General features: G+C 68.4%; 94 protein-coding genes and 1 pseudogene. 30 read left to right on the top strand and 65 right to left on the bottom strand.

What is annotated here, in order from left to right; all coding sequences use genetic code 11:
• Positions 1-179 precede the first annotated feature (179 nt).
• A complete protein-coding gene (locus JWQ81_RS14210) occupies positions 180-1637 on the bottom strand; it encodes an MFS transporter (protein ID WP_297541520.1) in 1458 nt (485 codons plus the stop codon).
• Between the two features lie 154 nt (positions 1638-1791).
• Between JWQ81_RS14210 and JWQ81_RS14215 the strand changes: the two genes are divergently transcribed.
• Positions 1792-2676 (top strand): helix-turn-helix transcriptional regulator, encoded by an 885-nt coding sequence (locus JWQ81_RS14215; protein WP_297541522.1) that lies wholly within the window; start codon positions 1792-1794, stop codon positions 2674-2676.
• Positions 2677-2946: 270 nt separating this feature from the next.
• On the opposite strand, the gene JWQ81_RS14220 is transcribed toward JWQ81_RS14215, so the two are convergent.
• The 6 genes from JWQ81_RS14220 to JWQ81_RS14245 all read right to left on the bottom strand — a co-directional run bounded on the left by JWQ81_RS14220 (position 2947) and on the right by JWQ81_RS14245 (position 8287).
• Positions 2947-3360 (bottom strand): nuclear transport factor 2 family protein, encoded by a 414-nt coding sequence (locus JWQ81_RS14220; RefSeq protein WP_297541524.1) that lies wholly within the window; start codon positions 3358-3360, stop codon positions 2947-2949.
• A gap of 5 nt (positions 3361-3365) precedes the next feature.
• The gene (locus JWQ81_RS14225) at positions 3366-5033 is read right to left on the bottom strand and encodes an FAD-dependent monooxygenase (RefSeq protein ID WP_297541526.1); all 1668 of its coding nucleotides are present in this window, start codon (positions 5031-5033) and stop codon (positions 3366-3368) included.
• A gap of 166 nt (positions 5034-5199) precedes the next feature.
• Entirely contained in the window at positions 5200-6432 is a 1233-nt protein-coding gene (locus JWQ81_RS14230) for an MFS transporter (protein ID WP_297541528.1), read from the bottom strand.
• Entirely contained in the window at positions 6429-6842 is a 414-nt protein-coding gene (locus JWQ81_RS14235; protein ID WP_297541530.1) for a carboxymuconolactone decarboxylase family protein, read from the bottom strand. Before JWQ81_RS14235 ends, JWQ81_RS14230 begins: the two co-directional genes overlap by 4 nt.
• A gap of 93 nt (positions 6843-6935) precedes the next feature.
• Entirely contained in the window at positions 6936-7685 is a 750-nt protein-coding gene (locus tag JWQ81_RS14240) for a dienelactone hydrolase family protein (protein WP_297541532.1), read from the bottom strand.
• A gap of 191 nt (positions 7686-7876) precedes the next feature.
• Positions 7877-8287, bottom strand: coding sequence for a hotdog fold thioesterase (locus JWQ81_RS14245; RefSeq protein ID WP_297541534.1), 411 nt, complete (start codon positions 8285-8287; stop codon positions 7877-7879).
• Between the two features lie 389 nt (positions 8288-8676).
• On the opposite strand from JWQ81_RS14245, the gene JWQ81_RS14250 reads away from it, so the two are divergent.
• From JWQ81_RS14250 to JWQ81_RS14280, 7 genes are all read left to right on the top strand, one after another.
• Positions 8677-9648 carry an AvrD family protein gene (locus JWQ81_RS14250; protein WP_297541536.1) on the top strand — a complete coding sequence of 324 codons (972 nt, stop codon included), beginning with the start codon at positions 8677-8679 and terminating at the stop codon, positions 9646-9648.
• Positions 9649-9677: 29 nt separating this feature from the next.
• Positions 9678-10397, top strand: coding sequence for an AAA family ATPase (locus JWQ81_RS14255; protein ID WP_297541538.1), 720 nt, complete (start codon positions 9678-9680; stop codon positions 10395-10397).
• Positions 10398-10405: 8 nt separating this feature from the next.
• On the top strand, positions 10406-11410 hold the full coding sequence (locus JWQ81_RS14260) for a beta-ketoacyl-ACP synthase III (RefSeq protein ID WP_297541540.1): 1005 nt from the start codon (positions 10406-10408) through the stop codon (positions 11408-11410).
• A 27-nt stretch (positions 11411-11437) separates the two neighbouring features.
• On the top strand, positions 11438-11674 hold the full coding sequence (locus JWQ81_RS14265; RefSeq protein ID WP_297541542.1) for an acyl carrier protein: 237 nt from the start codon (positions 11438-11440) through the stop codon (positions 11672-11674).
• A gap of 3 nt (positions 11675-11677) precedes the next feature.
• Positions 11678-12370: an HAD-IB family hydrolase gene (locus JWQ81_RS14270; protein ID WP_297541544.1), complete on the top strand. Its 693-nt coding sequence runs from the start codon at positions 11678-11680 to the stop codon at positions 12368-12370.
• Positions 12370-13353 (top strand): NADP-dependent oxidoreductase, encoded by a 984-nt coding sequence (locus JWQ81_RS14275; RefSeq protein ID WP_297541546.1) that lies wholly within the window; start codon positions 12370-12372, stop codon positions 13351-13353. Before JWQ81_RS14270 ends, JWQ81_RS14275 begins: the two co-directional genes overlap by 1 nt.
• 142 nt (positions 13354-13495) lie before the next feature.
• Positions 13496-14359, top strand: coding sequence for a helix-turn-helix transcriptional regulator (locus JWQ81_RS14280; RefSeq protein WP_297541548.1), 864 nt, complete (start codon positions 13496-13498; stop codon positions 14357-14359).
• 74 nt (positions 14360-14433) lie between these two features.
• Here the strand turns inward: JWQ81_RS14280 and JWQ81_RS14285 are convergent, their stop codons facing one another.
• The 11 genes from JWQ81_RS14285 to JWQ81_RS14335 form a co-directional block, all read right to left on the bottom strand.
• Positions 14434-15450 carry an N-acetylglucosamine kinase gene (locus JWQ81_RS14285; protein ID WP_297541550.1) on the bottom strand — a complete coding sequence of 339 codons (1017 nt, stop codon included), beginning with the start codon at positions 15448-15450 and terminating at the stop codon, positions 14434-14436.
• Entirely contained in the window at positions 15447-16712 is a 1266-nt protein-coding gene (locus JWQ81_RS14290) for a 6-phospho-beta-glucosidase (protein WP_297541552.1), read from the bottom strand. Before JWQ81_RS14290 ends, JWQ81_RS14285 begins: the two co-directional genes overlap by 4 nt.
• A complete protein-coding gene (locus tag JWQ81_RS14295; protein ID WP_297541554.1) occupies positions 16709-17599 on the bottom strand; it encodes a carbohydrate ABC transporter permease in 891 nt (296 codons plus the stop codon). Before JWQ81_RS14295 ends, JWQ81_RS14290 begins: the two co-directional genes overlap by 4 nt.
• Positions 17596-18582 carry a carbohydrate ABC transporter permease gene (locus tag JWQ81_RS14300; RefSeq protein WP_297541556.1) on the bottom strand — a complete coding sequence of 329 codons (987 nt, stop codon included), beginning with the start codon at positions 18580-18582 and terminating at the stop codon, positions 17596-17598. The genes JWQ81_RS14295 and JWQ81_RS14300 overlap by 4 nt, the downstream gene beginning before the upstream one ends.
• A gap of 3 nt (positions 18583-18585) precedes the next feature.
• The gene (locus JWQ81_RS14305; protein ID WP_297541558.1) at positions 18586-19950 is read right to left on the bottom strand and encodes an ABC transporter substrate-binding protein; all 1365 of its coding nucleotides are present in this window, start codon (positions 19948-19950) and stop codon (positions 18586-18588) included.
• Positions 19951-20055: 105 nt separating this feature from the next.
• Positions 20056-21327, bottom strand: a complete 1272-nt coding sequence (locus tag JWQ81_RS14310) for an ROK family transcriptional regulator (RefSeq protein ID WP_297541689.1) — start codon at positions 21325-21327, stop codon at positions 20056-20058.
• A 307-nt stretch (positions 21328-21634) separates the two neighbouring features.
• A complete protein-coding gene (gene nudC / locus JWQ81_RS14315; RefSeq protein ID WP_297541560.1) occupies positions 21635-22660 on the bottom strand; it encodes an NAD(+) diphosphatase in 1026 nt (341 codons plus the stop codon).
• The gene (locus tag JWQ81_RS14320; RefSeq protein WP_297541562.1) at positions 22657-24048 is read right to left on the bottom strand and encodes a pitrilysin family protein; all 1392 of its coding nucleotides are present in this window, start codon (positions 24046-24048) and stop codon (positions 22657-22659) included. Before JWQ81_RS14320 ends, nudC begins: the two co-directional genes overlap by 4 nt.
• Positions 24049-24051: 3 nt before the next feature.
• The gene (locus tag JWQ81_RS14325; RefSeq protein WP_297541564.1) at positions 24052-25335 is read right to left on the bottom strand and encodes a pitrilysin family protein; all 1284 of its coding nucleotides are present in this window, start codon (positions 25333-25335) and stop codon (positions 24052-24054) included.
• A 9-nt stretch (positions 25336-25344) separates the two neighbouring features.
• Complete coding sequence (locus JWQ81_RS14330) at positions 25345-26982, bottom strand: DUF2207 domain-containing protein (RefSeq protein ID WP_297541566.1); 1638 nt, start codon at positions 26980-26982, stop codon at positions 25345-25347.
• Between the two features lie 16 nt (positions 26983-26998).
• Positions 26999-28765 (bottom strand): DUF2207 domain-containing protein, encoded by a 1767-nt coding sequence (locus tag JWQ81_RS14335; RefSeq protein WP_297541568.1) that lies wholly within the window; start codon positions 28763-28765, stop codon positions 26999-27001.
• 242 nt (positions 28766-29007) lie between these two features.
• Here JWQ81_RS14335 and JWQ81_RS14340 point away from each other — a divergent pair, with 242 nt between their 5' ends.
• Positions 29008-30204 (top strand): neutral zinc metallopeptidase, encoded by a 1197-nt coding sequence (locus JWQ81_RS14340; RefSeq protein ID WP_297541571.1) that lies wholly within the window; start codon positions 29008-29010, stop codon positions 30202-30204.
• A 317-nt stretch (positions 30205-30521) separates the two neighbouring features.
• Here the strand turns inward: JWQ81_RS14340 and JWQ81_RS14345 are convergent, their stop codons facing one another.
• Positions 30522-31433, bottom strand: coding sequence for an RDD family protein (locus tag JWQ81_RS14345; RefSeq protein ID WP_297541572.1), 912 nt, complete (start codon positions 31431-31433; stop codon positions 30522-30524).
• A gap of 79 nt (positions 31434-31512) precedes the next feature.
• Between JWQ81_RS14345 and JWQ81_RS14350 the strand changes: the two genes are divergently transcribed.
• Complete coding sequence (locus JWQ81_RS14350) at positions 31513-32520, top strand: stage II sporulation protein M (RefSeq protein WP_297541574.1); 1008 nt, start codon at positions 31513-31515, stop codon at positions 32518-32520.
• Here JWQ81_RS14350 and JWQ81_RS14355 read toward each other — a convergent pair.
• The 6 genes from JWQ81_RS14355 to JWQ81_RS14380 all read right to left on the bottom strand — a co-directional run bounded on the left by JWQ81_RS14355 (position 32517) and on the right by JWQ81_RS14380 (position 38727).
• Positions 32517-33314 carry a hypothetical protein gene (locus JWQ81_RS14355; protein WP_297541576.1) on the bottom strand — a complete coding sequence of 266 codons (798 nt, stop codon included), beginning with the start codon at positions 33312-33314 and terminating at the stop codon, positions 32517-32519. The genes JWQ81_RS14350 and JWQ81_RS14355 overlap by 4 nt on opposite strands.
• 150 nt (positions 33315-33464) lie before the next feature.
• Positions 33465-34760 (bottom strand): DUF58 domain-containing protein, encoded by a 1296-nt coding sequence (locus JWQ81_RS14360; protein WP_297541578.1) that lies wholly within the window; start codon positions 34758-34760, stop codon positions 33465-33467.
• Positions 34761-34813: 53 nt separating this feature from the next.
• Positions 34814-35806 carry a MoxR family ATPase gene (locus JWQ81_RS14365; RefSeq protein WP_297541580.1) on the bottom strand — a complete coding sequence of 331 codons (993 nt, stop codon included), beginning with the start codon at positions 35804-35806 and terminating at the stop codon, positions 34814-34816.
• 31 nt (positions 35807-35837) lie between these two features.
• Positions 35838-36965, bottom strand: coding sequence for a DUF4350 domain-containing protein (locus tag JWQ81_RS14370; RefSeq protein WP_297541582.1), 1128 nt, complete (start codon positions 36963-36965; stop codon positions 35838-35840).
• A complete protein-coding gene (locus tag JWQ81_RS14375) occupies positions 36962-37606 on the bottom strand; it encodes a DUF4129 domain-containing protein (RefSeq protein WP_297541690.1) in 645 nt (214 codons plus the stop codon). Before JWQ81_RS14375 ends, JWQ81_RS14370 begins: the two co-directional genes overlap by 4 nt.
• The gene (locus tag JWQ81_RS14380) at positions 37600-38727 is read right to left on the bottom strand and encodes a hypothetical protein (RefSeq protein WP_297541584.1); all 1128 of its coding nucleotides are present in this window, start codon (positions 38725-38727) and stop codon (positions 37600-37602) included. The genes JWQ81_RS14375 and JWQ81_RS14380 overlap by 7 nt, the downstream gene beginning before the upstream one ends.
• Before the next feature lie 166 nt (positions 38728-38893).
• On the opposite strand from JWQ81_RS14380, the gene JWQ81_RS14385 reads away from it, so the two are divergent.
• Positions 38894-39955 (top strand): neutral zinc metallopeptidase, encoded by a 1062-nt coding sequence (locus JWQ81_RS14385; protein WP_297541586.1) that lies wholly within the window; start codon positions 38894-38896, stop codon positions 39953-39955.
• A 2-nt stretch (positions 39956-39957) separates the two neighbouring features.
• Here JWQ81_RS14385 and JWQ81_RS14390 read toward each other — a convergent pair whose 3' ends face one another.
• A complete protein-coding gene (locus JWQ81_RS14390; protein ID WP_297541588.1) occupies positions 39958-40395 on the bottom strand; it encodes a hypothetical protein in 438 nt (145 codons plus the stop codon).
• A 112-nt stretch (positions 40396-40507) separates the two neighbouring features.
• The gene (locus tag JWQ81_RS14395) at positions 40508-41590 is read right to left on the bottom strand and encodes a TrkA family potassium uptake protein (RefSeq protein ID WP_297541590.1); all 1083 of its coding nucleotides are present in this window, start codon (positions 41588-41590) and stop codon (positions 40508-40510) included.
• A gap of 75 nt (positions 41591-41665) precedes the next feature.
• Here JWQ81_RS14395 and JWQ81_RS14400 point away from each other — a divergent pair, with 75 nt between their 5' ends.
• Complete coding sequence (locus JWQ81_RS14400; protein WP_297541592.1) at positions 41666-42061, top strand: hypothetical protein; 396 nt, start codon at positions 41666-41668, stop codon at positions 42059-42061.
• A 67-nt stretch (positions 42062-42128) separates the two neighbouring features.
• On the opposite strand, the gene JWQ81_RS14405 is transcribed toward JWQ81_RS14400, so the two are convergent.
• Together JWQ81_RS14405 and JWQ81_RS14410 are read right to left on the bottom strand one after the other, a co-directional pair.
• Positions 42129-45425: an ATP-dependent DNA helicase gene (locus JWQ81_RS14405; protein WP_297541594.1), complete on the bottom strand. Its 3297-nt coding sequence runs from the start codon at positions 45423-45425 to the stop codon at positions 42129-42131.
• Complete coding sequence (locus JWQ81_RS14410) at positions 45422-48634, bottom strand: ATP-dependent DNA helicase (RefSeq protein WP_297541596.1); 3213 nt, start codon at positions 48632-48634, stop codon at positions 45422-45424. Before JWQ81_RS14410 ends, JWQ81_RS14405 begins: the two co-directional genes overlap by 4 nt.
• A 70-nt stretch (positions 48635-48704) precedes the next feature.
• Between JWQ81_RS14410 and JWQ81_RS14415 the strand changes: the two genes are divergently transcribed.
• Positions 48705-49025 (top strand): MGMT family protein, encoded by a 321-nt coding sequence (locus JWQ81_RS14415; protein ID WP_297541598.1) that lies wholly within the window; start codon positions 48705-48707, stop codon positions 49023-49025.
• Positions 49026-49130: 105 nt separating this feature from the next.
• Here JWQ81_RS14415 and JWQ81_RS14420 read toward each other — a convergent pair whose 3' ends face one another.
• Both JWQ81_RS14420 and JWQ81_RS14425 read right to left on the bottom strand, forming a co-directional pair.
• A complete protein-coding gene (locus JWQ81_RS14420) occupies positions 49131-49940 on the bottom strand; it encodes a uroporphyrinogen-III synthase (protein WP_297541600.1) in 810 nt (269 codons plus the stop codon).
• Positions 49933-50904 carry a YafY family protein gene (locus tag JWQ81_RS14425; RefSeq protein WP_297541602.1) on the bottom strand — a complete coding sequence of 324 codons (972 nt, stop codon included), beginning with the start codon at positions 50902-50904 and terminating at the stop codon, positions 49933-49935. Before JWQ81_RS14425 ends, JWQ81_RS14420 begins: the two co-directional genes overlap by 8 nt.
• Positions 50905-50967: 63 nt before the next feature.
• Between JWQ81_RS14425 and JWQ81_RS14430 the strand changes: the two genes are divergently transcribed.
• Positions 50968-51363, top strand: a complete 396-nt coding sequence (locus JWQ81_RS14430; RefSeq protein WP_297541604.1) for a DUF3224 domain-containing protein — start codon at positions 50968-50970, stop codon at positions 51361-51363.
• Positions 51364-51365: 2 nt separating this feature from the next.
• Positions 51366-52478, top strand: a complete 1113-nt coding sequence (locus JWQ81_RS14435; protein ID WP_297541606.1) for a winged helix DNA-binding domain-containing protein — start codon at positions 51366-51368, stop codon at positions 52476-52478.
• 259 nt (positions 52479-52737) lie between these two features.
• Here JWQ81_RS14435 and JWQ81_RS14440 read toward each other — a convergent pair whose 3' ends face one another.
• The 9 genes from JWQ81_RS14440 to JWQ81_RS14480 form a co-directional block, all read right to left on the bottom strand.
• Positions 52738-53412 carry a sirohydrochlorin chelatase gene (locus tag JWQ81_RS14440; protein WP_297541608.1) on the bottom strand — a complete coding sequence of 225 codons (675 nt, stop codon included), beginning with the start codon at positions 53410-53412 and terminating at the stop codon, positions 52738-52740.
• Positions 53409-54527 carry a uroporphyrinogen-III synthase gene (locus JWQ81_RS14445; protein WP_297541610.1) on the bottom strand — a complete coding sequence of 373 codons (1119 nt, stop codon included), beginning with the start codon at positions 54525-54527 and terminating at the stop codon, positions 53409-53411. The genes JWQ81_RS14440 and JWQ81_RS14445 overlap by 4 nt, the downstream gene beginning before the upstream one ends.
• A complete protein-coding gene (nirD, locus tag JWQ81_RS14450; protein ID WP_297541612.1) occupies positions 54524-54868 on the bottom strand; it encodes a nitrite reductase small subunit NirD in 345 nt (114 codons plus the stop codon). Before nirD ends, JWQ81_RS14445 begins: the two co-directional genes overlap by 4 nt.
• Positions 54865-57381: a nitrite reductase large subunit NirB gene (gene nirB, locus JWQ81_RS14455; protein WP_297541614.1), complete on the bottom strand. Its 2517-nt coding sequence runs from the start codon at positions 57379-57381 to the stop codon at positions 54865-54867. The genes nirD and nirB overlap by 4 nt, the downstream gene beginning before the upstream one ends.
• The gene (locus tag JWQ81_RS14460) at positions 57381-58760 is read right to left on the bottom strand and encodes a nitrate/nitrite transporter (RefSeq protein WP_297541616.1); all 1380 of its coding nucleotides are present in this window, start codon (positions 58758-58760) and stop codon (positions 57381-57383) included. The genes nirB and JWQ81_RS14460 overlap by 1 nt, the downstream gene beginning before the upstream one ends.
• Before the next feature lie 164 nt (positions 58761-58924).
• Entirely contained in the window at positions 58925-59722 is a 798-nt protein-coding gene (locus JWQ81_RS14465) for a TIGR02569 family protein (protein WP_297541618.1), read from the bottom strand.
• Positions 59723-60222: 500 nt separating this feature from the next.
• Complete coding sequence (gene moeZ, locus JWQ81_RS14470; protein WP_297541620.1) at positions 60223-61401, bottom strand: adenylyltransferase/sulfurtransferase MoeZ; 1179 nt, start codon at positions 61399-61401, stop codon at positions 60223-60225.
• 95 nt (positions 61402-61496) lie between these two features.
• Positions 61497-62669 (bottom strand): DUF3152 domain-containing protein, encoded by a 1173-nt coding sequence (locus JWQ81_RS14475; protein WP_297541622.1) that lies wholly within the window; start codon positions 62667-62669, stop codon positions 61497-61499.
• An 80-nt stretch (positions 62670-62749) separates the two neighbouring features.
• A complete protein-coding gene (locus JWQ81_RS14480; RefSeq protein WP_297541692.1) occupies positions 62750-63682 on the bottom strand; it encodes an alpha/beta fold hydrolase in 933 nt (310 codons plus the stop codon).
• Between the two features lie 192 nt (positions 63683-63874).
• Between JWQ81_RS14480 and JWQ81_RS14485 the strand changes: the two genes are divergently transcribed.
• Positions 63875-64498, top strand: a complete 624-nt coding sequence (locus JWQ81_RS14485) for a TetR/AcrR family transcriptional regulator (protein WP_297541624.1) — start codon at positions 63875-63877, stop codon at positions 64496-64498.
• 121 nt (positions 64499-64619) lie between these two features.
• Positions 64620-64781: pseudogene (locus JWQ81_RS44930) on the top strand (helix-turn-helix transcriptional regulator); the annotation flags it as partial.
• 34 nt (positions 64782-64815) lie between these two features.
• On the opposite strand, the gene JWQ81_RS14495 reads toward JWQ81_RS44930, so the two are convergent.
• The 3 genes from JWQ81_RS14495 to JWQ81_RS14505 are packed head-to-tail and all read right to left on the bottom strand — an operon-like array spanning position 64816 to position 66921.
• Positions 64816-65046 carry a hypothetical protein gene (locus tag JWQ81_RS14495; protein ID WP_297541628.1) on the bottom strand — a complete coding sequence of 77 codons (231 nt, stop codon included), beginning with the start codon at positions 65044-65046 and terminating at the stop codon, positions 64816-64818.
• A gap of 34 nt (positions 65047-65080) precedes the next feature.
• Positions 65081-66004: an alpha/beta hydrolase gene (locus JWQ81_RS14500; protein WP_297541630.1), complete on the bottom strand. Its 924-nt coding sequence runs from the start codon at positions 66002-66004 to the stop codon at positions 65081-65083.
• Positions 66001-66921: a diiron oxygenase gene (locus JWQ81_RS14505; protein ID WP_297541632.1), complete on the bottom strand. Its 921-nt coding sequence runs from the start codon at positions 66919-66921 to the stop codon at positions 66001-66003. Before JWQ81_RS14505 ends, JWQ81_RS14500 begins: the two co-directional genes overlap by 4 nt.
• A 65-nt stretch (positions 66922-66986) precedes the next feature.
• Here JWQ81_RS14505 and JWQ81_RS14510 point away from each other — a divergent pair, with 65 nt between their 5' ends.
• Positions 66987-67766 (top strand): TetR/AcrR family transcriptional regulator, encoded by a 780-nt coding sequence (locus tag JWQ81_RS14510; protein WP_297541694.1) that lies wholly within the window; start codon positions 66987-66989, stop codon positions 67764-67766.
• A gap of 19 nt (positions 67767-67785) precedes the next feature.
• Entirely contained in the window at positions 67786-68118 is a 333-nt protein-coding gene (locus JWQ81_RS14515) for a DUF4873 domain-containing protein (protein ID WP_297541696.1), read from the top strand.
• 10 nt (positions 68119-68128) lie between these two features.
• Here the strand turns inward: JWQ81_RS14515 and JWQ81_RS14520 are convergent, their stop codons facing one another.
• From JWQ81_RS14520 to JWQ81_RS14530, 3 genes are all read right to left on the bottom strand, one after another.
• Positions 68129-69442: a heparan-alpha-glucosaminide N-acetyltransferase domain-containing protein gene (locus JWQ81_RS14520; protein ID WP_297541634.1), complete on the bottom strand. Its 1314-nt coding sequence runs from the start codon at positions 69440-69442 to the stop codon at positions 68129-68131.
• 117 nt (positions 69443-69559) lie between these two features.
• The gene (locus JWQ81_RS14525; RefSeq protein WP_297541636.1) at positions 69560-69790 is read right to left on the bottom strand and encodes a DUF3107 domain-containing protein; all 231 of its coding nucleotides are present in this window, start codon (positions 69788-69790) and stop codon (positions 69560-69562) included.
• Between the two features lie 85 nt (positions 69791-69875).
• On the bottom strand, positions 69876-70529 hold the full coding sequence (locus JWQ81_RS14530) for a ferritin-like fold-containing protein (RefSeq protein WP_297541638.1): 654 nt from the start codon (positions 70527-70529) through the stop codon (positions 69876-69878).
• Between the two features lie 340 nt (positions 70530-70869).
• Here JWQ81_RS14530 and JWQ81_RS14535 point away from each other — a divergent pair, with 340 nt between their 5' ends.
• The 3 genes from JWQ81_RS14535 (at position 70870) to JWQ81_RS14545 (ending at position 75039) form a co-directional block, all read left to right on the top strand.
• Positions 70870-72639: a DEAD/DEAH box helicase gene (locus tag JWQ81_RS14535; RefSeq protein WP_297541640.1), complete on the top strand. Its 1770-nt coding sequence runs from the start codon at positions 70870-70872 to the stop codon at positions 72637-72639.
• Between the two features lie 237 nt (positions 72640-72876).
• Complete coding sequence (locus tag JWQ81_RS14540; RefSeq protein WP_297541698.1) at positions 72877-74178, top strand: PQQ-binding-like beta-propeller repeat protein; 1302 nt, start codon at positions 72877-72879, stop codon at positions 74176-74178.
• 6 nt (positions 74179-74184) lie between these two features.
• Positions 74185-75039, top strand: coding sequence for an alpha/beta fold hydrolase (locus JWQ81_RS14545; protein WP_297541641.1), 855 nt, complete (start codon positions 74185-74187; stop codon positions 75037-75039).
• A 62-nt stretch (positions 75040-75101) separates the two neighbouring features.
• Here the strand turns inward: JWQ81_RS14545 and JWQ81_RS14550 are convergent, their stop codons facing one another.
• The 6 genes from JWQ81_RS14550 to JWQ81_RS14575 all read right to left on the bottom strand — a co-directional run bounded on the left by JWQ81_RS14550 (position 75102) and on the right by JWQ81_RS14575 (position 79176).
• Positions 75102-75536: a hypothetical protein gene (locus JWQ81_RS14550; RefSeq protein WP_297541643.1), complete on the bottom strand. Its 435-nt coding sequence runs from the start codon at positions 75534-75536 to the stop codon at positions 75102-75104.
• Entirely contained in the window at positions 75533-76384 is an 852-nt protein-coding gene (locus tag JWQ81_RS14555) for a PD-(D/E)XK nuclease family protein (RefSeq protein WP_297541699.1), read from the bottom strand. The genes JWQ81_RS14550 and JWQ81_RS14555 overlap by 4 nt, the downstream gene beginning before the upstream one ends.
• A gap of 489 nt (positions 76385-76873) precedes the next feature.
• On the bottom strand, positions 76874-77497 hold the full coding sequence (locus JWQ81_RS14560) for a MarC family protein (RefSeq protein ID WP_297541645.1): 624 nt from the start codon (positions 77495-77497) through the stop codon (positions 76874-76876).
• Positions 77498-77500: 3 nt separating this feature from the next.
• Complete coding sequence (locus JWQ81_RS14565) at positions 77501-78364, bottom strand: PHP domain-containing protein (RefSeq protein ID WP_297541647.1); 864 nt, start codon at positions 78362-78364, stop codon at positions 77501-77503.
• 70 nt (positions 78365-78434) lie between these two features.
• Positions 78435-78995: a PH domain-containing protein gene (locus JWQ81_RS14570; protein WP_297541649.1), complete on the bottom strand. Its 561-nt coding sequence runs from the start codon at positions 78993-78995 to the stop codon at positions 78435-78437.
• Between the two features lie 16 nt (positions 78996-79011).
• Positions 79012-79176 carry a hypothetical protein gene (locus JWQ81_RS14575; protein ID WP_297541651.1) on the bottom strand — a complete coding sequence of 55 codons (165 nt, stop codon included), beginning with the start codon at positions 79174-79176 and terminating at the stop codon, positions 79012-79014.
• Positions 79177-79361: 185 nt separating this feature from the next.
• Here JWQ81_RS14575 and JWQ81_RS14580 point away from each other — a divergent pair, with 185 nt between their 5' ends.
• Positions 79362-79784 (top strand): NUDIX domain-containing protein, encoded by a 423-nt coding sequence (locus JWQ81_RS14580; RefSeq protein WP_297541653.1) that lies wholly within the window; start codon positions 79362-79364, stop codon positions 79782-79784.
• On the opposite strand, the gene JWQ81_RS14585 is transcribed toward JWQ81_RS14580, so the two are convergent.
• The 3 genes from JWQ81_RS14585 to JWQ81_RS14595 all read right to left on the bottom strand — a co-directional run bounded on the left by JWQ81_RS14585 (position 79785) and on the right by JWQ81_RS14595 (position 83123).
• Positions 79785-81401, bottom strand: coding sequence for an acyl--CoA ligase family protein (locus JWQ81_RS14585; RefSeq protein ID WP_297541655.1), 1617 nt, complete (start codon positions 81399-81401; stop codon positions 79785-79787).
• Positions 81402-81483: 82 nt separating this feature from the next.
• Positions 81484-82599 carry a DUF2332 domain-containing protein gene (locus JWQ81_RS14590; RefSeq protein WP_297541701.1) on the bottom strand — a complete coding sequence of 372 codons (1116 nt, stop codon included), beginning with the start codon at positions 82597-82599 and terminating at the stop codon, positions 81484-81486.
• A gap of 20 nt (positions 82600-82619) precedes the next feature.
• Positions 82620-83123 (bottom strand): MaoC family dehydratase, encoded by a 504-nt coding sequence (locus JWQ81_RS14595; RefSeq protein WP_297541657.1) that lies wholly within the window; start codon positions 83121-83123, stop codon positions 82620-82622.
• A 338-nt stretch (positions 83124-83461) separates the two neighbouring features.
• On the opposite strand from JWQ81_RS14595, the gene corA reads away from it, so the two are divergent.
• The 3 genes from corA to JWQ81_RS14610 all read left to right on the top strand — a co-directional run bounded on the left by corA (position 83462) and on the right by JWQ81_RS14610 (position 86251).
• Entirely contained in the window at positions 83462-84538 is a 1077-nt protein-coding gene (gene corA, locus JWQ81_RS14600) for a magnesium/cobalt transporter CorA (protein WP_297541659.1), read from the top strand.
• A gap of 223 nt (positions 84539-84761) precedes the next feature.
• A complete protein-coding gene (locus JWQ81_RS14605) occupies positions 84762-85412 on the top strand; it encodes a metallophosphoesterase (protein ID WP_297541661.1) in 651 nt (216 codons plus the stop codon).
• Positions 85409-86251 carry a ParB N-terminal domain-containing protein gene (locus tag JWQ81_RS14610; protein WP_297541663.1) on the top strand — a complete coding sequence of 281 codons (843 nt, stop codon included), beginning with the start codon at positions 85409-85411 and terminating at the stop codon, positions 86249-86251. Before JWQ81_RS14605 ends, JWQ81_RS14610 begins: the two co-directional genes overlap by 4 nt.
• A gap of 74 nt (positions 86252-86325) precedes the next feature.
• Here the strand turns inward: JWQ81_RS14610 and JWQ81_RS14615 are convergent, their stop codons facing one another.
• On the bottom strand, positions 86326-87837 hold the full coding sequence (locus tag JWQ81_RS14615; protein ID WP_297541665.1) for an MFS transporter: 1512 nt from the start codon (positions 87835-87837) through the stop codon (positions 86326-86328).
• A 100-nt stretch (positions 87838-87937) separates the two neighbouring features.
• Between JWQ81_RS14615 and JWQ81_RS14620 the strand changes: the two genes are divergently transcribed.
• The 4 genes from JWQ81_RS14620 (at position 87938) to JWQ81_RS14635 (ending at position 90521) form a co-directional block, all read left to right on the top strand.
• Positions 87938-88603, top strand: coding sequence for a TetR/AcrR family transcriptional regulator (locus JWQ81_RS14620; RefSeq protein ID WP_297541667.1), 666 nt, complete (start codon positions 87938-87940; stop codon positions 88601-88603).
• 111 nt (positions 88604-88714) lie between these two features.
• On the top strand, positions 88715-89551 hold the full coding sequence (locus JWQ81_RS14625; RefSeq protein WP_297541669.1) for a helix-turn-helix transcriptional regulator: 837 nt from the start codon (positions 88715-88717) through the stop codon (positions 89549-89551).
• Positions 89552-89559: 8 nt separating this feature from the next.
• Positions 89560-89742, top strand: coding sequence for a DUF397 domain-containing protein (locus JWQ81_RS14630; protein WP_297541670.1), 183 nt, complete (start codon positions 89560-89562; stop codon positions 89740-89742).
• Between the two features lie 83 nt (positions 89743-89825).
• Positions 89826-90521 (top strand): nitroreductase family protein, encoded by a 696-nt coding sequence (locus tag JWQ81_RS14635; RefSeq protein ID WP_297541672.1) that lies wholly within the window; start codon positions 89826-89828, stop codon positions 90519-90521.
• Between the two features lie 4 nt (positions 90522-90525).
• Here JWQ81_RS14635 and JWQ81_RS14640 read toward each other — a convergent pair whose 3' ends face one another.
• From JWQ81_RS14640 to JWQ81_RS14680, 9 genes are all read right to left on the bottom strand, one after another.
• Complete coding sequence (locus JWQ81_RS14640) at positions 90526-90714, bottom strand: PspC domain-containing protein (RefSeq protein WP_297541674.1); 189 nt, start codon at positions 90712-90714, stop codon at positions 90526-90528.
• A gap of 72 nt (positions 90715-90786) precedes the next feature.
• Positions 90787-91221, bottom strand: a complete 435-nt coding sequence (locus tag JWQ81_RS14645; RefSeq protein ID WP_297541675.1) for a type II toxin-antitoxin system VapC family toxin — start codon at positions 91219-91221, stop codon at positions 90787-90789.
• Complete coding sequence (locus JWQ81_RS14650; protein WP_297541677.1) at positions 91218-91442, bottom strand: transcriptional regulator; 225 nt, start codon at positions 91440-91442, stop codon at positions 91218-91220. Before JWQ81_RS14650 ends, JWQ81_RS14645 begins: the two co-directional genes overlap by 4 nt.
• A gap of 205 nt (positions 91443-91647) precedes the next feature.
• Positions 91648-92829, bottom strand: coding sequence for a sn-glycerol-3-phosphate ABC transporter ATP-binding protein UgpC (gene ugpC / locus JWQ81_RS14655; protein WP_297541679.1), 1182 nt, complete (start codon positions 92827-92829; stop codon positions 91648-91650).
• Between the two features lie 3 nt (positions 92830-92832).
• The gene (locus tag JWQ81_RS14660) at positions 92833-93675 is read right to left on the bottom strand and encodes a carbohydrate ABC transporter permease (RefSeq protein ID WP_297541681.1); all 843 of its coding nucleotides are present in this window, start codon (positions 93673-93675) and stop codon (positions 92833-92835) included.
• Complete coding sequence (locus JWQ81_RS14665; protein ID WP_297541683.1) at positions 93675-94622, bottom strand: carbohydrate ABC transporter permease; 948 nt, start codon at positions 94620-94622, stop codon at positions 93675-93677. Before JWQ81_RS14665 ends, JWQ81_RS14660 begins: the two co-directional genes overlap by 1 nt.
• Positions 94619-95944 (bottom strand): ABC transporter substrate-binding protein, encoded by a 1326-nt coding sequence (locus JWQ81_RS14670; RefSeq protein WP_297541685.1) that lies wholly within the window; start codon positions 95942-95944, stop codon positions 94619-94621. The genes JWQ81_RS14665 and JWQ81_RS14670 overlap by 4 nt, the downstream gene beginning before the upstream one ends.
• A gap of 254 nt (positions 95945-96198) precedes the next feature.
• Positions 96199-96717 carry a general stress protein gene (locus tag JWQ81_RS14675; protein ID WP_297541687.1) on the bottom strand — a complete coding sequence of 173 codons (519 nt, stop codon included), beginning with the start codon at positions 96715-96717 and terminating at the stop codon, positions 96199-96201.
• A 64-nt stretch (positions 96718-96781) separates the two neighbouring features.
• The coding region (locus JWQ81_RS14680) for an acyl-CoA dehydrogenase family protein (RefSeq protein ID WP_297541703.1) at positions 96782-96920 on the bottom strand (139 nt) is incomplete at its 5' end.

Consider the following 96920-nt stretch of genomic DNA (forward strand, 5'->3'; position numbering starts at 1 on the left):
GCCGCTACCAACCCCTCACCCCGAGACGTCCTGGGCCGGCCCAAGGGCCGACCCAGGACACACCGGTATGAGAAACTGTTCACGATGTCGTGGGACACATGTGTTCACGAAGTCCTGAGACAGCACAGCCACTGAGAACCGGCCGCAACGCTCACCACATCCCTAGACCGCCACGTGTGTCAGACGGCGGCCGGCTTGCGGAGGAATAGACCGACCACGACCGCACCGGCGAGCACCACCGCGGCGTCGATGACGATCGCGAAGGTCGTCCCGCCCAGTACCGCGCCGGACGCCGATGAGCCCGACTTCAGCGAGTTGGCGTGCGCCGCCGCGATCGCGCTCATGATGGGGATGCCCAGCGTGATACCTGCCTGCTGAGTGAGCGTCGCCAGGCCGGTGGCCAAGCCCTGCTCGCTGTCCGGCAGGCCGGAGGTGGCGGTGACCATGAACGACACCACGCTCAGCACGTGCGCGAACCCGCCGATCGACGTCGCGATGATGACCAGGACGAGCGAGACCCGGCTGTCCCCGATCAAAAAGAGGGCCGCCGTCGAGGCTGCCTGCAGCACCAGCCCCGCAACGAGCGACTGCTTGCTGCCCCCGAGCCGCGCGATGATCTTCGGCGCGTTCAGCCCGGCGAAGAACGCGGCCACCCCTTGGACCCCGAACGCGAGGCCGGTGACCAGCGGCGAGTAATGCAGCACTTCCTGCAGGTAGAGCGTCATCAGGAAGACGACCGAGCTGAACATGGTGAAGGTCACCAGGCCGCCGATATTGCCCCACCGCACACTCGGCCGCATGAGCACGCGGACCGAGACCAGCGGCTGGGCGACCCGCCGCTCGATCAGCCAGAACACCACCAGCAGCACCACGGCCAGCGCCAGCGAGACCAGCGTCGTCGTGCTGCCCCAGCCTTTGCTGCCGGCGGCGGTGACGCCGTAGACCAGCGCGAGCAGGCCGGCGGTGACGGTCACCGCACCGGTCGCGTCGAGCCGCGCGTCCCGGCCGCGGCCGCGGTCGGTGATGAGCTTCGGGGCGAAGACCAGGACCGCGACACACACCGGGACGTTGATCAGGAAGGCCCAGCGCCAGCCGACGAGCCCGGTCAGCACTCCGCCGAGAACCGCGCCGGTGGTGAACCCGGCCGACAGCAGCGCGCCGCTGAGGCCCAACGCACGGTCACGCATCGCGCCCTCCGGGAACGACGTCGTGAGCAGGGCCATCGCGGCAGGCGCGATCATCGCGGTGGACAGCCCCTGCGCGACCCTGGCGGCCAGCAGGACGGCTTGGCTGTCGGCCAAGCCGCCGGCCAACGAGGCGAGGGCGAGCAGTGCCATGCCGATGAGGAACATCCGGCGGCGGCCGACCACGTCGGCGACCCGGCCGAACATCAGCGAGAAACCGGCCGAAGCCAATGCGAAGAGCGTCACGACCCATTGCAGGTTCGCCAGGGAAAAGCCGAGGCCGGTACCGATGTCGGGCAGGGCCACATTGAGGATCGAAAAGTCGAGCGCGATGAGGAACTGCGCTCCCAGCAGGACGATCAACAGCAGCCGGCCAGGCCCGGTGGCGGGCGTGCCGCCTCCGGCCGGGGCGGTCCCCGCCGCGGGGGCTGCCCCATCGCGTGTTGTGGACATGTTTCCACTCCGCTCAATTTCGGTGAATTCCAAGCCTTCGACCCCGATGAGGTCCCCCTAATCGTGATCGGCGCAGCGACGGGCGCCAAGGCCGGGGAATTCATAGGTCTGTCAGAACCAGGTTTTCCGCGCCGCTTTGGGAGACAATGGCGAAATGGATCAGCGCAGCGAACTCAGGGAGTTCCTCCGTTCCCGGCGGGCCAAGGTGAAGCCGGAGGAGACGGGACTTCCGACGTACAATTCACGCCGGCACGTGCCGGGTCTGCGGCGGGAAGAGGTCGCCCAGCTGGCCGGAATCAGTAGTGACTACTACATCCGGTTGGAACAGGGGCGCACGCAGCAGGTATCCGATTCGGTGCTCGAAGGGGTGGCCAACGCGCTGCGCCTCACCGAGGACGAGCGGGTACACCTGCGCAACCTCACTCGCCACCGTCCCCGGAAGCAGGCGCCCCAGCCGAAGCAACGGGTGCGGCCCGGCCTCCTCCGCATGATCGAGAGCGTCGATTGCGGGCCGGCCTACCTGGTCGGCCGGGCGATGGAGCTGCTGGCGTGGAACCCGCTGGCCGAGATCATCTTCGCCGACGTCGTGGCGATGCCGGCCGAACGGCGCAACATGGCGCAGTTCGTCTTCCTGGAGCCACCCGCGCGGCAGCTGTTCGTCGACTGGCCGGAGATAGCCCGGAGCACGGTCGACTACCTGCACCTCAGCGCGGGCAGTCACCCCGACGACGGCAAGCTGGCGGCGCTGGTGGGCGAACTGTCGATCAAGAGCGACGAGTTCCGGCGGCTCTGGTCCGAGCACACCGTCTCCGACCGCACCCACGGCGTCAAGCGGCTCGCGCATCCCTTGGTAGGCGCGATGTCCCTGACCTACGAGGCGTTGCGGCTCTCCGACGACAACGACCAGCTCGTGATGGTCTTCAGCCCGGAGCCGGACTCCGAATCCGAGACCTCGATGCGGCTGCTGGCAAGCTGGGGAAACGAACTCCACGCACCGGAGACGATCGCCACCGAGCTTCCGTCGGCCGAGCAGAAATAGGACTACCGCAACAAAAAGGCCGGGCCGTGTGGGTAGTTGCCACCGCAACTCGCCGTCGAGTTGCGGTCCTTGTGCGCGCGGGTTACCCGCGTGTGCAACGAGGGTTGCGTATCCACCGACCCCTGGTACGAATGATTTGCACCAGGGGTCGGTGGATACGAATCGGTGGAACTCGGCTCCGTCAGCGTGGGACTCGCCATCGGTGAGTGTGGAACTCGCCGACAGCGCTCGAGACCCCGCACAGACGACACAAGAGCAACAAAAAGGCACTCAGGCCGCGAAGGCCGCCGCGGCTCCGCAACTGTCCTCGAACATCTCATAGCGCAGGATTTTGCCTTCGCCGACAACGATGTGCAGGGCGAAGGCACTGCGGAACGTCTTGCCGGTCGCTGGGACCTCGTGGGCGAAATTGCCCAGCACGATGGCGTGGTCGCCGTCGACGAGGATCCGGTCTATATCGAACAGTACCGTCTTCACCTTCTCGGCGAAGGCGGAGAACATGGCATCGATCGCCTCGGACGTGCTGTGGCGGCCCACCCACGGAACCGTCGGCGAGCCGGCCACGACCACCTCCGCATCAGCGGCGAACAGGGCGAGCATTCCGGGCCGGTCGCCGGAGCCGAAGAGCGTGAAGAATTCCTGGACCGTTTCGGCGGTACCGTGCGGGGCGGTCGTCGTGGTCATGCGGGTCAGCCTCTTTCCTTGATCTGGACGGAACTTGCTTGCGGAGCGGGTACGACGACCGGCGGAATCGCGGCGGGCTCGGGCGCCCGCAACAGCGAGACGAGCGTGTCGGCGGTTTCCGGAGCGCCGCGGTAGAGGAGGTGGCCATCCGGGCGGACGGCGAAGATCGCCGGTTTGGCACCGAACGCCTTCCGCAGCGTCCGCGCCGATCGGCCGAACACAGTGGACAGATCGGCGACGGCGGCATGGGGTTCGAGCCGGTCGCGCAGGCCCGCCTGGACGGCCGGCCAGTCGGGGCCGGTCCGGGTGCCGGGCCACAGCAGCACGGTGTGCAGATCGAGGTCCAGCGCGGGCAGGCTCGCCACCGCGACCGGCGGGGCGAACAGTGGCACCCGGTCACCGACCACGACCTCGCGTTCGCGGTGGGACTGGAACCCGGCGGGCGCACCCGGCCGGTAACTGAAGTCGGTCTGCGCGAGCAATGGGGCGAACAACCGCTGGAGGAGCCCTACCCGATAGGCGGCGGTGAACAGCAGGTTGCGCAGGACGACCTTGCCTCTTCCGCGCAGTTGCCCGAACTTGATCTGGGTGGCGGACGTGTCGACCACGCGCTTCGCCGCCGCGCTGCGTTCCGGGTGGTAGGTGTCCAGCACCTTCGCGTGCAGCCGATGCCTGAGCACACCGCCGAGCTTCCAGCCGAGGTCGACCGCGTCCAGCAGGCCGAGGTTCATCCCCTGGCCGCCGGCCGGGCTCACCACGTGTGCGGCGTCCCCGGCCAGGAAGCACCGGCCGGTGCGGTACTGCTCGATCACACCGCAGCGCGGGCGGAAGGAACTGGTCCACGCCGGGGCACCCAGCTTCACCGGCAGCTTCGCGCGCTGGTCGAGGAATTCCTGGAACAACTCGGGCGGCGGCGGACCGTCGGCGTCGCTGCGGTGGCCGATGTTGGCCGCGATGCGGAACAGGCCGTTGGCCAGTGGGACGACGACCGCGATGCCCTTGCCGGAGTAGTAGTACTGCACGCTGTGCGGGATCGGGCCGGTGATCGGGAAATCACCGATGCCGTAGCTGACGTCGATGGGGTGCTGCGCGAACTCGACCCCTAGGAGGCGGCGGGTGGGGCTAGCGGCACCATCCGCGCCGACGACGTAGGCGGGCACCACCGTTTCGGTCTCTCCGCCCGGCAGCCGCAGGGTGACCTTCGGGAGTTCGGCTCCGGTGCCGTCGCCGTTGTCGATCCCCTCCACCGCGGTGCCGTACTCGACAGCGCCGCCCAGCTCGCGAAGCCGGTCCTTGAGGATGGTCTCCGTCTCGTTCTGGGCGAGGGTGAGGATGAACGGGTAGGCGGTGTCGGTCAGCTTGTCGATCCTTACCCGGCCCCGGAGCCGGCCTTCGGTGAAGTAATCGACCGCCGGCAACACGTGCCCGGCCTCGACCAGCCGCGCACTCACCCCGGTGCGGCGGAGTTGCTCCAGGACCCGGGGCCAGATGAGGATCGCGCGGGAATGGGAACCGCCGGGGCCTTCGTCGCCCCGCTGCCGATCGATCACGCGGATCGCGACGCCCTGCCGCGCGAGTTCGCAGCCGAGGAGCAGGCCCACCGGACCGGCGCCGATGATCAGCACCTCCGGCCCGGAATGATCACTGGAATACCTTCGCTGATTCTTTTGCATCTCATTTACCCCATCAAGAGTGCGAGGTGACCAAGGAATGGACCGGACAATTCCGGTGGATCGCGATCCAGACCCGGATCCGCGTCGAATCGAACGCTAACACCTTTTCCCGGAACAATGAATAGGTGCGTTTAAGCAGGTACCAATACCACCCGTGTGTACTGCGTCACGGATTCCTTTGCCCCGCCACGCGAAGGCGGCGGACGGTTGATTCCGCGACCTGCAGGAGCAGTGCCAGCAAAGCGAAGCCGCCGCCGACCGCGCACACCGCGGGCCATCCGGCCGCCGCGTAGGCGGCGCCGGAAGCGGCCGAACCGGCTACCCCGCCGAGGAAGTAGGTCGACGTGTAGGCCATGGTGATCCGGTTGCGGGCCTCGGGCCGGAGCCGGTAGACCACCCCGAGATTCATCACCTGCACCCCCTGCACACCGAGGTCGAGCAGGACGACGCCGACCAGCAACGCAATCAGCCAGTGGCCGCCGTTGAGCGCGAGCGCGCCCCAGGCGAGCAGGATCACCGAAAGCAGGACGCCGGTGACAAGGTTGTCCCGGCCGCGGTCGGAGACCGGGCCGATGGCCCTTGCCGCGTACGCCCCGACGGCACCGACCAGACCGAAGGTTCCGATCAGCGCCGAACCATAACCGTAAGGCGCGTCGGCAAGCAGAAAAGCACTGGAAACCCAAAACGCGGAGAAACCGGCGAAGGAGAGAAACCCGTACGCGCACCGAAGACGCAGCAACGGTTCTTCGCGCACGATCACGACTGCCGAACGCAGCAGGGACAGATACCGCAGCTTCGACGCGACCTCGACGTCGGGCAGCGCGCGGTGCAGCACCACGGCGAGCGCCAGCATCACCACCGCGGCGACCGCATAGACCGTGCGCCAGCCGCCGCCCCATTGGGCGACCACCCCACCCCCGGTCCTGGCCAGCAGCAGGCCGAGCAGAACCCCGCTCATGACCGTGCCGGTGGCCCGTCCGCGCTCACCCGGATTCGCCAGCGCCGCGGCGAAGCTCACCAGCAGCGGTGCCACGACCGCACACACCGCGACCGCGAACGAGGCCACGACGAGCAGTCCGATCGACGGCATCACCGCGCAGCCGGCCTGGCCGATCGCGACCAGCACCAGCAGCGTGACCACCAGCCGCCGTCGGCTCACGACGTCGCCCAGCGGCACGACGGTCGCCAACCCGATCGCGTACCCGACCGTCGTCGCGGTCACGATCAGCGCGACCGTCCCGCTGCCGGTGTGGAACTCGGCCGCGATCGAGGTGAGCAGCGGCTGCGCGTAATAGATGTTCGCGACGGCCAGTCCGGCCGCGACGGCGAACAGGGTGACCATCCCTCGCGGCAAGCCCTGGCCTTCGACCAGCTGCCGGTGGGCGGGCGCGACGGTCATGCGTCCGGTGCCGGCGGCTGGACCGGCAGCAGGCCACGCTTCGCGAAGACTTCCTTGGCCACGCCGATGCTGTTGAAAACGCGCGGGAACCCGGCGAACGGCAGGCAGTGCAGGATCGTCTCGACGACGGTCTCCGGTGCCAGGCCGACGGTGATCGCGACCCCGATGTGGAAGCGCAGCTGGCTCGCGGTGTCGCCCAGGGTGGTCAACGCGGTGATCGTGGTCAGCTGCCGCTGCTGCGCGGTCAGCCCGGGGCGGCTGTAGATGTCGCCGAAGGCGAATTCGGCCACATAGCGCCCCAGATCGGGGGCGATCCCGGCGAGCGGATCGAAAATCGCGTCGCCGCTGCCACCGATCTCGGCGATCTTGGCAAGTCCCCGGGTAAGGCGGTCGTTCGATTCTTCGGACACGGACAGCTCCTTCTCTCTCCTCGGCTGGAACAGGAAACGAAGCCGGGTCCGGTGTGCTCGGCGCACATCCGGACCCGGCTTCGGAAAAATCCGTCAGGCGACCGGAAGCGGCGCGCCATGGCGCTCGGTGAAGTCGAGGACGCGCTTCCACGCGTCATCGCACGCCTCGGCCCATTCGCCGAAGGCGCGGTCGAAGAAGGAGTGCGGCGCGGCGTCGTAGACGTTCATCTCGTAGGTCTTGCCCGAGGCTTCGAGCTTGCCGGCGAAGTCCTGGAACTCGACCTGGGTGGTGGCCACGTCGGCGCCGGCGATCAGCAGGAGCAGCGGTGCGGAGAACTCGTCGATGACGTCCTCGACGAGCTTCGGCTGGCCATAGAAACCGATCACACCGGCCAAGCCGAGGTCCGACGCCGACAGGCGCCACGACTGGCTGCCGCCGAAGCAGAACCCGACCGAGAAGACCGGCCCAGGCGCGACCTCGCGCAGGTGGTCCGCGGCGGCGGCGACATCGAGGGCGATCTCGGTCGCCTCGAGCTGGGGGAAGTACTTCTGCCAGTCGAACGAGTCGTCGCGGGTCCCGGTGCCCTCGGTCCGGCCGTAGTAGTCGATCGCGACCGTGGTGAAACCCGCTTCGGCGAAGCGCTGGACGAGCTCCCGATAGTACGGGTGCACCCCCCGGACGTCAGGCAGGATGACCACGCTCTTGCCGTTCGGCTCGGCCGGGACGGCCTGGTACGCCGAGAACACCGTGCCGTCACTCGCGGTCAGTTCGAAGGCGCCGTGCTCGGCGACCTGGCCGCGGTTGGGAGCGGCGGGCGGCTGGCTGTCTTCGCTGTGGCACATGGGAATCCTCCAGTTGTCGTGACGCCCGTCGGGCGCGTCGTGAAATTCGCGGAAACGAGCTCGACTGTCTTCCCCGGCTCTGTTCGCCAAACCGAAACTAGCCCGGAAGACTTCGTCCCGCCCAGGCCCGGATAGGCCATAGGCCGGCAATTCATAGGTTTCGCGGAACCCCTTTTCGGTCCGCCCGCAGGTCAGCGCGCCCGAAGCTGCGGGGTACGCCGGCTGATCGCACAGGTCAGCCGCGCGGTGCAGGTCCGGCGACCGGAATCGTCACTCAGGACGATCTCGTACGTCGCCGTGGAAACCCCTTCGTGCAGCGGTGTGCTGACCCCGGTGACCAGCCCGCTGGACACCCAGCGATGGTGTGTGCAGGACAGGTCCAGTCCAACGGCCTGGCCGCCGGGTCCGGCGTAGTGCAGCGCCGACAGTGAGCCCAGCGTCTCGGCCAGTACCGCGTTGGCACCGCCGTGGAGGATTCCCACCGGTTGCAGGTTTCCGGCGACCGGCATGGAGCCCGCGACGACACCGGCCTCGTACCGGGTGATCCGGATGCCGAGGCGGGAGATCAGCAGTTCCTGGTCGTCGACCAAAGGGACGGACATGGGACCTCCTCGAGGAGGGATAAGGGGATGGACCGTGGGATGTCCTGCGGCGGCGACGCTGCCGAGCGCTGTCCAGTCTCATCACCTCCGCCGGTAAATCCCGCGGGTGTAGCCAGGGACACACCGGCCAGGCTGGTGCAGAAAGTACCCGCATAAACGGCACTCAGGGAGCACGCTCGGCCTGTGCTAGCTTCGATATCGAGCGCATCGAAGTCGACGTCGCCGATGATCTCGCTCACCATCATCGAGCTCTTCCCGCAGCGGCCGAAAACGGCCGAAAAACGGGCGGAAAAGCGCTGGGCGCATCGACCGGGAAATACCGAGATGAATGGGGTAACGACATCAGCACAGAAATGATCGCCACGGCGGAAACAATACGTCCTCCTTTTATGCTGGACTCCGTCGACGACTACCTCGGCCCCGCCGCGACGCGGTTCTTCGGCGCCGGTTATCGCCGGGTGGACTACCGCTACGGTGATGTCGTCGCGGAGGCATTCGACGACGTCGCCGGCAAACTGGAGACCACGGTCGGCCTGAGCTATCCGGCCGACTGGTCGAAGAAAACCGAAGGGGTGACGCTCCGGCCGCATCTCAGCACGGTCGATGGACTGATTCTCGCGATCGAACTGAGCGAAGCCTGTCTCGCGCACGCCTGCCGCCTGAGCCCTGGCCAACGCAGCCGCCTGTGGGTCTCCGGCGTCAGGATCAAAGCCGGCGCCGAACCGAACGAAGAACTCGGCACGCTCGACGCCACCACCAGAATTCTCGCGACGAAGCCGGATTCCACCGTGGTCCTGGAGACCACGATCGGCAAGATGCGCATGCGCTGCGAAATCGCCGGCCTCGACGACCCCACTCTGATGTCGGCGGCCACCTACGCCACGCCGTCCGAACTGCTCGGCCCGGCGGCCGGGCGCTACTACGGGGACGGCTTCAAGACGCGCTCCCACCGGGTTTCCGGCGTCGTGGTAACCCCGGCAACCCTCACCTCGGAAGCAACGGTCGAGTACGAGGAGGAATCTTCGCTTCCCGTGGGAACAAAGGGGATCGGCGGCGACTACCATCCCTCACCCACCACAGTGGACTGTTTCGTGACCGCGCTGCAACTCGGCCAGGTCCTGCTGTACGAGCTCGACTCGCTGTCGAGGAGCACGAGCAACACGCTATGGATGCGGAGCACATCTTTGCGGGCCGAGCGGCCCCGTCGCGGTGTCCTCGACCGGTCGAAGCTGACGACTTCACTGGAGAACACGACGCTGTTCGAAATGGGCGCCAGCACCTGGCGCACGGCCGACATCGTCGCGCACCTGGGCGGAGTGGACCTGCGCTGCGCGGTCACCCACCGAATCTCCCGACACTGACCAGCCCCGTCACCAGAAAGAGGAAACTCATGCGACTCGCGATCTCCGGCACCTACTCCTCCGGCAAGACGATCACCTCCTACGCGCTCTCCCACCTGACCGGGATCCCCCGCACCCGGGCCCGGACCATGCGGGAGCTGCTGCCCATCGCACTGCCGGGCAAGACCCTCGAAGAATGCCGTGCGGCCGAACTCCTCCAGCTGATCATGCGCCGCCACGTCGAAAGGGCCGTCCAGGAGAGCCACTTGACCGAGGGGTTCATCTCCGACGGCTCATCGCTGCAGGAATGGATCTACGGTTCGGTCCGCGTCATCGTCGGTATCAACCCGAACAACTCCCTCCACCTTGGCGAGCTGGAATCGGTGGAACGGACCACCGAAATGGTGTTCTTCGAGGACGTGATCGGGCAGCTCGGTTACGCGATCAAGGACCACGTACGCGAGTCCTACGACGCCTTCGTGCACCTGCCGAACGAGCTGGCCCTCGCCGCCGACGGGCATCGCCCGGTCAACGAGCGCTTCCGGACGATGGCGGACGAGGCCATCGCCCGCGAGGTCGACGCCATGGGCTTCCCACGCCACGTCGTCGGCGGCACCGTGCCCGAGCGGCTGACCCGGATCGTCGAGATCTTCGGCTTCGAGCAGGTCATGGCCGTCGAAACGGCCATTGAGCTCGCGCAGCTGGAGTACCAGTCGGTCGACATGACCATCGAATCCGACCGCGCGTCGGTCATCGTCGCGTCCCGGTGAGCACGGTCATGGCGAACCGCACGGCCGTGCTCATCGGTCTGGGATCGGCCGTCCCCGACCAGATCGAGACCAACGACATGCTCGCCGAGCGTATGGACACCTCCGACGCGTGGATCCATTCGAGGACCGGTATCAAGGCGCGGCGCAAGGTCGGCAAGGACACCGCGACCAGCGACCTCGCCGTCGAGGCCGGCGCGCGGGCGCTGAAGTCCGCCGGGGTGGCCACCGTCGACGCCGTGGTGCTGGCCACCGCGACGCCGGACTACCAGTGCCCGGCGACGGCGCCGACGGTGGCAAACAGGTTGGGGCTCGGGACCGTTCCGGCCTACGACGTCGGCGCGGTGTGCTCGGGATTCCTCTACGCGCTGCTGACCGCGGCCGGGTTGATCGCGCTCGGCACCGCTGGGCGGGTACTCGTCATCGGCGCGGAGGCGTTCACCACGATCATCGATCCGATGGACCGCGGCACGGCGCCGATCTTCGGTGACGGTGCCGGAGCCGTGGTCCTCGAGGCCGGGTCACCGGCTGATCAGGGTGCGCTGCTCGGCTTCGATCTGGGCAGCGACGGCGACCTCGCCGAGCTGATCATCGTCCGCGCCGGCGGCTCCCGGCAGCGGGCGGCGGGCACCGAACCCGAGCCGGGCGACTACTTCATGGACATGCAGGGAAAGACGGTGTTCGCCAACGCGGTACTCCGGATGGAGGAGTCCTCCCGCAAGGTGCTCGCGTCCACCGGCTGGGCCGTCGGCGAGGTGGACTGCCTGGTCGGGCACCAGGCGAACGCGAGGATCCTCCGGGCCGTCGCCGAACACCTCGAGATCCCCGCCGAGCGCGCGTTCATCAACATCGAGCAGCTCGGCAACACCGCCGCCGCGTCGATCCCGCTCGCGCTGACCGACGCCCACGAGGCCGGCGTGCTCCAAGCGGGCGACCGGGTACTGCTGACCGCGTTCGGCGCCGGCGCCACCTGGGGCGCGGTGACCCTGGTCTGGCCCGCCCTCGCCCGTTCCTGACCAACCGAAACAAACTGGGAGAAGAACATGGACATCACCTTGAACGCCGACGTCATCGAGCTCTTCGCGGCGAAGGCCGAACTCGAGGTTTCCGACCTCGTACTGGACCAGACGCTGGAAGAAGCCGGGCTGGATTCGCTGACCCTGATGGAGATCTCGCTCGTCATGCAAAAGCGCCACAGCGTCGCGGTCGCCGAGGGCGAGCTCAGCCTCAGCCAGACCGTGGCGGAGGCCGTGGAGTACCTGTCCGGAAAGTTGCACTGACCGGTGCCCGCCGCGTTCTTCGATGTCGACGGCACCCTGCTCACCGGCACCAGTCTCTTCAGCTTCCTCGAGTACGACCTGGCCACCCGTGGCCGCCCGCCGAGTGACTACGCGGACGCGTTCGACGGGATTCGGAAGAATACGGAGGCCGACCTCCCCCGAGAGGAGAACAACCGGGCCTACTACCGCCTGTTCGCGGGCCGGGACGTCGCCGAAGTCATGGCGAAGGGCCGGGACTGGTTCCAGGCCGAATACGCGCGCGGTGAGCTGTTCGATCCGCGGGTGCTGATGATGCTGCGGGAGCACCGGCTCGCCGGAGACCTCGTGGTGCTCCTGTCCGGCTCGTTCCCGCCCTGCCTCACGCCGATCGCTCGGTTCACCGGGGCCGACGCGGTGCTGTGCAGCACGCCGTTCGCGACCGACGGCAGGTACACCGGCGAAATCCCGGTGCCGATGATCGGCCGGGCCAAGGCCGAAGCCGCGAGGTCGTTCGCGGCTTCGAACGGCGTCCGGTTCGAGGACTGCTTCGCCTACGGGGACCACTCGTCGGACGCTCACCTGCTTTCGTCGGTCGGAAACGCCTGCGTGGTCGGCGAGGACCCGGTCCTCGCCGGCCACGCGGGTGACAACGGATGGCGCCGCCTCCCCGGATACACCGCAGAGTCCGCTCTGCCCCACAGCCAAGGAGACACGTGATGACAGCGCAGGAAGAACCGCCCACGATGCGGGCCGTCCGGACCACCGCCGCGGGCTCCCCCGAGGTGCTCGAACCATTCGAAGCGGCGCGACCGGTCCCGCTGCCCACCGAGATCCTGGTGGAGGTCCACGCCGCCGGAGTCAATCCGGTGGAGTGGAAGATCCGCTCCGGCAAGTTTCCGCCGGGGGCGCTGGGCGCCTATCCGTTCATCCAAGGATGGGATGTGTCCGGGGTGGTGGCCGCGGGTCCCCGGGTGACCCGTTTCCAGCCCGGCGACGAAGTCCTCGGGCTGATCTGGTTCCCACGGCAAGGCGGCGGTTACGCCGAATACGTGACGGCGCCCGCCCGGCAATTCGTCCGGAAACCCGCGTCACTGAGCTTCGAAGAAGCCGCGGCACTACCGATGGCCGGCCTGACCGCCTGGCAGACGCTGGTCGACGTCGCGGACGTCCGGCCGGGCCTGCGGGTCCTCGTCACCGCGGCGGCGGGCGGGGTCGGGCACCTCGCCACGCAGGTGGCCAAGGCGCGTGGAGCCGTCGTGACCGGCACCGCGCGAGCAGCCAAGCACGACTTCCTCCGGGAAAACGGCGTCACGCATGCTGTGGACTACACGGCTGTCGACGTCGCCGAGCACGTTCACGGCCAGGACGTCGTGCTGGACCTGCTGGGCGGGGAGAACAGCCTGCGACTGCTCGAAACGCTGCGACCCGGCGGACTGCTGGTCCTCGCGATCGGCTTCGTCAGCCCGGAACTGGCGACCCGCGCCGAGCAGTTGGGCGTCCGCGTCACCGCCTTCCTCGTCGAGCCGGACCAGGTCGGCCTCAGCGCACTAGTGGACCTGGTCGAGCGCGGCGAACTGAGGGTTCACCTCGACCAGGTCTTCGAGCTCGCCGACGTGGCGAAGGCCCACGAGATGGGTGAGTCGAACCGCACCACGGGCAAGCTCGCGCTGTCGGTGCGACCATCGGTTACTACTTTGTAAAATACAGACTGCGCATTTCCTCGATACATTTCCGGAATGATCATCGCATTCGAATAGAAAACAACCACACTACGAGTAACGTACCGAATGCCTACAGTCATTCTCTTGACACAATATCGACAGCCACCTTAGAGTATTCACTATGCGCGGAAGTGCTATACGGGGGCGTAAACTAGAAGAATTAAGTCATTTCCTGCGAAGTCGCCGGGCTCGGCTGTCACCTGAGGATCTGGGGCTCAACACCTCCCGGAGACGGCGGACACCCGGCCTTCGCAGGGAAGAGGTGGCCGTATTGGCGGGGGTGGGGACCTCGTGGTACACCTGGCTCGAGCAAGGCAGGGACATCAAGGTGTCGGAGTCGGTGGCCCGTGCCATCAGCGGCGCGCTACGGCTCGAACCGGCGGAGCAGATGTACCTGTTCCGCCTGCTGGACATGAACCCGACCTTGGTTCTCAGTGACGATTCCCCGAAGTTCGGGGATGCAGCCTGCGATTCACTGGTGAACGAATGGCTGCCCAATCCGGCCGTCATCATCGACAAGTTCTGGAACCTGCGCGCGATCAATGAAGCAGGTGAAGATGTACTCGGCCTGGGGGCCGAGGATTCCAATCTGCTGACCGCCTTCTTCACCAAACAGCAATACCGGAACCGTTACGTCGACGCCGACCAGATCGCCCAGATGGCCGTCGCTCAGTTCCGGGCCGACCTGGTGAACCAGTTCGACGACGAACGGTTCACCCAGCTCATCGCGTTCCTCTGTGAGCAGAGCAGCGAATTCTCCCAGCTCTGGGAGAGTCACGAGGTAGCGGAGCTGCAGAGCAAGACGAAGGAACTCCAACATCCCCAAGTGGGCCGGCTCAGCTTCAGCGTGCAGATGTGGCAGCTGGCCGATCGCGAGGACATGCGCTTGATTCTTCACCTACCGGAAAAACTGACGGATACCAAAGCGAAGCTCACCACTCTGGCCAACCTGCGCGGTGACATCTCTCTGCCGCGCGCGATCTGACGAAGGTCAAAACCTCTGGCGGCCGGTCTCCCTGACCGGCCGCCAGAGTTCGTCCACCCCTCGCGCTCCGGCCTTCATCGTGGCTGCTCGCCCGTTGCCTGGGCGAGCCGAGTGGCGGAGCGGAGGCGGGCTTTGGCGTCTTCGGTGGCGCCGAGGGTGTCCAGGCCGTACAGGGCGGCGCCGACGACCGGGGCGACGTCCACGACCCGGACGACAGCGCGTGGCGCCACCTTGAGGCATCGGCTCTCGATCTCCGCGATGACCCAGGCATCGACGCCGACCAGCACCCCGCCGCCGAGGATCACCTCCGGCGCGGCCTCGGTCAGCGCGAGCCCTCGGAGGATGACCGCGACCAGCACGCAGATCTCCTCGATGAACCGTTCGACGACCGCGCGCGCCACCTCATCGCCGGCGTCGGCGACGTCGAACAGCAAGGGGCACAACGTGTGCAGCGCACCACGCGGGAGCTTCTCGAAATGCAGCCGCTGCACGACTTCGACCACGGACGCGGCGTCGAACCGCGCCGCGACCGCCTCCTGCAACGCAGTGTGGGGGCCACGGCCGTCTTCGGCGCGGGCCGCCCACCACAACGCCTCCTCGCCGAGCCCGAGGCCGCCGCCCCAGTCACCGGAGATCTTGCCCAGCGCGGGAAACCGGTGCACCCGGCCGTCTTTGCCGACACCGACGGCGTTGATCCCGGCGCCGCACACAACGGCCACGCCGGTTCCGTCGGAGCTGCCCGCGCGCAGCAGGGCGAACGTGTCGTTGCCGACGGTCAGCGAGCGCGTCCACCCCCTGGCCCCGAGTGCGGCGGACAGGATCTCCTCCTCCTCGGGTAGGTCGAGCCCGGCCAGGTATGCCGAGGTGTGCGCGCCGAACGGTTTGACAGCCGCCCGCCCGCCCGCTTCGAGCGCCTCCACGACCAGGCCCTCCAACGCCCGCACACACGTGTCGACGCCGACGCTCTGCGGCGACACGCCCGGCCCGCGCGAACTGCCCAGCACGGTGCCCGCCGCGTCGACGAGGAGGACGTCGGTCTTGCTGTTGCCGCCGTCGATGGCGACCACAACCTCGTCGGGCTCTGCGGTCATTCCCCGGCCCAGGGCAGGAACTGCCGGTTGGCCGCGACGAGCGTGTCCGCGAGCTGGTCCGCCTGAGCGTATTGACCGATCAGCGGATGCGCGAGCAGGGCGTCGGCGACCCTGTCCCGTCCGCCGCGCAACGCGGCGTCCAGCGCGAGGTTCTCGTACGCCGTCACGTTCGCGATCAGCCCGGCGAACAGCGGCTCGACGGGACGCACCGGCAGCGCCACCGCGCCCTTGGCGTCCACAGTGGAGGGAACCTCGATGACGGCGTCATCGGGCAGGAACGGCATCGTGCCGTTGTTGCGCACGTTCACCACGTGCTCCTCCGCCGGACCGCCCGCGGTCAACGCGTGCACCAGCTGAACGGCGGCTTCGGAGTAGAACGCGCCGCCGCGTTGCGCGAGCTGCTCGGGCTTGCTGTTGACCTCCGGGTCGGCGTAGACCTTGAGAAGCTCCTCCTCGAGATCGCTGACGACTTCCGCGCGTGGACGTTCGGTCCGCTGCTTTTCGACGGTCTTGTCGTGCGCGTAGTAGTACTTGAGGTAGTACGACGGCACGACACGCATCCGCCGCATCCACTCGACCGGCGCGCTGATCTGCTCGGCGATTGCTTCGCCGTGCACCTCCAGCAGCTCGGGCAGCCGGTCGACGCCGTCGACGAGCACCTGCCGTTCCCAGCTGAGGTGGTTCAGACCAGTGTGCTCCAGCTTGACGTCGTCGACACCGACGTCGAGCATCGCGGCGAACGTGCGCTGCAGGTGGATCGCGACGTTGCACAGCCCGACGGCACGGTGGCCTTCGTTCAGCAGCGCGCGAGTGACGATGCCGACGGGGTTGGTGAAGTTGACGATCCAGGTGTCGTCGCCGGCGATTTTCCGTACCCGCTCGGCGATGTCGAGGACCACCGGCACCGTGCGCAACGCCTTCGCGAGCCCGCCGGCACCCGTGGTTTCCTGGCCGAGGCAACCGCAGACGTGCGGGAACGTCTCATCCGAACGACGTGCCTTCTGCCCGCCGACCCGCAGCTGCAGGAGCACGGCCGACGCGCCGTCGACCCCGTCCTCCAGGCTCGTCGTGGTGCGGATCCGGGCCGGATGCCCGGCCACGTCGAGCAGGCGCTGCCCGAACGGCCCCACGACGGCGAGCCGGTGCTCGTCCGGGTCGACCAGCACGATCTCGTCGACGTCCAAAGTGGACCGGCGGCCGGCGATGCCGTCGATCAACTCCGGGGTGTACGTCGATCCCCCACCGACAACGGTGAGCTTCATCCTTTTACCCCCGTGAATGTAATGCCCTTGACAAAAGATTTCTGGGCAAAGATGAACAGCACGATCACCGGCGCCATGATCAGCGCGGTGGCCGCCATGGTCAGGTTCCACTCGACATGGTGCATCCCGCGGAAGGACGCGATGGCGAGTGAAAGCGGCCAGTTGTCCTGGTTTTCCCCGGTGTAGAGCAGCGGGCCGAAGTAGTCGTTCCAGGTGAACAGGAAGCAGAACATCGCGGTGGCCGCGATCCCCGGTTTGGCCATCGGGATGAGCACCCTGGTCATCGCCCGGAACTCCGTGCACCCGTCGACCTTCGCGGCCTCGAGGTACTCCTTCGGAATGGTCAGGAAGAACTGCCGCAGCAGGAAAACACTGAAGGCGTCGAAGAAGAAGTACGGCGCGATCAGCGGAACCAGGGTCCCGGTGAGTCCCAGCCGCACCCAGAGGTCGTACAGCGGGACGATGGTCACCTGAGGCGGCAACATCATCGCGGCGACGGTCAGCATGAAGAAGAACGTCTGCCCGCGAAAACGAAGTTTGGCGAGTGCGTACGCGGCGGGAATCGCCGAAAGCAGCGCGCCGAGTGTCGCCAGTACGGAATAGGTGAGACTGTTGGTCAGGTACTCCAGCAGCGGCGACCGCTTGAACACCTCGATGAAGTTCTCGAAATGCCACTCGGACGGCCACAGGCTCGACGACATCGCCTGGTCGTTCTTCATCACCGCGGTCAGGAAGACGAACAGCAGCGGCATGGTGAACAACGCCCCGAGCACAATGCCCAGGCTGTGCGTCGCGATCCAATAGAGCCGCTTGTCCCAAGCCCGTTTACGCCGGACGATCGGCGGCCCCTGGTCCGGGCTCTTCCGGGTTTCGAGCACCGCGGTCATGGGCCCTCCTCCTGGTGTGAAGCCTTGCGCAACTGCCGGACGAGAATGGCGGTGAACCCGAACGAGACGATGAACAGCAGTACGGCCATCGCCGCCGCGTACCCCATGTTGAAGTACCGGAAACCCTGTACGTAGAGCCAAACCGGATAGGTCAGCGTCGAGTTCTCCGGAGCACCGATGTACTTGGTGTTCCCGGCGACGTCGGCGCTGCCGGCCGCCGCGGAACCCGCGACGACGGCTTGGGTGAAGAACTGCAACGCGAAGATGATCGAGTTGACCACGCCGAAGATCAGCACCGGCGAGATGGACGGCAAGGTGATGTGCCAGAACCGCCGGATCGGGCCGGCGCCGTCCAGCGACGCGGCTTCGTGCAGTTCCTGCGGCACGTCGAGCAGGGCCGCCAGAATGATGATCATCAGCTCGCCGGAGCCCCACATCACCAACAGGGTCAACGCGGGCTTGGCCATCGAAGGATCGTTGAACCACAGGCCGCCGTCGATCCCGAAGAACTTCAGGATCCGGTTGACGGGGCCGAATTCGGGGTTGAACAGGAAGACGAAAGCCAGTGTCGCGGCAGCCGGCGGAGCCAGCGCCGGCAGGTAGCACAGGGTCCGGATCAGGCCGATCCCGCGCTTGAGCCGGGAGATCACCGAAGCCACCCCGAGGGAGAACAGTACCCGGCACACGGTCAGCACGATCACGAGCCACAGCGTGTTGTACGCGGCCGTGCCGACCAGCGGTTCCGAAGTGAACATCCGGACGTAGTTGCCGAAACCGATCCACTGTGGAGGGTTGATGAGATCGTACTTGGTGAAGGAGTAGTAGAGCGTCGCGATCAGCGGGTAGGCGAAGAAGATGAGGAAGCCGATGAGCGCGGGCGCCATGAAGAAGAGCACGGTCCGCCGGCGGGCCCCGGACCTCGCCCGCACCCGGGAGGGTGCGGGCGAGGTCTTGGCCGCCTTGGAGGTCAAGGTGGCGGTCATGGCCTAACCGGTCTTCTGTGCCAGTGCGTCGTTGATCTGGGCGTCGACCTTTTTGAGGCCTTCGGTCAGATCCGGTACCGATCCTGCCTGCCATTTCTCGGCGAAGTCGTTGACAGCCTTGAGATGCGCGTCACCGATCGGCGTGGACGGGTTGGGCAGCAACTTCCCGCCCGAGTACATGTCGAGGAAGGTCTTGAACTGGGGATCGACCTCCAGCCTCGGGTCGGTCAGCGAAGCCAACGTGCTCGGCACGTTCTTCAGGCCGTTCGCCATCTGCACCAGGTTGTCGGTGTCCAGCGACATCTGCTTGATCAGTTCCCAAGCGGCGCCCGGGTTCTTGGCGCCCTTGGGAATGGCGATGATCGTGCCGGTCGTGAACCCGGTGCCGTAGCGGTCGGGCGCGCTGTCGGCGACCGGCGGTGGCGCGGTGCCGAAGTTGACCTTCGGCGTCTGGTCCTTGATGAACGCCGTGCGGTATTCACCGTCGTACGCCATCGCGATCTTGCCGGCCTGGAAGCCCTGATCGGCCGAGTATTCGTCACCGAGGCCGGACTTGAACTTCTCGATCTTGTCGTGCCCGTAGAAGTCGATGAGCTTCTTCTGGAACTCGAACATGTCCTTCCACTGAGGACTGTCCGCGAGGTCCGACTTGCCGTCCGGGCCGAGCCAGGTGGCGCCGAAGCTGGGCGCCCAGATCTCGGCCTTGTTGGCGTAGAACGGCATCGACGGCATGAAGCCGGCGACCTTGATCGAGCCGTCCGGGTTGAACTGGGTCATCTTCTTGGTGTCTTCGAGCAGCTCGGACATCGTCTTCGGCGGCGAGCTGACGCCGGCCGCGGCGAACATGTCCTTGTTGTAGTAAAAGCCGTAAACGTCGGCGAGCATCGGCATCGCACACCGCTTGCCCTGGTATTCGGTGTAGCTGCGTACCGCGTCGGGGATCTGCTTCAGGTCGACCTTGTCACGGTCGATATAGGGCTGCAGGTCCTGGAAGCTCCCGGTGGAGCACCAGGCGCCGAGATTGTCGGTGTAGAAGGAAATCGCGACGTCCGGCGGGTTTCCACCGCGGATCGACTGCGTCAGCTTGTCGTCGTCCTGGTTGCCTTCGTGCTTGATTTCGATGTTGGGGTACTTCGTTTTGAGCGTGTTCAGCGCTTTCGTCACGATGTCGTACTCGCGCGCGGTGAATTTGCTGTAGACGGTCAGGGTGAGCTTGTCGTCTTTCCCTGGTGCGGCAGCGGGCCCGCTCGAGGCCGGCCCGCTTGCCGCGGCGCCGCAAGCGGAAAGCAGCAAGGCCGCGGCCATTGAGATCACGAGCGAACCGCGCCAGCGGCGGCCGCTTCGTCTAACCCGGGTCGTGGAGCGCATGACCCTCCTCCTGGTAGGTGGTATCGACCCCGGAACATCGAGCTCGTTCCGGCGTTTGGAGCGCCTTTTCAGGTGGGTGACACGAAAGCCACCCGGGTAGCCGTCTCAGGCGCCGGCGGGGGATGGTGGAGCGGACTGCGAAATCGGGACCGCCGGCCGAGCACCGGACGTTCCCTCCCCTGGTCTGCGCGACCCGGGAAGCACTTGCCTGATCACCGGGACCAGACCGAACAGATCCTCGCGGACGACGGCGAGGGCGGATTGCAGGGCGCCCGCGCGAACGGCGTTGCCCTGCACCGAAGCGAGGCCGACCGGGGTGCGCGGCAGCACGAGGTCCTGCAACCGCGCGGTGACCCGCGCGGCGAACTCGTCGCCGCCGGCGCGGCTGACCTCGCCGCACAGCAGCACGAGCTCCGGGTCGACGACACTGACGATGCTGGCGACCCCCGTGGCGACACGGCGCGCGAGATCGTCGAGGAAGCTTTCACCGGACTTCCCGGCCGACTGTGCTTTGCGGACAGCCGCCCAGCCGGTGTCCGCGGTGATGCCATGGGCGGCCGCCAGGACGACGATCGCGGGCGAGTCGACGAGCTCGCCGAACCGCGCGCCGTCGCGAGCATTGCCGCGGCTGCTCACGGTGTGGACGGACGCGGGATCGGGGACACGCATCCAGTCGATCTCCCCGCCGCCACCGGACGCGCCGCGCAGCAACCGGCGCCCGACGACCACCGCACCGCCAACGCCTTCGCTGAGCCACACCAGGACGAAGTCGTCGATCTCGGCAGCGCGGCCGACGGTCATCTCCTCGATCGCGACGAGGTTGACGTCGTTTTCGATGGTCACTTCGAGGTCCAGCTCGGTGCTGAGCCTGCCGGGCAGATCGAACCCCGTCCAGCCGGGCACGTGCGGCGCCGATTCGAGGTGGCCGGTGCGCGGGTCGAGTGCGCCCTGGGCGCCGATCACGACGTGGCGTAGGTCGGCCCGGCTCAAGCCGGCCTCGCCGACTACCAGGTCGAGGGCCTCGCCGAAGGAGCCGACGACGTCGGCGCCGGACTCGACGGGCAGGCGGACGCGGTGTTCGGCGAGCACGGTGCCGGCGACGTCGGAGACCACGAAGTCGGCCGCCTGCGGCGTGAGGTCGACCGCGGCGACGTACGCCAACTTGCCGGTGACCGCCCAAAGCTGGGCGCGCGGGCCACGCCGTCCGTCATCGCGGACGCCTGCCTTGCACACGACCCCGTCGAGCTCCAGCCGCGTGAGGAGCTGTGCGGTAGCGGGCTTCGACAGGCCGATCGACGTCTCGAGCTCCCCACGGGTGAGCGCCCCGGCCCGCAGGAGCGCATCGATCGCGGCGCGATCGTTGAGCTCACGCAGCATTCGGGGGCTTCCGGCTCGCACGCGGTGCTCCAGACTTTATTAGGGAACTTTACAGACGATTTCGGGAACTGTAGTAACCCCGACCACGTCCGTCAACGCCCAGTTTGCCGACCGCCCTCGTTCTCCTCGCACGCGAGTCCCCCACTCACGCGCACGAGCCCCACACTCAGCGCCCGCGAGTTCCTCACTCAACCGCCCGAGTCCCACGTTCGAACCGAGCCCGGACAGCCACCTACCCGGGCGCGAATGTGGGACTCGCGTGCACAGGGCGCAAACTCGTGTGCACGGGACGCAAACTCGTGGGTACTTACGGTTCGGCGTGGGACCAGGCGTCGAGCATGACGCGGGCGATGGAGGAGTTGCCGGGCAGGATCATCGTGCGGGTGCCGCCGGCGATCGGGGTGGGGATGAGCTCGCCGTCGGCGTCGCGGACCTCGCTGTTGGCGAACGCGGCGCGGACTTCGGCGCGCGACACCCACAGCGCTTCCTCGATCTCGCCGTCGGCGGGGATCAGCGTCGCCGACATGTCGGCGCGGGCGGTGAAGCCCAGCATGATCGACCGGGGAAACGGCCACGGCTGGCTGCCCAGGTAGCGGATCCCGTGGACGTCGATGCCGACCTCTTCGAGGATCTCCCGCTGGACGCAACCTTCGAGCGACTCCCCCGCTTCGACGAACCCGGCGAGCACCGAATAGCGCCCCGGCGGCCACACCGGCTGACGCGCGAGCAGCACATGCTCGCCGTTGACGCCGGAATCGTCGTGCACCAGGCAGATCACCGCGCCGTCGGTGCGCGGGTACTCCTCACGTTCGCACTTCTCGCACTTGCTGGCCCAGCCGAACTGGGTCAGGTGCGTCGGGCTGCCGTCGCGGGTGCAGAACCGCGCCTGCCGCCGCCAGTTCCGCAGCGCCTGCGCGGTGGTGAACAGCCCAGCCGACGTGTCGTCCAGTCTGTCGCCGTAACCGCGCAACTCGACCCAGATCTCGCCGTCGACGCGCGGTACTTCCTCGACGATGCCCCAGCTGCCCTGCATGCGCACGGTCACCGGGTCACCCTCCGGGCTACCCGGCAGCGACCAGTAGTCGACGCCCTCGAACTCGCCGAGGAACACCGCGTCCGCGGGCGGCTCGTCGCCGAAACCGAGCGCCTTGCGCGTCGCCAGCGAGGACTCGCCCTCGCGGACGGGCGTCCGCCCGGTGTCGTCGAGCAGCACCACGCGCGCGTTCGGCCAGCGCGTCAGCAGCCGCTCCGGGTTGCTGCGCAAGGCTTCCTGTCGGTCCACAGTGGACCGCGACAAGGTGGGGAGCGAGTCGAGCTGGAACGGCGAACTCATGACTTCCCGACACCCGGTTCGCCGACGATGACGTCACCGAGAGCGGTCAGCTTCGGCGCGAGGAGCTCGGCGTCGCCGACGACAACACCGGTGAACCGCTTGGGCGCGAAGAAGTCCAGCGCGGCCTGCGCCACCTCGTCCGCGGTGACCTGCGCGAGCCGGGTCGAGTGCTCACCGATCCACTCGAGGCCGAGTCCGATCGGGATCAGCGCCGACAGCTGCGCCGCGAGCCCGGACTGCGACGACGTCGACGTCACCAGCGAACCGATCGCGTATTGCCGGACCGACTCGACCTCCTCGTCGGTCGGCGGGACCATGGCGAGTCTGCCCAGCTCGTACCGCATCTCGAGCAGCGCCGGCGCGGTGGCCTCGTTCGCCGTGTCCGCTTCGATGTTGATCGTCGCAGTGCCGCCCGTGGTCTCGAAACCGGAGTGCGCGCTGTACGTGTAACCCTTGTCCTCGCGGATGTTCTCGACCAGCCGTGACGAGAAGTACCCGCCGAAGGCCAGGTTCGCCAGCTGCAGCGCGGCGTAACCCGGGTCGGTGCGCGGGATCCCCTGCGAGGACAAGCGAAGCTGCGATTGCACCGCGCCCGACCTCGGGACGAGCAGCACGTCACCGCCGGCCAGCACGGGCAGCTCGGGCAGCCGGTTCGCCGACTTGTCCGAAGCCCAGCCGCTGAACGCCTTTTCGACGTCCCCGACGATCGTCTGCGGGTCGATGTCGCCGACGATCACGATCGTCGAACCCCGGGGCAGCACCGACGCCGTGTGCAGCGCGCGGACCTGCTCAGGTGTGACGGTGGCGACGTCTTCGGCCTGCGGCGTCTCGCGGGTGACCGGGTGATCGCCGTAGCGGTGCTTCTGCAGCGCCTCACGGGCGATCGTCCTCGGCTGGCTGCGCGCGACCGCGATGCGCTCCACGAGCCGCTCCGACTCCCTCGCCACTTCGGCGTCCACATAGGACGCTCCGGTGAGCGAGTCCGCCAGCACGTCGAGCAGCGTCGGCAGCCCGCTGGACAGTGAGCTGCCGTGCAGGATCAGGCGTTCGGGGTCGACCCCGCTGCCGAGATCACCGCCGATGAGCGCGAGCTCGGTGTCGATCTCGATGCGGTCACGGCGGGCAGTGCCGGTGAGGATCGTCTCGGTGAGTACCTCGGCGGTGGCCGCGTGCAGCTTGTCGGCCCCGGCGAACGGGATCCACACGCGGAGCTCGACCAGCGGCACGTTCGCCTTGCGCACCGCGAGGACACGCAGGCCGTTGCCGATGACCGTGTCCACATGGGACAGGTCGGCGGCGGCGCGCTGCTCGCCGAGCGGCGGCACGGGACGCGGGCCCTGAGGTGTGCGGCCGATTTCTTCGGCAGTGCGGTGGGTAGCGGAAGTCATGGGTTATTTGTCTCCCTGCTCGGGGTGGACGACCAGGACGGCGCGGGAATCCGGGCGCAGGGCCTTCGCCGCCGCTGCCACGTCCTCCGCGGTGACCGCGGCCATCCGGTCGGCCAGTTGGTAGACCAAACCGGCGTCGCCGTACAGCAGCTCGAACGAGCCGAGCGCCAACGTCCGGGACACCAGCCTGTCGTGCTCGGAGTGCAGGCTGGCGGCCCAGCGGGCCGTCACCTTCAGCAGCTCCTCGGCGGTGGGCGGGGTCGACGCCAGCTTCTCGAGCTCGTCGTCGATCGCGGCGAGCACCTGCTCGGGCGTGACGTCCGGGGTGTGCACGGCGGTGATCGAGAACGTGTCGGGGTCGCGGGCCTCGAACGGGCCGAACAGCCCGGCACCCGCGCCGATGTCGGTGACCAGCGGCTCGCGGTGCACCAGTCGCTGCTGCAGCCGGGACCCGTCGCCGTCCGAGAGGATGCCGGCGAGCACGAGGTTCGCCAGGTAGCCGTCGAGGTCGTTGATGGGGTCGGGCATGCGGTAGCCGACGGCGAGCGCGGGCATCGGAGCGTGCGGATCGGTGTGCTCGCCGCGCACCTCGCCGACGGGCGCGGGCTCGGCGAACGACCGGCGCGGCGGGGCCGGGCGGGCCGGGACATCGCCGAAGTGCCGGTCGATCAGCTCACGCGCGCGCTCGACGGTGAAGTCTCCGGCGACGGTCAGCACCGCGTTGGCCGGGGCGTAGAAGGTGTCGAAAAACGCCGCGCAGTCGTCAAGGGACGCCTGCTCGAGGTCGACGAAGTCGCCGTAGCCGTTGTGGGCGTTCGCGAACGTCTGATAGAGCACCGGCGGCAGCAGGATCCACGGGAACCCGCCGTACGGCCGGTTCAGCACGTTGAGGCGGATCTCCTCCTTGACCACGTCGATCTGGTTGGAGAGGTTCTCCTGCGTCAGCTTCGGCGCGCGCATCCTGTCCGCTTCGAGGAACAGCGCACGCTCGAGCGCGGCGGCCGGGAGGACCTCGAAGTAGTCGGTGTAGTCGGGGTGCGTCGAGCCGTTGAACGTCCCACCACTGGACTGCACATGCCGGAAATGGGCGAGTTTCTCCAGGCTTTCACTGCCCTGGAACATCAGGTGCTCGAAGAGGTGGGCGAAGCCCGTACGCCCCTCCGGCTCGGAACGGAAGCCCACGTCGTAGTGGACACTCACCCCGACGACCGGCGCTCCGGCGTCGGGCGCGAGCACCACGCGCAAACCGTTGTCTAGGGTGAATCGAGTCAGCTCCGGGACAGCCATGAGTCCACCCTACGGGGAACCCGCGAACCGGATCGAGCGACCTGACAACGAGCTGCCCGAACGCGTCCCGGCGAACGTCCCGATGAGCGCGGCCGCGAACTCGCCGGCCCGCGGTGCCCCGGCCTCGGTGTCGTACCAGTAGAGCTCGAGTGGACGGTTCAACTCGGCGAAAGCGGCCACCCAGCGCTGGGATTCTCCGAGCACGAGCGCGTACGGCAGCGCTCGCGAGAACAGCCTGCCGCGTTCGAGTTCGGGCACGTCAGCGGCGTCAGTGCCGTCAGTGCCGTCAGTGCCGTCAGTGCCGTCTACGTCAAGCAGTGCGGCACGCAGGCCGAGCAGTCGCTGCCGTAGCGACCTGCCCTTTCGTGTCAGCTGCGGCATCCCCCGCGCGCCGACTGCCAGAAGCACGCCCGCGACGACCACGATCAGGCCGAGCTGGGCGTAGCCGACGGTGAAGGCGAGCAGAGCCGTGAGAAAGACGCCGTAGAAGATCATCCGGACACCCGCCGACGCGAGCTTGCGCCCGGAAAACCAACGTCTCCGCACGACATCCTCGTGGAGTTCCGCCTGGAACCTCAGCCCGGCGCCGCGCAGCTCGGACAGCAGGACTGTGTCGGTGCCTTCGGGGAGCAGGGCGTCGAAGACGGTCCGTTCGACGTCGCTGAGCTGGTCGTCCGCCGGATTTCGGCGCGCGAGACGCCAGTCGGGCAGTCCTTCCTGCGGCGCCTCGCTGACCCACAGGTAGTTCCGGACGGCCAGGTCGAGCACAGTCGCGGCCAGGTCGACGGCGTCCGAACGGCCCGACAGCACCAGCCCGACCTGCCCGGGCAGCACCCCGTCGGGCGACGTGAACACGACGTCCTCACCTTCGCCAGTGGTCAGCGTCACAGCCTGTGGCTTGCCGATGACGTTCGCGCGACGACGTGCGAACCACAGCCACCCTCCGGCAAGTAGCACGAGGACGGCGAAGACGCTCCACGCCCAGCCGACCGGTGTCGTGAGGACGAACGCGCCGGCCACCGTCGACGCGGGCACCGACCGCGCGTCGGCGGGCACTGTCCCGGCCGGCAGCTCGACCGTGATGTCCATGCGCTGTCCGGCAGGCAGGTTCTGCTGGGCGAACCGGGTCAGCCCGGCGTGGTCGATCTGCGCGGAACCGCACGGAACGGTTGAACCGGACGGGCCCGCGACGCAGTCGACGGCGTCCGGGATCAGCGGCGCGGCGAACGACGCGCGGATGAGCTTCAGCTCAGTGTCCCAGCCGCCCGCGAGCTCCCACGAGACGCGCCCGGTCGCATCGACGGCACCGTCCACTGTGTACCGGACGATCGAGGTCCCGCCGAGGAGGTACAGGGTGAACTGGTCTTTCGACACCGCCCCGGTGCCCGCGCCCTCGATGACGACGTCGCGTACGCCGAAGATGCGGTCGCGGTTGTCCGGCGCGGACACCCTGAGCGGGACGTGCCGGGTCATCGTCGTACCGGTCGGGACCGAGACCGCCTCGATGACCGACAGCGAGCCGTCACGCTGCACCTTGAGCTGGATCTCCGCGCTGTTGGGCAGGTTCGGCACCGGCGGGGCGTCCTGCGCCGCGGCAGGCTGGGCAAATAAGGACAGCGCCACCAGCGCGAGGACCAGGGCTTTCACGCGGTAAGGCTAAACGTCAGGCGGGGACCGGCTCGGGGCGGATCGAGCGCAGGTGCCCCGACTCGGCGAGCAGGCCGTCGAGCGCGGCGACGAAGGCGGTGAAATGCGGCCCGAACCGGCGGAGGTCGGTGTCGGACTCCATCCCGCCGAACCAGTACAGCCCGGCGGAGCCGTCCGCCGACGGGTTGAACCCGACGAACGCGCGGAGCCAGCGTTCGCCGTCGCCCAGCACCAAGGCGTACGGCAGCGAGCGGGAGAACACCATCTCCTTGTCACGCTCGGGAATCTCGCCCACCGCGGCCGTGTGGAGGTACGCGAGCAGGCCGTGCACCTGGCTCACCAGCGCCCGTCCGCGCGCGGTCCGCGACGGGAGCCAGCCGGCGCCGAATGCCAGCGCGATGCCGGCGACCGCCGCCGCGACTCCCAGCAGCGCGTACCCGGCGGTGAAGGTCAAGACCACTGTGGACACCACGCCGAGCACCGCCAGCGCGAGGCCCAGCCACGTCACCAGGTTCCGGCCGCTGTCGGGACGCCGGGAGAACCAGCCCTTCGCGACGACGTCGGTGTACATCGTGTCGGCGACCTTGCGCAGATCGAGCGACCCCGAGGCCCGCAACCGCGACAGGAGCACGGCTTGCGTTCCGTCGGGCAGCAGCGCGTCGTAGATCGCGCGCTCGAACTCGCGCAGGTGCTCGTCGGGCGGGTTGCGCCGGGACAGCTGCCAGTCGGGAAAGCCTGACTCGCCCGGGATTTCCGCAACCCACAGGTAGTTGCGCACCGCGAGGTCGACGACGGTGGCGCTGATGTCGATGACGTCGACGGTCTCGTCGACCACCGTGCCGATCTGCCCGGGCAGAATGCCGTCCGGCGACGCGAAATGGACGTGCCCGTTCTCGCGCATCAAGACTTCCGCGCGAGTGACGCCGACGGGCGAGGCCGCGTCACGACGTCTCAGCCACCACACCGCGAGGCCGCCCAGCAAGAGAAGCAAGGCGAGTACGGCGAAGCCGATGCCGACGGCAGGCGTCAGCGAAAACGCGTTGGCGACCGTGGCGGTCTGCACGAACCGGGCGTTCGACGGCACGGTCCCGAGCGGCATGGAGACCGCTAGGTCGACCCTGTGGCCCACGGCCAGGCCGTCCTGCTCGACGCGGATGATCCCGGTGTGGTCGACCTCGGACAGCGTGCACTTCACGGCCGAACCGACCGGACCGGCGAAGCAGTCCTGGGTGGGGGTGGCCCGCAGCGGCGCGACGAACGACGCGGTGACCCTGTCGAGCTTGGTGTCCCAGCCGCCGGCGACCTGCCAGCGGACCTCCTGAGCGCCGGCCAGATCCGCGACCGAACCGTCCACTGTGTACGTCAGAGTGGTCTGACCGGCGGGCGCCGTGAGGACGACCTGGTTCTCCCCGGAACTCACGCTGCCCGCGCCGGTCGCCTTCGGGTCCTTGATCGTGTAGACGCGGTCCTGACCGTCCGAGGCGGGCACGCGCTCCGGAATGCTGCGGACCACCTTCTGCCCACCTGGGACCGTCACTTTCTCGGTCACCGAGAGGCCACCGTCGCGATCGACCTTCAGCGCGACGTCCACGACCGGGCCGGTGGGCGAGGGGCCATTGTCACCGCCCTGGCCGAAGTTCCCGGTGGCGCCGTCGGGCCGGGCCGGGGTCGGCACCGCGATCGGGTTGTTCGGCAGCGACGGCCCGCCGCCCTGTTCCGGGGCCAGCCCGGTCAGCAGCGCGGAAGCGGTCAGCACCACGGCGGGCACCCATTTGGTCAACACGCCACGGACTGTAAGGCACTCCCCTTATGCTGGTGACCGGAATGCCGGAAGCTCCACCTGAGTGGAGGGCAGCGGGGGAAGAACCACTCGGGGGGATCCGTTTTTTGATGAACCAGCCACCATCAGGCCCCTGGGATCCACGGACACCGCCGCCTGGTGCGAGGCCGCTGCCGCCACCGGGAGCCTGGCCACTGCCCCCGCGCGGTAACCAGGGCCCGCCGTTCGCCGGGGGACGGCCGCCCATGCCGCCACCGCCGCCACCGATGCATCCGCCGCGCGGTGGCCGCCCGCTGCCGCCGCCCGGCGCGATGCCGCTCCCGCCGCCGCGCCCGGGCCCGCCTGCCCCGCCGATGCCGCCGTACGCCGGCCAAGTGGCGCAGTTCGGACCACCGCCCAGGTTCGCGCCGGGGTACGCCTACGCGGGGTACGCGCCGAAGAAGTCCAACGCGGGCGCCATCACGGCCGTGGTGATGATCGGCGTCTTCGTGGTCGTCGGCGGGTTGATCGCGACGTTCGCGCTGTCCGGGCCGAAGACGTCGCATGTCGCCGACGCGGGTTACCAGAGCTACCCGACGTCCGCGACGACGTACAGCTCCCCCACGTCGTCGAGCAGGACCATTACGACGTCCAGTCGCGCGACGACGAGCACCACCAGGAGCACCTCCGCCTCGGTGACGCCGACGAGCACGAGCGAGGCGCCGGAAACCCCGTCTGGGCCTCAGCCCTCGCACACGCTCGCGACCAACCCGCTGTTCTCCGACGCCAACGGGAGCCTGCAGAACCAGGGGTGTTCGCTGGCGAGGTGGAGCAACAGCCCGGAGGCCTCGGCAGCCTTCTTCACGAGCGCGCTCCCCTGTTTGAACGCGGTCTGGGCAGAGACCCTGGCCGAGGCGAACCTGCCGTTCCACCCGCCGAAACTCGCCTTCCCGTCCGGCAACAACTGGTCAAGCCCGTGCGGCGACCTCGACAACGGCCACACCGCAGCTTTCTACTGTTCCACCGACGAGACGCTGTACATGCCGTATGCCGGGTTGCAAATCGCCCAGTACGGCGCCCACCCCGGCGTCTACCTCGCCGTATTCGCCCACGAGTACGGCCACCACGTGCAGAATCTCTCCGGGGTTAGCGACACCTACTGGCAGCAGCGCTACGACGCGGGTACCGACTCGGCTCCGGGGCTGGAACTCTCCCGACGCCTCGAGCTGCAAGCCCAGTGTTTCTCCGGCATGTTCCTCGGTTCCACTGTGGGCCGAGGCGGCGACGTCGACCGGAACATCTACAACGAGGCATGGAACTCAGAGGACCGCGGGGACGGGCAGCAGCCGGTGCGAGACCACGGCAGCAACGCCCACGCCATGAGCTGGTGGCAGCACGGTGCTCAGACGAACCGGACCCAGCAGTGCAACACCTGGGCCTCCAGCTCCGGCGACATTTCGTAGCACCGCGCGGCTGTGGACGGTGAAAGACCCCTCGGGGGGCCACACCAGTGGCGTTCACCGCCAGTGCGGCGGCCGCGATCAGAGTGGCGGCCCGCGCGCGAGCGACTCGGGGGACGTTTCGTTTCGCTGAGCCAGTCGATGCGCCCGGGCAGCCCCCAGTCGTTGCTGCCGTAGACCGGAACCCGACACGACGTCCCCGCCCTGCACTGTCGTACGCCGAAGACCCCCAATCCACCTCAGGACCATCAAGGCCATCACTGTGGCCCCGAGGGAACGTCGCAGCGCGATCGCCAGCTTCGTCTGTCCCAGCCGCGTAGCTAGCTCGGCGGGGTGAACGGGCTCTCGGCGGGCGGAGGCGGCGGAGCGGGTGGTTGCGGAGCGGGCGAAGGCGGCTGCGGCGGAACAGACACCTGCGGCTGGTAACTCTGCGGCTGGTAACTCTGCGGCGGGGCATAGGACTGCGGGGGCGGGCCGAACACCCGCGCCTGGTCACGGGCCCGGCGTTCCGCCAGGACGGCCGCGAGGTACGCCCACACCGGGGCGCCCGGCGGCATGGGCGCGCCGATCGCCTGCCCGATCTGCTGCGCGAGGCCGTAACCGAGTGAGTTCGCCGCGTCCGGCCGGAGCTGGTGCATGCGGCTGAGGTAGTCGCGCGCGGCCAGCGCGAGGCCGTTGGGCAGGCCGGTGAGGTCGAGCTGCGACGCCCAGTGCGCGAGCGGCGGCGGCATCGGGATCGTCACGGACTCCGACACCCCGACCCGCTCCCGGATGACGACCGTGCCGGCCAGGTAGTCGCCGACCCGCTTGCCGTCGCGAGAAATCATCGACACCACCACGGCGACAGCGCCGAGCAAACCGAGCGCCCAGAAGTCCACGAAAAACCCGCCGAGCCCGCGCGCCAGTGCCTGCCGGAACCGGATCGGGCCGCCGTCGGCGCGGACGACCCGCAGGCCGAGCGCCATCTTCCCCAGCGAACGGCCGCGCGTGAGGGTCTCCATCAGCACCGGATAGCCGACCATCACCAGCACGAACCCGACCAGGATGATCGTCAGCACCAGCGAACCGTCAGCGCCCGACATCGTGAACGCCAACACCAGGAACAGGATGAACAGCACGGCACCCTGTACCAGCACGTCGAGCATCATCGCGAGGCCGCGCGTGGCGAGCCGGGCGACGGGCAGTTCGAGGACCACGGCTTCGCCGGTGACCAGATCGGACTCTTCGTTCACGTTGCAACACTAGTTGGCCGGAAGCCATGAGCGGGCCGGCTTGGGACAACTACGCTGGCGCTGGAACGAGGAGGTCAGGGTGGATGTCGACGTGTTCGTCGCGGCACACAGCGCGGAGTGGGATCGACTGGGCGCGTTGATCGCGCGCGCCGGGCGGCTGCGCGGTGACGAGGCCGACGAACTGGTGGCGCTCTACCAGCGCACGGCGACCCACCTGTCGGTCGTCCGCTCGGTCGCGCCGGACCCGGCACTGGTGTCGCGGCTGTCGAGGCTGGTCGCGCGCGGCCGGTCGGCGGTGGCCGGCTCGCACAACCCCGCCTGGCGCGAAGTCGGACTGTTCTTCGCGCGCCGATTTCCCGCCGCCGTCTACCTCAGCCGCCGCTGGTGGGTGCCGACCGCGCTGGTCTGCGTCGCGGTGAGTGCCCTGATGGCGGCGTGGATCGCGCGGAGCCCGCAGGTCCAGGCCTCGATCGCGCCGCCGGACGAGATCCGGTCGCTGACCGCGCCCGGTGGGCAGTTCGAGACCTACTACTCGACCGGTTCCGCCGGCGCGTTCGCCGCGCACGTTTGGACGAACAACGCGTGGGTCGCGGCCACCTGCCTGTTCCTCGGGGTGCTGCTGGGGCTGCCGGTGATCGGCGCGCTGTGGAGCAACACGGCGAACATCGGCGTCGACGGCGGCCTGATGATCGGGGCCGGGCGCGGTGACGTGTTCCTCGGCCTGATCCTGCCGCACGGCCTGCTCGAACTGACGGCCGTGTTCATCGCGGCCGGCACCGGGCTGAAACTCGGCTGGACGGTGATCGACCCCGGCCGCCGGTTACGCGCGGCGGCGCTGGCCGAGCAGGGCCGATCGGTGGTGGTCGTCGCGCTCGGGCTCGCCTGTGTGCTGCTGGTGTCGGGCATGATCGAGGGCTTCGTCACGCCGTCCGGGCTGCCGACCTGGGCCCGCATCGGCATCGGCGTGGTCGTCGAGGTGGCGTTCCTGGTCTACGTCTTCGTGCTCGGCAAGCGCGCCGCCAGAACCGGCGAGGTCGGCGACGTCGACGCTGTCTACGCCGGCGACGCACTGCCGGAAACGGGTTAGCAGAGACAGGTTCCCTCGAAGGCGATGCTGTTGCCGTCGTCGAGACTCGCGCTGCCGGTGAACCGGATTTCGAACTCCCCCGGGCCGGACAGCTTCAGCTTGGGGCTCGTCGCGACGCCGTCCGCGCCGGTGGTGGCGATGGCCGTCTCGGCGGCGCCGTCGAAGATCAGGTGGTTCGTGGCACGCGCCGAGCGCACGTAGAAGCTGACCTTGACCCCGTTCGCCGCCTGGCCGTCGACGCCGATCACCTTGACCGCGAACGGAACGCCGGGATCGCTCGTGACCAGGCGCTGCCCGTTGCCGCCGACGATGGCCAGGGTGCGCTCACCGGCCGCCCAGTAGTTCTCGACCCCGGTCAGCGTGCAGACCTCCTGGTAGAGCCGCGATCCGACGCTCGTGCCCTCCGCCGTCAGGCACCGGTCCGTCGCTACGCTCGTGATGACGACCAGGCCCGGCTGCCCGGCTCCGCGTTTCCATTGCTGGTAGCGGTCTTTGGGGTCGCAGGCGGCCATTTTCACGGTGAGCCCGTCGACCGGGCTGAGCGCGGCGAGGCACTGTCCACTCGCGACGTTCTTGTACAGCGAGGTCGCCTGGTCGTACGTCCACTGCGACGCCGGGTCCTGGGCGGCGGCGAGCAGCGGCTTGCCGCCGACCACCGCGAGCGACACCGCGCCGCCCCCGTCGGCCAGGTACACCGGTGCGGCAGCCGGGTCGGCCGCGGCTGCCTGGTTCGCAGCCGCCGTCACCCCCAGCAAGCCGACCACCAACGCCGCGATCAACGACCTCACCGCCATGTAACCCGTCCCTCCAAGTCGACCCCTTGCGAGTTAACCGGGCGGGCGTTCGGACGAGGCCGAATCCACTCCATGGTGGACCGATTTCCCCCGACCGGAACCACTCGTGAGCGTTCCGACTGGTTAGAAGCGGCCTAAACACTCACCAGCTCAGAGCTTGCCGGCGGCCTTGAGCGCGAGGTAGCGGTCGGCGAGCGCGGGTGGCAGGTCGTCCGGCGTGGCATCCACGACGTCGACGCCGTAGCGGCCGAGACGGGCCGTGACGTTGCGACGCTCGGCGAGGGTGCGCTCCGCGGCTGCGGCGCCGTAGACGGCTTCGGCGTCACCACGGCCGTGAGCCATCTCCGCGACGCGCGGATCTGCGACGGCCGCGATCAGCAGTTTGTGCCGTGAGGTCAACATCGGCAGCAGGGGGAACAGGCCTTCCTCCAGCGGCGCGGTGTCGAGGCCGGTGAGCAGCACCACCAGCGACCGCCGGCGGGTCCGGCGCAGCACCTCGGCGACCATGCCGCGCGCGTCGGTCTCGATGAGCGACGGTTCCAGCGGCGCCATCGCGGTGACGAGCGACGGCAGAAGGTTCACCCCGGTCGAACCCGTCACCGAAGCGCGAACCTGCCGGTCGTAGGCGATCAGGTCGACCCGGTCCCCCGCGCGAGACGCGAGGACAGCCAGCAGCAGCGCGGCGTCCAGCGCGGCGTCGAGCCTCGGTGAATCCCCGACGCGCCCGGCGGAAACGCGCCCGGTGTCGAGCACGAGGACGACGTGCCGGTCGCGCTCCGGCCGCCATGTCCGCACCATGACGTCGGACGCCCGTGCCGACGCGCGCCAGTCGATCGAGCGGACGTCGTCGCCGATGACGTACTCGCGCAACGAGTCGAATTCCGTGCCCTGGCCCCGGATCAGCACGGCGTTGCGGCCGTCCATCCGCTGCAGTTTCGCCAGCCGCGACGGCAGGTGCTTGCGGCTGTGGAACGGCGGCAGCACGCGGACCGTCCACGGCACGGTGTGCGAGCCCTGACGCCCGGCCAGGCCCAGCGGGCCGAGCGAGCGCACGGTGACGCGGAAGGCACTGCGGTCACCGCGCCGGGTCGGGGTCAGCCGGGTGGTGACGACTCGGCGTTCCCCGGCGGGCAGGGCGACCGGATGCCGGTCCAGTTCGGCGCCCGCGCTCGGCGACCAGGCGTCGCGCAGCATCCCGCGCACCGCGCGTCGGCCGGAGTTGCCGAGTGTCAGCGTCACGTCGACGGACTCGCCGAGGCGAACCGATGTCTCCCCAGACCGCACCAAAGCCAGCCCGCGAACTCCGCCGGCCAACACGAGGTCGACGATCACCGCGGCCAGCAGAACCGCGGCCACCAGGGCGATCCCCGCCCACGACGGCACGCCGAACCCGACCACCAGCGCCCCCACCAGGGCCACCACCCCGAGCCGCCCGGTGAGCGTCACGACACTGCTCGTGAGTGTTTAGGCCGGTTAGAACCGGCTGGAACGCTCACGACCTACCGCGGGACCGGGACGGAGGCGAGTACGCGGTCGAGGACGCCGTCGGGGGTGGCGCCTTCGAGTTCGGCTTCGGGCCGCAGGCCCAGGCGGTGCCGCAGGGCCGGGCGCGCGAGTGCCTTGACGTCGTCGGGGGTCGCGTACTCGCGGCCGGCGAGCCAGGCCCAAGCCCTGGTCGCAGCCAGCAGAGCGGTGGCGCCACGCGGCGACACCCCCAGCCGGACGGACGGCATCGCGCGGGTCTCGCGGCAGATGTCGACGATGTAGCCGATGACCTCGGGCGCCACGGTCACCCTGGCCACCGCGGCGCGGGCCGCCGCGAGATGCGCCGCACCGGCCACCGGCCGCAGGCCCGCCCCGACCAGGTCGCGCGGGTCGAAGCCCTGCGAGTGCCGGACGAGGATGCCGAACTCGTCCTCCCGCGAAGGCGCGGGCATGGTCAGCTTGAGCAGGAACCGGTCCAGCTGCGCCTCCGGCAGCGGGTACGTGCCCTCGTACTCGACGGGGTTCTGCGTGGCGATCACGATGAACGGGTCCGGCAGCGGCCGCGACTTCCCGTCCATCGACACCTGCCGCTCCTCCATCGCCTCCAGCAGCGAGGACTGCGTCTTCGGCGGGGTCCGGTTGATCTCGTCCGCCAGCATCAGGTTGGTGAACACCGGGCCTTCACGGAACGAGAACTCGCCACTGTGCGCGTCGTAGACGATCGAGCCGGTGACGTCGCCGGGCATCAGGTCCGGGGTGAACTGGACACGCTTGGTGTCGAGGTCCAGTGCGGTCGCGAGCGCGCGCACGAGCAGCGTCTTCGCCACCCCGGGCACACCCTCGACGAGCACGTGCCCCCGGCACAGCAGCGCCAGGATGAGCCCGGTCACGGCCGCGTCGTTGCCCACCACGGCTTTGCCGACCTCGGCGCGCAACGCGATGAGCGCGTTACGCGCTTCGACCTCGCTGATCGGCGTCTGCGTAGACGTCTGTTCGGTGCTGCTCAAGACTTCCCCTACCGTTTCCTGGCTTCCGAGTTCACGACCGGCCCACCTGCAGTTCGAGTTCGTCCAGCGCGTCCGCCAGCCACACCAGCGCCGCGTCGTCGGCCGGGGGCGGACCGTAGAGCAGCCCGCCGACCTCGGCGATGTTCCGACCGACACGCGTCGCGGCCGTTCCGGCGACGGCGTCGGGCCCGGCGTCCACCGGGAGGCCCAGCGCTGCCCGCAACCGTGCGCGGCTCGCGTCGCGAAGCGTTTCTCCGGCGTGCTCGGTCGCGCCGGATCGCCGGTAGAGCCGCGCGCGGCCTTCGGTCGTCTCCGCGGCGCGCACCACCACCGGCAGTTGTTCGGTGACGACCGGGCCGAGCCGACGCGCCCGCCACAGCGCGAACAGCGCCGCGGCGATGAACACCTGGAGCGCGCCGAACACCCAGCCGCGCGGAATCAGCTGGCCGAACGTCTGGTGCGCCGCGCCGAGCGCGGGGTCATTCGCGGACGGCAGGTACCAGACGAGGTTCGACCGCGTGCCGAGCAGCCGAAGCGCCAGCTCCGCGTTGCCGTTCTCGGCGACGTGCTGGTTGGTCAACGGCGTGCCACCACCGAGCACGGTCGTGTGGCCGACGCTCACCAGCGTGCCGCCACCGCCATCGGGGTAACACAGCTGCTCGGCGGGATTCGTTGTGCGGTAACGGATTCCGCCCAGCAGAACGGATCCGGCCGACGTCGCCGCGTCAACCTCGCACGACGGCGAACGCACCGAAACAGAGGATTCGCCGTCGACGTTCACCGCCGGGGACACGAGGTTGAGCACGTCCTGACCGGGCCCGACCAGCACGACGTCGCCGGCCTTCTCGAGCAAGCCGGCGAGCTGGTCCCGCGGCACGAGGTCCGGGTTGATGACGAGCACCGTCGCGCCGGGAGCGACGAGGTCGGCGTCGGCGACCGTGCGGACGGTCTGCGTGCGGACGCCGTTCGACGTCAGCACCGCGTCGATCGCGTGGCTTCCCCCCTGGTCGTACGACGCCGGGTCGAGGTCGCCGTGCCCCTGGTCGCCGCGGGAGAGCACGGTGACCAGCGCGACCACGAAGATCACCAGCAGGAACGCGACGGGCACCCTGGCCGCCCGCCAGATCCGGCGGGCGTCGGGCGAAACGGACGTGCTCACCGGACGCTCACGAGCGCGACGGGTCGCGCGACGGCACACCGGTCGTCGAGCTCGACCAGCTGCCGGTAGCCCGCCGACGTCGCCGGGTGGCCGCCGTAGTGGACGTCGTCGAACAGCCTCGCGCCGTCGAAAAGCCCCGCCGCGCAGTCCGGCAGCAGCTTCCCAGCCTCCGCCGCGGCCTCGTCGGCCGTGCGCCCGGAACGTTCGTCGAGCAGCCCACGCTGTTCCAGCGCCCGAACGATCGCGCGGAAATGCTCACGGACCGCTTGTCCGTAGTCTCCGGCTTCCGCCGCGGCAGCGGACGCAGCGCGGTACTCGTCAGCGGTCTGCTTCCGGCCGGCGAACACCTGCCGGGCCTGCCCGGCCGAGCGGCCCAGCTTGCCCACCCGGAGCCGGACGACCACAACCAGGACGACGAGCACGACCAGAATCACCAGTACGCCGAGGAACCCGCCCGGAACGGCGCCGGAGATGGCGTTCAACAGGTCCATGAACTTCTCGACGATCCAGTTGAACACCGTCGAGAGCAGGTTGGGCCGGGCGGCGGCGTAGCGCGGGTCCGTCAACTCGGCCTGGACGGCCGCGCGGGCGTCGTCCCGGCCGAGGTCGACCGGGACGTCGGTGAGGGCGGGCGTCACCAGGCCTGCGGCGGGGTCGGCGGGGTGATCCCGGCGACCCTGGCCAGCTCGATGTCCATGCCTTCTTTGCGCATCCGCTGGTCGATGTAGATCAGCACGGTGACCAGCGTGACGAACGGCGTGATCAGCGTGTCCACGATGATCACCCCTACCGACTGCAACACCAGGCCGCCGGTGCTCTGCACGGGAATGCTGCCGGGGTTAAACAGCCCGCTGAACAGGCCGCTGCCCAGCGAGAACGGGATCTGGATGATCCCGCTGAGCACGCCCCCGATGATCGACGCGAGCAGCAGGATGCCCAGCACCCGCCAGAACGACCCGGCCACGAGCTGGCGCGACCGCGTCAACGCCTGGCCGAGCTTGCTGCGTTCGAGCATCAACGCCGGTGCGGCCAGTGCGAAGAGCACGTACGGCACCACGGCACCGACAAGGCACAAGATCGCGCCGACGAAGGTGGCGACGACGTAGACGAGGACCAACCCGATAAGTGAGCCCCACCGCGGCGCCGCCTCACGCATCGCCTGGGCGAACGTGATCGGCTTGCCGAGGACGGCCTTGCCCATCACGACCGTCAGGAACCCGGTGAGGATGCCCCGAAGGAACATCGTGATGGCCAACGTGATGGCGAGTGTGGCCCCGCTCTCCCCGAGCAGCGTCAGGCTCTGGTTGAGGAGCTCCTGCTGGGTCGCGGCCGGGCCGAGGTCGGAGACCCGCCTGATGTCCGGCAGCAGCCACAGCGACGCGACGAGGTTGAGCCCGGCGGCGATCACGGCGAAGATCGCCGACACACCGAGGATCAGCCCCGGATGGCGGCGGATGGCCTTGATCGCCCCGTCGAGGATGTCCCCGACGTTCAGCGGCCGCAGCGCGATGACGCCGGGCCTGCCGAGGCCGTTCGGGTGCCAGCGCGGGTCCATCGTGGGCTGGAACTGCTGGTGGGGCTGTTGGTAAGGCTGTTGGTAGGGAGCCGGCTGGGCCCACTGGGCGGGCTGGGCCGGCGGCTGCTCGGGCGGTACGGGCGGCGCTGGCGGCCCTTCGGACTGTGCCCCGGGTACTGGCACACCCTGGCTCGGCGTCGGAGCGTCCGGCTCTTCTGGCGCGGACTGGCCACCGGTGTCGGTCATCGAGCCTTACCCCCCTGGTCAAGAACGGTGTGGCCCACACTCTTGCAGAGCGCTTAACCGGCGTCACGGGAGAGGCCCCAACCTGACCGCTACTTAACGGGTGAGGGGCTAGTTATGCTGGGCACGGACCGACGCCAGCCGCAGAGACCGCACGGGGATCGCAGAGATGACGCAACCGCCAGACGGCTACGGGCCACCGCCCGGAGCGGTCCAGCCTCCGCCCGCGCCAGGGCGGCGGGCGCCGTCGGTGCCGGTCCGGCGGAAGTCGCCGGGCGCGATCATCGGGATCTGCCTTGGGGCGGTGTCAGTGCTGGTACTGGGCCTGGTCGCGATCATCTCGCTCGACCACAAGGACGACGTCAAGGTCGCCAACGCCAACTATCCGGGCCAGCCGGTGGAGCGCGTGGTACCGCAGGTCCCGCCGAGCGGTTCGTCGACGCCGACGTTGATCCCGCCGCAGGTCGCGCCGACGACGTCCAGCGCCGGCCCGCTGAGCACGTCCGGGCCGCAGAAGATCCTCAAGCTCGCCGACCATCCGATCCTGCAGGACCCGAAGGCCGGGCTGAAGAACCGCGTCTGCACCCTGCCGGCCTGGCAGAGCGACGAGATCGACGCCGAGGCGTTCTTCACCGCCGCGAGCAAGTGCCTCGACGCCTCATGGGGCCCGTTCCTCGAGTTCTACCACCTGCCGTTCACGTCGCCGACGCTGCATTTCCCGACCGGGCCGAGCTTCGACACCCAGTGCGGGACGATCGGCGTCGGCCTCGCCACGGCCGCGTACTACTGCGAGAACAACCTGTACATCCCGTTCAAGGGCCTGCAGACCGACCAGTACGGCAACGACCCCGGCGTCTACCTCGCGCTGATCGCCCACGAATACGGCCACCACGTGCAGGAAGTCGCCGGCATCATGGACGCCGCGTGGCAGAAGATCTACGAAGCAGGCCCGACCAGCCCCGCCGGGCTGGAGATGTCGCGCCGCAAGGAGCTGCAGGCGCAGTGCTTCTCCGGGATGTTCCTCGGCGCCATGGTCGACCAGGGCGGGTCCGTCACGCGGGACATGTTCGACAAGGCGTGGAACGACCAGGAGACCCGCGGGGACAACACGTCCGGCAGCCATGACCACGGCACCAACGCGCACTACGCCTCGTGGTGGCGGGCGGGCGCGAAGAGCGACCGCATCGCCGACTGCAACACCTTCGCCGCTGCTTCCTCGGGAGTCAGCTAGGGCTAGATCAAAACGGGCCGCGGGGGCGGGTCGCGAAGGACGAGGAAGGCGTACAAACCGCCGGCGATGCAGCTCAGCGCGACGAGCGCCAGCCCGAGCGGGCCGCGCAGGTCCGTGCTGCCGGACGCAGTGTCGGCGGAGTCCACCGCGATCGCGCCGGTATCGGACGAACCCTGCGGGATGACGATGTCGACGTGCTCGCCCTTGTCGTGGCCGCAGGCGCTGAGCGTGCCGAAGCGGTTCTGGCCGTTGAGCGTGAAGGCGACCGTCTCGTGCGAGGTGCCGACCTCGCACTGCGTCGGGACCGTCACCTGGGCGGACACGGACGTACCCTGCACGGTGGCCACGATGCCGAGCGCTCCCGGCCCGAGCAGCCAGGTGAGCACCACGACCAGCACTCCGACGACCCCCGCGACGGCCAGTGACGGCCACGGCGGCATGAGATGTCGCCCAGGGTGATCAGTTCGCTGCCGCACAGCACCGATCGTTCCAGATCTGCCGGGCAAAGCACAGGTCGCCTCCGCCGGGCCCGGCTCCACACCCCCGAACGGCTCAACGCTCGATCTTGTCCACCTGCGTGACCTTCTTGACGTACAGGAGCCTGTCCCCGGGCTCGATCGCGTCGGCTTGCGGCGCGTCGACGCGGTACAACGTCCCGTCGCGCACCAGGCCGAGCACGAGATCGGGCAGGTGGCGCGGCGAGCCGCCCTCTTCCGAAGGTTCAGTGGCCCGCTCCGCGATCGCCAAACCGGACTCGGGGGTGAGGAGGTCCTCGACCATGTCGACCACCAGCGGCGTCGAAGTCGCCATCCCCAGCAACCGCCCGGCGGTCTCGCTCGACACCACCACCTGGTTCGCCCCGGACTGCTTGAGCAGGTGGACGTTCTCCGCTTCCCGCACCGACGCGACGATGTGCGCGTCGGGCGCGATCTCCCGCGCGGTCAGCGTCACGAGCACCGCGGTGTCGTCCCGGTTGGGCGCCACCACCACGGCCTTCGCGTGCTGCACCCCGGCGACCCTGAGCACGTCGGACCGGGTCGCCGAACCGTGCACGGTGACCAGGCCGAGCGCGGCCGCCGCGTCGAGGGCCTGCTGGTCGGTGTCGACGATCACGACGTGGCCCGGGTCGACGGTCTCGTCGCCGAGCAGCGCGTTCACCGCGGAGCGGCCCTTGGTCCCGAACCCGACGACCACCACGTGGTCACGCACCTTGGACCTCCACTTCTGAATCTTGAAAGCCTGCCGGGAGCGCTCGGTGAGCACTTCCAGGGTCGTCCCGACCAGCACGATCAGGAAGAGCACCCGCAACGGGGTGATGACGAGCACAGTGATCAGCCGCGCGGTCGAGGTCACCGGGGCGATGTCGCCGTAACCGGTGGTGGACAGCGAAACGGTCGAGTAATACAAGCTGCCCAAAAGCGACAACCCATCGCCGTCGGCGTCGCGGTAACCGCCGCGGTCGAAGTAGACGATCAACACCGTGACCAGCAGTGCGAGCCCGGCGCCGATGACGCGTTTGACGATCGCGCGCATCGGGCTGACCGTCGGCTCCGGCATCCGGAGGACGCCGACGAGTTCGTGATCGGCCTTGTCGTTCAGCCGGTTGACCAGGGGAAAGCGCTTGATCCCCTTCATCCCGCGATTCCGGCGCCACTCACGCCGGGGATGCTATCGGAGGTAAGTACGCCCGCGCTGTGCGAAGCTCGACTTATGTCACGAGCATCGAGGAACGCCGGCCCATCGCAGCGCCCCGCATTTTTACTGGCCGCGTTGCTCGGAAGCTCCGGTGTCCTGCACTTCGCCAGGCCCAAGTTCTTCGACGCCATGGTGCCCAAGGAACTGCCGGGCTCGCCGCAGCTGTGGACGCAGGTGTCCGGGGTCGCGGAACTCAGCCTCGCGACAGCTGTGGCGGTGCCTCGCACACGGAAGCTGGCCGGGCTCGTAATCGCGCTGTTCCTCGTCGGCGTCTTCCCCGCGAACGTGAAGATGGCACTCGACGCCCAGCAGAAGGATCGCCCCGCGCGTGAGCGCCTAGCGATGTTCGCCCGGCTGCCGGTGCAGTGGCCGTTGGTGGCGTGGGCGTTGCGAGTGCGCGACAACGCCTAGAACTCGTGAGCGTTCCGGCTCGCCCGGGTGCGGGTGTCCCGCAGGACACAGTTAGCGGCCGGAACACTCACGAGTCCGGGATACTGCGCAACAGCTCGCGGAGACTTTCGGGGTCCAGCAGGTCTTCCGGCCACACCGTCACGTTGGCGGAGACGTAGTGGAACGCGGCGCGGACCTTCTCCGGCGGCACCCGCCGCATCGCGGCCCAGGCCAGCCGGTACGCGGTGAGCTGCACGGCCAGCGGCCGCATCTTGGCCGCGTCCGGCACCCCGCCGGTCTTCCAGTCGACCACGGTCCAGCCGCCGTCCGGTTCGGCGAACACGGCGTCCATCCGGCCCCGCACGGCGACCCCATCGACGTCGGTGGAGAACGGGACTTCGACGTCGAACGGCATGCGGTTGGCCCATTCGCTGGCCTCGAAGGCTTCCTGCATGTCTGCCAGGGTGTGATCCTCGACGGCGTCGGGGTCCGCCGCGCCGGGCAGGTCGTCGATCTCGAAGAGCCGCTCGCCGCCGAACCGGTGCTCGAGCCAGGCGTGGAACGCCGTGCCCCGTCGAGCGAAAGCGTTGGGCGGCATAGGAAGCGGACGTCGTAAGCGGCGCGCGAGGCCGGTCGCGTCGGTGGCGAGCTCGACAAGTTGACTCACCGAAAGGTGCGAAGGCAGAGTGACCTGCTCCGTGCGGGTGGCGGCGTTGGCGCGTTCGGCGAGCAGGACGTCGGTGTCGGTGATCCAACCGTCCGGGTCGTCCTCGGGCTCCTCGTCGCTGTCATCCTCGTCCGACTCAGCAGCGTGCATCGCGGAGAAGACCAGTTCCACACCCTCGGTCACGCCGTCACGCCGATCGCCGAGCGGATCCACCGGCCACTGGGCCGTCCGGGAATCCGCGACGAGCGGGTTTTCGTCGTCCGGCTCGGGCTCGTCCGCCCAGAGGCCGATCTTTCCGAGCGCGGTGTCCTCTTCGGACTCTATCGAGGCTTTGACCAGTTCGGAGATCTCCAGAAGAAAGCCGGACGGCCCCTTCGGCTTCGCGCTCGTGTCGTTCCACCAATGGCCGGACACCAGCAAAGCGTGCTCGGACCTGGTCAGCGCGACGTAACAGAGCCTGCGCTCCTCCTCCGCTTCCCTTTCCACGAAACCCTCTTCGTGCAGTTCGAGTCCTTCGAGGACTTCCTTGCGGTCATAACCCACCGCGACACGCAGCTCGGGCAGGTCCTGCGCGTCCCCGCGCAAGGCCGCCGGGAGCGCGGTGACCGTCCGCAGCCACGACGACGACCGCCGCTTGCTCGGAAACACATCCCGGACCAGGTGTGGCACCGCGACAACCCGCCACTCCAGGCCTTTCGCGGAATGCGCCGTGAGCACCTGGACGCGGTCGGGCACAACCTCCACCTCACCGGGCGTGAGTCCGTCCTCAGCGTGCGAAGCGGTGTTCAGGTAGTCCACAAAGGACAACAGCGTCGACGTCGGCGCTGCCTCGGCGTAGTCGGTGACGACATCGGCGAAAGCGTCGAGGTGCGCCCGGCCGGCCGCGCTGGGCCGCGCGAGCGACTCGACGTCGAGCAGCATCGTGCGCTCCACGTCGGCCACCAGCTCGGGAAGCGACTGGTCGAGACGTCGGCGAAGCATGGACAGCTCACCGCCGATCCGCCGGATGCGGCGGTACCCGTCGCCGGAATAGCCGTACTTCTTGGGGTCACCGGGATCGTCGAGCGCGTCCACCAGCCCGGCTTGCTCAGCCCGCTCGGAAAACAGGATCGGGTCATCCGAAGACCCGGCGGACTCACCGCCTGCCGGTGGCGGACTGGACAAGTCGTTTGCTCGCCGCCACAGCGCGGCGAGGTCGAAAGCGGCGATACGCCAGCGCGCACCGGTCAGCAGGCGGGCCGCGGCGGTGCCGGCGAGCGGATCGGCCAGTACTCGCAACGTACTCACGAGGTCGGCCACCTCGGGCTCGTCGAGTAGCCCGCCCAGGCCGACGACCTCCACCGGGAGTCCTCGCGCGCGCAGCTCGGCCGCGATCGGCGCCATGTCCGACCGGCGGCGCACCAGCACCGCGGCCGTCGGCGGCTCGCCGGTCGCTTCGAGCTCGGAGAACCACCGCTCGGCCAGCGCGTCAGCCACCCAGACCCGTTCCGCGCGGACGTCCGGCAGCAGCGCGCAGGCGATGTCAGCGGGCCCGGCGCCGTCGCGAGCGCGCAGCCGCGCGACCCCGAGTCCCCCGGCGCGCAACGGTTCGGCGATCGCGTTGGCCAGCGCCAGGATCTCGGGCGGGTTGCGGAAGCTGGTGAGCAGGCCGAAACTATCCGCCGGGAGAAACTTTCGCCCTTCCTTGCGGGGAAAGTCGGTGGTGAAGCGCGGCAGGTTCGCCGCACTCGCGCCACGCCAGCCGTAGATCGCCTGCGCCGGGTCACCCACCGCGGTCACCGGCATCGGCGAGTTCTCCACCCCACCGAACAATCCTCGAAGCAGGACTCGCTGTGCGTGCCCGGTGTCCTGGTATTCGTCCAGCAGAACGGTTCCGTACCGCTCGCGCTCCCCAGCTACGACCTCGGGATGAGTCTGGGCAAGCTTCGCGGCGAGCGACATCTGGTCGGCGAAGTCCAGCGCCCCTTCGGACCTTTTGCGCTGCTGGTATCCCTCGACCAACGGCAGCAGTTCGAGCCGGAACCGTTGTGCCGTCATGACGTCGATGAGTTTCTGCGGCAGCGCGGAACGTTGCCCCTTTGCCCGCGGCGCGTTCTCGATCACCTCACAGAGCCAGCGAGAATGCTCGGCGAGGTCGGCGACCTCGACCATGTGCTCGCCCAACTCACCGGCGAGCGCGAGCACCTGCGCGGTGACCGAAGACGGCACGCGATCGGTCTCGAGGTCGTTGTCCCAAGTGGACACCACCCGGTGCGCGATCTGCCACGACGCCGTCTCGGACAACAGCCGTACCCCGGGTTGCACGGGCAGCCGCAGGCCGTGTTCGGCGAGCAATCGACCGGCGTAGGCGTGGTAGGTCAGGATTGTCGGCTCACCGGCGAGCACCGCGGCGCGCCGGGCACCGCTGGGGTCGAGTCGTTCCAGCAGACCGGAACCGGCCAGCCTGCGCAACCTGGCGCGGACCCGCTCAGCCAGCTGCCGCGCCGCCTTGCGGGTGAACGTCAGCCCGAGCACCCGTTCCGGGGCGACCAAACCGTTCGCCACCAGCCAGACCACGCGCGCGGCCATCGTCTCGGTCTTGCCGGCGCCGGCGCCGGCGACCACGAGCGCCGGCTCGATGGGCGCGGCGATCACGGTGGCCTGTTCGGGGGTCGGCGGGTGCAGGCCGAGCGCCTCGGCGACCCCGGCCGGCGTCACCCAGTTCAGCGCCTTCGTCACGGCCCGGTCACCTGCCTGCCCTCGGGTCGGATCGGGCACGAACCCCTTGCCGGACAACGGTCGCAGTCGGAGTTCTCGGATGCCTCGTACACCGGCCCGGCCGCGGACTCCGCCACCGAGCGGACCAGTTCGAGCCAGTGCTTCCCACTGTCGTCGTCCAGCGGCGCTTGCTCACGCTGGGTCGACCCGGTCTTGTTGTTCGATTTCGCGACGTAGACGAGTTTCGCGCCACCGGGCACTTGCTTGCCCTCGAACGCACCGAGCAGTACGGCCAGTTGGTACGCGGCCAGCTGCGGGTGCAACTCGGCGTCCGCCGCGGTGACCGGGACCTTGCCGGTTTTGATGTCGATGATGACCGGGCGGCCTTCCGAGTCCATTTCGACCCGATCCACGCGACCCTTCAGCAGTACCCGGGCCTCGCCCTCCTCGGCCGGCAGCTCGACCTCGATGTCTTGTTCGACACCGGTTTCCTTCAACTCCGCGCGACTCTGCCGGAGCCACGAGATGAAGTTGCGCAGCATCTGCTCGACACGGCGTCGCTCACGGCGGGAAAACCAGGGCGCACCGGCGTCCACCCGCGCCCACGCGTCGTCGAGCGCGGCCTGGAGCTGCTCGTCCCCGGTACCGGCGGCGACCGCCTGCGCGAGCCCGTGCACCAGGGTGCCGGTGACCGCCGCGAGCTGCGCTGGGTCGCTGCCACCATGCCGCTCGATGAGCCAGCGGAGCGGGCAGCGCGCCAGGATGTCCACAGTGGACGGTGAAATGCGGACGAGGTCACCGGAGCTGTGCAGCGGTTCGTCCGTCGACGGGCCGGACAGTCCGTACCAGCCGCTCGGATGCGCACCCGGCACGCCGGCCTCGGCCAGTCGCCCGAGCTGCTTGGCCGCGCGGTTCCGGCGGACGGGCTCGGTCGCCGGATCGCACACGACCCGGCGCAGCTCACCGACCAACTCGGCGAGGACGAGTCCGCGTTCGGCCGGTTCGGTTTTGGCCAGCTTCGCCGTCTCGTCGCCCTTGTCCTCGAGGTCGTCGAGGAAGCGCGACGGCTGCTCGTCCTCCCCCGCGACCGCGCTGACCAGCAACGTCCGCCGCGCCCGGCTCGCGGCCAGATAGAACAAACGTCTTTCCTCGGCGAGGATCGGCGCGATGGCCGACACCTTTTCACCGTCCACACCGGACAGAAGATCGACAAGCCGTTCGACGCCGAGCAGCGAACCTCGCAGTCGCAGATCGGGCCAGCTGCCCTCCTGGACCCCGGCGATGGCCACGACCGTCCACTCGCGACCGGCCGCGCCATGTGCGGTGAGCAGCGAGACGCCTTCCTTGCGCATGGCCACCGGAGCCAGGCTGTCACCCGCGATGTTCTGCGAGGAAAGGTAATCCGCGAACGCGGCGACCCCGGAACGCGGCAGCCTGTCGACGTACCGGCCGGCCGAGTCGAACAGCCGGACCACGGCGTCGAGGTCGCGGTCGGCCTGCGCGCCGAGCGAACCACCGCGGCCCGCCAGGCGCAGCATCCGCTCTTCGAGACCGCTGGCTTGCCAGAGTTCCCATAGCACCTGCTCGACGCCGTCACCTCGGACAACAGCGCGGTGCGCGGCGTGCAGCAGGCCGCCGACACGACGGACGGGAAGCGCCTCGGAATCCGCTAGTCCAGCCAGAATATCGTTGCCCTGCAACACTTCGACCAGAAGATCATCGCTCGAACGCTGTCCGCCCGCGGCCGTTTCCAACCGGCGCAACCCTCGGCGTAGGCGGCGCAGCGCGAGTGGGTCGGCGCCGCCGAGCGCGGACGACAGCAGCATTTCGGCGAGATCGACGTCGAGCAGTCCTGGGTCGGCGGCGAGCCTCAGCACCGCGAGCAGCGGGCGCACGGCGGGCTGGCGGGCCAGGGGAAGTTCTTCGGCGGCCGTGCCGATCGGCACCCCGGCCGCGCGCAAAGCCCGCTGCAGCACCAGGAACGACCGCGCGGGCGAGCGGACGAGCACCGCGATCTCCGACCACGGCACGCCGTCGACAAGATGCGCGCGCCGAAGCTGGTCGGCGACCCAGCTCGCTTCCGCGGCCGGAGTCGGCATCAGTTTGATGCGCACCAGACCTGGTTCGGCCTCGGGGCCGGTCGCGACCTTCCGGTGCGGCGACGCCCCCGCCAGGCTCGCGGCCAGCCGGGCGACAGCGGCGTGGACGCCGGTGCTGAGCCGGTGCGACCGGGACAGCGTGACCGTCCTGTCGCCGGCCGCGTCCGCGTCGACGAGCAGCCTCGGATCGGCGCCACGGAAGGAGAACACCGACTGGTCCGGGTCGCCGGCGACGACGAACTCCTCGGCGGTGGACCCGACGCGGCCGAGCAGCCGGTACTGCAGCGGGTCGAGATGCTGGGCGTCGTCGACGAAGAGGTGCCGGACGCGCGTCTGCTCCCGGACGAGCAGGTCGGGGTCGGAGTCGAGGGCGAGCAGGGCCGAGGTCACCAGCTCAGCGGCGTCGAGCGCGGGCGAACCGGGCATGCCGAGCGCGTTACCGCCCGCGCCCTGCAGGAGCGTGACCTCTTCGTACTGGCGCCAGAACTTGCCGGCCGCGATCCACTCGTCGCGGTGCTGACCGCGACCGACCTTGACCAGGTCCTCCGGGCCGAGGCCGCGTTCGGCGGCCCGCATCAGCAGGTCGCGAAGCTCCTCGGCGAACCCGGGAACGGCGAGCGCGGGACGCAAGCTGTCCGGCCAGTCGAGCGCGCCGAGCTCCAAGTCACCGGCCAGGAGTTCGCGCACCACGACGTCCTGCTCGGCGCCGGCGAGCAGGCGCGGCGCCGGGGTGCCGTCCGCGGCGGCCTGGAGGCGAAGCAGCCCGTAGGCGTACGAGTGGACCGTTCGCACCAGCGGCTCGCGGGCGGTCCGGCCGATCGGTCCGGTCTGCTCGGGATCGCTGTTGAGCATGCGGGTGATGTCACGGCGTAGGGCCTCGGCGGCACGGCGTGACGTCGTCAGCACGAGGATCCGTTCGGGGTCGACCCCACCCTGCGCGATCCGGCGCGCGACGGCGGCGGCGAGCAGCGTGGTCTTGCCCGTTCCGGGGCCGCCGAGGACGCGCTGGAACCCCTGCGGCGCGAGGAGGACACGCCTGGCCTGCTCGTCCCACGCCAGCGGGCGGACGGCGTCGGCAGGCGGACGCACCAGTCGCGCGCCCACGTGGTTCGCCGTTCTCCTGCCGCTCACACTTGCGATGGAACCACGCGAGTACGACGTGTTGCGGGACCGGGGGGCGTGTTGCGGCAGAGTAGGAGCCATGGACGACGAATTCAACGAACGCGTGCGCGAGGTGATCGCGAGCGTTCCGGCCGGCAAAGTCGCGACTTATGGGGATATCGCGGCGATCTCGGGGGCTCCGTCGCCGCGGTTGATCGGCCGGATCCTGGCGGAGGACGGCCACGACCTGCCGTGGCACCGCATCCTGCGCGCGAACGGCACCCCGGCGCCCCACCTGCTGCACGAACAGCTCGAACTACTGCGTGTCGAAGGCGTCCTCGCTGACGGCAACCGCGTCGACCTCCGCAAGTACCGCTGGGAGACCGAACCCCCACCCGCCCCCCACGACTCCCTCTTCTAACCCCTCGCCCCAATCGCAACTCGACGGCGAGTTGCGATAGTTAGCGTCCACAACGATCGCAACTCGACGGCGAGTTGCGGTGGTTGAGCGGTCAATGACGTGGGGTTAGGCCGGGCTGAGGCGGTCGGCGAGGAGCTTGACGAGGGCGCCGAGGCGCTGGCGCTCGGGCTGGACGGTGTGGACGCCGGCGGCCTCGAGCGGCGCGGCGGTGACAGGGCCGACGCACGCGCAGAGCGTCTCGCCGCGCAACGCCGTGAGCAGCGCATCGCACCGGCCGGACTCACGAGCGAGCGCGAGCAGGTTGGCGGCCGCCGGGGCGCTGGTGAACGCCAGCGCCTGGACCTTCCCCGCGATCACGCCGTCGATCAGCGCGTACACCAACGCCGGATCGACCGGGCCGTGCCAGCGGTACGGCTGCACCTCGACGACGTCGGCGCCCGCGTCGGCCAGCGCGCCGGTGAACTCCGGCAGCGGCGAACCGTGCAGCTGGACGGCGACCCGCTTCCCGCCGACCCCGGCCCCCAGCACCGCCGCGAGCAGCTCCGCGTTGCTCTCCTCCGGCGCCGAGAACTCCTCACGCAGGCCCGCCCCGCGCACGGCGCCGACGCCTTTCGGCCCGCGCACGAACACCCGCGACGCGCCCAACGACGTCAGCAGCCCGTCACGCAGCCCCCAGCCGTCCGCCGCTTCGACCCAGCCGCGGAAGCCCGCGCCGGTGGTGATCGCGGTGAAGTCCACCGGCGCGGCCAGCACGTTCTCGGTCGCCGTGCGCAGCAGCGCGTCGTCCGGCAGGGGGACGATCCGGATCGACGGTGCGTGCACCACGTTCGCGCCGTGGCGTTCGAGGGCGCCGATGAACTCCTCCGCGCGCCGCTCGGCGGTGATCCCGATGGTCACGCCGCTGAGATCAGCCATAGAACGAGCCCATCCTCCCGATCGCCTCGGCGACCTGTTCGCGCAGCTCAGGCGGGTCAAGTAGCTGCAGCTCAGGACCGAAACGGAGCAGCTCGCCCAGCGCCGCGTCATGCGGTTCGACAGGCAACTCCACGCGCAACCACCCGTCTTCGTCCGGTTCGCCGTCCCGCTCGGCCTGCCGAAGCGCGCCGACGCCGACCACGCCCAGGTAGAACGGTACGAGGGCCCTGGCACGGGGCGACAGGCGCACCACCGCGATCCGCGGGTACATCCGCCGCTCGAACTGCTCCGACCATTCTCGCCAGTAGCCCACCAGGTCGAAATCCGCGGGTCGCTTGAACTCCCCGACCTGCTGCAACGTGCGGATGCGGGAAATCCGGTAGGTACGGTCGTGCCCGTCCCGACGGCCCGCGAGGTACCAGTTGCCCGCTTTGAGGATGACGCCGAGCGGCTCGAGTTCCCGTTCGACGACAGAGCCGTCCCAGCGCTCGTAAGTCATCTTGAGCCGTCTGTCCTGCCACACGGCGTCGGCGACTTCGGACAGCTTCGGCAGGCTCTCGATCCCGCGATGCCACCCCGGGACGTCGAGGTAGAAGCGCTCCGCCACCCGCCCGGCGCGCGAACGCAGCTCTTCCGGCAGCGCGGCATACAGCTTGAGCTGCGCGGCCGCGAGCACCGTGCCCAACCCGAGTTCGGCGGCGGCGACCGGCAGCCCCGCCAGCGACAGCGACTGCGCCTCTTCCTCGGTCATCCCGGTCAGCCTGGTCCGATAGCCGTCGACCAGCTGGTAGCCGCCGGTGCGCCCGCGATCGGCATACACCGGGACGCCGGACGCCGACAGTGCGTCGATGTCCCGATAGATCGTGCGCACGGAGACCTCAAGCTCGGCGGCCAGTTCGTCCGCCGTCATCCGGCCGCGGTTCTGCAGCAGGAGGAGGATCGACAGGAGTCGGCTGGCACGCATACGGTGGATTCTCCCTCAAATACCTGACACAGGATGACAGGTATACCCGGCAAGGTGAGTCGCATGGACAACACATTCAGCATGCAGAGCTGGGACGAGAAGATCGTCAGCGGTATCGACGGCGCCCCGCGGGTGGCTCACGCGCACGCGACGATGAAGTACTCCGGCGTCATCGAGGGCACGTCGACCGTCGACTTCCTGCTGTTCTACGTCGGCGAAGGCTACGAAGGCGGCGGGCACACTGCGCCGGGTTTCGAGCGGATCGAGGGCAGCGTCGACGGTCGCAAAGGCAGCTTCGTCATCCGGCACGAGGTAGGTTTTGGTGCCAACGGGATCCACGGAACCTGGGAGGTCGTCGCGGGCTCCGGTTCGGACGAGCTGACCGGGCTCACCGGCACCGGCACGGTCGCCGCGAAGTCGGGGCAGGAAACGGTGTCGTACACCTGGCAGGAAGGCTGACCGTGGACCGCGAGCAGGTGCTGGCCTACCGGATCGCGGCGCAGGGTCTGCACCGCGACGAGCCGGACGCGGCGAAGCTGACCGTGTTCGACCTCGGCGTGCAGGACAGCCCCCGCGACACCGCCCTGCTCGCACTGGCCGCCCGGCAGGACGCCGACGTCACCGAACAGTCGCTTGTGGACGATCCGCGACTGGTCCTCGCCTGGACCCACCGCGGCGCACCGCATTTCCACCGCACCGAGGACCTGCCCGGCGTCATCGCGGCGTTGATCCCGCTCGACGAGTCCGACGCGATGGCGCGGATGGCCTGGCAGCGCAAGCAAGTCGAGGCGGCCGGGATGACGGCGTCGGACATCCTGTTCACCGCCGCGCGGGCGATGCGCAAAGCCGTCGGCAAGACGATGACCAAAGGCACGGCGAGCACCGCGGTCACCAAGCTGGTGCCCGAGTCGTTTTCGTACTGGTGCCGGGGTTGCCAGGCGACGCACATCCTGGAGCAGCTCATGCGGCTGGCCGCGCCCCACGGCGGAATCCGGCTCGTCGCAGGCGCCTCCCCGGCGACGCTGACGCCGCTGGAAGGCCGGGCCGCGATCCGCACGAAACCGGACCCGGTCGCCGCGGCAAGGGTGATCACGCAGTACTTGCGCGTCCACGGACCGGCGACGATGGCCGACGTCGCCGGGTTCGTCAACACCACAGGCGCGGCGCTGAAGCCGATCTGGCCGGACGACCTCGCCGAGGTCGACGTCGATGGCAAGCGTGTCCACCTGCCCGCGGAACACTTGGCAGAGCTGGAAAACCCACCCGAGCCCGACCTGGTCCGGCTCCTTCCGCCACTGGACCCGTTCCTCCAGTCGCGGGACCGCGCGCTGCTTTTGCCGGACAAGGCGCGGCAGAAAGAGGTCTGGAAGATCCTCGGCAACCCCGGGGTCGTCCTTGCCGAGGGCGGGATCGCCGGGACCTGGCGGGCCAAGGCGTCCGGCCGCAAACGCCTCGACTTCACCCTCACGACGTTCACCCCCCTCCCGCCCGCCACCCGCAATGCCGCCGAATCCGAGGCCGAGCGCGTGGCCACCACCCGCGGTTTTCCAGACTTGCGCGTCAGCTGGATTTAGCGCTCCCTGAAGTTCCAGGCATCGGCGTAGGACACGGTCAAGGTGGCTTTCACGACGTCCGAAACCTCGCGGGCCGGCCTCAGCAGTCACATCACCAGCAGCAGAGGCCCGACGCCAAGCCGACGCTTCGCCCGTCGCGAAAATGAGCGGAAACTGTCGGTGGGGAATGAGAGGATCAAGGGGACAACGAGGAAACGGGGAGGAAAGCTATGGGCACCAACGAAGAAGCGACGATCGGCACGGCCAGGTTCACCGGCCCTCAGGCTGCGGCGGCGGTCCGCAGGGCTCGGTGATAGCGGCGTAGCACGAGGTCAGCTATGCCGGGGTGGGCGCCGAGCGGGGCGGCGCACACCCCGGCACCCGATTCGGTGACCCGGCGGTGGAACAAGCCGGGGGCGAGCAGCCAGGAAGCGACGGCGACCCTGCCGTGCGCTTGTTCGACGATGTCCGCGACGGAAGGAGAAGCGGTGGCCGCATAACCCACCCGCACCGGGGTGCCCAAGCGCAGCGCGAGCGCGTGTGCCGCATTGTCCACATCGGACAGTGCACGCGCGTCGTTGGATCCTGCTGCAGCGAGGACGACGTGATCGCTCTCGTGATAGCCAGCGGCGTAGAGCCGTTCGGCCATGACGTCGACGAGCTCACGCGCGGGCCCGAACGACTCCGCCATCAGCACGTTCCGGCGCTCGCTCGCTTCGACCTGCGCCGGAATGTCGGTGCGGACGTGATACCCCGAGGCAAGGAACGCGGGCACCACCACCACCGGCCCGCAGCCGAGGGATAGCGAGTCCAGGACCGTCGTCACGTCCGGTGCGCGGACGTCGGCGTAGGCCACCCGGACTTCGTAGCCGCGCGCACGTACCAGGGCGGCCAGGGCTTCGATCACGACGGCACCGGCCGGATCGCGCGTACCGTGCGCTGCCAGGACGATCATGACTGCGACCTTTCCACGGCGAGCCGATAGCCGCGTTTCACCACGGTCTGCACCAGCCGTCCTTCCCCCAGCGAGGTCCGGAGCCTGCCGATCGCCGTTTCCACAGCGTGCGCCTCGCCACCGCCAGGCAACGCCGACACCAGCTCCCGCCGCGAAACCACTCGCCCCGGCTCGGCCGCCAGCGCGCGCAGCAACGCCATCGGCGCCGGCGCGACGTCACACCACTGACCGTCCACAATGGCCGCCTGGCCGCGCAGCTCGATACACCGCCCCGCCGCGTGCAGCCGTGGCGAACGTTCAGCCAAGGACTGCGTGACCGTCCGCGCGAGCGCACCGATCCTGGCTCGTTCCGGCTGCACGGTCGGAATGCCGAGCGCGGCGAGCGGGGCCGCGGTGATCGGCCCGACACACGCCACCAGCACCCGCTCACTCAGCCCGTCGACCAGGCCCGCGAGCCTCCCAGTGCGCTTCGCCATGGCCAGCATGCTCGCCGCCGCGGGCGCGCTGGTGAACGGCATGGCGTCGATCGTGCCGTCGAGCACCGCGTCGATCAGCCTGTCCAGCGGACCCGGATCAGCGGGCCCGACCCATCGGTACACCGGGATCTCGATGACCTCGGCCCCGGCCGCGCGCAGTGAGTCCACGAAGTACGGCAGTGGCTCGCCGTGCAGCTGGACCGCGATCCGCAGGCCGTCCACCCCGGTGGTCAGCAGGTGCTGCAGCAGTTCGGCATTGCTCTCCGACGCCGGCGAGTACTCCTCCGAAAGCCCGGACGAACGAATCGCGCCCTTCGCCTTCGGCCCGCGCGCGAGCAGCGACGCCTGACCGATGCGATCGAGCAGCGCCTGCCCGATTCCCCAGTCCTCGGCTGCCTCGATCCAGCCGCGGAAGCCGATGCCGGTGGTCGCGACGACGGCGTCCACCCGCTCGTCCAGCAACCTGGTCGTCGCCGCGTGCAGGTCGGAGTCGTCGGCCAGCGGCACGATCCGGATCGCCGGCCCGTACCGCGCGGTCGCGCCCTTGCGCACGAGCAACGCGCCGAGCTCGTCAGCCCGGCGCGCGGCGGTGATGCCGATGACGAATCCGGCCAGCGGCAGCACACCCATTTCATTCATGGCAACTCCACATGCACCACTCCAGCCGTCACCCGCACGGCATACACCAGCACCCGCACCCCTGCGTCGTCCAGGCACACACCGGTGCGGAGGTCGAAGCGCTGCTTGTAGATCGGTGACGCGACCACCGGGGCACCTTCGCTGTCCCCGACGATCCCGCGCGCCAAGACCGCAGCACCACTGAACGGGTCTATGTTGGACAGTCCGAAAAGGTCATCTTCCGACGGCCGGAAGATCGCCACCTGGACATCTTCGCCGAGCAGCGCGGCGACACCGCCACCGATCGGGATGGCCGTCACCGCGCATACCGCTGTCCACGTTCGCTCCATTGACAGGGTCATCGACTCGCGACCTCGGGCATGCCCAGCAAGACGGGCACGTTCTGCTCCCGCTCGGTGCGGAATGCGATGGTCGGATCGGGGGTACCCGGCGCGTTGACGAACGTACTGAACCGCGCCAGCTTCTCCGGGTCCTCAAGCACTCCGCGCCATTCGTCATGGTAGTCCTCGACGTGCTTGGCCATGGCCGCCTCCAGGTCTTCGCAGATGCCGAGACTGTCGTCCACGATCACCGCCCGCAGATGGTCCAGCCCGCCTTCCATCTCCTCGATCCAAGCCGCTGTGCGCTGCAGGCGGTCGGCGGTCCGGACGTAGAACATCAGGAACCGGTCGATGGTCCGGATCAGCGTCTCGGTGTCCACATCGGACACCAGAAGCTCGGCGTGGCGTGGCGTGATGCCCCCGTTACCGCCGACGTAGAGGTTCCAGCCGTTCTCCGTCGCGATGATGCCGAAGTCCTTGCTGCGGGCCTCCGCGCATTCACGCGCGCAGCCGGACACGCCGGACTTGATCTTGTGCGGCGACCGCAGCCCGCGGTACCTGAGCTCCAGCTCGATCGCGAGCCCGACGCTGTCCTGAACGCCATAGCGGCACCACGTCGACCCGACACACGACTTCACTGTCCGCAATGCCTTGCCGTAGGCGTGTCCGGATTCGAACCCGGCGTCGACGAGCCGCCGCCAGATGTCCGGCAGCTGGTCGACGGTCGCACCGAACAGGTCGATCCGCTGTCCGCCGGTGATCTTGGTGTACAGCCCGAAATCCAGCGCGACCTGGGCGATGACCAACAGCTTCTCCGGCGTGATCTCGCCGCCCGGGATCCGCGGGACCACCGAGTACGTCCCGTTGCGCTGCATGTTGGCGAGGTACTTGTCGTTCGTGTCCTGAAGAGTGGCTTGCTCGCCGCCGAGAATATGCCCGTTCCCCAGTGTCGCCAGGATCGACGCCGCCGCCGGCTTGCAGATCGCGCAGCCGAGTCCCTTGCCGTATCGGCGAATCAGCTCGCTGAACGTGGCAATGCGGGTCGCGCGGACGATCTCGAACAGCTCCGCGCGCGACTGCGGAAAGTGCTCGCACAGCGACTTCGACTGCTCGACCCCGCACGCCGCGAGCAGCTTGCCCAGCATCGGAACACAAGAGCCGCAAGCAGTTCCGGCGCGGGTGCACGCCTTGATCTTGCCGACCGAGTCGTTACCGCCTTCGGTGATCGCGGTGGTGATCGCACCCTTGGTCACCGCGTTGCAGGAACAGATCTGCGCTTCGCTCGGCAGCGCGTCGACACCAACGGCCGCACCGCCACCGGCCGGCGCGAGGATCGCTCCCGGGTCGGCGGGCAGCCGTCTGCCGACCAACGCCCGCAACGTGTTGTATTCGCTCGCATCGCCGACCAGCACCCCGCCGAGCAGCGTTCGCGTGTCGTCCGAGACCACGAGCTTCTTGTACGAACCGGCGACGGCGTCGTTGAACACCACCTCGAGCGAACCCTCGGTGGCCGCATGCGCGTCACCGAAACTGGCGACGTCGACGCCCATTAGCTTCAGCTTGGTCGAGGTGTCCGGCTCGGGGAAGGTGGCCGCGCTTCCGGTGAGCTGGGCCGCCACCACCTCCGCCATCGCGTAACCCGGCGCGACAATGCCGTACACACGGCCGTTGACCGCCGCACATTCGCCGATGGCGTAGACGTTTTCGTCGCCGGTCCGGCACGAGGCGTCGACCGTGATCCCGCCCCGCGCGCCGACTTCGAGTCCACTGGCGCGGGCGAGGTCGTCACGGGGCCGGATCCCGGCCGAGAACACGACCAGGTCCAGGTCCAGCTCGGTGCCGTTGGCCAGCCGCGCGAAAAGCCGTTCGCCGTCGGCCTCGATGACCTCCGTCGACGTTCCCGTGTGGACGGAGACGTCGAGCGCGGTGATCAGCCGCCGCAGCAGACCGCCACCGCCCTCGTCGACCTGCAACGGCATCAGGCGCGGTCCCATTTCGACCACGTGCGGCGACAAGCCCATGTCCCGCAGTGCTTTCGCCGCTTCAAGACCGAGCAGGCCACCACCCACGACCATCGCGGCGCGCCGGCCTCGACCGGACTTGCCCGCCGCCGCCCGGATCGCGTCGAGGTCCTCGATCGTCCGGTAGACGAACACGCCCGGCAGGTCGTGCCCCTTGACCGGCGGAACGAACGGACGCGAGCCGGTCGCCAGCACCAGCGCGTCGTAGCCCTGCTCGAACCCGGCTTCCGTGACGACAACCCGGCGTTCACGGTCCACGGTGGTCACCGGGTCGCCGAGACGGAGTTCGACGTGCTCATCATGGGCGTAGTCGGCTCCCGGCAACGCCAGTTTCGCGGGGTCCCAACCGTCCACATAGGACGTCAGGGCGACCCGATCGTAGGCCGGCCGAGGCTCCTCGGCCAGCACTACGATCCGCCACGCGCCCGCCGGGTCGTCCGCGCGAACGGCTTCGACGAGCCGATGCGCGACCATGCCATGCCCGACAACGACCAGCGTGCGCGTGTCTGGCATCAGACCTCAGCCCCGGCGATCGCCAGTCCTCGCTTGCTCGTCTCCGCGGCGGGTTTGCGCAGGTAGACAGCCCAGGTCACGACGAAACACAGGCCGTAGAAGATCAGGAACCCGACGAACGCGGGCACCCCGCTCTTGGCGTCGGCGAACGACTGCCGGAACGCGAGATTGATGAACAGCCCGCCGAGCGCACCGATCGCGCCTGCCAAACCGATGAGCGCACCGGACAGCTTGCGCGCCTTGAGCAGTTCCAGCGCCTCGTCCGCGCCTTCCGCGATCGCGGCCTTGGCCTTCACCCGGAAGATCGCCGGGATCATCTTGTAGGTCGAACCGTTGCCGACTCCGGTCAGCACGAACAGCACGATGAACGCGATCGTGAACAGTGCCAGGGACTTGCTGTTCGACGCCACGATCAGCACGAGCGTGGCGACGGCCATGCCGACGAACGTGAAGAACGTGACCTTCGCACCGCCGAGGCGGTCGGCCAGCCAGCCGCCGACCGGACGCGAGAACGAGCCGAGCAGCGGGCCGAGGAACGTCACCGCGGCCGCCTGCAGCGGTGTCCGGCCGAACTGGTTCTGCAGGACGAGACCGAAGGCGAAACTGAAGCCGATGAACGAACCGAAGGTGCCGATGTAGAGAAACGACATCACCCAGCTGTGTGCGTCCTTGACGACCTCACGCATGCCCTTGTTATCGGCCCGCACCGTGGAGAGATTGTCCATGAACTGCGCCGCGCACACTGCGGCGATGACGATCAGCGGGATGTAGATGTAGAGCACGATCCGCGGGGCGGTGGCACCGGCGGTGCCGATGATCAGCAGCCCGACCAGCTGGATCGCCGCGACCCCCAGGTTCCCGCCACCGGCGTTGAGACCCAGCGCCATGCCCTTGGCCTTCTCCGGGTAGAAGGTGTTGATGTTGGTCATCGACGACGCGAAGTTCCCGCCACCGACACCACCGAACGCGGCCACGATCAGGAAGGTGCCCAGGGAGGTGCCCGGCTGCATCACGATCGCGGCGGCCACCGTCGGGATCAGCAGCAGCAGCGCGCTGATGATTGTCCAGTTGCGGCCGCCGAACTTGGCGACGGCGAAGCTGTAGGGCAGGCGCAGGATCGACCCGACCAGCGTCGGCGTCGAGACCAGCAGGAACTTGTCCGACGCCGAGAGGCCGAACTTCGGGCCCATGAACAGGACCATCACCGACCACAGGCTCCAGATCGAGAAGCCGATGTGCTCGGAGAAGATGGAGAACCAGAGGTTCCGGTTGGCGATCTTCTTGCCGGTCGACTCCCAGAACCCGGCGTCCTCGGGCTCCCAGTGGTCGATCCAGTGCTTTCCCGAGTGCTGGACTTGGGGTGCGGCGTCGGCGGTCATGCTGGTGTCCCTCCCTTTCCGGTGGTCGGCTCAGGAAGGGACGCTAAGGACGGGGTGTTACCTCAAAACGCCTGAATGTTTCCGGCAGTTGACAAAGGGCACCGAAATCCCCGTCCACGCGGTGAGATGCGCGCCGACTCCCGCAACTCGCCGTCGACTTGAGCTCAGACGAGCTCGCTGACCTCGCGGGACGCGGCTCGGAGGCCGTCGAGGGCAGCGCGGGTGGCCTTCGGGTTCATGGCGTTCGCGGCGAGCCGGAAGAGCATCGCGCGCAGGAGCATCTGGGACCAGTCCGGCAGGTGTGACCAGCGGTGCAGCAGCTGGATGTCCGCTCCGCCCCAGATCAGCGCGTCGACCGCGACGACGGCGACGCCCCACTCGGCCGGGCGGTAGTACGGCGTGAAGTCGATGAGTCCGGGCGGGGCATCGCCGTCGAACACCATGCTGGCCAGCAGATCGCCATGGACGACTTGGTTCGGCAACCGGACCGGCCGCCGCGCGCCGGCGAGGACCTCGAACCAGCGGCCGCCGTTGGTCTCGTCGAGCTGGACTTCGGCCTCTCCCCACGCCATCCGGTCGGCGACGGAGTCGAAGTCGGTGCGCTCCTCGAGGAACGGCGGACGCGGGAAGTCGACTGTCACGCGGTGCAGTTTGACCGCGGCGAGCACGACCTCGTCGTACCGGTGTTCGGCCGTTCCCGACACGTACCGGTTGGCCGACCAGTTCGCGACGATCGACCGTCCGTCTGTCGCGCGCACCGGCTTCGCGATCCGCAGATCCGGCACGACGACGTGGTTGAGCGCCTTCGCCGACCAGAGCGCGTGTCGCTTGTCCCCCACCGGTTTGAGCACGATGTCGCCGAAGCGCCACGCGCCGCGTTCGGGCAGCAGCTCCGCTTCCACGGGCCGCGCGCCGAAGGCCGAACAGACGTGGTCCGGCGGGGGTTCGGGTCTGGAGCGCACGACAAGTGAGATTACCTCGCTTTCGGCGCCACGAATGAGACGGCTCGCATCGACGCGGCGTGCAACTCGCCGTCGAGTTGCGGTGCTTAGCGTCCACAAGCAGGGCACCCTTGTACAAAAGTGGGTCTTCGGTCGTCTGTGTGGGTGCTGGTTGCTGTGGACTGGCTGCGTTTTACCGCAGCAAGGGCCGGGTCGTGTCCGGTGTACGGCGAATGCCGGTGTCCGGAGCTGGGTGTGGGACTCGCCGGTCTGAACGTGGGACTCGCCCTCGCTGAACGTGGGACTCGCACAACACATCGGCGAGTCCCACACTCCTGCCCGGCGAGTCCCACGTTCACGCCGACGAGTCCCACATTCACTGACAGCCGACCACACCCGCTGACCTCAAGAACCTCACCAGCCACTGAGGCGTCGCGGACCCACACCTACGACACAAGAGCCACAAAAGTGCCCTGCTTGAGGACTCAACTACCGCAAGTCGACGGCGAGTCGTGTGTGGCTCAGTACGTCGGCAGGCTCTGGTCGATCTGCCTGGCCCACGCCAGGATGCCGCCACCGAGGTGGGTCGCATCCTTGAAACCGGCCTGGTGCAGCGCCGCAAGTGCTTCCGCTGAGCGGGCACCGGACTTGCAGTGCAGCACGATCGGCCGATCCTGCGGCAGCTCGGACAGCGCCTCGCCGGACAGGATCCGGTCCTTCGGGATCAGCTTGGCGCCCTTGATGTTCACGATCTCGTACTCGTGCGGCTCGCGGACGTCGATCAGCTCGAACACGTCGCCGTTGTCGAACTTGGCCTTCAGCTCGGCCGGGGTGATGGTGCTCCCCGCCGCCGCGTTGGCTGCCTCGTCCGACACCACGCCGCAGAACGCGTCGTAGTCGATGAGCTCGGTGATCTTCGGGGTCTCGGGATCCTTGCGGATCTTGACCTCTCGGTAGCGCATCTCCAGCGCGTCGTAGCTGATCAGACGGCCGAGCAGCGGCTCACCGATACCCGTGATGAGCTTGATCGCCTCGTTGACCATGATCGAACCGATCGACGCGCACAGCACGCCCAGCACGCCGCCTTCGGCGCAGGACGGGACCATGCCCGGGGGCGGCGGCTCGGGGTAGAGGTCGCGGTAGTTGAGGCCCTTGCCGTTCGGCGCGTCCTCCCAGAACACGCTGGCCTGGCCCTCGAAGCGGTAGATCGAGCCCCAGACGTACGGCTTGCCGAGCAGCACCGCCGCGTCGTTGACCAGGTACCGGGTGGCGAAGTTGTCCGTGCCGTCGACGATGAGGTCGTAGTCGGCGAAGATCTCCAGCGCGTTGGCGCTCTCGAGCCGCTCGGTGTGCAGGTTGACCTTGACGAACGGGTTGATCTCGGCGATCGACTCCTTGGCCGACACAGCCTTGAGCTTGCCGACGTCGGACTGGCCGTGGATCACCTGGCGGTGCAGGTTCGACTCGTCGACCTCGTCGAAGTCGACGATGCCCAGCGTGCCGACCCCGGCCGCGGCCAGGTACAGCAGCGCGGGGCTGCCCAGCCCGCCGGCACCGATGACCAGCACCTTCGCGTTCTTCAGCCGCTTCTGCCCGATCATTCCGACATCCGGGATGATCAGGTGACGGCTGTAGCGAGCCACCTCTTCCTTGGTGAGCTCAGCGGCCGGCTCTACGAGCGGCGGCAGCGTCCCTGACATCGGTCCTCCATCTTCGCGTGGATCGCGTCTGCATCCCAGTATGTCTAACGCGCGCGGGCAAGAAGTACTTCCCCTCGTCCACCTGGTGAGATGGGTCAGCCTGTCGGCTGAGCTTGCGGGTTCGGCCAGGGGTTGACCTTGCAGACCCGCCCGTCCTTCGCCACCGCGCTGTAGTTGGTCGGGTCGACCTTGTTGAGGTCGGCGACGTAGTCGTCGGACACCCCGAACGTCTGCTGCATCATCACCGGCGCGAGCTCGCCGTTGCCGGGGCAGCCGACGTGACTCTTGCCGACGGCGTGGCCGACCTCGTGGTTGATCGCGTACTGGCGGTAAATACCCATGTCGCCGGCGAACGCGATCGCGCCGCGCACCCAGCGGGCGAGGTTGATCACGACGCGGGAGTCGAAGCTCTTGCGGTAGCAGGAGGACTCGTAGGTGATCGTGTACCCGCAGACGTCCTCGCGGTGATCGGTGGCCGGGGTAGTCAGGCTGACCCGGAAACTCGGCTTCGGGTAGGTCGCGTCCACCCGCTGGAACTGCACCTGACCGGTGCCCGTCCAGCTCTGCGGGTTCGACAGCGTGGCCTCGACGGCATCGGCGAACGTGTCCTCGCCGCTGAAGCTGCTCGCGTCGATCCCGTCCTCGACCTCGACGGTGTAGGTGTACAGCTTGCCGGCCGTGCCGACCTTCTTGCCGCCGCCCGGAGGGATCGGGAGGACATGGAACGTGCCCTTGCCCTGCTGGGTGAAGTCGCCGCCGCCGGGCAGGACCGCGGTGGGGATGTTCAGCTGCTTCGCCGGGCTCTCGTTGACCGCAGGGTCGTTGGCGACGGACCCGGTGCCGGTCGCCGCGGGCGACTGCGCCTGCTGACCCGACGCGATCGGCTGGGCCGGGCTGTTGGCAGTGTTCAGCACAATCAGCACGGTGAGCACCACGAGGATCGGCAGCGCGTAGACCCGCCAGCCGTACGTCCTCGACAGCTTGGTGAGCTTGCCCGACGTCGGTATGTCGGACTCGTCTTCCTCGGCGGGATCGACCTTCGGCTGCCACGACGCGCGCAGCGGCTCGGCGGAGGTCCGGCGGCCGCCGGGGCGGTACCTGTCCTCGCTGACCCGCACCGCGGGCGGCGTAGTCGGCCGGTACTGCTGACCCGTGCGCGGTGGGAGTCCGGAGCTCTTGGACGCCGAATGCGGGGCGCGCCGAGCGGACGACGGGTACTGCTGAGCCCGCCCGTCTTCGCCTCGCGGTTCCCTCGTCACCCGTTCCACGCATCCAGGGTGCCATAGACGGACCGTGATGCCGACGCCGACTGGCGTATTACGCAGAGATAACTCTTCACTCGGATGGGCTACCAGGTACCGGTTTCCACCGTTTCCCACATACCCAAAACGGCCTTCGCTACGGCAATCGGGCGTTCCATCTGCGCCACATGGCCGGTACGGGGGAGGACCAGTAGCCGCCCGTGCGGCAGCGTTCGCGCGGTACGGGCTGCTCGCCGGACGGAGATCACTCGGTCGTGGATGCCCCAGACCACGAGCGTGGGAACTGTGACGGTCGACGCGGTCCTCCACAGCGAAGCGGAACCGCGTGCGCCCCACGCGCGGAAGATGGCGAACGTGCTTCGGGCCAGCGCGGGTGCCGCCCAGGTAAGCCCGGCCCGTGCGCTGTGCTCTTCGCTGAGGTCAGTGAGCCTGCTCTCAGTGAAGGCCTCAGGCTCCGCGAAACAGAGTCGGATCACCTGCATCGCGCGTTCGCGCGGCCCCATCGAAGCCATCCGGCGACGCACTCCGCGGCCGACGAACGGCAGGTACGCGAGCGCCATCATCGGGTCGGACATCCGTCGCGGGTCGGGGCGGCGGTCGGGCATCGCGGGGGAAATCAGCGTCAGCGTGCGCACCAGGTCCGGCCGTCGCGCCGCGGTCAGGAGCGCGATCGCACCGCCCATGGAGTTGCCCAGCAGGTGCACCGAGCCGGTGCCGGACTCCTTGACCAGCTGCTCGAGGTACTTCACGACGACGTCGGCGTGTGCGTCCATGGTGAACGAAAACCCGGCCTCGGGCTCGGAAAACCCGAAGCCGGGCAGGTCGACGGACGCACCTGCGGCGAACGGCGACAACAACGCGGACAGGTCCGTCCAGTTCGTCGACGACCCGCCGAGCCCGTGGATGTAGACGGCCGCGGCGGCGTCGGAACCCGGGGTACGGCGGACGTGCAGGCGGAGCCCGCCGACCGTTTCCTGCACCCCGGCCCACGGGTGCCGCTCGCCGTCGAGCGACGGCAGCGGTGTGTCACTCAGCGGGATTTGAGTGATGGGGGTGCGTCTGGCCGCTGCGGCGTTCGGGCGAGAATAGGAGGTGGACACCCTTCCAGCATGCCTGACCCTTGGCGCGTCGGCCGTACCGGCGAGTAATGTCAAGGCGATTTCGTGTGGCGGTGACCCCGCCGCGGCGAACGCGGCTCGACTGGAGGAAGCATGACGGAGATGGCGCGAGTGCAGCAACGTGGTGTCCGCCTGCCACGGACGGAACGCCGTGCGCAGCTGCTGGCCGCGGCGCAGCGCGTCTTCGCCGCGAACGGCTACCACTCGGCGGCGATGGACGAGATCGCCGAGGAGGCCGGCGTCAGCAAGCCGGTCCTCTACCAGCATTTCCCCGGCAAGCTCGACCTGTACATCGCCCTGCTGGAAAGCCACGTCGACGAGCTCGTGCACCGCGTCAAGACCGCGCTGGACTCGACCAGCGACAACAGGCAGCGCGTGCCCGCGACCGTCGGCGCGTTCTTCGACTTCGTCAGCAGCGACGCGGGCGCCTTCCGGATGGTGTTCGAATCCGACCTCCGCGGCGAACCCGCCGTGCAGGAGGCCGTCGACAGGGCGACGTCGGCCAGCGTCGACGCCATCACGGAGACCATCACCGCCGACGCCGGCCTCGACGAGGACAAGGCGCGCCTGCTGGCCGTCGGCCTCGTCGGCCTGAGCCAGGTCAGCGCCCGGTTCTGGCTCGCGAACCACAGCTCGATGAGCCAGGAAGAGGCCGTCGCCCTGACCGCGAACCTCGCCTGGCGCGGTATCGGCGGCGGTTTCCCCCTGCAACACTGAGCCTGGTCAGAGCTCGTGAGCGTTCCGGCCGGTTCTAATCGGCCAGAATACTCACGAGCGTTCGGGGGCTTCGGGGATTCCACCGGGTGCGTAGGTAGCTCCTTTCCGGTGGCTTGACGGAATGCCCGAGCACGAAACGACCGTCCGCAGCCGCGAGCTCGGCGAAGAACTCCGACGCGTCCTGGAAAAGGCCGAACTCACCGGCCTGGAGGTCGCTCGCCAGCTCGGCTGGTCCCAAAGCGACGTCTCCCGCATGCTCACCGGAAAAGGCGCCGTCAAGGAAGCCGACGTCGCGACCCTGCTCGGCATCTGCCGCGTCAAAGACCGCGAGCGCGCGCGACTGTTGAAACCTCGGCCTCATCCAGGGATACCCCGCCGTCGGTTACCGCGCGGCGGGCGGTGGCGTCAACAACAAGGCCCTCTGCCAGATCGTGGTCGGTGTCAACGATGACCTGGTCTTCTCGGTCGGCATCCTGCTCGGCGGGAACGCGATCGCCAAGGGCACCGATGCTTGCGTGGCGGGCAAGGGTTCCCTGCACCTGACGCAAGGAACGTCCCTTTCGCCGCACCCACGCCCAACACCTACCGGGCAGCCGCGACCAGGACGGCTCGAAGCCGCTCCGCGACTTCGGCGGCGCGTTCTTGCGGGAGCATGTGGCCGGCGCCCGGGTAGCGGACGAACTCGGCGTCGGGGAGTTCCTCGGCGATGACCTCGGCGTGCGCGACAGGGCAGAGTCGGTCCCGTTCGCCGACCATCACCACGGCCGGCACGCCGCGCAATGTCGCCAGCGCGGTGCGGCGGTCGTGGACGCCGATGTCCTCCTGGAACCCGGCGACGCTGGCCGGATGCGCGCTAAGCAGTTGGTACGCAACGGAAGTGACGTCGCTACGCCGCGGATGTTCGCCGAACACCAGGAACCGCGCACCCGGCCGCACAAGGGCGGGCGAGAGCGGCAGGGCGTCGCGTCGCTGCCGCGCGAGCATCTTCCCCAGCCGCCGTTCGAAGCGGACAGCGCCGTTCCCGGCGATGCCCGGCAGGCCAAGCGTGACACGGTCCATCTGCCCCGACGACGTCGCGACGAAAGCCACACCGGCAACGCGGTCGGAGACCAGCTCCGGATACCGCTCCGCGAACGCCATGATCGTCATGCCGCCCATCGAATGGCCGGCCAGCACCAAGGGTCCGTCCGGAACCCGCGCCTCGATCAACTCGGCGAGGTCGTCGGCGAGCGTGGCGATGTTCGCCGTGCCCGGCTTCGCGGGACCGGAACCGCCGTGCCCGCGAAGGTCGTACCGCAGCACGCGCACGGAGCCGTCGATCCGGTTCGCGACCTGGTCCCAGGTCCGGTGGTCCTGGGTCCAGCCGTGCACCAGCACGAGCGTAACCGCCGAGTCCGCCGGACCGGTGACGTCGACGTGCAACGCCGTGCCGTCGCTGGTGACGAAGCGGTGTTCACGCGCCGGGTCCCAGGAAACGGGCCGCCGCGACGGCTGAAGCGTCGTCATCGCGACTTCTTCGGGAGCAGGAAAGACTTGCGCCACAAGAACATTCCCGGCTTGCCGACCAGCCCGGACTCCTGCAGGAACGGCATGATCCGGTCACCCGCGTAGTGGATGGTCTCCTGCCAGTTCGGGTTGTTCAGCGCGGCCTCGACGCCTTCGGACGGGCGGATACCGACGGCTTTGTACACGCCGGGGTTGATGAACGCACGCGTCACGAAGAACGCGATCAGCGCGATAATGAACTGCTGGTAGACGAGCTCCACTTTGGACAGCTTCGCCATCCCGCGCGTCACTTCTTCACGTGCGAACGTCACGTGGCGGGCCTCTTCGAGCACGTGGATCCGGTTCACCATCCGCACCAGCGGCTGGATGTTCGGGTCGTTCATCTGTTCGCGCTGCAACCGGTCGAGGACCTCCTCGGCAACCAGGATCGCGCCATAACGCGCCGGGCCGTAAGAGATCGTCGGCATGAGCTTCGCGAGCTTCCGCAGCCACGGCACTGGGCCGTAGCCGGGCGCGCCGATCCGCGCCGACATCCGCGCGAACATCGTCGAATGCCGGCACTCGTCGGCGACCTCGGTCAACGCGTACTGCGCGTGGGCGCTCGTCGGGTCCTGGTCGTAGACGTCCTTGAGCAGCATCTGCATCAGCAGGATCTCGAACCACAGCCCGGTGGTGGCGATGCTGGCGACCTCGTGTTTGCCCAGCTCGATACGCTGTTCCGGGGTCAGCTTGTCCCACAGCGGTGTCCCGTACAGCGACGAACGCTTCTCCGGGATGAAGTGCAGGCCGTCAACGAGCGGCGCTGCCCAGTCGATATCGACGTCGGGGTCGTAGAACTTGTTCGCCGAAGACTTGAGCAGCCGCTCGGCCGTCTTGTCTCGATCGGTTTCCTTGAGCGCCCTTGTCGTAGACGTCACTGTCGACAACCCCTTCCGAGTGACCTGAGTTTCTGTAACCTCGGGTAACAGTTACCTCTGGTAGCATCCCTCTCGTGGTCGAACGTGTCAAGCGCATCAGCAAGCACCCCAGCAAGCACCCGTCCGCGGACGAGGCGGCGACCGGCGACGCCCGCCGGGACAGGTGGCGGAAGCACCGGATCGCCCGCCGGGCCGAGTTCGTCGAGGCCGCCCTTCGCGCGCTGGACGTCCACGGGCCGGACCTGGGCATGGACGACGTCGCCGCCGAGGCCGGCGTCACGAAACCCGTGCTGTACCGCCATTTCGACGACAAGGCGGACCTGTACGTCGCGCTCGGCCAGCGGGGCACGGAGATCCTGTTCGAGCGGCTGATCCCGGCGATCAACGCCGAGCTCGCGCCGGTCCCCCGCATCCGGATGGCACTCGACGCGTTCTTCACCGTCATCGAGGAGCACCCGAACCTGTACCGCTTGCTCGCGCGCGGGTCCTTCCAGGACAAGTCGCGCGTCGACGCGGACGTCGTCGCGGAGGACAAGGAGCTCATCGCCACCGCGCTGACGGCGCTGCTCGGCGACTACATGCGCATGTTCAACATGGACTCCGGCGCGGCCGAACCCTGGGCGCACGGGATCGTCGGCATGGTGCAGAACACCGGCGAATGGTGGCTGGACAGGCGATCCATGGGCCGCGACAGCGTCGTGGAGTACCTGACGCAGATCATCTGGGCCGCCATCGACGGCCTCACTCGCCAGCACGGCATCGTCATCGACGCGAACCTGCCGCTGGACGAGAACAAGGTCGTCCGGCTGTCGCAGTCGACAGCGTCCACCGAAGAACTTGGCTGACCGTAAGGAGATTCCCGTGATTCCCGTGAGCGAGCACGACGAAGACGGCTACATCGGCCCCGCGACCCTGGTCCTCGACGGGACCGAGCTCACCGTCGAGGTGACGCTGCGCGGGCACTTCCAGCCGATCGACGGCTACTACCGCTGGTACGGACGGATCGCCGCCGACGAGCAGCTCGCGAAGCTGGCCGGCGGCAAGAAGCGGCCCGTCGAACTCCGCACGCCGGACGGCACCGCGCAGGGCGAGATCTCCGACCCGGACCCGTGGGACCGCTACCGCGTCACGGGCACCAGCACGCCCCCCTTCCACGTCCCGACCTCCCTCGATGAACTCGAGCCACAGGAGGCCTGAGGGTGTCCAGCTACCCGCCCCCGGAGGAGGCGGACTCCAGCTCGGGTTCGGCAGAGGCTGCGGCCGGGGGACGCCGCTGCGAGGGGAAGGCGTAGTCGGGCCAGCGGGACAGCGTGTGCAGCGCCCATTCCAGTGGGCCGCGGCCGATCCATCGGCGCCACGCCACCGCGGCCGCCATGCCGACGGCGCAGAACGCCACGAAGTGCCAGCCGTTGAACTGGCCGCCGTTCGGCCAGAGCACGTGGATCGCGAACAGGTGCACGGCGTACGCGCTCAGCACCATCGACCCGATGTCCGCCACCGGCCGCACCAGTTTCTCCCAGTGCGCCGCGATGAGCTGGCAACCACCGATGATCCCGGCGGACAGACCGATCGAAATGATGAAGTCGAACGGCGTGTACGAGCTGCCGGTGCGGAGAAGCTCCCAGACCAGGCTCGTGGTGGGCGGGCTGCCGTGGACGAACAGCTCGTACCCGGCGAAGTAGTCCTGCGGGCTCAGCCCGGCTTGCGCGGCAGCGGGGGCGACGTCGTTGTAGATGGCCTGCATGCCGCCGAAGACGTCGGTCCCGAGCCACGAAAGCAGGTAGCCCAGGCCGGACAGCGCGAACCCGCCGCCGAACAGCCACCGGCACACGCGCCGCGAGCCGAGGTTCAGCCGGCCGATCGCCATACCGGCGAAGATGTACGTCATCAGGTTGAACGCCGGGAACGTACCGGTGAAGACCAGCACGACCGCCCCGTGAGCGAGCCCACTGAGGGAAGTGAAGTCCGAGTTGGCCAGGTCCGGGGCGATGAAGAACTCACCGTGCGGCAGGATCTGCCCGCGCAGCAGCCACGAGACGAACGGGAACACCAGCGCGGCCACGACCGTCGCGCTGACCAGCGCCTTGACGCCCCAGCGCAGGAACGGGATCGCGAAGATGAACGTGACGCCGTAGTAGGCGAGGATGATCAGGTAGCCGGTGTCGAGGTTGGTCAGCCACAGCCCGAGCGCGATCATCAGCGGCGCGCGGGTGCCGAGCTTCCAGCCGATCCGGGTGCGCGCGCGGCCCGTCTTGGGCCGGTGACCACCCGCCATCAGCGAGATCGACACGCCGGCGAGCACGGCGAACAGCGACGCCGGATGCCCTTCGAACGGTTTGAAAATCGCGCCGGCCAGGCCGGGCTTCGTGGTGTCCGGTCCCACATGCACGGCGTACATTCCCAGCACCGCAAGGCCTCTGGCCACGTCGATACCGGTCAGCCGGTTGGTCCGCCCAGGAGGTTCGACGACCTGTGCGGGCGTGTCGCGCACGCCCGCCTCACGGTCCGCCAGGACGGTCACGTCCTCCACCCCATCTCTCTGTCAGTCGTCCGCCGGTCTCTCTGGGTGAGCGTGACGGGCGAGCCTGAGAGCGAGCTGAGACGGGTCGGTGACCGGCCTGTGACGTGATCAGCGCGGCTACTTGCCGACCGAGAACCCGACCTTGCGGGTGTCGGAAGGCGCGATCTCGACATACGAGATGCGCTCCGAGGGCACGATGTACTTGCGGCCCTTTTCGTCGTCGAGGCGGAAAAGTCCGTCACCAGCGACCATCGCGGCGGCGACCAGCTTCTCGACCTCCTCGGGAGATTGGCTGCTGGACACCACGAGTTCGCGTGGGGTGTCCTTGATGCCGATCTTGACCTCCACGTGAGACCTCCGCCTGGGGTTTTTCGAGTTTGCATGAACAGGACAAGGCTAGCCGAAGCACTCTCCTCAGCTGAGGCGCATCGCCTCAGCTGAGACCGAGCACCTGCATCCGCTTGGTGTGCCCCTGCTGCAACCGGCGGAACAGGCCGGCGATTCCCGACAGGTCGCCTGAGCCGGCGACGATCAGCTCGGCGAGCGGATCACGCTCGGCGACGACGTACTGGGCCTGCGTCAGCGCCTCGCCGAGCAGGCGGCGCCCCCACAGCGCGAGCCTGTCCCGCTGGGTGCGGTCGGCCTGGATCCCGGCGGCGACTTCGCGCTCGGCGAACGCGGAGTGGCCTGTGTCGGCGAGCACATCCAGTACGACGTCCTTGGTGAGCGGATCGACCCAGTTCGCCATTTCGCGGTAGAGGTCGGCGGCCAGTCCGTCGCCGACGTAGGCCTTCACGAGGGACTCGAGCCATGATTTCGGCGCGGTGGACGCGTGCCACTCGTCGATGGGCCGGACGAACGGGGTCATCGCCGTCTCGATCGCGATGCCGTACTCGGCGAGATGGCCCCTGATCAGGTCGTAGTGCCCGATCTCGGCGGCGGCCATGGACGCCAGCGCGGCCCGGCCGGTCAGTGTCGGCGCGGAGCGCGCGTCCTCGGCCAATCGGTCGAAAGCGGACAATTCACCATAGGCAACCACGCCCAAGAGGTCGACTTCACCGTCACTGATCTTCCGCTCCTCGGTCACGGCGAAGAGCGTATCGGGAAACCCGCCACGGACGGGTGCGCCGCCGGTCGGCGTGGCTGGACCTACCGCAAAACACCTGACCAGGTACACTGTGCAAGGTATTGACATCTATCGCACCGCGGCAGCAGACCGTCAGCAGCAGATCCGTCACTGAGATCCCCCACCGGGTCTCACGGCTGGGAGAGCTCGACGGACAGCTTCGCAGCGGCGCAGACATTGTGCGTGCACGCCTCTAAGCGGCATTCCTGCGCAGGTTCGGATTCAGGCGGAAAAGCCCCCGGGACCCGGTAAATCCAGCGCGGTCGAGTGTCCATCAGTCACCAGGTGAGTGCGCGCTGGTATGAGAGAGGCGATCACGCTGACCGTTAGCCCGTCCGAAAACGACGACAACCCAACACAGACCCTGGACCCGGTCACGCTGGAACACAGCGAGTCCGGTGTCCCCGAGGCCATCGACGCCCATCCGCTGCAGGCGGGGGCGCCGGTCGAGCCCGAGTCACCCACGTTCGCCGAGTTCGGCGTCCGTCCCGAGATCGTCCGCGCGCTGGCCGAAGCCGGTATCGAGCGGACGTTCGCCATCCAGGCGCTCACGCTGCCGCTGGCCATGGCCGGCGACGACCTGATCGGCCAGGCCAGGACCGGCATGGGCAAGACGCTGGGCTTCGGCGTGCCGCTGCTGCAGCGCCTGCAGATCCCCGGCGACGGCACCCCGCAGGTGCTCGTCGTGGTCCCGACCCGCGAACTGTGCGTCCAGGTCGCCAACGACCTCAAGGGCGCGAGCAAGCACCTCAAGGTCAGCACACTCGCCATCTACGGCGGCCGCCCGTACGACACCCAGATCGAGGCCCTCAAGAAGGGCGTCGACGTGGTCATCGGCACCCCAGGCCGGCTGCTCGACCTGGCCGAGCGCGGCGCGCTGGTGCTGGGCAAGATCCGCGGCCTGGTCCTCGACGAGGCCGACGAGATGCTCGACCTGGGCTTCCTGCCCGATATCGAGCGCATCCTGCGGATGGTCCCGGAGAAGCGGCAGACGATGCTGTTCTCGGCCACCATGCCGGGCCCGATCATCACGCTGGCCCGCACGTTCCTCACCCAGCCCACGCACATCCGGGCCGAGGAGAACGACGCGAGCGCCATCCACGAGCGCACCACGCAGTTCGTCTACCGCGCTCACTCGATGGACAAGCCGGAGCTCGTCGCCCGCGCCCTGCAGGCCAAGGACCGCGGCCTGACGATGATCTTCACCCGCACCAAGCGCACCGCGCAGAAGGTCGCCGACGACCTGGCCGAGCGCGGTTTCGCCGCCGCGGCCGTGCACGGCGACCTCGGCCAGGGCGCGCGTGAGCAGGCTCTGCGTGCGTTCCGCGCCGGCAAGGTCGACGTGCTGGTCGCCACCGATGTCGCCGCGCGCGGGATCGACGTCGACGATGTCACGCACGTCTTCAACTACCAGACCCCGGACGACGAGAAGACCTACGTCCACCGGATCGGCCGCACCGGCCGCGCCGGGAAGACCGGCGTCGCGATCACCCTGGTCGACTGGGACGAGATGCCCCGGTGGAAGCTCATTTCCGACACCCTGGGCCTGGACAAGCCGGAGCCGGTGGAGACGTACTCCTCGTCGAAGCACCTGTTCAGCGACCTCGAGATCCCCGAAGGCGCCTCCGGTCGGCTCCCGCTGTCGCAGCGGACGCGGGCCGGGCTCGCCGCGGAGCACGAGGAAGACCTCGGCATGAAGCGGCGCGGCCGCGGCCAGAGCGAGCCCGTGGCTCCGGCAGCCAAGACGCGCGCCCGCGCGCCTCGTCGCCGCACCCGCGGTGGCGGTGGTGACGCCGAAGGCACACCGGCCGACGACGCGCAGGCCACGACCAGCACCGAGTCGAATGGCACGGCTCCGGCCGAGTCCGGCGAGGGCAGCCGTTCGCGCGGCTCCCGGCGTCGCACCCGCGGTGGCCCCAAGCCGAGCGGCGAGGCGGCAGCCGGCCCCGCGGAGAAGGAGTCCGGCGACAACGTCGAGCGCCCGGCCCGCCGTCGCAGGCGTCGTTCCGGCGCTTCGGCAGGCTCCGGCTCGGCGAGCACCGGCACCGAAAGTGCCGGCACCGCCGACTGAGTTTCCGACCTGACCACGGGTGGCCGTCCGGCTTTCGAGCCGGGCGGCCATCCGTGCATCGGGGGCCGATACAGCGGTACTACATCCGGGTCGGCAGACTGGCCGGGTAACGGGAAGCTGTCGACATCGGGAGTCAGGCACGTGAGCGAGCCCTACGGTGAGGAAGCTGCGTCGGAGGGCCCGCTGGATCCAGGGGGCCTCGACGAAGGGCGCCACCGCAGGCAGCCGGGTTCCGGGATGGATTTCGGCATCGAGGACGTCCTCCACAACCCGCCTGCCGGACCGGTCACCAAACACTCGGTCAAGACCTCGGCCAGGCGATCCCCGTGGAACCGCCAACGCGACCGGGTGATCGCCGCGGTCATCTTCGTCGTCGTGCTGGCGGCCGGACTGCTCGGCTGGGCGACGTCGGAGACCAGGGCCACCACTGACGCCCTGTCCCCCGCCGCGCCCGCCGCGCCGCCCGCGCCGCCCGCAGTCCCCGGCTCGATGACCCGGATCTGGCAGTTCCCCAGCCGCGCCACGCCCGTGCCGATCGCCGATGGCAACAACGTCGTCACCGCCGACAACGGCGAGGTCGCCGGGCGGGACCCGCTCACCGGGCAGATCCGCTGGCACTACAGCCGCGACCTGCCGCTGTGCACGGTCGATTCGGCCTGGTCGCGCGTCAACGCCGTGTACGCCAAGACCGGCGTGGACGGCCAAGGCGGTTGCAGCGAGGTCACCCAGCTCGACCCGGCCACCGGCCGCCGCACCGCGCAGCGCAACGGCGACGCCGAGTTCGGCACCCAACTGGTCGGCGACGGCACGTACGTCACCACCACCGGCAAGAAGCTGCTCGACACCTGGCGCAACGATCTCGTCGAGACGATGGAGTACGGCACGGTCGTCGCGACCGTGCAGCCCGGCAGGCAGCCGCGCACCGGCTGCACCTACGGCTCGGTCGCCGCGTCCGGGGGCAAGATCGGCGTGATCGAGCGCTGTGCCGGCGACCCGGCCGACCGGTTGACCGTCTACAACGCCACCGCCGACGACTCCGACAACCCGAAGGTCGTGTTCAGCTCGATCGTGGCCGGCAAGTCGGCGAAGCTCGTCGCGATGTCCGGTGACAACTCCGCGGTCGCCTTGCCGGACAAGAAACTGCTGGTCATCTACGGTCCCGACGGCAACCAGAAGGCGGCGTACCCGCTCGACCTGCCGGCGTCGGACCTCGCGCAGGACCCGGCGAGCGGCGTGATGACGACGTCGCGGACCGCCGACTCGGTCTACTGGTTCACCGGTTCGAAGACGGTGGCGCTGTCCCTCGACACCCTCACCCCCCGCTGGACGCTCAACAGCGCTGTCGGCCCGGGCGTGACGTTCGCGGGCCAGTTGGTCATCCCGATCAAGGGCGGTCTGGCCGTGCTGAACCCGGCGGACGGCTCGACGATCCGCACGGTCGGCGTCGACCGCGGGACGTACACCGGCCCGGTCCTGCTCAATTCGATGGGCCCGGTACTGCTGGAACAGCGCGGCGGCGTCCTCGCCGCGCTGAAGTAGGCGCGGGTGCGCCTCTCGCAGCTGTCGGCCAACTCGGCCGAACGAATCGACCTGCCCGGCCCGTTCGGCCCGATCGCGGCCCTGCGCACGAAGCCCGGCGATGCCGTCGCCCTGCTCGTCCCCGGCTACACCGGGTCCAAAGAGGACTTTGTCCCACTGCTGGATTCCCTTGCCACAGCGGGGTTTCAGGCTGTCGCGATCGACCTTCCGGGGCAGTACGAGTCACCAGGCCCGGACGAAGAAGCCGAGTACCTGCCGTCGAAGCTCGGTGTCGTCGTGGCGAACGTCGTCGAACAGCTCAGGCGGCCTGTCGTCCTGCTCGGGCATTCCTACGGCGGTCTTGTCGTGCGAGGCGCGGTGTTGGCGGGCGCCGACATCGTCGGGCTGACACTGATGGACACCGGGCCGGGACAGCTGACGAGTGGGGCGAGGCTGAAAGGGCTCCAGATCGGCGAGCCTCTGTTGCGTGCCAACGGAAAAACCGAGGCCTACCGCCTACGTGAGCAGATCAGCGCCCGGTTCGAATCGTGGGCCAGCCTGCCCGCGGACTTGAAGGAATTCTTCCGCACGCGCTTCGTGGCGTCGAGCGCACCAGGCCTGCTCGGCATGGCCCGCGGCTTGCGTACGGAACCGGATCTGGTCGCCGTCCTGGCCGCCGAACTCCAGCGTCGCGAGCTGCCCGCTGTCGTCGTCTGCGGTGAGAACGACGACGCCTGGAGCGTGCCGGAACAGCGGGAAATGGCTCAACGCCTGCACGTCCCATTCCACCTGGTGCCCGGCGCCGCGCACTCCCCCAACACGGAAAACCCCACCGGCCTACTCGACGCCCTGATCCCCACCTGGCACTCCTGGCTCAACTGACATACACCGCGAGTGCATTTTCATGCGCGGCTAGGTGCAGGTGGCGCGCGGGCGAGTGCAGGTCAGATCCACCAGAAGAACCAGAGTGTCGCGGCGGCGATGGCGACGATCGCGAGAGCGGCGAAGCCGGCGACGCGGCCGCGACGGCGATCGGCGAAGTGCTGGGCGACGAGCGCGAGGACAGCGGCGACCGGGTGCGCGACGAGCGAGGCCACGCCGGGGCCGGGAGCGCCGGTGAACAGGCCGAACACACCCGAGGCAAGGACGACAACGGCGAGTGCGGCCAGGCCGACGGCCAGTGATCCGGTGAGCCCGCGCCAACGGCGTACGCGCGCGGGCTGCGGAACAGGCGTAACGACAACCGGCGCCTCGGGCTGCGGTGTAACGACAACCGGCGGCTCGGCTGGTGCGCCGGGCTGCTCGGGGATGGGCAGCAAGGTGGTCTGAAGTTCTTCGGTGTCCGATCCCGCCACGGCCATCCCTTCTTGTGTCGTCACGGCGCCAGCAAATCCCAGGACAGCACCGGTGGAGCGGCCTGCTGGCCCTCGGCGCAGCTCGGCCGGAAGTCGCACCACGAACAGTGCGGGCCGGTCCTCGTCGGAAACAGCTCCGCCGGGTCTCCGCCTGCTTCCAGACTATCCGCCGCGACCCGCAGCTCTCCGGCGGTGCGCTCGGCGCGTCGGAGATGGTCGGTGAGACTCGCCTCGGTGTGCTCCGCCACGGCGATCGTCCCGCTGGGCAGATGGTGCAATTCGACCGTATGGCACGGTTTACGCAGGGAATGGGCCGCGGCGACGGCGTAAATCGCCAACGCCTGCGAGCGGTGCGCGTCTTCCTCGGTGGGTGTCCGCCTGCCGGTCTTGTAGTCGACAATCACCAGCTCGCCGTCACGAGCGTCTATCCGGTCCGTGCGGCCCTCGACGATCACCGACGGCTTCACCCCCGGCTCCGAGCTCACCGCGGCCGACACCCAGCGCTCGATGCCGACCGGGTCCGCGCTGACGTCGTTCTGCTCGACGTACTCCGAAATCCACCGCCGCGCGCGGCCGCGATAACGAGCGGCCTGTGTGGCATCGGCGAAGCCCGCGTCCTTCCAGTGCTCGGCGACCAGCGCCGCGGCCCGCTGTGGCAGCCGCTTGGCAGCCGGCAGCTCGAACAGCGCGCGCAACGCGTTGTGCACCACCGCGCCGAGTGTGCTGCTCGCCCACGGCCCGCCGCGCCGCGGCGGCGGTTTGTCCAGATACGTCATCCGGTACCGACGGCGGCAATCCTCGAACGTCGCCAGCCGTGCCGGCGAGACCCTGGTGAGCTGTTTGGGCTCCTCGACACCGAAGTCGAAGCCCATCTGCTCCTTCGCGTGACCCACCGCGCCCACGCTACGCACACCCACCGACACTTTCTGCGCCGGGAGCCACGCCTGGACCCACAAGCGGGCACTTTTGTACAAGAGTGCCCTGGTTGAGCGCTCAACGACCCCGCAAAAGTGCAAAAGTGGCTGTTCGGTTGGGTGGGTCCGGGGAGCTGGTTGATGTGAGCTCGTCGCGTTTTACAGCGGCAAGGACCGGCGCGGTGTGTGGTGCCAGGTCCTTTCGGTAGCAGAGTGTGGGACTCAGCGACGTGAACGTGGGACTCGCCGCCGGTGAACGTGGGACTCGCGGGCCGCGTCGGCGAGTCCCACACTCCTGTCGCCGAGTCCCACGTTCGCCGACCGCCGACCACCCACGGACACCCCAGTCGCCCCGGTCCCTGCTGCGGTGAAACGCAACCAGCCCACTCCGATCAGCAGGGCATTTTTGTACAAAAGTGCCTTGCGTGGGCACTCGGGAGCAGTCGCTTAACCGCCGGCGACGAAGCCGCGGATGGAGTTGGCGACGAGCTCGACGGCGATGGCGGCCAGCAGCAGACCGGCGATCTTCGCCAGCAGGGTGATGCCGCTTTCCTTGATCAGCCGGATCACGACGCCGGAGTAGCGCATGCAGATGTACAGCACGAAGTGCACGGTGACGATCGCGAGCGCGAGCGCGACGTACGCACCGATGTGCCCGTCGGCCTGACGGACGAAAACGATGGTCGCGGCGATCGCACCGGGCCCGGCGAGCAGCGGGGTGCCGAGTGGGACGAGCGCGACGTTGACGCCGTCGCTGGCCTCGGGCTCGGCGCCGCTGCCGGTCAGCAGCTGCAGCGCGATGAGCAGCAGCAACAGCCCGCCGGCGCCCTGCAAAGCCGGGATCCCGATCCCGAGGTACGCCAGGATCGCTTGCCCCGCAACGGCGAACAGCGAGATCACCAGCAGCGAGACGAGCACCGCCTGCCGAGCCGCCCGAGACCGGACAGCCAGTGGCTTGCGCCCGACCAGGCTCAGGAAGACCGGCACCGTCCCGGGCGGGTCCATGATCACGATCAGGGTGATCGTCGCGCTGGTGAACAGCCGCGCGTCGAAGAAGTCGTTGAGCGCCACGGCCTAGGCCACCACCACTCGGCTACCGGTCGCGCGCGCGACGAGCTCGGCGAAGGCGTCGGGGTCCGTGGTCTCGGCGCCGATCGGGATGGACTTGTTCGTGCCGTGGTAGTCGCTGGACCCGGTCCGCACCAGCCCGAGTTCGCCGGCGAGCCCGCGCAGCTCGGCCCTCGTCTTTTCGTCGTGGTTCGGGTGGTCGACCTCGACCCCGGTCATCCCGCGCGCGGCAAGCTCGGCGAGCACCTCAGGGGTGATGATCGAACCGCGCGAGCGGGCGAACGGATGCGCGATCACGGTCACGCCGCCGGCGTTCGCGATCATGTCGATCGCCGCCTCGACCGGGGTGTCCTCCCTGGGCAGGTAGTACCCGCGGCCGTTGCCGAGGTACTCCGCGAAGGCCTGATTGACGTCGACGACCGTGCCGGCGCGGACCAGCGCCTGCGCCAGGTGCGGCCGCCCGGCGGGAGCGTCGGCGGGCAGCGCGTCCATCACCTCGTCCGGGTCGACGGGGAGGCCGTCATCCGCCATCCGCTCGGCCATCGCGCGCAGCCGCGTGCGGCGCTCGGCCCGCAGCCGGCTCTGCTCGGTCACCAGCGCGCCGGACAGCGGGTCGAACAGGTACGCGAGCATGTGCACGCTGACGCGCCGGCCGGTCCTGGGGTCCACCGAGACCGTGGACAGCTCGGCGCCGGGCACCAGGGTGAGCCCCGGCGGCACGGCCTCAGCGGCGGGAGCCCAGCCGGCCGTGGTGTCGTGATCGGTGATCGCGACGACGTCGAGACCGGCCTTCGCCGCGGCGATAACGAGCCCTTCAGGGCTGTCGGTGCCGTCGGAGGCCGTCGAGTGGGCGTGTAGATCGATGCGCATCAGGTCCATTCTGGACGATGCGGTAGGTCACAGCGACCCCGGAGCCCCTCGGCGGCGCCGGTGACCTGCGTCAGCTCGCCGACTTGTTGCCGCGGGCGAGTCGCTGGGCCTTGACCATGGAGAACCGTTCGGCCTGCTTCTGCTTGTCGCCGAAGACGAGTTCGGAGATCGTGTCGTTGAACTCTTCGGGCCGGGGCAGGTAGTCGATCCGGTTCAGCGCCTGGATCTGACCGGCGGATTCGACGATCAGCGTGCCGTAGCCCATCATGCGGCCGTTGGCCGTGCGCTCGTAGGTGAGGTCGGTGACCTTGCCGATCGGCATCATCAGCACCTTGGTGGTGAAGACGCCCTGGGTCATCAGGAACCGCTTGTCGGTGACGACGAGCCGCTCGACCCACCACTCCATGATCACGTACGCGAAGTGCAGGAGCACCAGCAGCGCGGCGTACCAGAGGACGTTCTGGATCACCCACGCCGACGGCGGCAGGATGTAGGACACCAGCACGCAGATGGCCAGCAGGGCGAACGTCTCGAAGATGTCCCAGCTGAGCACCGCCCAGTGCCGGCGGATCCGGATGACACGCCGTTCGCTCTCGAGGATGTACGACTCCGGGTCGCGCGGCGCGAACATCATCACAGGCTAGTCGCTAACCCTTGAAAATGGTGCTGACAAAGGCGATGACCGACTCGGCGGACGTGCGGAGCCAGTGGACGATGGAGGTGACGAGACCTGCGGAGTTGGCCGGCTGGGAGATCACGAAGAAGATAACCAACGCGACACCCACGAGACCGGCAATCTTTTTCGCGTTCACAAGTGATCAATCCCGTCTTCTACGCCTGACTGCCTTCAACCTGACCATCACTTTGTACCGCACCGCGCCCGAGTAAGGGAGGAATGTCCCGCGCTTGGGTCAGCAAGCGATTCACAGTGTATCCCACGACTACTCTCCGTGTACAGGACCATCGCTCCCGCGACGGCCTCGCCTAAACTCACGTCGTGGAACCTCTAGAAAACCGGACATCCGGCACTCAGCGTTGCGTCGGCGGGATCGTTTACGACGACCACGGCTCGCTGCTGTTGATCAAGCGTCGAAACGACCCCGGCCGTGGCCTGTGGTCGGTTCCGGGTGGCCGCGTGGAGCCCGGTGAGACCGACGCCGAAGCCGTCGTCCGGGAGCTCGCCGAGGAAACCGGCCTGGTCGTGACGCCTTCGACGCTGGTCGGGAGGGTCGTCCGCGGACGGTACGAGATCTTCGACTACGCGTGCACCGCCGTCGGTGGGACGCTGCGGGCGGGCGACGACGCCGAAGACGCACGCTGGGTCGATTTGGCCGATTTCACCCGGTTGGACCAGAGCGGAGCCCTGGTCGAGGAGCTGGCGGACAACCTCAGGGACTGGGACGTGCTGCCGAAGAGGTGATCAGCCCTGGACCCGGCTCGCCCGACCGGCCCACTCCCGCTCGCGGAGCGCGAACTTCTGGATCTTCCCCGTCGACGTCTTCGGCAGCTCGCCGACGAACTCGACGGCGTCGGGCACCTTGTACCGGGCGATGCGAGTGCGCACGTGCTCGAGCAGAACGTCCACCTCCACCGACTCGCCCGCGCGCAGCACGACGAACGCCTTCGGCCGCTCGCCCCACTTCTCGTTCGGCACCCCGACGACGGCGACTTCGAGCACCGCGGGATGGGAGTCGATCGCTGCCTCGACCTCGATCGTCGAGATGTTCTCCCCACCGGACACGATGATGTCCTTCGCGCGATCCCGTAACTCGATGTAACCGTCGGGATGGCGGACGCCCAGGTCACCGGAGTGGAACCAGCCGCCGCGGAACGCCTGCTCGGTCGCTTCGGGGTCGGCGAAGTATCCGGCCATGACGTTGTTGCCGCGCATCACGACCTCGCCCATGGTCGCGCCGTCCCGCGGCACGTCGGCCATATCCTCGTCGACCACGCGCACGCCGTCGGAGACGATCATCCCGACGCCCTGGCGGGCCTGTAGGCGACTGCGCTCGTCGATGTCGAGCTCGGCCCAGCCCGGCTGGTACTCGCAGACGCTGTAGGGCCCGTACGTCTCGGTGAGGCCGTAGACGTGCACCAGCCGCGCGCCGAGGTCCGACATCCGCTTGATCACGGTCGGGCTCGGCGGCGCGCCGGCGGTCGTGACGACGACCTCGCGGACGAGCGGATGGGCGTCGGCATGGCCGGCGATGGCGACCAGCACGGTCGGCGCGCCGTTGAGGTGTGTGACGCGCTCGGCCTCCAGCAGCCGCCAGATCTCGGCGGCGTCCACCGCGCGTAGGCAGACGTGCGTGCCGCCGATCGCGGTCACCGCCCACGTGGTGCACCAGCCGTTGCAGTGGAACATCGGGAGTGTCCACAGGTACCGCGAATCCGGTGTGTGGCCGGAGTGGATGATCTCGGCGAGCGAATTCAGGTAGGCGCCGCGGTGGTGGTACAGCACGCCCTTGGGCCGGCCGGTGGTGCCCGAGGTGTAGTTGATCGAGATGGTGCCGCGCTCGTCGCCGGTGGTCCACGGCAGCGGGTCGTCGCTCCCCCGCGCGAGCAGCGTCTCGTAGGAAACGCCGCCGACCGCCGGATCCGCCTGCGCCCCCGACGCCGGATCGGTGACGGTGACGATCTCGCGGACGTCGAGTTCCGCGGCGACAGACCCGTGCAAGCCCGCGTCGACCACGAGGATCTTCGCGCCGGAGTGCGCCACGATGTGCTGGATCTCGGCGGGCGCGAGCCGCGTGTTGATCGCGACGAGGACAGCGCCGGACAGGGGAACCCCGAAATGCGCGACGAGCATCTCGGGGATGTTCGGCAGCAGGTACGCGACCCTGTCCCCCGGCTCGATCCCGCTCGCCCGCAACGCGTTCGCGAGCCTTGTCGCCTCCGCGGCGAAGCCGGCGTAGGTGATCCGGCGGTCGCCGTAGACGATCGCGGGCTTCTCGGGAAACACCTCCGCCGAGCGCTCCAGGAAGGCCAACGGGGTGAGCGGGGTGAACCAGGAGTCGTCGGTCGGCATGGCGTCCATCGTCGCCGGGACGCGCGTCCGGCGCCAGGGTGCGCCGCCAGGTTGCGGACTCGTGAGTGTTCCGGCCGGTTCTAACCTGGTTCTAACCGGCCGGAACACTCACCAGCCAGGTGAGCCGTTGGCCGTGCGCGGCCGTGCGGGCAAGCGCGCGGGCGTCGACTTCGCCGTCGGCCCATCGGACGACGCCGAGCACGCCCATCCCGTCGGTGGCTTCCAGGTCGGCGCGGCCGGGCAGGACGTACTCAAGCCCGGCCTCATAGCGCTCCTCGCTGACCCACCACAGCGGCCGCTCGGCCGCGAGCTTGCGCAGCTCGGCGATGAAGTCCGGGCGCCGGTCGCCGAAGTAGGCGAGCACATGGCTGGTCATCACCACGAGCGGTACGTCGGCGGGCAGGGTGGCGGCCGCGGTGGCGAGGTCGTCGATCGCATCGCCCGCGATCAGGTCCGGCGGGTACTTCCGCTGAGCCGCCGCGGCGGTGCGCAGCAGCCGGATCCGGTCGGGTTGATCGGCCCACACGCACGCTTCGAGCCAGGCGAGCTCTTCCTCGTCGTCGGCATCCACGGGAGCGCGGTCGAGTCCCGCGCGCGCGACGATCGTCAGCTTCTTCAACAGCTTCGGCGCCACCGCACCCGGTGCGAGGTCGAGCGCCGCGTGCAGCCCGACCGCGGTCTTCGCCGGGCCTGCCGAGAGCTGCTCGCCGCCGTCGCACTGGTAGCGGTAGGAGAACTTGTCGAGCCCGAGCAGCAGACCCGCGCTGCAGCCGACCTCGAGCAGCGAGAACTTGCCACCCGCTTCCTTCGACACCAGCGACAGCGCCGGGTACAGCAGCGCGGCGCGCCGGACCTCGTTGGTTTGCGTGTACCGGCTCGAGATGAGCTCGCGCGCCTTGTCCGCCCGGCCCAGCAGGAACTCGCGGAACATCGGCCAGGTCTCGCCGTCGACCCCGTCGAACCCGCCGAGCGACGGGTAATACCGCGACAGCGGGTGGATCGGATCGGCCTGGATGAGCCGGTGCGCGGTCGCCATCAGCAGCGTGCCCTGGGCGTCACCGCTACTCGCCGACGTCAGCAGTCCGGCGACGTCGTCGTCCTCAGCCGCCTTGCCGCCGAGGTGTGCGTACAGCGGCGACGTCTCCGCCGCTTCGACGTCGGCGAACAGCCGCAGCCGCCGCTTGGCCTCGTCGAGCCCGATCGCCATCTGGCTGCCTCCCGTTTCGGTCACGCGTGGGGAACGGGACGGCCTGGCTGCTCGCCGCCGCGGGCGTCTCCGTAGGACCGCTTCGGGACCATCACCTTGCGACGGAATGTACAGACGATCAAGCCGTCCTGCTTGTAACCGCGCGTCTCGACGTAGACAATCCCGCGGTCGTCCTTCGACTTCGACGGCGTCTTGTCCAGTACCTCGGTCTCGCCGTAGATGGTGTCGCCGTGGAACGTCGGCTTGACGTGCTTGAGCGACTCGACCTCGAGGTTCGCGATCGCCTTGCCGGACACGTCGGGCACCGACATCCCCAGCAGCAGCGAGTAGATGAAGTTGCCGACCACGACGTTCTTGCCGAATTCCGTGGTCTCCTCGGCGAAATGCGAGTCAAGGTGCAGCGGGTGGTGGTTCATCGTGATCAGGCAGAAAAGGTGGTCGTCGTACTCGGTGACCGTTTTGCCCGGCCAGTGCTTGTAGACCGCACCGACCTCGAACTCCTCGTAATAACGCCCGAACTGCACCCGGATCCTCCTCGTCGAGTAACGCGGCCTGAGCCTCGAACGACACGCCTGATGTTGAGGAGTACCCTCAACCATTGGTGTGCGCACGTCAACGCGAGCAACACCACTCGTGCCAGGCCGGACATTCGGAGGTGAGGAACACAACATGAGTAGTGGCGATAGTCCGCTCCCTAGTAGTCCCAGCGTTCTCACCCCGAGTCCCCTTCGGACGGCCTGACTTCTCCCCGCTTCAGGCCCGGGAACGCTGGTAGTGCCGGGCGGACCCCTCCGCACGGCAGGTCGTCTCTGCGCGTCTTCACCGCCGCGCTGCCGCACACGACGTCAGCTCAGGAGATCCCATGCCTGCGATTCCTTCCCTCGGTGGCCTCAGGGGCCGCGGTAAGCCCGCGGCCGATCGGCCCCTACGCATCCCGGTTTCGGCGTACGTCGTCGACTGCGCGGTGTACGTGGACGGCGAGCGCCTGCCCGGCCGGTGGACCCATGCCGAGGCCATCAAAGAGGTCCGCAAGCGCCGTGACGGCTTCGTCTGGATCGGCCTGCACGAGCCTGACGCCCAGCAGATCCAGGGCATCGCGGAGACGTTCGGCCTGCACGAACTAGCCGTCGAGGACGCGCTGGAGGCGCATCAGCGGCCCAAGCTCGAGCGCTACGACGACACGCTGTTCATGGTCCTCAAGACCGTCCGGTACGTCGAGCACGAGTCGCCGACCACCGCGAACGAGATCGTCGAGACCGGCGAGCTGATGGTGTTCCTCGGCCTCGACTTCGTGATCACCGTCCGGCACGGGAACCACTCCGGGCTGGCCAGGCTCCGCCGCGACATGGACGACGACCAGGAGCGCTTGCAGCTCGGGCCGTCCGCTGTCCTGCACGCGATCGCCGACCACGTCGTCGACCACTATCTCGACGTCACCGCCCGGATCGAGGCGGACATCGACGAGATCGAGAGCCAGGTCTTCGCGCCGCGTTCGCAGATCAGCTCGGAGCAGATGTACCTGATGAAGCGGGAAGTGCTCGAGCTGCGGCGCGCGGTGATGCCGCTGACCACCCCGGTGCAGCGGCTCGCCGAGGGCTACACCCGGCTCATCCCGGACGAGGTCCGCTCGTACTTCCGCGACGTCGCCGACCACCTCACGACGGTGACCGAGCGGGTCGTCGGCTTCGACGAACTGCTCACCACGCTGGTCGACGCGACGCTCGCGAAGATCTCGCTGCAGCAGAACACCGACATGCGCAAGATCACCGCGTGGGCCGGCATCATCGCGGTCCCGACCGCGATCGCCGGTATCTACGGGATGAACTTCGAGTACATGCCCGAACTGCACTGGAAGTTCGCCTACCCCGTGGTGATCGCCGTGATTCTGGCGATCTGCCTGCTCCTGTACCGAATATTCCGAAAGAACGGCTGGCTGTAACGCCCCTGTTTTTTCACCCACCCGAGGTACGGGAGTCTTGTCATGCCACGTGTTTTCCTGCAGTGGAAGTTCTGGGCCATCGCGTTCGGCTTGAGCTGGCTCGTCGCCATCACCGCCATCATCATGAAGGACCCGAGTTTCGCCAGAGGACCGCACTAGGGACTCGTGACTGTTCCGGCTCGTTCCAGGCGGCCGGAACGCTCACGAGCTCTAAGCTGGGCCTATGGTCAGAGCGCTGGTGGTGGCCGACGAGGTCGACGAACGGCTGTGGACCGACGCCGTCCGCGCCTACTCGGTCGACCTCGTCATCGGCGCCGGGGACCTGCCCTACGCGTATCTGGAGTTCCTGGCGAACACGCTGGACAAGCCGTGCGTGTTCGTCCCCGGGAACCACGATCCCGACCTGAGCGGCTTCACCCGCTACGGCGGACTGTCCATGAAGGACGGTTTCCCGACGACGTGGCCGGGGCCGATGGGCGGGATCAACGCGGACGCCGGAGTGGTCGACATCGCCGGCTTGCGCGTCGCCGGGCTGGGCGGGTCGATCCGCTACAACGACGGCCCGAACCAGTGGACGCAGGCACAGCAGGCGCGCCGCGCGCGCAAGGTGGTGCGGACGGCCGAACGACGTCGTCGCCGTGACGGACGCGGGGTCGACGTCCTGTTGACCCACGCGCCTCCGCTGGGGCTGGGCGACCGGGACGACCCGCCGCACCGCGGGTTCGAATGTCTACATCGGACGATCGACGCACTGCGGCCGCCCTGGCTGCTGCACGGGCACATCCATCCGCACGGCGAGCAGATGCCCGACCGCGTTGCCGGGGTCACGCGGCTGCGCAACGTGGTCGGCCATCAGGTCATGGAGTTCGCATGAGCAAGGACACGGGTTTTCCCAAGGCGGACGCGGAGTACGACTTCCTGCGCGCGCGACGGCGTCAGGTGCTTTCGCGGCTGGCCAAGTGGCTGCGCGGCGGGCCCGACGACGTCAACATCATGCTGCCGTTCAACGAAGTCGTCGAGGCACTGGGTTTCCAGAGCGAGCGGCGGCTGGGCCTGCAGGTGATCCGGCTGGACTCGATCGTCGGCAGTGTCGATCGCGGACGCGACTTCGACCGGCGGTTCCGGCCGACGTCCGGGCGGGTGCGCGAGCGCTGGGAGCGGCTCGCGCTGGCGGCCAGGCGCGGCGAGGAGATTCCGCCGATCGAGGTCTACCGCATCGGCGGGCTGCACTTCATCATCGACGGTCACCACCGGGTCTCCGTCGCCCACGCGCTCGGACTGTCCACAATAGAGGCCAGGGTCACCGAGGTCCGGACGAAGCTGGACCCGAGCGGGATCCGGTACCGCGGCGACCTGATCGTCAAGGACTACCGGCGGCTGTTCCTCGAGCGCGTGCCGCTGACCGGGCAGGCACGGGCGTCGGTGATCGTGTCGGATCCCTGGGACTACGCGAAACTCGGCGAGCACGTCGAGGCGTGGAGCTTCCGGCTGATGCAGGACGAAGGCAAGTTCACCGACCGCGCCTGCCTCGCGCAGCGTTGGTACGAAGAGGAATTCGTGCCCGTGGTCGAAATGCTGCGACAGGCGGACCTGGTCGGCGACCGCACCGAAGCCGAGGCCTACCTGTGGGTCGCCGGCGAGCGCTACCGCCTGATCCGAACCCACCGCTGGGACGACGACGTCATCACCGCCCTGCGCGCCCAAACCCGCTGACTCACGTCCACAAACAGCAACTCGCCGTCGACTTGCGATCGCAAGTCGACGGCGAGTTGCTGTTCAGCCGGCTGTCACATGTGGACGGCCGGGGCGGCGTCCTCGTCGAAGACGGGAACCCCCGACTTGAGCAGCAGGCCGCAGACGACCGCGCCGAGGGCGAAGATCCCGGCTGCCCACGAGAATGCCGTGGTGTAGCTGTGGATCGCGGCCTCGACAGCCAGCTGCGGGGTCACCGTCTTACCCGCGACGAACGACGTCAGGGAGTTGGCGGCGAGCGTGCTCAGCAGCGCGGTGCCGATGGAGCCACCGATCTGCTGCCCGGTGTTCACCGTGGCGGACGCGACACCGGCGTCATCGGTGGCGACACCCATCGTGGCGACGCTCATCGACGGCGCCATCGCGAGCCCGATCCCGAACCCGATGACCAGCAGCGGACCGAGCACCCCACTCGTGTAGGTGCTGGCGGCGTCGAGCTGGGCCAGCCACAGCAGACCGGCGGCGCCGATCAGCATGCCCGTCGGCACCAGCGGCCTCGGTCCGACCCTCGGCAGCAGGACGCTCGACGCCGACGTGGCCGCGATCATCAGCGTGCCCACCATCGGCAGGAACGCGACGCCGCTCTGGACCGGCGAGAAGTGCAGGGTCTGCTGGAGGTAGTAGGTCAGGAACAGGAAGATCGCGAACATCCCGATGCCCATCAGGAACACCGTCAGGTTCGACCCGCCGCGGTTGCGGTCGAGCAGCACCCGCATCGGCAGCAATGGGTGCGAAACCTTGGTCTGCAGCCAGACGAACAGCACGAGCAGCACGACACCGGCGATCAGGAAGCCCCACACCAGCGGGGAGCTCCACGAGTGGCTCTCGGCGTTGGCGAAGCCGTAGACCAGGCCGAACATACCGCCGGTCGCCGAAATGGCACCCGGGATATCGAACTTGGGACGAGCGCCGACCCGCGGCGGGTCGCGCAGCAGAATGGCCGCACCGGCCAGTGCGAGCACGGCGATGATGATGTTGACGAACATGCACCAGCGCCAGTCGAGGTACTCGGTCAGCACACCGCCGAGCAGCAGGCCGACGGCAGCGCCACCACCGGCGATCGCGCCGAAGATGCCGAACGCCTTGCCGCGTTCGTTCGGGTCGGTGAACGTCGTGGTCAGCAGTGACAACACGGCGGGCGCGAGCAGCGCGCCGAACACACCCTGTGCGCCACGGGCGATCAGCAGCATTTCGATGCCGTTGGCGGCCCCGCCGATGGCCGACACCAGTGCGAACCCGGCGAGTCCGACTACGAGTACGCGTTTGCGCCCGAAGATGTCGGCCGCGCGACCGCCGAGCAGCAGCAGGCTGCCGAACGCCAGCGCATACGCCGTGACGACCCACTGGCGGGCGTCGTTACTGAAGCCGAGGTCGGTCTGCGCGGAGGGCAGCGCGATGTTCACGATCGTGGCGTCCAGAACGACCATCAGCTGGGACAGGCCGAGAACAACCAGGATCAGCCACCGACGAGCGTGATTCGGGTTGGCATGGGCCTCGGTCGTCGCGCTCCCCGGCGGCGCGGCGAGCGCGGTGGATGACTGTGTCATGGATGGATCCTCGCTGGTATGTGGAGCTGGTGTCTCCCCTTATGACTCCAAGCTACACAGGAAGTGGAGGAACTGCCTCTACTTTGATAGAATCTTTTTCATGACACGGGACACATGTCCCGCCGCACCGGCGCGGCCGTTGCGGCGTGACGCCGAATTGAACCGGCAACGCATCATCGTCGCAGCTAGAGAGGTTTTCAGCGCGCGCGGACTCGAAGCCACGCTGGACGACATCGCCCACCACGCCAAGCTTGGCGTCGGCACGGTGTATCGCCGCTTCCCCAGCAAGGAACACCTGGTCGACGCCTTGTTCGGCGACCGGCTGGACGAACTTGTCGAACTCTGCGAGAAAGCACTGACCGAGCCGGACGCTTGGACGGGTTTTGTCCAGTTCACGGAGAAGATCGCGGAGGTGCACTCGGCCGATCGGGGGCTTCGCGAGGTGATGCTCGGCACGTCGTTCGGGCACGACAAGGTCCAGCACGCCCGCGACCGCCTCATCCCGGTAGCCACGCAACTGATCGAGCGCGCGCAGGCAACCGGCCAGCTCCGCGCGGACTTCGCGCCGACGGACATGGCGGCCCTGCACGTGATGATCGGCAGCATCTCGGACTACGGCCACTGCGCCGACCCCGAGCTGTGGCGGCGCTACGTCCGCATCATGCTCGACGGCCTCCGCGCCCAGCCCGGACCGCCTTCCGAGCTCGAACGTCCGGCGCTCACCGAGCCGGAGCTCATCTGCGTCATGAGCCAGTGGCGCTGCTGACCCGAAAGCTGCTGACCCGAACCGGTGAACCCGCCGGGATCCCACCGCTCTCCTCCCACCCGCAGAATGCGTCGCGCGCGATCATGAACGGGTTCACGGGGAGGTCCACACGTGGTGCAGTACAGCGTTCCGGCGATCAGACGGCTCCAGCTAGGCCGGGAACTTCGGGACTGGCGTGAGCGCGCCGGGCTGACCCTCGACCAGGCGGGCGGCGACCTCGACATGTCGAAGAGCACGTTGTCGCGCCTGGAAAAGGGCCAAGGGGTGATCCACCCGCTGGTCGCCAGGGCGATGGCGGAGCTCTACCACGTACCCGAGGACGACCTCGTCCACCTCGTGGAGATATCCCGCGAAGCACGGAAGCCGAACCAAGACCGCATCGAAGGCGTGTCCTCGGACAGCTACGTCTCTTTGGAGTCCGAAGCCGTCTCCGTGCACAACTTCGAACTCGTCTGTATACCTGGGTTGTTACAGACCGAGGACTACGCACGCGCGATATTCACGCTCGACAGCACACGAGAACGCAACCGCAACCTCAGCATCCGGCTCAGTCGGCGCAAGCGCCTTTTCGGCGACAATCCCTTACGGTTGCACGTCATCATCGACGAACCAGCCCTGCGGCGGCCCGTACTCGACTCAGCTGGCGCGCGTGAGCAACTGGACTACCTGCTCATGGCGGCCGAATTTCCGAACGTCACACTGCGGATCCTTCCGGCAAGTCGGGCCGTCCACCCAGCTCTGCGAGGCGCATTCAGCGTGCTCTCGTTCCCGCAGGACACGATCGGCGATCTCGGCTACGCCGACTATGCGGGCGGTAGCCTGCAAATGGTCAAGCCAGGCAAGGTATCCGAGCTGTCCCGCCTGTTCCGCAACCTTGCTAAGCTGGCGCTCGACGAGAGCAACTCCAAGGAGTTGCTCGCTTCTCTTGCCGATGAGCCGAGCGCATGAGGTGAGCCGTGAACCTGGACAACGCCATCTGGCACAAGAGCAGCCGCAGCGCCAACGGCGGCGGCAACTGTGTCGAAGTCGCCTTCGTGCCGACCGCCGTCGCCGTCCGGGACTCCAAAAACCCCACCGGCCCAGCACTCGCCTTCCCCGCCAACGCCTGGCGCGCGTTCCAGCACGCCGTCCGCCCGTAGGGCTACTCGCGTCGTCTTACGAAGTGAAGGTGACGTCCGCGAATACTCGCCATGCACGTCGTGGCGGGGTCACAATCGGCGGTATGACAGCACTTGACTGGACGCCCAACCACGGACTGCCGTACGAACCGGTGCCGTACCGGCCGGAGCGCATGCCCGCCGACGAGTCGCTCGCCAACGCCGCAGACCTCCGCCGCCGCATGGGCGAGCGCCGCACGGTGCGCATGTTCTCCTCCGACCCGGTGCCCGAGCAGGCGGTTTTCGACGCCATCGCGGTCGCGTCGACTGCGCCGAGTGGTGCCCATCAGCAACCGTGGACCTTCGTCCTCGTCACCGACCCCGAGGTGCGCCGGCGTGTGCGCGAGGCGGCGGAAGCCGAAGAGCAGGTGTCCTACGAAGGACGACTCGGTGAGCAATGGCTTGAAGCGCTGCGTCCGCTGGGCACCGATGCCGTCAAGCCGCATCTCACCGACTCGCCCTACCTGATCATCGTCTTCCAGCAGCGCTTCTTCCTCGAAGACGACGGCAGCATCCGCAAGCACTACTACGTGGACGAGTCCGTGGGCATCGCCGTCGGCATGCTGCTGACCGCGCTGCACCTCGCCGGGCTCGCGGCGCTCACGCACACACCGTCGCCGATGCGTTTCCTCGGCGAGATGCTCGGCCGGCCGCGCAACGAAAAGGCGTTCGCCGTCATCCCCGTCGGCTACCCGGCCGACGACTGCGTGGTGCCGAACCTGCACCGCAAGTCGCTCGACCAGGTGCTCGTCCGCATCTAGCGCGTCAGTAGTCGGCCTTCGGCATGATGATCCACAGCGCGATGTAGACCAGGAACTGCGGGCCTGGCAAAAGGCACGAAAGCACAAAGATCAGCCGGACCGTGTTGGCCGACATGCCGAACCGCTGCCCCAGACCGGCGCAGACGCCCGCGATCATGGTGCCCCGCCGCGGCCGGATCAGATTCGTAGCCATGGAAGCTCTCCCCTCGAGTAGGTATACCTCCATATTCCAGACGCGGAGACACGCTCGCATCGGGTTTGTCCCTTAAGGGATCAGCTGAAAACCCTCGCCTACCGCGGCTTTGCACAGGTCAGCGTCGTATGCGGCGAACCTCACACAGTCCGGGTCGGCGGACCGAGCGACCTTTGCCGTCGCGAGCTGGATCGAGTCGTACGCGCGTAGGCCGTGGATGCCGGCCAGCTGCGCGGCGACGTCGAGGACCACGTCCGACAGCTCGACGACAGCGAAGCGCGGCTCCTCGGTCGCTGTGCCGTAGTAGTCGGCTTCGAACTCCCAGACGAGCTGCCCGGCTTCGGCGACGGACAGCACGCCCATGCGGTACTTGCGCCAGAAAGCAGCCGGAACCTCCACCCGCGCCGCCTGGGACACGACGAGATCGTCCAGCGAGCGCGCGTACCCGGCGTCCTCCTCCGAGACGTACAACTTGACCAGCAAGGACGAGTCGGCGAACGTGCTCACCTCGGCCCGCGGCCTTCGCTGACGATCTCGGCCAACGGCGTGCCCTCGGCCGCCACCCGACCGGCGCGGGCGACCGCCTCCGGATCCGGCCGGACCCGTGCGCCCGGCGACTTGAACAGCAGCCCCGCCCGCTCGAGCCGCTCGCGGGTGCGCGCGGCGGACGCCCCGGCGAGTTCCGGGTTCGTGGCCGCGTCCAGCACCTGAGTCAGGTATTCGTTCATGCTCATCCCCTCGCGCTTGGCGATCTGTTGGACTCTCTCAATCAGTTCACGGGGTGCTCGCCAAGTAACCTGCGTCATGCATTCATGCTAGCAGGCATGCAGCCATGGAGTGCGAGGCCTGCCCAGAGACCCCTCAGGGCCACCCCTGTGGCGTTGGACGCAACGAGGGTGGCCCTGAGGGAACTTCCGTGACCAGCTGCTCCGGTTACCCCGAGTAGGTCAGGTTTCGGCCGTTGGCCGGGTCGAAAACCTGCACCTTGTCGCCGTCGAACCAGACGTCGAGCGAGACACCTTCAGCAGCCCGCGACTCCGCCGAAAGGCGTGTCACGATCTGCGATCCGCCACCCGGGACATCCGCGGAGCCGCTGTCGGCGGCCAGTTCCGCCAGCTCGTCCGTCGTCGCCAGCTCGCCTTCGACGACGAAGTGCGCGTACTTCTCCGAGCCCATCGACTCCAGGACGTCGACCTGCGCGGAGAACGTCGCGCCGCCGCGCTTCTGCGCCTCGTCGAGCAGCGCGGCGTCCTCGAAGTGCTCCGGACGCACGCCGGCGATGATGTCGCGCGGTGCGTTCGCCGCCTCGACCAGCCGCCGCACGCGGTCGCTCAGCGCGACCGTGCCCAACGCGCTGCGCAGGCTGCCGTTCTCCAGCGTGCCCGGGACGAAGTTCATCGACGGCGAGCCGATGAACCCGGCCACGAACAGGTTCGCCGGGTTGTCGTAAAGGAACTGCGGCGAACCGATCTGCTGCACGAAACCGCCGCGCAGCACGACGACCCGGTCGCCCAGCGTCATCGCCTCCGTCTGGTCGTGCGTGACGTACAACGTCGTCGTGCCGAGCTGCTTCTGAATCTTCGACACCGACGTCCGCATCTGCCCGCGCAGCTTCGCGTCCAGGTTGGACAGTGGTTCGTCCATCAGGAACGCGCTCGGGTTACGCACGATCGCGCGGCCCATCGCGACGCGCTGCCGCTGCCCACCGGACAGGTTCGCCGGCCGGCGGTCGAGGTGCACGGTCAGGTCGAGGATCTTCGCGGCCTCATCGACCTTCGCGTTGACCGTCTTGTCGTCCACTTTGGCCAGTCGTAGCGGGAACGCCATGTTCTCGCGCACGGTCATGTGCGGATACAGCGCGTACGACTGGAACACCATCGCGATGTCCCGGTCCTTTGGCGCCTTCTCGTTGACCCGCTTGCCGTCGATCCGCAGCTCGCCCGAGGAGATGTCCTCCAACCCGGCGACCATGTTCAGCGTGGTCGACTTCCCGCAACCCGAAGGACCCACGAGAATGATGAACTCGCCGTCGGAGATCGTGATGTCCACTTCGGACACCGCGAGCGCGCCGTCGGGGTACTTCTTGCTCACCTTGTCGAGAACGATTTCAGCCATGCCCTACCCCTTCACCGCACCGGACGTCAGCCCCGCGACAATGCGGCGCTGGAAGAACAAGACGAACACGATGATCGGAATCGTGATGACCACCGCGGCCGCGGAAACCTGACCTGTCGGGTCCTCGAACTGCGAAGACCCGGTGAAGAAGCTCAGCGCGGCGGGAACGGTACGCGAAGCGTCGGTCGACGTCAGCGAAATCGCGAACAGGAAGTCGTTCCAGCACAGGATGAACACCAGGATCGCCGTGGTGAAGACCCCCGGCGCGGCCAGCGGCGCGATCACCTTGCGGAACGCCTGAGCCGGGGTCGCGCCGTCCATTTTCGCGGCTTTCTCGAGCTCCCAGGGGATCTCGCGGAAGAACGCGGACAGCGTGTAGATCGACAACGGCAGCGCGAACGTGATGTAGGGCAGGATCAGCCCCGGCCACGTGTCGAACAGGCCCGTTTGCCGCTCGATGTTGAACAACGGCGTCACCAGCGAAACCTGCGGGAACATCGCGATCAGCAGCGACAACCCGACGAGCACCTGCTTGCCGGGGAAATCGAGCCGGGCGATGGCATACGCGGCCATCGTCCCGAGCCCCACCGCGATCACCGTGGCGATGACCGCGATCCCGATCGAGTTCAGCAGCGCGCGCAGGAACTCGTTGGTCTGGAAGATGTCCGCGTAGTTCTTCAGTGTCCACGAGCGCGGGATGAAATTGCCGTCGGTCAGCGTGTCCTTGGTCTTGAACGACAGCGAAAGAATCCACAGCACCGGCACCAGCGCGAACACCAGAACCACGATGTCAACGAGGCCCCATCTCACCTTGCGGCCGGCTGTGACCGCTCCACCCATCACCATCAGCGCTTACCCCCTGGATCCGAACCGGGCGCGGCGGCGCCGAATATCTTGATGAAGATGAACGCCAGTATCGCGACGGTGATGAAGATCAGCACCGCCATCGTCGACCCGATCCCGAGGTTCAGGCCTTTGACGAGGTTGTCGTAGGTCTGCATGGATACGGACGACGTATCTTGCGCGCCGTTGGTCAGCACGAAGATGTTGTCGAAGATCCGGAACGCGTCGAGCGTGCGGAACAGGAGCGCCACGAGGATCGCCGGTTTCATCACCGGGATCATCACCTTGGTGAACCGCTGCCACGCGTTCGCGCCGTCCATTGACGCCGCCTTGAGCAGATCGTCCGGCACCAACGCGAGTCCGGCCATCAGCAGCAGGGCCATGAACGGTGTCGTCTTCCACACCTCGGCGCCGATGATGATCAGCAGCGACGGCACCTTTTCGGTCAGCAGCGCCGAGTTCGGCGCGATCAGGTCCGCCAGGTAGCCGGTTTTCGGGGTCCACGCGTAATACCACGAGAACGCCGCGACCACGGTGACGATGCCGTACGGGATCAGGGCAACGGTCCGCACCACCCCACGGCCGATGATGGTCCGGTGCATCACCAGCGCCAGCGCCATCCCGAGGACGAATTCGACCGCGACCGAGACAATGGTGATCCCCATCGTCGTCGCGAACGCCGTCCACCAATACGAGTTCGAGAGAACAGCGGCGTAGTTGGCGAAACCGATGAACTTCTGCTGTGCCGGGAAGCGCAGGTCGTAACGCTGCAGCGAAAGCCAGACCGAGTAGATGATCGGCCAGCCCGTCACCGCGATCATCACGATCGCGGCGGGGGCACACAGCATCAGACCGAGCTTCCGCTCCGCCTTCTTTCCTTCACTGAGAAGCGGTTTGACCTTCTTCGCCCGCTTGGTTTCGGCCGGGGCTTCGGCGACGGCGTGACTCACGGGATCACCCCCTTGGAATCCAGTGCGTCGGTGAGCTGCTGGCGCAGTTTGTCCGTGGTGGCCCGCGGATCGATATCCTGTGGCGGCGAAAGGATTTTCGCCATCACCGTGGACGCGTTCTGGTATGCCGGGGTCAGCGGCCGGACGGCCGCGGTGGCCAAAGCGTCCAAAATGGTCTGACGCATCGGGTACGTCGACGCCATGTTCGGGTTGTCGGCACTCACGGGCTTACTGGCGTCCAACGGCGTGTCGTCGTTGTAGACCGACTTGATCGTCGGCGGGACGCCGTCGTTGATCGCCGAGAAGCGCTGGTTGTCGGGACTGCGCAAGCACAACGCCGCTTGGTACGCCTCGGGCTTGTGCTGCGAATAGGAACTGACGGCGAGGTCGTAACCACCGATCGTGGTCTGCGCCGGCGTGCCCGGAACCACCGACGGATAGGTGGTCCACTTGAAGTGGGACAGGTCCGTCTTCTTGTCCTTGGCGTAAGCCGCGTAGACGTACGGCCAGTTCAGCTCGAACGCTCCGCTCCCGCGCTCGAAGGCGAGCCGGACGTCGTCCTCCTTCGAGTTCGTCAGCGACGGGTCGGTGATCCCGGCGCTGGTGACCTGCTTGAGCAGGCTCAGCGCCTGGACCGCGCCGGCGTCCATCACCACGGACTTGCCGTCCTCGGACAGGATGTGCCCGCCCGCGGAGTCGACGAGCGTGTTGTAGACGACGACCAGGCCCTCGTACTGGGCGCCGGTGAACAGGATCTGGTACGGCTTACCGGCAGCCTTGAGCTGCTGGGACATCGCCATCATCTCGTCCCAGGTCTTGGGCGGGGTCGGCGTGATGCGGTCGTCGTACCAGAGCAGCTGGATGTTGGTGTTCTTCGGTGCGGCGTAGAGCTTGCCGTCCCAGGTGGCCGTCTGCAGCGGGCCGGGCAGTACCCCCTGTGATGCCTCGGCCTTGTTCGCTCCGGTCCATTCGTCCGCCCAACCCGCCTCGGCGAATTCCGAGACCCAGGTGACGTCGAGGCCGAGGATGTCCATCGAATTGTCGCCGGCGGCGAGCCGACGGACCATCTGGACGCGCTGGTCGTCCGCTCCTCGGGGGAGCTTGTTGTAGACGATTTGGTACTTTCCCGCGGCCTGCGCGTTGCAGTTGTCGACAACGGTCTGAAAATGGTCTTCCGGCGCGTAGTACACGTTGATCTTCATCGGGCCGCTGTTCGAACCGCACGCTGTCAGCAGGCTCGCGGCCACCACACCGGCGCCGAGCAACGCGCCGATTCGGCCGGGCGACCGGCCTCTTCGCCTCGCGGTGATCGTTTTCCCCATTTAGTGCTCTCCTTGCCAGCACGCACACCGAGGTGTTCAGTGCCGACCGACACCGGTGCGCGAAAAGCACAACTCCGCGCCAGCACCCCGACGTGCTAGGTGTCGAACGGAGACGTTGGAGGCCCGTTCCGCCCGACTGGTGACCAGCAACCTAATCCTGGACGATCACGCCCCGCAAGCACTATCCGCAACGATTCAGACTATTACCCGCCAGACGGGTGTATCGCGGCGTACTTGTGACGCACATTCAGGGATCATTGAGGGGTTGAGCGCATCACGAGCTTCGAGAGCAGGTTCCGGCCCTTCTCCGCGCTCCGCGGCTGGCACAGGACGTCGTAACGGCCGGCGACGAGCTGGCTCGACGATGAGAAGTCCCTGCGGCCCTTCGACATGCTGTAGCCGATGGCGGAAAACACCAATCCGGCCACCACTCCGAGCACGAGCCCGACCAGGATCGGCGCCCAGGACACGACCTGGCTGTCGAAAAAGCTCAGCAGTACCCCGGCGAACAAGCCGAACCACGCGCCCGAACCGGCGCCCGTGCCCAGCACCCTGCCCCAGGACAGCCTGCCGAGTACGCGCTCGACCAGCATCAGATCGACGCCGACGATGGTCACGTCCTCAACGGGGAACTCGTTTTCCGCGAGGTGTTCGACCGCGCGCTGCGCCTGCTCGTACGTCCCGTACGAGCCGACCGGCCAGCCCGTCGGCGGCGTCGGCAACCGAGGCTGCCCGCCGGCCGGGCGCCCGCCACCAGAAAACGGACCACTCACGCTCTAGTTATAGCGCGGTTGGTCATTCACCGCGCGGCCAGCCGGTCAAGTTATCCCGGTCGGCTCAATTCCTGCTCTTGTACTCCTTGAGGAGTCCTCGACTAATGATGGTCTTCTGGATTTCGCTCGTTCCCTCACCGATGAGCAGGAACGGCGCCTCGCGCATCAGTCGCTCGATTTCGTACTCCTTCGAGTAGCCGTAG

Source organism: Amycolatopsis sp. (assembly GCF_025464955.1).
GTDB lineage: Bacteria > Actinomycetota > Actinomycetes > Mycobacteriales > Pseudonocardiaceae > Amycolatopsis.

Excerpts from the sequence above, each read along its gene's own strand:
- JWQ81_RS14400 (WP_297541592.1), top strand. The coding sequence starts at position 41,666 with ATGTCACGAGCATCGAGGAACGCCGGCCCATCGCAGCGCCCCGCATTT.
- JWQ81_RS14300 (WP_297541556.1), bottom strand. The coding sequence starts at position 18,582 with ATGACCGCCACCTTGACCTCCAAGGCGGCCAAGACCTCGCCCGCACCC.
- JWQ81_RS14210 (WP_297541520.1), bottom strand. The coding sequence starts at position 1,637 with ATGTCCACAACACGCGATGGGGCAGCCCCCGCGGCGGGGACCGCCCCG.
- JWQ81_RS14445 (WP_297541610.1), bottom strand. The coding sequence starts at position 54,527 with ATGAATGAAATGGGTGTGCTGCCGCTGGCCGGATTCGTCATCGGCATC.
- JWQ81_RS14275 (WP_297541546.1), top strand. The coding sequence starts at position 12,370 with ATGACAGCGCAGGAAGAACCGCCCACGATGCGGGCCGTCCGGACCACC.
- JWQ81_RS14385 (WP_297541586.1), top strand. The coding sequence starts at position 38,894 with ATGACGCAACCGCCAGACGGCTACGGGCCACCGCCCGGAGCGGTCCAG.
- JWQ81_RS14415 (WP_297541598.1), top strand. The coding sequence starts at position 48,705 with ATGGACGACGAATTCAACGAACGCGTGCGCGAGGTGATCGCGAGCGTT.
- JWQ81_RS14325 (WP_297541564.1), bottom strand. The coding sequence starts at position 25,335 with ATGGCTGTCCCGGAGCTGACTCGATTCACCCTAGACAACGGTTTGCGC.
- JWQ81_RS14290 (WP_297541552.1), bottom strand. The coding sequence starts at position 16,712 with ATGAAGCTCACCGTTGTCGGTGGGGGATCGACGTACACCCCGGAGTTG.
- JWQ81_RS14310 (WP_297541689.1), bottom strand. The coding sequence starts at position 21,327 with ATGCTGCGTGAGCTCAACGATCGCGCCGCGATCGATGCGCTCCTGCGG.
- JWQ81_RS14245 (WP_297541534.1), bottom strand. The coding sequence starts at position 8,287 with ATGTCCGTCCCTTTGGTCGACGACCAGGAACTGCTGATCTCCCGCCTC.
- JWQ81_RS14425 (WP_297541602.1), bottom strand. The coding sequence starts at position 50,904 with ATGCGTGCCAGCCGACTCCTGTCGATCCTCCTCCTGCTGCAGAACCGC.
- JWQ81_RS14605 (WP_297541661.1), top strand. The coding sequence starts at position 84,762 with ATGGTCAGAGCGCTGGTGGTGGCCGACGAGGTCGACGAACGGCTGTGG.
- JWQ81_RS14585 (WP_297541655.1), bottom strand. The coding sequence starts at position 81,401 with ATGGACGCCATGCCGACCGACGACTCCTGGTTCACCCCGCTCACCCCG.
- JWQ81_RS14230 (WP_297541528.1), bottom strand. The coding sequence starts at position 6,432 with ATGACCGTCGCGCCCGCCCACCGGCAGCTGGTCGAAGGCCAGGGCTTG.
- JWQ81_RS14620 (WP_297541667.1), top strand. The coding sequence starts at position 87,938 with ATGACACGGGACACATGTCCCGCCGCACCGGCGCGGCCGTTGCGGCGT.
- JWQ81_RS14380 (WP_297541584.1), bottom strand. The coding sequence starts at position 38,727 with ATGACCGACACCGGTGGCCAGTCCGCGCCAGAAGAGCCGGACGCTCCG.
- JWQ81_RS14500 (WP_297541630.1), bottom strand. The coding sequence starts at position 66,004 with ATGACGACGCTTCAGCCGTCGCGGCGGCCCGTTTCCTGGGACCCGGCG.
- JWQ81_RS14320 (WP_297541562.1), bottom strand. The coding sequence starts at position 24,048 with ATGACTTCCGCTACCCACCGCACTGCCGAAGAAATCGGCCGCACACCT.
- nirB (WP_297541614.1), bottom strand. The coding sequence starts at position 57,381 with ATGCCAGACACGCGCACGCTGGTCGTTGTCGGGCATGGCATGGTCGCG.
- JWQ81_RS14610 (WP_297541663.1), top strand. The coding sequence starts at position 85,409 with ATGAGCAAGGACACGGGTTTTCCCAAGGCGGACGCGGAGTACGACTTC.
- JWQ81_RS14255 (WP_297541538.1), top strand. The coding sequence starts at position 9,678 with ATGCGACTCGCGATCTCCGGCACCTACTCCTCCGGCAAGACGATCACC.
- JWQ81_RS14670 (WP_297541685.1), bottom strand. The coding sequence starts at position 95,944 with ATGGGGAAAACGATCACCGCGAGGCGAAGAGGCCGGTCGCCCGGCCGA.
- nudC (WP_297541560.1), bottom strand. The coding sequence starts at position 22,660 with ATGAGTTCGCCGTTCCAGCTCGACTCGCTCCCCACCTTGTCGCGGTCC.
- nirD (WP_297541612.1), bottom strand. The coding sequence starts at position 54,868 with ATGACCCTGTCAATGGAGCGAACGTGGACAGCGGTATGCGCGGTGACG.
- JWQ81_RS14485 (WP_297541624.1), top strand. The coding sequence starts at position 63,875 with ATGACGGAGATGGCGCGAGTGCAGCAACGTGGTGTCCGCCTGCCACGG.
- JWQ81_RS14590 (WP_297541701.1), bottom strand. The coding sequence starts at position 82,599 with ATGGCGATCGGGCTCGACGAGGCCAAGCGGCGGCTGCGGCTGTTCGCC.
- JWQ81_RS14460 (WP_297541616.1), bottom strand. The coding sequence starts at position 58,760 with ATGACCGCCGACGCCGCACCCCAAGTCCAGCACTCGGGAAAGCACTGG.
- JWQ81_RS14650 (WP_297541677.1), bottom strand. The coding sequence starts at position 91,442 with ATGAACGAATACCTGACTCAGGTGCTGGACGCGGCCACGAACCCGGAA.
- JWQ81_RS14355 (WP_297541576.1), bottom strand. The coding sequence starts at position 33,314 with ATGGCGGTGAGGTCGTTGATCGCGGCGTTGGTGGTCGGCTTGCTGGGG.
- JWQ81_RS14565 (WP_297541647.1), bottom strand. The coding sequence starts at position 78,364 with ATGCGCATCGATCTACACGCCCACTCGACGGCCTCCGACGGCACCGAC.
- JWQ81_RS14660 (WP_297541681.1), bottom strand. The coding sequence starts at position 93,675 with ATGGTGATGGGTGGAGCGGTCACAGCCGGCCGCAAGGTGAGATGGGGC.
- JWQ81_RS14265 (WP_297541542.1), top strand. The coding sequence starts at position 11,438 with ATGGACATCACCTTGAACGCCGACGTCATCGAGCTCTTCGCGGCGAAG.
- JWQ81_RS14390 (WP_297541588.1), bottom strand. The coding sequence starts at position 40,395 with ATGCCGCCGTGGCCGTCACTGGCCGTCGCGGGGGTCGTCGGAGTGCTG.
- JWQ81_RS14570 (WP_297541649.1), bottom strand. The coding sequence starts at position 78,995 with ATGTTCGCGCCGCGCGACCCGGAGTCGTACATCCTCGAGAGCGAACGG.
- JWQ81_RS14540 (WP_297541698.1), top strand. The coding sequence starts at position 72,877 with ATGGATTTCGGCATCGAGGACGTCCTCCACAACCCGCCTGCCGGACCG.
- JWQ81_RS14555 (WP_297541699.1), bottom strand. The coding sequence starts at position 76,384 with ATGGGCTTCGACTTCGGTGTCGAGGAGCCCAAACAGCTCACCAGGGTC.
- ugpC (WP_297541679.1), bottom strand. The coding sequence starts at position 92,829 with ATGGCTGAAATCGTTCTCGACAAGGTGAGCAAGAAGTACCCCGACGGC.
- JWQ81_RS14430 (WP_297541604.1), top strand. The coding sequence starts at position 50,968 with ATGGACAACACATTCAGCATGCAGAGCTGGGACGAGAAGATCGTCAGC.
- JWQ81_RS14225 (WP_297541526.1), bottom strand. The coding sequence starts at position 5,033 with ATGCAAAAGAATCAGCGAAGGTATTCCAGTGATCATTCCGGGCCGGAG.
- JWQ81_RS14305 (WP_297541558.1), bottom strand. The coding sequence starts at position 19,950 with ATGCGCTCCACGACCCGGGTTAGACGAAGCGGCCGCCGCTGGCGCGGT.
- moeZ (WP_297541620.1), bottom strand. The coding sequence starts at position 61,401 with ATGTCAGGGACGCTGCCGCCGCTCGTAGAGCCGGCCGCTGAGCTCACC.
- JWQ81_RS14420 (WP_297541600.1), bottom strand. The coding sequence starts at position 49,940 with ATGGCTGATCTCAGCGGCGTGACCATCGGGATCACCGCCGAGCGGCGC.
- JWQ81_RS14220 (WP_297541524.1), bottom strand. The coding sequence starts at position 3,360 with ATGACCACGACGACCGCCCCGCACGGTACCGCCGAAACGGTCCAGGAA.
- JWQ81_RS14640 (WP_297541674.1), bottom strand. The coding sequence starts at position 90,714 with ATGGCTACGAATCTGATCCGGCCGCGGCGGGGCACCATGATCGCGGGC.
- JWQ81_RS14285 (WP_297541550.1), bottom strand. The coding sequence starts at position 15,450 with ATGACCGCAGAGCCCGACGAGGTTGTGGTCGCCATCGACGGCGGCAAC.
- JWQ81_RS14260 (WP_297541540.1), top strand. The coding sequence starts at position 10,406 with ATGGCGAACCGCACGGCCGTGCTCATCGGTCTGGGATCGGCCGTCCCC.
- JWQ81_RS14295 (WP_297541554.1), bottom strand. The coding sequence starts at position 17,599 with ATGACCGCGGTGCTCGAAACCCGGAAGAGCCCGGACCAGGGGCCGCCG.
- JWQ81_RS14250 (WP_297541536.1), top strand. The coding sequence starts at position 8,677 with ATGCTGGACTCCGTCGACGACTACCTCGGCCCCGCCGCGACGCGGTTC.
- JWQ81_RS14535 (WP_297541640.1), top strand. The coding sequence starts at position 70,870 with ATGAGAGAGGCGATCACGCTGACCGTTAGCCCGTCCGAAAACGACGAC.
- JWQ81_RS14440 (WP_297541608.1), bottom strand. The coding sequence starts at position 53,412 with ATGATCGTCCTGGCAGCGCACGGTACGCGCGATCCGGCCGGTGCCGTC.
- JWQ81_RS14240 (WP_297541532.1), bottom strand. The coding sequence starts at position 7,685 with ATGTGCCACAGCGAAGACAGCCAGCCGCCCGCCGCTCCCAACCGCGGC.
- JWQ81_RS14615 (WP_297541665.1), bottom strand. The coding sequence starts at position 87,837 with ATGACACAGTCATCCACCGCGCTCGCCGCGCCGCCGGGGAGCGCGACG.
- JWQ81_RS14280 (WP_297541548.1), top strand. The coding sequence starts at position 13,496 with ATGCGCGGAAGTGCTATACGGGGGCGTAAACTAGAAGAATTAAGTCAT.
- JWQ81_RS14635 (WP_297541672.1), top strand. The coding sequence starts at position 89,826 with ATGACAGCACTTGACTGGACGCCCAACCACGGACTGCCGTACGAACCG.
- JWQ81_RS14215 (WP_297541522.1), top strand. The coding sequence starts at position 1,792 with ATGGATCAGCGCAGCGAACTCAGGGAGTTCCTCCGTTCCCGGCGGGCC.
- JWQ81_RS14340 (WP_297541571.1), top strand. The coding sequence starts at position 29,008 with ATGCCGCCACCGCCGCCACCGATGCATCCGCCGCGCGGTGGCCGCCCG.
- corA (WP_297541659.1), top strand. The coding sequence starts at position 83,462 with ATGCCTGCGATTCCTTCCCTCGGTGGCCTCAGGGGCCGCGGTAAGCCC.
- JWQ81_RS14395 (WP_297541590.1), bottom strand. The coding sequence starts at position 41,590 with ATGAAGGGGATCAAGCGCTTTCCCCTGGTCAACCGGCTGAACGACAAG.